This window comes from Flavobacteriales bacterium (assembly GCA_016124845.1).
In the GTDB taxonomy this organism is placed as follows: domain Bacteria; phylum Bacteroidota; class Bacteroidia; order UBA10329; family UBA10329; genus UBA10329.
Window position 1 is genome coordinate 1 of record WGMW01000013.1, and the last position, 115,343, is coordinate 115,343.

Consider the following 115,343-nt stretch of genomic DNA (forward strand, 5'->3'; position numbering starts at 1 on the left):
TCCAGCGTATTTCTTCCAGTAATTGAATACACTTTTTCTGTGTATTGTATTTTCTATGTATCGCTATCAAATTCATGCTACAATCCTTTATTTGTAAGGGTTTCAATTATCTTGCCATCCGTTATAGGGAGACGCGCGAAATTCTTTGATGGTGCGAACCTGAATTTCTTTGGAAGGAAGGTTTTCTGTCCCCGTCCACCTTGCTTCAGTTAGAATTAGATTGATAATGTTTTTCTTGTCGTATCTTTTGTCAAGTTCTGGGTTGGAAACCCCAAAAGCATTCATCATAAAGTTTTGATATGCATAACCATCGGTTATTGGAAGTCGGTTTAGGTATGATCTATCGTGTGGCATTGCTAATCGTGTTACTGGTTCAGTCATTTTTACTCCAAGCTCAAAAAGCTGAGTTTGAGTCCATTTCATATTTGAATAAAGATGGGAAAAGTTATACTTCCTACACGAATGTAAATTCAGATTTTCCAGAAACATACAGGTATTTAGAAAAGGGGAAAAGCCCGCTCCAATACTTCCTGTATGTAAATCCTAACGATTACATACGTGAACCTTTGGAAAATGAATTCTTTGATCGGTTGAGGTTCTTAAGTGGGGCTAATTCAATTATTCTGAATGACACTCTCACGAGCAAAGAGTTAACCATTGACGATAACGGTGTATATACCGTTAGAACTGATGATAAGAAAAACGTAGATGGACACTATGGTTTCTTTTGGGAAGGAAGATCTCTTGGTTTCAGTCACATCGCATTGGTTTGGGTTCTGCCAGACAATTTTGAAATTCTTTCATACTCATGTAATCGTAACGGAAAATGGGTCGAGAGGGAAAACTCACTAAGTTTTTTCGGAAAAGATGTGAATGACCTTGTTTTTGAAATCAAATACCGAAAGAAATCCTCAACCCCCTCAACCTACTTGAACCGCTCCGTTGATGTTAAAAAATCCATCAATACTTCTGCTGAAAACGTTGAGCTACATCTTCGAGACAATTCAACTGAAGATGGAGATATTATTTCTGTTAGCCTGAATGGAGAGTGGATTGTAAAAGGTTTGAGAGTTACTAAGGCAGGAGCTACATTAAACGCTAAACTTTCTCCAGGCAACAATTACCTGATTATGCACGCTGAAAATGAAGGAAGCATTCCTCCCAACACGGCTGCAATTAAAATTTCTGCTGAAGGGCTGGATGAAGAAATTATTCTCAGTTCTTCCCCAAATACGAGCCAAGCCATTGAATTAATACGGAAGTAACCTATTCTCTGTAGCCTGTCCTTTCAAGACCTACAACTATTAACGCGCTTATATTGATACATTAAATCTATTATTTGGCTTTATTGTGATGTTTTTGACGCAAATGATGAAATGATTACATTTGTATCATAAACGATGTATTAACACTTAAATAAAAGGTTAATGTATCAGAAAAGCATCACAGAAGACTGGTCGGCCATGAGTGACACGGCCATTGTGAACCGCATCTGTTCGCAATTGCGCCAAATACGTCTCGACCAGAACATCACACAGGAAGAACTGGCCGAACGTTCTGGGCTTGGTCGTGCCACCATCAGTCGCATCGAAAAAGGACAATCGGTTTCATTGCTCACGCTCATTCAATTGCTACGTGCCTTGAACCGCCTCGACCTACTCGATGCCTTCCAAAGCGTTTCTCCAGAAATCAGTCCGCTGCAATTGCTGAAAGAGCAGAAACCGCAGCGTTACCGTGCTTCGGGCAAACGACACACTACCGATAAAAACGATTCCGCATGGTAGTGGCCGAAGTGCTTCTTTGGGGAATTCGCGTAGGTGCGGTTGCGTGGAACGAGGCCGCCAATCATGGTGTTTTCGAATTCGAAACTGATTTTCTGAAGCAGGATTTGGACGTTGCTCCGTTGAAAATGCCATTGGCCGAGGCTCGGAACGGAAAGCGCATCTTTCTGTTTCCTTCGCTCAACCCCGAAACATATCAAGGATTGCCTGGCCTGCTGGCCGACAGTCTGCCTGACAAATTCGGTAACCGCTTGATCGAGGAATGGCTCTCGCGACAAGGACGAACCGTGCAAAGCATGAACCCAATAGAAAAGCTCTGCTACATCGGTTCACGCGGAATGGGTGCGCTGGAATTCAAACCCGCCATTGCTTCGTTTGAGCAGGAATCTGAGCCGCTACAGGTTGATGAGTTGGTGCAATTGGCCAGCGATATTCTGCATCAACGCAATGCGCTCAAAACCAATTTGGACAATCCCAAAAATCACGGTATTGAAGACATTATCCGTGTGGGAACTTCCGCTGGCGGAGCGCGTGCCAAGGCCATTATTGCCTACAATCCGCAAACAGGTGATGTGCGTTCGGGGCAGGCACAACAGTCGGAAGGCTACGAACATTGGATCATCAAATTTGATGGTGTGAGCAACGACCTGTTGGGCGATCCGCAGGGTTATGGGCGCATTGAGTATGCGTATCACCTCATGGCCAAGGAATGTGGCATCAACATGACCGAATGCCGCCTGCTGGAAGAAGGCGGCCGCGCGCATTTCATGACCAAACGGTTTGACCGCAGCGGACCGGAAAAACTACACATGCAAACGCTGTGCGGCATGGCACATTTCGATTACAACATGCCGAATGTGTATTCGTACGAACAGGCATTTCAGGTCATGCGGCAATTGCGGCTTCCGTATCCTGATGCGGAGGAACTGTTCCGCAGAATGGTATTCAACGTCATCTGTTTCAACTGCGATGACCACACGAAGAACATTTCCTTTCTGATGAACAAGCGCGGAGAATGGAAGCTCTCTCCTGCCTACGATGTCACTTATGCTTACAACCCCGATAACCGTTGGCTGAAACAGCACCAGCTTTCGGTAAATGGAAAACGTGAAAACATTTACAGGGCTGACCTGCTGAAAGTGGCCAGCGAAATGAACATCAAAAAGCCATTAGAAATCATTTCCGCTGTTCAAGAAGCGGCAAGTAAGTGGAACGAGTTCGCATCAACAGCTGGCATTCCTGAAACTCAGGCGGAGAGCATTGGGCGATTGATCAATTCCTGATCAAACCATTGGAGGTTTTCGGCTGATAGTATCAAAGATACTATCAATTCCCCCTTTCCTTGGCGCGTTTGGCGCGCTGCATGGGGTTTTCACTGTCGTGATGGCTGGATTTGAACAGCTCAAACCGTGTCGGTTCCTGCTTTGGCGGCCAATAATTGTTGTTACGGTCCACATCCGCTGTTTCCAAAAATGGATCGAGTACAACACGTACCAGTTCCTTTTTGGAATAGAAGACCTTGCTGATGTTCTTATCGTTCATCTTCCATATCTCGGCAGGAATGCGATGCACTTCCTTGGTGCCATCCGCAAACTCAAACTCGAAGATGACTGGCATGACCAATTCGCCAGGCGATGAAAGGTCAATTTCGTAGTAGTTCAACCCAGAGTTGAGCAATTCTTTCTCTTCATTATCCAAACTCGCCAAGTACTTGTCATACTCCTCAGAATCAAGGATCGTCCACCTGTAAGGGTCGTATTCATTATTGTAGAAATCGCGGGTCTTCGCGTCCTTCTCCACCACGCTTTGGTAGGCTGTTTCGTTGCGGATATCGCTGATGTAAACCTCCTTCGCCTCATCGCGTTTTTTGGCCAACGGCTTTTCAACCGCTGGGTCTTTCGTGTCTATTTGGAACCATTTTACCGCGTCCAGACTTTGATCGCAATGATTGGTGGTGTAGAACCAACCGCTCCAGAACCAATCAAGATCCACACCCGAAGCATCTTCCATAGTGCGGAACAGGTCTGCGGGTGTCGGGTGTTTGAACGCCCAACGTCTTGCATATTCCTTAAAGGCGTAATCAAACAACTCACGACCAAGAATCGTCTCACGCAGAATGTTCAGGGCCGTGGCAGGTTTTCCGTAAGCGTTGTTCCCGAACTGCTTGATGCTCTCGCTGTTGGTCATAATCGGCACCATGCCGCTCTTATCGCCCTTCATATAATCGACAATGTTCGGTGCAGGACCTCTGCGTACAGGGAAATCCTTGTCCCATGAGATCTCCGCCAAATACTCCACGAATGAGTTCAGCCCTTCGTCCATCCATGTCCATTGGCGCTCATCCGAATTGATGATCATGGGGAAGAAATTGTGCCCGACCTCATGCGTGATCACCCCGATCATCCGATACTTGATGTAATCGGAATACGTTCCGTCCTTTTCTGGTCGTCCGAAGTTGAAGCAGATCATCGGATACTCCATTCCGATGGATCTTGCATGAACCGAAATGGCCACGGGATACGGGTAATCGATGGTGTGTTTGCTGTAGGTTCGTAGCGTATGAGCGACAACTCTGGTAGAATACTGCTCCCAAAGCGGATTTCCCTCTTTCGGGTAATAGCTCATCGCCATCACCTTCTTGCCCGCGATCTCCACGCCCATCGCGTCCCAGATGAATTTACGTGATGACGCAAAGGCAAAGTCACGCACGTTGGTTGCTTTAAACGTCCACGTTTTCTTGTCTTTGGTTCCTTCCTTTTCGTTCTCCTCGGCTTCGCTTTGCGTAACGATGATGACGGGTTCATCCGCGTTCTTCGCCTCATCGAAACGTTGCTTCTGTTCGGCAGTTAGCACTTGGCTGTAGTTCTGGCAAAAGCCTGTTGCGCCTACAATGTGATCCGCTGGAACGGTGATATCGACCTTATAATCTCCGAATGGAAGCGCAAACTCACCACGGCCCAAGAACTGCTTGTGCTGCCATCCTTCAACTTCGTTGTAAACGCACAGTCTTGGAAACCATTGCGCAATGGTGTAGAGGTAATTTCCATCCTCGGGGAAAAACTCATACCCAGAACGACCACCGATTTCCATACGGTCGTTGATGTTGTACCACCACTTCAGTTTGATGCTCGTCTTGCCTTTGGCTTTCAATGGTTTCGGCAGATCCACGCGCATCATGGTTTTCACAATCGTGTATGGCAGGTCATTTCCTGCTCCGTCTTTCACATACTCGATCTTGAACCCGCCATCGAAATTGTTGTGCATGCGCGCCAGATCACCGAAGTTCATGCGATCACTGATTGTTCCCGTTTCAATCTTCTTCGAATCGCTGTCCTGCGCCCGAACGTTCTGATCCAATTGCAACCACAGATAAGTCAATTCATCTGGCGAATTGTTGACGTATGTGATGGTACTCGAACCATAGATGCGTTGCGTCTCATCGTCCAGCTCCACTTTCATGTCGTAATCTACCTGCTGCTGGTAGTATTCGTGGCCAGGCGCGCCACTTGCCGTGCGATAAACATTAGGTGTGGGAAGTTCGGTTCCCAACTGTTCAAACTTGTCTCGCGCAGATTGCTGGGCATTGACGAAAAACGGAAAAAGGATGAAAAAAGAAAGGGCAAATCGTCTCATAGAAATAGCATAAGTGGTTCTGAATGAACTCAGAACGGAATTCTTTGGGCGGCCAAAAGTAACGAAATGGCGCCTGCGGTGAGGGAAACGATGAGGTTCCAATGCTTCGGCTTCACGCGAATTGTGTTCATCAATACAAATTGCAGCCCGAAAATGAGCGCAACGACCAGCAACTGGCCTAATTCCAAACCCACGTTAAACGCGAAAAGTGGCATCAGCAATTCATCGCCTAAAAGCGAACGGAGGTAATTGGAAAATCCCATACCGTGAATCAGACCGAACGTCAACGCCATCAGGTAGGTCAGATCCAAAATGGCGGTTTGTGCCTTTTCCGGCTCGCGGAACGGTGAACTGCTTTCTGCAAAGGAGGGCGCCACTTTAAAACTGAGGAGGTTCTTTGCCGCAGTGGCTGCAATCGTAACTGGAATAAGGAACTCGACCCAGGCCGCATTGACGGGAATGATGTTCAAAACCGCCAGCGCCAATGTAATGGAATGTCCGAGCGTGAAAGCCGTGACAAGCACCAGGATCTTCTTCCAATCGGAATAAACATAAGCAGCACACAGCGCCAACAGAAACAGCATGTGGTCGTAGCCGGTCAGGTCGGTAATATGCTCAAAGCCGAGTTGGAGGTAGGTTGGGAACATACGCCCGAAATTAAGATTACGCAGGGTCTAACCTCTATCAGTTTTCGATTTGAGGAAATCTTCTACCTTTTGTGCCAAATAATTGACACCATGGAAAAGAAGACCATCAAAGACCATTTGGAAAACCTGAAAACAACCGTTGAAGGATTGAACGTGCAATTGCATTTGGGCAAGGCTGATGCAGAAAAAGCATTTGAAGAGCAGAAAGCAAACCTCCGCGATTGGACAGTGAAAATGTCATCTCGGCTGGATGAGGCAAAAGAGCTCAATAAGGAGCAGGCGGCCAAGATCAAGGCCACGTTGGAAGATTTGCGCGTTCAGGCCGCGCTTGGCAAAGCAACTTCCGAAGACCTGCTTCGCGAACAACAGAAAGAATTGAAAAAACGATTGGAACAACTACGCTCCGACCTTGACCTCGTTTTCAATACAAGCAAGGAACATTCAGATGCGTTTTTGGAAGATCTTTCATTGAAACTCCACGACTACCAGGTTAAGTTTGACATCTTCAAATTGCAGCTTCAACTGGCCAAGATGGAGAGTGAGCAGGAGTGGGAAAAGCGTAAGAAAGAGGCTTCCGTCAAATTGCAGGAATTCCAGAAAGACCTGGAGAAACGCGCTGGTGAAGCTTCAGACAAGTTGGGTCATTTCTCAACCGAAATGTCTCATGCTTGGAAACACGTACGGAAAGCGTTCGAGTGATTTTCACTCGAAACTCAACTTCGCATTGTAAAGTTCCATTACCGAAACCCCAAGGTTCAAATAACCTGTTAAGAGGTTTCGCTCCTTATCCCAATTGAGGTGAGAAAACCACGTTTTCATCCCCTCTTTTCGGATGGGATTTGATGTGGTGTACCTGATAACCTTTCCTGTCAATCCAGCCTCATCGAGGGAGAAATTCTTCTCTAAAAAGTACATGTCTGAGGCACTCCCTGGCACATTTTCCAGTGTCGTCAGACCCTCTGCATTGAACAGATCATGAATCAAGTGTTCAAGTGTTATTTTTAGAGTGTCGTTTTTCAGGTCGAACACAAACGGCACCGAGATCTGCCCAACTCTTGGCTCCTTTTTCTTGTACCATCCACGGAATCGGTTGCTCGACTCGCGCATGAAACCGATGAACCATGTCTGCGCTTTTTCCTTCAAACGGTCAGGGTGTGTGTCATACCACCAAAGCCATTCGTACGGATGCATTTCAGGTCCGCCCGTATGGTTGTAGTCGGCCACAAAGGCTCCATACCCACCAATGGTGGTCTGATCAGAACCAAGTGCGTAATGCTCCATAGATGAATGGGGACGAATGCACGGATAGAACTTCTCGTTGAGCATGGCGCGGTATTTTACGGGAGGTGTGATCTCGCAATGCAGCCGATACTTATTGATGTTTTCAAGTGTTTCGGGATAGACGCATGGCGGCTCTTCCAAGTTTTTGATGCGCTTAAAGCGGTTCCTCTCGCACTTCTGAACATAGCCAGGCCATAGCACGTCAATGTATCTCCGCGTATGCGGAATGAGGTTGAAATTCACGTCATATTCCGTGAATAGCGGTGGTTCGCTTGGCACGCGGATGCCATCACGCTCCGTTCCCACAAACTTCAACTTGGTCATGGAAAGTGCCTTCCATTTATAGCCGAAAATGCTGATGACCCAACCTGCCGCAGCCACCCGATGACGCTGGCTTTTTGATGGAAGCACGCTATCTACCACGAACGCGTTCACCAGATCCACCATTTCCTCATTAAGACTGTCGTGGTCGCTGATGAATTTGCGGTCTTTGGTCAGCAAAAGCCATTGCTCCGAAAGCGGTTTGTACGACTCGATCTTTAGTTTCTGCTGCGCGAATGAGGAAACACCGATGAACAGGGAGAGAATGAAAAATGTGATTTGCTTCGCTGTTCTACTTTCCATCTGTTCGGACGTATGAGATCTTATCGCCTGGTACCAACCCATAAATGTCGCTGAAGCCTTCTTTCACTTCCAAAACATACGTAGAGGGGCCTTTGGACGGAATCGATTTGTCAGATTTTGGCACGCAGTATTTAGCAATGCTTTCGATGGTTCCATCCTCTCGTATGAAAATGATGTCCAGCCCCATAAGCGTGTTGTGCATCCAGAACGAACGTGGTTCTTCTTCCTCAAAAATGAATAGCATTCCTTGCGTGTCGGGCATGCTCCAGCGGTGCATCAGGCCAATGGTGCGCTCACTTTCAATGTCTGCTATCTCGATGTCCAACTGACGAATGGTGTCTCCTTCTGCATGCGTCAGCCAAAGTTCTCCCTCCTTCTTAAATTGAGGCCCTGCTTGGTGAACTTTTGTTTGATCTGCTCCGCTGTGATCTGTACCCGTGCCTTTGTCCGCTCCATTGTTGCACCCAACCATTGCCATAAAAAGTAGGCCTGCGGCCAGAATCAGGGAGTGTCTATTTTTTGTGTGTGTCATTTTCTCTCTTTCGGAAAAGGATAAATTCCGTTAGTGTTGTTCAGATCGGCCAAACGCCCCGAAGGGTCAATCACAATCGACTCGATCTTTCGTTTCTTCAAATCGACCTCAAAACTATACGTTGGATTGGTCCATTCCCAATCGGGCAGAACGGTTCGGTTCTCCTGGCCTTCGTCTGCGGGTTTTTCACCTCGCATCAGCCCTAAGGGAATGTAGTACCAACTTTCATTGCCCTCCTTGTCAACGATCTTTATGTCCAGCGGCATCGGAAATGGCCCATTGCGCTTTAGAACAATTTCCGTTCGACCTTTTTTCTCCTTGTCTAGTTCCTCAATGCTGTAATCAATGGTCTGAGTTGTGCCGACCCAAAGGTCCAAGAACCAGTTCAGTTCCAGGCCAGATGTTTTTTCCATTACTCGAATGAAATCGTTCGGGTTCGGATGCTTGAATTTCCATTCATTGAAATAACGTTTCATGCCTTTCCAGAACGCCTCTTTGCCAACGATGTATTCCAGCTGCATCAAAAAGATAGAGCCTTTCACGTAAGACGAAATGCTGTAACAGTAATTGGTCTGAAAATGGTCTGCATGCGTGGTGAGCGGTTCCTGTAGACCATTTGCATACAGATCGGCCATGGCCTTAATGTCGTTGGCATGAGGATTCTCCACGGGTTTCGGAGAAAGCGCATTCAGCACATGATCCTGTGCGTAAGAGGTAAACCCTTCATCCATCCATGGATACTTGGCCTCATTGGTGGCAAGCACACCGTAATACCAATTATGAAACGCCTCGTGAACCGTCACACTCAAAAGGCCACCATACGTGGTTCCGGGGGCGATAAGCGTGGCCATGGGGTATTCCATGCCGCCATCTCCACCCTGAATGACCGAAAACTGCTTGTATGGGTATTTGCCGAATTTCTCGTTCATAATGCCGAATGCGGCAACGAAATCATTCTCCAAGCGCGTCCAGTTTCTAACCGTATCTGGCTGATAGAAAAAGTGCAGAAGCGGTCCATCTGGAACCTGCTTGGTGTCGTGGATGTAATCGGGATCTGCCGCCCAAGCGATGTCGTGGACCTGTGGTGCCACAAAATGCCACGTGAGTTTCTCTCCCAATGGTTCTTTGACATCCGCATCGGAAACTGCGTATCCATGTCCAATCTCATTGGGGTTTTGCAGATAGCCTGTTCCTCCGACCGTATACTTCTTATCGATGGAGATCTTCACATCAAAGTCGCCCCAAACACCATAGAACTCTCGGCCAACATACGGGTCGGAGTGCCATCCTTCGTAATCATATTCGGCCATTTTCGGGTACCACTGCGTCATGGAATAATCAATGCCTTGCGCGTTATCTCTTCCGCTTCTGCGCACCTGCAACGGAACTTGCGAATGGAAATCCATCAAGAACTCTGACTTCCCACCAGGAAGAATCGGTTCTGACAGTTTTACCTCAACCACCGTTCCCTGAATATGATATTCCAACGGCTTTCCGTCCTGTGTGAATTTGTCAATCTGGTGATAACCGATCTCATCCGGTTTCAACTTTGAGATTCTATCTCCCACGCGCGGATCCGGGTCAGGAATCGTTCTCGAACGGATGTCCATCATGCTTCCGGGCTGAAACGCGTTGAAATACAGATGGTAGAAAACCTTGGTGAGTGTGTCAGGGGAATTGTTCGTATAAACCAACTTCTGTTTCCCTGAAAATTGATGTTTGGCCGCATCCATGTCAACTTCCATCTGATAGGAAACGTGCTGTTGCCAATAGCCGTGTTGAGCCATTGCCCCAAATGAAAACAGGATTAAAAATGCCGTTGTTCCGAGTCTTTGCATATCATTCTTTTATTCCAACAAGTTTGAACATGAACGCGTATTCCATGGCCGTTTCCTTCAAACTTTCGAAGCGACCGCTGGCGCCTCCGTGTCCCGCCTCCATGTTGGTGTGAAGCAATAGAACGTTATTGTCCGTTTTCTTGTCCCTCAGCTTGGCCACCCATTTGGCGGGTTCCCAATACTGAACCTGACTATCGTGCAGACCAGTTGTCACCAGCATGTTCGGATAATCCTGCCCCTTCACGTTATCGTATGGTGAGTAGCTCAATATGTAGTCGTAGTATTCTTTTTCGTTCGGGTTTCCCCATTCGTCATATTCGCCCGTTGTAAGCGGAATGCTCTCGTCCAGCATGGTCGTTATCACATCGACAAACGGAACCTGAGCGACCACGCCCTTCCAAAGATCGGGTCGCATGTTGACGACCGCTCCCATCAGCAGCCCTCCAGCAGACCCTCCCATGGCAAATAAATCATCTTTGGTGGTGTAACCTTTCTCGATGAGGAATTCTCCACAATTGATGAAATCCGTGAATGTGTTCTTCTTCTTAAGCAGTTTTCCGTCCTCGTACCATTGCCTTCCAAGATCCTGACCTCCACGGATATGCGCCAAGGCGTAAACGAAGCCACGGTCCAATAAACTCAGCCGTATTGAACTGAAATAGGGGTCCATGGTTGCCCCGTAGGAACCGTACGCATACAGCAATGTTGGGTTGACCCCGTCCTTTTTCAGGCCCTTCCTGTAAACGATTGACATCGGAACCTGCGTTCCATCGCCTGCCGTCACCATCACGCGCTCGGTCTGATAATTGTTCCTGTCGAAATCACCTAACACTTCCTGTTCTTTCAGTAGGGTTTTCTCTTGCGTTCGCATGTTGTAATCAAGCGTTGACCAAGGCGTGGTGAGCGAAGAATAACCGTAGCGAAGAACCTCGATGTCGAAATCCATGTTGGTGCCTATGTAGCTCGTGTAGGCTTCCTCGCCAAAATCCAAGTAATGCTCCGAACCCGTTTTCTGGTCGATGATTCGCAGCTGTGGCAGTCCAGCCGTTCGCTCTGCCACCACCAGATAATTTCTGAATATTTCGATGTTTTCAAGCAGAGTCTCTGGACGATGCGCAATAACCTCTTTCCAGTTTTCCTTCCCTGGTTTTGAAACTGGAGTCTCCATCAACCGAAAATTCTTCGCGTTCCAGTTTGTAACGATATAGAACTTGTCTCCGAAATGGGAGACGTTGTACTCGTGATCTCTTTCGCGCGCCTGTATGACCGTGAATTCACCCGTTGGGTTGTTTGCATCAAGCATTCGATATTCTGAAGACACCGTTTGAAACGAGCCAATGAAGATGTAATCCTTGCTTTTGGTACGCCACGCATAGCAGGTAAAGGTCTCATCCTTCTCTAAATAAACCTCAAAATCTTCGCGCACATCTGCGCCCAATTCGTGACGAAGAATTCGGTTTGTTCTTAGTGTCTCGGTGTCTTTTCCAATATAGAAAAAGGTCTTGTTGTCCTTGGCCCAAGCTCCTCCACCAGCGCAATTGGCAATGGTCTCGTAGTACATTTCTCCCGTGTCCAGATTTTTGAAATGAATGGTATAAAGCCTCCTACTTACCGTGTCGATTCCGAACGCAGCGATCTTGTTGTCATCACTTATTTCAATTCTCCCCAAAGAGAAATAGTCGTGTCCTTCGGCCAATTCATTCTCATCAAGGAACACTTCCTCGGGCGCATCCAACGAGCCTTTTTTTCTGCAATGTATCCTATACTCCCTCCCTCCCTCGTAGCGCGTGTAATAGTAGTATCCGTTGTCCATGTACGGCACGCTTTCGTCATCTTCTTTGATGCGGCTTCTCATTTCCTTGTACAGGTCATCCTGAAACTGCTTGGTGTCTGCCAGTTCGTGTTCCGTGTAGGCGTTCTCCTCTTCCAGATAGTTGATCACTTCTGGGTTTTCGCGCTCTCTCAGCCAGAAATAATTGTCAACGCGTGTGTGACCATGAATGGTCATTTCATATGGCTCGATGGCCGCAATTGGTGGTTTCATCGCCTTATTTGCTTCCTGATTCTGTTCGCTACAACCCGAAACAACGTTTGTCATTAAAAGGCTACATGTGCCATTATTCTGCCGTGCCATCTTTCTTCAGCGCAACTTTGAATTCGAGTCCATAGGCCTTTCGAAAATCTTTATTTATCCAGTTGTCAGGATCCTCTGAAAAATCTTCAAAGTAAAGGACTCCATTATAACTTAATGGTTCAACAAATAATGTGTCTTGACCCTTGTGTGAGAATATGGTATTCAAGCGTCTGTCATAGTTTGATTTCAGTTGTTCTGCACTGCTCAATTCTGCGCCAAAACCAGTAAAAAGCCTCAGACAAAGACCAACAACTCCCAAAACAGAAAACGGTACGACCAAGGCTCTTGTTCGAACTGAGATGAATGAACAAAACCAAAGCCCATAAACTAATGCCATTGCCAAAAAAAGAAAGGAATGTAACGACAGAACGCGTGTCCATTCGCAATACCCTGTCACAATCACGAAGATGAGTTCGTGTACCACGGCAAACCCCATATAAACAACAATCGGGACAAACCAGACCCAGATTTTCTCTGGTTTTAGGTCCCGCTCTGCTCCAGACAAAACGGGATACGCAGCTAAAAGCGCCAACAATATTCTGTCCGTCTTGGCCAGATTGTAAGACACAAGCAGATTGTGGAGCCCGACCTTGAACTGCGAAGCCATGAACGAAACGGAATTTCCGTGTTCACTCATCCTCACATAATTGCCAGGAGCAACCAGATAGATCAGTAGAAAAGCGCACAGTCCTGCCCCAAGCAAAAGCCATTTTCTTCGGTTCTTCCACTTGAGTATGATGCTGGCAAGACACAACAGGGCGATGAAGCCAAAAACAATCAAAGAATAGGTAGCACGGCTTTGCATGACAAACGCCAAGGGAACCATGGACGCAATGACACGACCCTGAATCAATAATGCTGCTCCAAGCTGTAAGAATATCAATGGGGTCAGGTAAGCCGTTCCGATAAGCCAGTGCCATATCTCCGATCTATTGGGCGAAATCAGATAAAGCGTTACCTGAAAAACCAAGGAGAGAAACAACCGTTGATCTAGGTTCCATGCGAGGCAAAACCTGTTTGAGATACTTGTGATCAGCGTCAACGAAGAGAACAAAAGAACAAGTTTTACGGAAAATAGGACAACGAAGGGGGGCACCCCGATAGCCACCGCCCGCATGAATAGCCCCTGAACAATCATGGAAAGGAACGGACCCTCCCATCCAAAATAAAATCGCCAAGCGTAGCTCAGACCAGGGATTCCGTCTGTAGCATAGTCGATTCCAGAGAAATCATCAGCACTAAGGCAATAGTTATAATCCAGAAAAAGATGATAAAGCGAAAAACCTACCGCAAGAACAACTAACTGCGCTATTATCAATCTGTTTTCTACAACCCGTCTCATTTAATCCAATCTATGGCCTAAAATATCTTTTCGATAACGAACAGTGGCTGCGAACCTTTAGCCAAGCATGTCTTCCACAAATAATGGAGGACCGATACTCTACGCGATGCAAAGAAAAGCAGGGTTCTGGTTGCCAGACTCACCTTTCGCCCCATTGTCCACATAGACTCCCCAATCTGCCGGCTGCTCTTTGTAAAGGAAACTTCCCTGAACTCGCGTCCAGGGGATAGTAAAAGATAGAGGTTATTTATTCCATGTTGCGCCTGTTTTTGTAGCTGCCGCTTTAGGGTCTGGTCGAATAAGCAGAAATCGAATCCTCCGCTCGGAAGTGTGGGAATAATTCTTTTCATGAGATGATGAAATATCCAAGGCAATGGACTTGATGCCATCGCCCTCACAGAAACCAGCTTTTTTCCGACAACCACCTTATACCCTTTTGTCCATTGCGTATACATTGAGATGATGGTTTCTGGCGGGTCTTGAAGATCGGCCGCCATAACAACAATACAATCGCCTTCTGTATGCTGAAGTCCCGCAATGATTGCTCCGTACGAGCCGACATTTGACCTAAGTTTAAGTACCGTTATTCTTTGCGGGTCTTTCTTCTTGAATTCGAGCAACTTACCGAGAGTGCCATCGCCTGATGCGTCATCCACCATCACATACTCGAACTCAACATCCTCTGGAAAACGATTCTCGTTTTCAATCAAAGCCGCTGTAGTTACTGGAATGTTTCCCTCGTTGAAATAGCATGGAATGATTACCGAGATTTTAGGCATGGTAAAACGCTTTCGTGGTGTTATTTACGTATTCCTGCTGTTCCTCGGTGATTCCAACGAACATCGGAAGACTCAGACTCGTCTCTGCTATTCTTTCAGCTATTGGAAATGACCCTTTTCTGTAACCGAGATACGCATACGCTTCTTGTAGGTGTGGTGGTTTTGGATAGTGAATCGCGGTTTCCACACCGCTCTTGGCCAAGTGTTGACGCAGCCCGTCCCGCTTTTCTGTTCGAATCACGTATTGGTGGTAAACATGAGGCCTTGTAGATGTCGCTTTTGGCAGAATCAAATCTCCGATTCCTGCCAGTTGCTCGTGATACCTGTTGGCTATTTTCTTGCGCTCAGCGTTCCATTTATTGAGGTGTTTCAGCTTAATCGAGAGAAACGCGGCCTGTAATTCATCCAAGCGGCTGTTTTGGCCAATGATCGCGTGCTCATTCTTTTGCATGGAACCGTAGTGACAGAGCATTCTCAATCGGTTTGCCAGTTGCTCGTTGTCCGTGGTTATCGCGCCAGCATCTCCCAAAGCGCCCAAATTCTTGGTCGGGTAAAAGCTGGTCGCATTCAGATGTCCCCATGAACCCGTTCGTTTGCCCGCAACCTCGGCTCCATGTGCCTGCGCATTATCCTCAATTACAAACAAACCCCGTTTCTCTGCCAATTCCATAATCGAATTCATTTCACATGTCTGACCGAAAAAATGAATCGGAATGATCGCCTTTGTTCTTGGAGAAATGGCTGATTCAATCCTATTCGGATCAATGTTGAAGGTCCGCTCGTTCGGCTCCACAAAAACAGGAATGGCACCAACCTGAGATACGGCCATGACCGTAGCGATGTATGCATTGGAGGGAAGAACGACCTCATCGCCCGACCCAATTTCCAAAGCTCGCAACGATAGAATGAGCGCGTCCGTGCCGCTGTTTACCCCAATGGCAAACTTGGTCTCGCAAAATTCCGCGAATTCCTTTTCAAACCGTTCGAGTCGGCCTCCCAGAATAAATTGATTGCTTGCATATACCTCACTAAATGCCTGCTCCATTTCTTGTTGAATGGCTGCATGAATCGGGTTCAGGTCTATGAACGGAACTTTCATTTTTCGTTCTTGCGCCACATCGGTTCGCCCGTGGCTTTAGCTTGGAATCAGCTGTAAAAGCGATTCACTTCGTCCACCACACGAGCCACATCCGCATCGTCAAGATCCAGGTGAAGTGGAAGCCTGACCAGACACTCGCTGTATCTGTCCGTGTTTGTCAATGGTTGACCTTTGTATTGGTCGCCAAAGAACCGCGCCTTGTGCAGTGATTGGTAATGGAAAACGCTATGGATCTCATTCTTTTTGAGGTGCGCAATGAGTTCGCCTCGTTGATTCTCATTATCACAAACCAGATAGAACATGTGGGCGTTATTGGTCGCATAATCAGGAATGGATGGCCCTTTGACCGATCCGTTCTGGAATAGACCAGACATGCCTTCCCAGTACTGCTTCCAAATTACTTTTCGTCTATCCTGAATTTCTTCGGCTTTTTCAAACTGCGCATAAAGAAAGGCCGCCACAATCTCGGATGGTAGAAACGATGAGCCGATATCCACCCAGCCGTATTTGTCTATCTCTCCACGCCAGAAAGCCGCGCGGTTGGTCCCCTTTTCCCAAATGATCTCTGCCCGTTTTTCGAACTCAGTGTCATTGATCATTAGGGCGCCTCCTTCCCCGCATTGGATATTCTTGGTCTCGTGGAATGAATACGTCCCAAAATGACCGATACTTCCCAATGCTTTTTTTATCCCGTCAGCTCCAATGAAATAGCTGTCAATACCCTGTGCCGCATCTTCAACCACAAAAAGACCGTGTTTTTTGGCCAAAGTCATGATCCTGTCCATGTCGCAGGCCACACCCGCGTAGTGAACGCAGACGATTGCCTTCGTTTTTGGAGTAATCTCCTCTTCAATGAGGGATTCATCCATTCCTGGGTGATCCTGACGGCTATCAACAAAAACCACCTTCGCGCCCCTCAAAATGAACGCATTGGCCGTGGAGACAAACGTGAATGAAGGCATAATCACCTCGTCCCCTTCCCGAATGTTCGCCAGGATGGCCGACATCTCCAAGGCGTCCGTGCATGAAGTGGTAAGCAAGGTTTTGTTTGCTCCCGTGTGGCGGGTTATCCATTCCTGGCACTTTTTGGTGAACATGCCATTGCCTGAGATCTTCCCAGAATCTACCGCCTCAATGATGTACTTCGTCTCGTTGCCTGTGAGGTATGGCTTATTGAACGGTAAATGCTTCATTCCAATAATTGTAGATGTAGGTTTCACTAATCCGTTTGAATCCAAAATGCTCATAGACGGCACACGCTGAACTGTTTTTCCCCTGTGTTGCCACCCTGAGTTCGCGGTCTCCCCTAACGAAACTGATGGCATCAGCAGCTTGGAGCAATTTACGCCCAATTCCTTTTCCCCGATGCCCTTCTGCCACTGCAAACAGGCCAATGGCTGAAACTCCATTGCCGTCATCACCCAAAGTGAGAATCCCGCCAGGTTTTTCATCGATCAGAACCGTTAGCGTTCGATAGGCGATTTCCTTCTTCATGCTACGCTCCACCCAGATGCCGTACATCTTTTCGAAATCCGAATGCTTGAAATTCTGATCGAGCGCAAAACGGGACCAGACTCCACTCTGTAGCCCGATGGCTTTCATTTCCTCCATCAACTCAACAGGTGCCTCCACGACCTCCATTGGAAATTCCCGGTTTACGGGTTCCTTTCCAAAAACCACCTTCGTATCTCCGCATGAAAGTAGGTCGGAATCAATCTCTTTCTGGCTTGTGACGTAAACCAGTTTCATTTCACTCGTCAAATTCTTGAGGTCACTCTCGTCAAACGGTCCACTCTCCAATTTGATAATGCCCACAGGATATCCGAAAAAGTTCGAATCCCATTCCAACTTGGCCACCTTCATTGGGCGCTACTTTCGGTTGTTTCGCTGATGATAAAGTTCGGCCTATCCTTCACCTTCTCGAACACCTTTCCGAGATAAAGGCCAATCATTCCCAGAATCATGATGTTCATGCCAGAAAAGAACGAGATGGACACGATGAGACTGGCGAAACCGAGTACATCAATCTCGCCCATGAAGTACTGGATCAGATAGAAGATTCCGATTCCCAACGATATGAGCGCAATCCAAAATCCGAACCTGACGGTGAGTTTCAGAGGTTTGTCGGAGAAGGCCAGAATATTATTGAATGCCAAAGCGAACAGGCTTTTCCAGTTGTAAGAAGATTCTCCTTCCGCCCGTGCATCGTGTTCCACATCCACGTATTCGCGCTGAAAACCGACCCATTGGAGCATGGTTGGGAAGTATCGGATCTGATCCCTCATGGAAAGAATTGCCTCTATAACTTTTCGGTTATAGATGCCGAAGTTGGCCACGGCTGGATCCTGAACCGTGTCTGTCAAATAACTGAACGTTGTGTAATAAAACCTGGAAGACATCCGCTTCAGCCACGTGTCCCTACGTTCAGCACGTCTTGCAACAACCGCGTCCGCCTTTGTTTCTATTGCTTTCCGATAAAGCGCTGAAATCTCTTCCGGTCGATCTTGGAGGTCACAGTCCATCACCACGATCCAGTTGCCTTGAGCCAAGCTCAATCCTGCGGTAATCGTGTTGTGCTGTCCAAAGTTCCTACTCAAGCGAAAGCACTTGAGTTCGGGCGTGTCCGCGGCCAACGACTTCATTGCCTTCCAAGAACCATCTGGCGAGCGGTCATCCACCAGCACGATTTCATAGGTAATACCAATAGTGGAAAGTTCCGATTTTAACCTTCGAACCAGTTCAGGAAGAATCGCTTCCGCCCGGTAAACGGGACTTACAACAGATATTTCGACCGCTTTACTCAATTGAAACGCTCCTTCGATAGGTTCAACCACTCCAAACTCGAATTACAGAAAATATCCTCAACGGTTTGCTGTGGGAGGTTCATTTCTTCAATGAATTTACCGATCTCGAGATCTCCGAGTGGGAATGGGTAATCGCTTCCGAGACAAACACGGTTCGAGCCCGTTTTCTTGAGGATGAACTCCAACGTATCTGCATCGTGTGTAATGCAATCGATCCAGAATTTGCCGAGATATTCCTTCGGGTTAACGTCATTATCGATGGCCACAAGATCGGGGCGACAGTTGAATCCGTGTTCAATTCTCCCGATTGTGGGTATGAAAGAGCCGCCAGCATGGGCAAAGCAGACGCGCAACTCGGGCAGCTTTTCAAAGATTCCAGCAAAGATCATGGAGGTGATTGCCCGTGATGTCTCAGCTGGCATACCTACCAACCACGGCAACCAATATTTCCGCATCTGATCCATTCCCATCATGTTCCAAGGATGGACGAAAACCGCCATTCCGAGGTCTTGACACGCCTCAAAAATGGGATAGAATTCAGGCTCGCTCAGGTTCTTGTCGTTGATGTTCGAGCCGATCTGTACACCTGGGAAGCCTAATTCCTTACATCGCTCCAATTCCTTAATGGAAAGGTCTGTGTCCTGCATTGGAAGCGTTCCCAAACCGATATAATTCTTCTTGTATGGCGCGATGGATTCCGCCAGATCTTCATTCAGAAAACGGGCCACCTCCGCACCATCTTTCGGGCGTGCCCAATACGAGAAGAGAACTGGAATTGTGCATACAACCTGAACCTGCGTATTGTATTCCTCATACTCCGAAATCCGTGTCTCAGGATTCCAGCAGTTCTCTTTGATCTTTCGGAAGAAGCGTTTGCCCTGCATCATGTTGGCTTCGCCAGGCGCTACATGATCGAGCATGATGAAATCACCATAGCCGAACTTGCGTGCGAAATCGGGCATTTCACGCGGCATGATGTGCGTATGCATATCGATCTTAAGCAAGCTTCCCGTCTTTCAGCATTTGTGCGTATTCCTTCGCAAAATAGGTGAGAATGGCCGTGGCACCCGCACGCTTGATGCTCAACAACATTTCGGGCATGGCCTTATCGTAATCCAACCACCCTTTCTGTGCCGCAGCTTTCAGCATAGCGTATTCTCCACTCACGTTGTAAGCCGCAATCGGCAACTCAAACTTTTCCTTCAGCAAATGAATGATGTCGAGATACAGCATCGCGGGCTTTACCATGAGGAAGTCCGCTCCTTCAGAAGCGTCCAATTCTGCTTCACGAAGAGCTTCCCACTTGTTGGCAGGATCCATCTGGTAGGTTTTTTTGTCGCCAGCTTTCGGGGCACTTTCCAACGCATCGCGGAACGGACCATAATACGCGCTTGCGTACTTTGCCGAGTAACTCATAATACCCACATTCTCGAAATCCGCATCATCCAATTCTTCTCGGATGTGCTGCACTCTGCCATCCATCATATCTGACGGACCGATGATGTCAATTCCTGCTTCAGCCTGCGCCACGGCCATTCTGCCAAGAATATCCAGCGTTTCATCGTTCAAAATGCGGCCGTCTTCCACCAATCCGTCATGTCCATCAGAACTGTACGGGTCCATCGCCACATCGCTCACCAAGCAACCTTCAGGAAATTCCTTTTTCAGCTTCGCGATAATGCGCAGATAGAAGTTCTTCTCATCGTAACTGTATGTGGCTTCCTTGTCCTTCAGACTTTCTTCCACCGCAGGAAACAGCACAAACGACCGAAGTCCGAGGTTCATGCTCTGCTCCACTTCCTTCAACACTTGGTCTTCCGAAAAGCGGAAAATGCCTGGTAACGAACCGATCTCGTCTCGTTTTCCTTTTCCGTCCACCACAAACAGCGGATAAATGAGGTTGGAAAGGTCGAGGCGGGTTTCGCGCACCATGCTGCGGATGGCTTCGGTGGCGCGGTTTCGTCTGGGTCGTTCAAGCATTGTCTGAGAATGTCGGCTAAAAGTACAAAGCTCCGATCAACCCGTTAGTTTTGCAGGGCTAAGAAATGCTACAGACCGAAGACCTTTCTTTCAGCTACGCGAACGGACCGCGTTTTTCGTTCCCGAACCTATCCGTCAAGGCGGAAGAAGTGCTGCTGGTGCTTGGCCGCTCGGGAAAAGGCAAAACGACCTTGCTTCACCTTTTGGCGGGATTGATGGAGCCGAATTCCGGTTCGGTTTCGATTGATGCACAATCCATTACAGAACTGAAAGGCAGCAATCGTGACAGCTTTCGCGGAAAGAATATCGGAATGGTTTTCCAGCAGGCGCAGTTCATCCGTTCGGTCAGTGTGATGCAGAATTTGCAGTTGGCACGTTCGTTGGCGGGTCTTCCGAATGATGAAAATTTCGCGAAGCAACTACTAACTGAACTTGGCATTGCGGACAAGGCCAACAACCGCCCAAGCGAACTGAGCATTGGCGAACGTCAGCGGGCTGGGATTGCGCGGGCATTGGTCACACAACCGAAAGTTGTTTTGGCAGATGAACCAACCTCCGCTTTGGATGACGAGAACTGCCAATTGGTTGCCGATCTGTTGCAGAAAACCGTAACTGGTCATGGTGCTGCTCTCATCATCGTGACACACGACCAGCGTTTGAAAAACCGCTTTCCATACTCGGTGGAAATATGAAAATGCTGCAGCTTGCATACGCCAATCTGAAGGAGCATTTCCTCACAACTTCGCTTAGCGTCATGCTGCTTTCCATCGGTGTGGGAATGGTGAGTTTCATCGTTACCGTAAGCGGGCAACTGAACGACCGCTTCAACCGTGACATCCGAGGAATTGATATGGTTGTTGGCGCCAAGGGAAGTCCACTGCAACTTATTCTTTCGGCCGTTTATCAGATTGATAATCCAACCGGAAATATTCCATTGAGCGAGGTAAGCAAAATTCAGCGGCATCCGTTGGTGAAATACAGTATTCCGCTTTCGTATGGCGATAGTTACCAAGGCTTTCGAATTGTGGGAACCGACACGCTTTATCTGTCTCATTTCAAAGCCAAATTCCGAGAAGGGAAACCTTGGCAAAAAAGTATGGAAGTGGTGCTTGGAAGTACAGTTGCCGCGCGCTTGGAACTGAATCTTGGTGACCATTTTCACGGAACACACGGTTTTGAAAAGGAAGGTCAGGAACATGAAGAAAAACGTTACTCCGTTGTTGGGATTCTTGAACCGACAGGAACGGTTGCTGACCGTTTGATCCTCACCTCCACCGAAAGCGTATGGGACATCCATCATCACGAAGAAGCGCATGATGAGTCTGCCGAACACCATGAAGAATCTGCGCAGATCACTGCGTTATTGGTCAAGTTCAAAAACCCGATGGGCATGATGCAGCTTCCGCGTTTCATCAACGAAAAAACATCCATGCAGGCCGCGCTTCCAGCCATCGAGATCAATCGTTTGTATGAATTGATGGGAATCGGTTTCAGTACGCTTCAAACCATCGGAATTCTCATTATGATCATTGCTGCTTTGAGTGTTTTTATTTCGTTGCTCAATTCATTGAAAGAACGCAAATACGAACTCGCTCTGATGCGATCTTTGGGGGCTTCTCCTGCCAAACTGTTCGCTTTGGTCATTCAGGAAAGCCTGTTGCTGTGTTTGGCGGGATACGTTTTTGGCATCATCTTGGGTCGAATAGCGATCATGACACTTTCATCTTTCGGAGAAGAACAATTTCATTTCAGCGTGTCGCAAAGTGGTGTTTCTGCGGTAGAAATTTGGCTACTGCCCCTCACGCTTGGTGTAGGTCTGGTCGCGGCCATTATTCCCGCCATCCGTGCTTATCGTTCAGACATTTCAACCATTCTGAGAAATGAATAGTGCCTTTTTTCCCTTGAAGAATAATCCCCCGTCCCGTAAAGTTCCGCAAGCTCCACTTTCGGTCCACCCCCTTTTGAAGGGGGAACTGGCCGGTTCCTCCTTTACAAAGGAGGTGCCGAGGGACGAGGCGGAGGATTTGTCTATCGCGAAAAAACGATCATTCCCGATTTGCAGGATCAGTAAACATCAGTGTTCATTGCCTTTTCTCGTTTTCTCCTTTTTCCTGATTTCGCTGCAAAGCATCGCGCAGCACAAAAAAATTGATTGGTCGTTACTTGCAAAAGTTGACTGGGAAGACCGCTATTTCCCTGCGTATGACGAAACCGTGTGGTATCCTGATTTCAGCAAGGAGGTTCTGGCACTTGACAGCATACTGGTGGAAATCGAAGGCTACATCATTCCCATTGATATTGAATCCAATTATTACGTGCTTTCTGCCAACCCGTACACCAGTTGCTTCTTTTGCGGAAATGCGGGCCCGGAAAGCGTGGTTGAGCTCCAGTTTGCCAACAGACCGGACAAAACATTCAATGCCGATGACATTGTCACATTTCAAGGTCGGTTAAAACTGAACTGGGACGACCTTGAACATTGTAATTATATCTTGCGCAACGCTAAAGCGAAATGAAACTCTTGTTTTCCATTCTTTTTACCCTGTCGGGCGGATTCGTTTCAGCTCAAACCCTGGTGAGCTGGAACACGTTTGCACAGGTCAAATTCCATCGCGAATATTCCGAAACATTCGGTTTTGAAGTGAACGTGAAACCACCTGAATTCTCGGATGAATTGATGGCTTTGAACGGAAAAGAAATACGAGTTAAAGGCTACGTGATTCCTGTGGATGTGGAGCTTGGTATGTACATGGTTTCGGCCAACCCGTTTGCCAACTGCTTCTTCTGCGGAAACGCAGGACCTGAAACCGTTGTAGAATTATTCCCTGGAGGAAAATTCCCTCGATTCGCCACTGATCAGATGGTCACCTTCAAAGGTGTTCTGCAGATCAATACCCAAGGAGAAATGAATGCAGTGCCGTATCAGCTCTTCCAGGCGGAAGTGGTGAAATGATCAGGCGTTTTTCAGCCGCTCAATCTTCTCAAACAGGCTGGTTTTGAGGCTCTGTGCGCCAACTCGGAAATCCTGCACCTCTTTACTGACATCCTGATGTTTGAACGGAAATTCCCGGTCCTTTAAAAGCACACGGTCCTCAACTATTTTCAAAAGGTATTCTTCATGCTCCCGTAGAAGCTTTTTGTGTCCTTCAACCCGATGTTCCAAAAATGATGTAAGGGTTCGCTTGAGGTGAACTACATCTGCTGCATCGCCCGATTCTGCTGCCTTCAGGCCATAGATGTCCAAAATCCGCTGAAAGAACATGAGGTCGATAACCTGCGTGTTGATCTCCGATTGCCATTGCCTGACCTCCTCGTAAAACGTCTGGGCCTTTACCCTATCATTTACCTCCACCGACATATTTCAAAAGTAACCCATGAAGGTCGGAAACAAAATGATTAAGGTTGCTCTGTGCGCAATAAAGCAAATTGCAAGTGGGCGCTACCTCTATGCTGCTTCTTTTTTAAGCTTCAATTTCCTTATTCCGTAGAAGACCCCTATCAAGACAAGAAGGCCGACCAGAATGTCCAAGGAAATTGCCGTGTTTGGTGGTGGTGGTGGTGGTGGTTGTGCAGCCGCGTTATAAGCGGTGGAAAACAGCACGATCAGGATTGAGAGAAGCTTCTTCATTTGTCAGCAAGAACACAAAAATATTCAATTTTATTGAAACGCAACTTTTTTTGAAATGGTTTCACCCATTGCATCAACCGCCTGAAAAATATAAACCCCGTCTGCCAAAATCGTTCGATCCATGTCAGTTCCGCTTTTCGTTCCGGACCAAACCTCCCGATAAACCTCTTTTCCTGTACAGTCGTATACGAAAAACTGTCCATCTGAAATCTCAATCTGGAATGAGATTTTTACTAATGCCCCGTCACTAATCACTTTAAGATTAGGCCTCGTTCTTTCTAAACCAGATGTACCCGTGACCGTTTGAGGGTAAAAATGAATTATAAACCTGAGCTCATCATCAGATGGCGCGCTCCATGTTGAGTACGTGGAATCAACAAGCAAATCCTGCGAAACGTTCTGCGCCAGATCCTCAAGTGTGACACCCATTCCCGCAGGAAGTGTGTATAGTTCCTTAAACGTAAAGTCGTATGATGCCAATTCTCCGGGGTGAAAGCCCATGGGAACGTCTGTCTGTTGGGTTATGTGAGGCAGTCCATTTATAGACAACTTCGGATTATTCGGTGGTTCAGGCGGTTCAACAACCTCGGTATAAACATGCGGCTGGTTTTGATTCGCAATAATGAGGTTAGCGTCACAACATGGGTCCCAACCAAGGGTTGGTTCTGATTGCACTGGGTTTAAACCATCTTCAAAATAGACCTGAGTAAAGTGTGCAAATCCGTTACCTTCAACTTCCACCCGAACTGAATAGTCCCCATATTGCGCAAAACATGTTGTGCCGACAAACATGGTCAGAGGAAGAAGTAATCGTGTTTTCATCAAGTTTATGTTTATTCAAAAACGGAATTATAAAGTTGATGGGTTCGATCTGAGATTCCTCACTGCGTTCGGAAAAGCAGCCAAACTTTGTTCTTGTTTTCCTGACGAAGGAAGGAACTCAACGCTTTTGTACCGTTTACTTTATAATTCCGTTCAAAAATACAAAACCCCAACCACGAAATCGTGTTTAGGGTTTCTTTTGAGGTCGGGAGCGGATTCGAACCGCTGTACGAGCTTTTGCAGAGCTCTGCCTAGCCACTCGGCCACCCGACCATGCCGCAAAAGTAATAATCGCGGAGATTAAACCACGATGAATTTACTTATGCTGTTCTCCACACTATTCTGCTTTGCCCCAAGTTGCCACCAACTGGTGGGTTGAATTTGGTCAGGCTCACTTCCCATTCAGCCACCCACGAATACTGCTGCTGGAGTTTTTCTGCAATACGCCTTGCAACTGTTTCGATGAGTTTTGAACGGATTTCCATTTCCTGCTTCACAAGGTTGTACACAACCACATAATCAACTGTTTTGTTCAGGTCGTCCGTGTCGGCACATTCGTTGAAGTCGGCAACCGCTTTGATGTCAACGCGGTACTTCCCTCCTATTCTGCCTTCTTCTTCCAAGCAGCCGTGATAGGCATGAAGCCGAATATCCTCGATAAAAAGCTCTTGCATCACTTCAGTTTTGCAACACCTTCGCGAAGACGTTCAACCACTTCTTTCTGTCCCAACAGTTCTGTCATTTCGAACAGAACAGGACCGCCTCCTTGTCCGCTCAAGAGAACACGGAACAACTGCATTACGTGACCTGGATTAATCTCGAGGCTTTCTGCCGTTGATTTGAATGTTGCTTCAATTGATTCCGCTTTCCAGTCGGTCATTTTCTCGAACGAATCCGCGAGCGCAGGGAAAAACTTGGCTGCGTTCTCATTCCAACGTTTCTCCACAACCTTTTCGTCAAACGATTCTGGTTTCAGGAAAAAGTAATAACCGAAATCCCAGAACTCAGCCGTGAATTGCGTTTTCTCCTTGATGAGTGCACAGACCTTCGCTACGTGCTCATCTGAGGCTTCGATTCCTTTTTCCTTCAGCGTTACCTGAAAAATATCCGCAAGGGCTGCATCATCGTACGAACGCAAGTATTGCTGATTATACCACTTGGCTTTTTCGGGGTCGAACTTGGCGCCTGATTTACCTACACGCTCCAGTGTGAAAGCTTCAACCAATTCTTCCAACGAGAAAATCTCTTGGTTTGTACCTGGATTCCACCCGAGCATTGCCAACATGTTGGTGAATGCCTCTGGGAAATAGCCTCGCTCGCGATAACCTTGTGATTCTTCACCTGTGTTCGGGTCTTTCCAGTTCAAAGGGAAAACCGGGAATCCGAGTCGATCACCGTCTCGCTTGCTCAACTTTCCATTTCCGTCAGGCTTAAGAATAAGTGGCAGGTGCGCGAAAACTGGCATCACATCTTCCCAACCCAAATAGCGATAAAGCAATACATGAAGCGGTGCTGACGGCAACCATTCTTCACCACGAATAACGTGGGTGATCTTCATTTTGTAATCATCCACCACGTTGGCCAAATGGTAGGTCGGCATGCCGTCTGATTTGAACAGCACTTTATCATCCATCTGAGCCGAATGAACCACAACCCAACCACGAATCACATCATGGAAACGCACTTCCTCCTTACGCGGAATCTTGATTCGTATAACGTATGCTTCACCCGAATCCAATCGTCTTTTCACTTCGTCTTCTGAAAGCGTGAGCGAATTCTTCATGGTTTCCCGTGTCACCGCGTTGTATTGCGGTGCGGCAACTTTCGCTTTTTTCAAACGCTCACGCATCTCGTCCAACTCCTCTGGCGTATCGAACGCATAGTAAGCGTGTCCGCTTGCAATCAACTGCTCTGCGAATTCGCGATAGCTTTCCTTTCGCTCCGACTGTCGGTATGGGCCGTATTCGCCACCCGTTTTCGGGCCTTCGTTCAGCTGCATTCCGCACCATTCCAGCGCTTCCATTATGTACTCTTCGGCACCAGGAACGTAGCGCGTTTGGTCGGTATCCTCAATTCGGAGGATGAAATCTCCGCCATGCTTTTTGGCGAACAGATAATTGTAAAGCGCGGTACGCACGCCTCCCATGTGCAACGGCCCCGTTGGGCTGGGAGCAAATCGTACCCTTACTTTTCGGTTTTCCATCAAGGTTGATTTTGGGCGCGCAAAGGTAGCCTTATTTAACATTTGTTCCTGAGTGGAAGCACTTCGCGCAGCGGAATACCCGTATTTTTGTTAGTCGGTCGCGATAACAAAGGAATTACGAAGGCGTTGAGACGAACATGAGCGGGGACGGCAACCAGTTACTTCAGAAGCTTGATGAGTTCATTCGGAAATATTATCTGAATCAGCTTATTCGTGGGGCGTTGCTCACCACGGGGCTGTTGGTGGCCTCGTTTTTGGTTTTCGCGATTTTGGAATATTACGGGCGTTTCGGCATTACGGGCCGCACCATTTTCTTCTATGCGCTGCTGCTGGTTTCGGGTGTTGCGCTGGCGCGATGGGTCATCGGTCCGCTCATCCATCTCTACAATATCCGACCCGGAATTTCTTACGATGAGGCCGCGACCATTGTCGGAAAGCATTTCAGCAATATTGAAGACCGCCTGCTGAACACTCTACAGTTGCAACGCTCGGCCGCTGGTTCGAGTTCAGAACTGTTGTTGGCCAGCATCGACCAACGCATCACCGAACTGAAACCCGTTCCGTTTTCCACAGCCATCGACCTGAAGGAAAACAAGCAGTTTCTGCGTTACGCGTTGCCGCCCTTGTTATTGTTGCTGCTGATCTTGGCCATTGCGCCTTCCCTTATTACAGAAGGAACTCGCAGAATTGTGAATCACCGAACGGCTTTCGAGAACCTCGCTCCGTTCCTGTTCAATATTCAGAACGAGGAACTCTCTACTATTGAGTTGCAGGATTTTGAACTGGTAGTTTCGTTGGATGGAAAAGAGGTTCCGAACGACCTTTATGTGGAAATTGACGGCAAGCGCACGCTGATGAACAAGTTGAGCGCGGCCAAATTCTCATACGTTTTTCATCAGCCGCGCGAGAATGTGGATTTCCGTTTGGGCGGTAACGGTTACAATTCTTCAGGCCACGAATTGAAGGTGCTGCCCAAGCCTTCTGTAGTTGGGTTTGATGTGGCGCTGGAATTCCCGAAATACATCAATCGACCGAACGAGAACCGCCAGAACAGCGGTGATCTGTTGATTCCTGAAGGAACGCGCGTCAACTGGAATTTCAACACGAACAAGACCGACAACCTGAGCATGGTCTTGGGCGATGAAACCGTGGAGCTGAACCGAAACGGAAAGGACAACTTCAGCTTTTCGGAACAATTCCGAAAGAGTGCAGAGTACACTATTGTTGGTTCCAACGAATTCCTGAAAGCAGGTGATTCGTTGCGCTACACGGTTACGGTTGTTCCTGACTTGTATCCGTCCATTTCGGTGGTCGGTGTGGAAGATTCGCTGAACCCGAAACGCATGTATTTCAACGGGCAGGTGAAGGACGATTACGGTTTCTCTTCGCTTGTTTTCAAGTTCAAAAGATTGAATGAAGACGGTTCATCATCGGAGGAAAAGGATATGGCAATCGCGGTTTCCAAGAATCAGAAGTCAGAAACGTTTTTCCATTACTGGGATCTGACCGAACTCGGTTTGGAACCTGGCGATGCAGTTGAATACTACTTCGAGGTTTGGGATAACGATGGGGTGAACGGCAGCAAATCGTCCCGTTCGGAAACCATCACGTATCGCGTAGCAACGCTGAATGAATTGGCCGCTGAGAACGATGCCAAAAGCGAGCAGTTGAAACAGGAACTTTCAGAAACGTTGAAGATGGCCAACGAGATGAAGAAAGACCTCGATGACCTTCAGAAAGACCTTCTCAACAAGAAAAATCTCGATTGGGAAGACAAGGAGAAAATGAAGCAGATGCTGCAAACGCAGAAGGCCCTTCAGAAAAAGATGGACGAAATCCAGCAGAAATCGGAACAGAAGAACTCCAAAATGAACGAGATGATGGAGTTTGATCCGAAGCTGGTGGAGAAGCAACAGCAACTGGAAAAGCTATTCGAGGAAGTGATGTCGGACGAGATGAAAAAGCTTTTCGATGAGATGGAAAAGCTGATGGAGGAAATGACCAAGGAAAAGGCGCAAGAGCTTTTGGAGGACATTGAACTCAGCAACGAAGACCTTGAAAAGGAACTTGACCGCAGTTTGGAACTCTTCAAGCAACTGGAGTTTGAGCAGAAACTGGAGCAGACCATGGAACGGTTGGAGGAACTGGCCAAGGATCAGGAAAAACTCTCTGAAGAGACCAAGAACAAGGATGCCGACAATCAGGAACTGAGCGATAAACAGGAGAAGCTGAATGAGGAATTCGAGGACATCGAAAAGGACATTGACGACCTCGAACAGAAAAACGAAGAGTTGGAAACTCCGAACAAAATGGAGGATTTCGGCAATGAGGAAGAATCTGTTTCGGACAGTCAGAAGGAAAGCAAGGAGCAGCTGGACCAGAATCAGAACAAGAAAGCTTCCGATTCGCAGAAAAAGGCTGCAGACCAAATGAAGAACATGGCTCAGAAAATGGGCAACATGATGATGCAAATGCAGGCGCAAGGCCAACAGGAAGATATGGAAGCACTGCGCCAGATCGTGGAAAATCTGCTCACGCTTTCCTTCGACCAAGAAAAACTCATCGGCAACTTGAAGCAGACCAATATCAACGACCCGAAATACACGGACCTCGCTCGCGAACAGCTCAAGCTGAAGGACGACAGCAAACTCATTGAGGATTCGCTCTATGCGTTGAGCAAACGTGTTCCACAAATCGAAACGATTGTGAACCGCGAAATCCGTTCGGTCAACTCCAACATGAAGAAATCCATCGAAAAGATGGCTGACCGCAAAACACCTGAGGCACTTTCGCGACAGCAGTTTGCGCTTACTTCATTGAATAATCTGGCGTTGCTTTTGAGTGAAACCGTTCAGCAAATGCAGGCTGCCGCGGCTCAGGCGGCTGGTTCTGGTTCGTGCTCCAAACCCGGAGGAGGCGGCAAGCCTTCGGCTGGGGCCATGCGCAAACTGCAAGAGCAGATGAACAAGCAGATGAAGGAAATGCGCAAAGGCATGCAGCCTGGCGGCAAACAACAGGGGCAGAAACAGGGCATGTCTCCCGGAAACCGGGGCATGAGCAAGCAACTGGCACAAATGGCGGCTCAGCAAGAAGCGCTTCGAAACATGGCCCGTGAATACGAAAAGCAACTTCAGAAAGAAGGCGAAACAGGTAAAGGCGGTTCGGGCGAGATGAAGAAGATTCAGGAGATGATGGAGCAGACCGAAACTGACCTCGTGAACAAAATGATTACGCAGGAAACATTGATGCGCCAGCAGGAAATCTTAACAAGGCTCTTGGAGGCGGAAAATGCGGAGCGCGAACGGGAGCAGGAACAACGCAGAGAATCGAAGGAGGCAAAAAATGAAGATTATGGTAACCCTGAGATTTTTTTCGAGTATATAAGGCAGAAAAAAAATGAGACCGAACTGCTGCGAACCGTGCCTCCGAACTTAAGTCCGTTCTACCGCGACAAAGTTGACGAGTACTTCAAAAAGCAGGTGGAATAGCTGCACTAATGGAAAAACAGAGCCTGAACTTTGACTCAAAGGCCGACAACATTGTCATTGCCGAAAAGCTTGTTGATGACGTTTGCAAAAAGTACTCGGTGGATGAGGATTACTACGGAAACATTCTGATTGCTGTAACCGAAGCCGTGAACAACGCCATCAACCACGGCAATCGCCAAAATCCTGATAAGAAGGTTCATCTTGATTTCACCGACCGTGGTGACCGACTTTCGTTCAGTGTGAAAGACGAAGGCGAAGGGTTTGACCATGATGCGCTTCCGGATCCGACCGACCCAGAAAACTTGGAGAAAATCAGCGGCCGCGGTGTGTTTCTCATGAAACATTTGGCCGATGAGGTCGAGTTCTCAGAGAACGGAACCAAGGTGGAAATGATTTTCAAGGTCGGCTAAATGGCTGATGTTTCGTTCCATTCGGAGCAAACCGATTTTATCGTTTCAAATCCTGAACAAATTGCCGCTTGGCTTGAGGAAACTTGCCGTGCTGAAGGCAAGGAACTGGCCGAACTCGGAATCATTTTCTGTTCGGATGATTACCTCTTGGAGATGAATCGAAAGCATCTCGACCACGACTATTTCACAGACATCATCACATTCGATTATTGCGTGGATTCTTTCGTTTCGGGTGATCTGTTCATTAGCATTGACCGCATCGCTGAAAACGCTTCCGATTTAAACGTTTCGATGCTTGATGAATTGCACCGCGTGCTTGTTCACGGGGTGCTTCATCTCATTGGTTATTCCGACAAGGGAAAGGCCGCCAAAACTCAAATGACTTCCAAAGAGGATTTTTATCTATCTTTGCGCTCCTTTTAGAGGATTCAATCATTTGGTTTTCAGTTACTTATGATTGTTCCACGTGAAACTTGAAGCATGCACGCTCATTATGACGTAATTGTTGTTGGTGGTGGACACGCAGGATGCGAGGCCGCTGCTGCTGCCGCGAACTTGGGTTCCAAGACGCTGCTCGTTACCATGAACATGAACACGATCGGACAGATGTCGTGCAACCCAGCAATGGGTGGTATAGCCAAAGGCCAGATCATTCGTGAGATTGATGCGCTGGGCGGTTATTCGGGTATTGTTTCCGACCGTTCAGCCATTCAGTTCCGTATGCTGAACCGTTCCAAAGGACCGGCCATGTGGAGTCCGCGTACACAAAACGACCGATTCAAATTCGCTTACGAATGGCGTATGATGCTGGAGCAAACCAGGAACTTGGACTTCTGGCAGGATACTGTCAATGAGGTGATTGTTGAAGGGGAAGCGGTTTGTGGTGTCAAAACTTCGCTTGGTCATACGTTTAGAAGTAAGGCTGTTGTACTTACCAACGGAACCTTCTTGAATGGACTGATTCACATCGGTGAGAAGAACTTCGGTGGCGGTCGAACTGCTGAAAAAGCTTCTGTTGGTCTGACCGAAAACTTGGAAACTTTTGGGTTCGAATCTGGCCGAATGAAAACTGGAACTCCACCAAGAATCGATGGTAGATCCATCGATTACTCGGTAATGGAAGAACAGCCGGGAGATGAACATCCAAGCAAATTTTCCTTCTCAGACACTTCAAAACTGTCCTCACAGCGAAGCTGCTATTTAGCTTACACCAACGATGCGGTACACGACATCCTCCGACAGGGTTTTGATCGCTCTCCGATGTTTACAGGCCGTATTCAGGGACTTGGCCCTCGTTATTGCCCTTCCATTGAGGACAAGATTGAGCGTTTCTCCGACAAGAACCGCCATCAACTATTTGTTGAGCCAGAAGGTTGGGACACAGTGGAGGTTTACCTCAATGGATTCTCAACTTCGCTTCCTGAAGAAATACAATACAAAGCGTTGCGACTAATACCAGGTTTTGAGAATGCAAAAATGTTCCGTCCTGGTTACGCAATTGAATATGACTATTTTCCACCAACCCAGCTTTCGCATACGCTTGAAACCAAGTTGGTAAAGAACCTGTTCTTCGCTGGGCAGATCAATGGAACAACTGGCTATGAAGAGGCGGCTTGCCAAGGACTAGTCGCAGGAATCAATGCACATCAGAATATTGAGGAGAAAGAACCGTTCATTCTCGGACGCTCAGAGGCTTACATCGGGGTTTTGATTGATGACCTTATCACAAAAGGAACCGAAGAACCTTACCGCATGTTTACGTCCCGCGCGGAGCACCGAATTCTACTCCGACAAGATAATGCGGATGAACGGCTAACTCCGGTTGGACATCATATTGGATTGGCTTCCGATGAGCGTTTGATGCGGGTAGAATTCAAACAACAAAAGGCTCAGGAAATAGAAAAGGTTCTCTCAAAATTGAGCTTGGAAACGGAGGAAAGCAACGCATATTTATCTGGTCGTGATAGCAGCGAGGTAAACCAAAAATTACGGGCGTTTTCATTGATTTCTCGTCCTGAGACCGATTTGACCTCAATGATTGATTCCATCGAATCTGTCCGTGATGCGGTTCATGCTATTTCCACTGAAGCTGAGATTATTGAGCAAGTTGAAATACGTGCCAAATACTCTGGTTACATCCGAAAAGAACAGGATACTGCTGACAAACTCTTGCGCTTTGAGGGTATTCGGTTAAAAGATGATTTCGACTATGATAAGCTTCAATCGTTGTCTGCAGAAGCTCGTCAAAAGCTGACTAAAATCCGTCCTCAATCCATCGGACAAGCATCAAGAATCAGTGGTGTTTCTCCTTCCGATATTTCCGTTTTACTCGTTCATTTAGGTAAATAGTTTCACGTGGAACATTCTTTAGAAACACTTGAAAGCTGTCCTTCTTGCAAGACAGACAGCTTCCGAGAAACCCTTCGTTGTGTAGACTCAACGTACTCAAAAGACACATTCACAATTGTTGAATGTGTCAATTGCGGTCTTCATTTTACCAACCCCAGACCAACAGAATCAGTCATTGGCAAATACTATGATAACCCCGATTATGTATCGCATACAGACACTCAACAAGGGTTCTTATTCAAGGTATATGCGCTTGTCAAAAACTACACACTGGGTAAAAAAGAACAGCTTCTTTCATCGCTTACGGCAGACAAAACCGTATTAGACTATGGCGCGGGTAGTGGTGATTTTTCCAATTATCTACAGCAATCCGGCTGGTCTGTCTCTGCTTTTGAGCCTGACCCAAATGCCCGTGGTTTAATAGAAAAGAAGAACCCTTCCATCAACTTGGTTAACACCCTCAACGAAATTTCTGAAGCATCGCTTTCAGTAATTACTCTTTGGCATGTTTTGGAGCACGTTCATCGGCTTGATGAAACCCTTGACGAGTTCAAGAGAATACTAAAGCCAAATGGTAATTTGATTATCGCTGTTCCCAATCATACTTCGTATGATGCCAAGGTTTACAGAGAAGGCTGGGCTGCTTATGACCTCCCGCGCCATCTCTATCATTTCAATCCAAAAACCATCGAACCCCTTTTGAAACAGGTTGGTTTTGAATTGGTTGCATTCAAACCAATGTGGTTCGACTCGATTTATGTTTCCTTACTTAGTGAGAAAAATCGCGGCTACAATGGCTTGATTGCTTGGCTAAGAGCTGGACTTATCGGTTCACTATCAAACCTTAAAACCGTATTTGACACTTCCAAGTGCTCCAGCATCATCTATATCTTCCAAAAGTCTGAATAACGCGATTATGGAGGTTTTTTCTTCCTCTGCTATGCCTTACTCAAGAAAAGAAAAGAAATGCGCTCAGCGTTTAATTCTGTGCGTCAGTTTTTACACGAATTTCAACCGGCTGTTCAGTTCATCCCTGTAAGAACCGCCTACTGGAATAATTTTCTTGTCGTCCTCCATAACCAAGTTGTTCTGCTCAATGGCCACAATCTTATCAACTCTTACAATATAAGACCTGTGCACTCTTAGAAACTCACTACTGGAAAGCTTTGCCAACATATCCTTCATCGTTGAATGAACAGTATACTTGGCGTCCTTGGCATGAATGATCACGTAATCCTTCAATGCCTCCACGAAATAGATTTCCTTGGTCTTAACTTTAACCAAACGGCTATTCGACTTGACGAAAATGCAGTCGTCCGCTGACTTATCAAGAACGATAGAAGAGTAGAGGTCCCGCTCTTTCTTGACCTCCTGCTCCTTCCCGTGTTTGTACAACGCCATCTCAATGGACGTATGCAAATCGATTTCCTTGAACGGCTTGATGATGTATCCATAAGGCTCGGTCACTTTTGCCTTACTTAATGTACTTTCATCGGCATAAGCCGTAAGAAAAATGACAGGAATCTGATAACGATTGCGAATCTGCTCTGCCGCATCGATACCGCTGATTTCTCCTTTTAGCATGATATCCATAAGAATGAGGTCTGGCTTGTACTGGCCTGCCGCATCAATAGCGTCTTCTCCCGTGTTCTCAACGCTTGGTACTGCATAACCAAGCTTCTTCAGACTATTCTGAATATCCTTTGCAACGATACTCTCGTCCTCTACAACCAATACACTTGTCTTTGCCATAATCTATTGCTCTTTGAACACGATGGTGAACCGCGTTCCATTTGAATTATCTATTTCCAATTCTCCACTAACCTGCGTAACAAGGGTTGTTACCAACTGTAACCCAAGTGACTCTGCATTTTCTATATCAAAGTTATCAGGAAGTCCTATACCATCATCACTGATAATTAGTTTCAATTTTCCATCCGTTAGTTTAGAAAACTGCACTTCGATAACACCATTTTCTCTTCCATTGAACGCATACTTCAATGAATTAGAAACTACTTCGTTGATTATCAGTCCACACGGAATAGAGGTGTCCAAATTGAGGTAGATATTCTCAAGTTCAAAATTCAAACTTATTCCGCCTTCAGGACGAGAATATGAGTGATACAGATTCTTCGTGATATTCTGTATATACTCTGCAAAGTTCACTTCCGAAAGCGTGTTGCTCTGGTACAGACTCTCGTGAACAAAAGACATTGATTTGATCCTGTCCTGACTTTCTCTAAGTATGCCAAGTGCTGTTTCATCTTCAATGTAAGATGATTGCAAATTCAAAATGCTGGAAATCACCTGCATATTGTTCTTCACGCGGTGATGAACTTCCTTTAAGAGTACTTCTTTCTCCCTTAACGATTCTTCCAGCTGTCGCTCGTACTCTTTCCTTTCTGTAATGTCCTCAAATACGGCCACAAAATAGTTAGGACTGTCATTCGTGTCTCGCACCAGCGACACCGTCACATTTGCACTTAACAATTCACCATCTTTCCGAATGTAGGTTTGTTCCCGCGAGAAGTTCTTAATCTTTCCACTTAACAGTTGATCCCAATCAACAAGGCTCTCTTCTACTTCCTCAGGAACCGCTAATTCATAGAACGTTTTCTTGTAAAGTTCTTCTGCTGAGTAATTTAGCATGTCACACAGACGCTCGTTCACGAGTAGGAAACGTCCCATTTTTGCTATCCGTGCAATACCAATATATGCCTGATCATAGATTGCTCTATGCCGCTCCTCACTTAAACGAAGTTCCTCTTCCGCTTTCTTAATGGCCGTGATGTCTCGCGAAACGCCCATCGCCCCTACGATCTCTCCTTTCTCATTCCTTAAAACCGATGCCGATAGAAAGGAAATAAAGAATGTTCCGTCCTTCTTCTTATTGATAATTTCATTGGCCAGCGAACCATTTTCCGTTATACGCTGAATGACCTTTTTCATTTCCTGCTCATCAGAAAAGAGCAGAGATAGATGTTGACCTATTACCTCATCGCGTGTGTATCCGAAAGTTGCTTCTGCAGCTGCATTGAACTCATTGATGGTATAATCAATATCTGTGGCCACGATCATATCCAACGAACTGTCAATAATGCTTCGCGCATATTGCTGCGCCTGCCGTAATTCCTTTTCCGCTTTCGTTCGGTCAATGATTTCCCGCTGAAGTTGGAGATTTGTTTCCTCCGCTATCTGTGCCCGGAGCTGCTCACGAGCGAGTTGCTTCCTTGTGGAAACGTCATGCAACAACAACTGTATCGCTCCATCATCCAGCATACTTCCGCTTGCTTCCACATCGAGCAATGATGTCGTTCCCGACCGTACAATCTTCAATTCGATGAATCCTGGTTCTCTTCCGTTCTTGATTCCGTTGATGAGAAGATCGAACTCGTTATTGTACGATGGATGCAGAAAATTTACTGGCTGCAATCCCGCAACCTTACTCTGTTCAATTCCGAGCAATTTTATGGCGTGTGGATTTGCATACTCAATGCTACCGTCACGAAAAATGAGAACGCCTACTGGCAAGTTCTCAATCAAATGCTGATAGCGTGTCGTTTTATCTTCCACCCGAATATTATTGCTCATCTTCCTTTCCCGCTTGCGCTACCTTTTCTCCGTCAACCTTAATTAACTCTCCCTGTCGGTAGGTTTCCATTCGTGTCTGTACTCCCTCTTCGTTGAACGAATACCAATCGCCTTCCTTCTGGCCAAACTTGTACGTACCTACTTCTTCAACCTGTCCGTTCTCGTAGAACCATGTGTGCTTTCCACTTTCCAAACCTTGTTCAAACTTACCCTCAAACCTGAGTTTTCCATTCGGATAATGGTATTTCCACATGCCATTACGTTGCCCAGCCACATAAGTTCCTTCTTCCTTTTCGTCTCCCAAGTCAATCAACCATTCTCCTTCACGTTCACCAGAAAGGTAATTTCCCTTCGACACAACCTTACCCGTATCGTTGTATTCGATGGCCAAACCTTCTTCCAATCCATCATAAAACACCTCCTCTCGCCAGGTTTGTCCGTTAGCGAAAGTCCATTTCCATTCACCATCTGGTTTACCGCGGTGATAGCTCCCTCGCTGTTCCTCCTTACCGTCTTTGTAATAGAAGACCCAATCACCTTCGCGAAGTCCATCCTTGTATTTGCCTTCGCTGCGTAACTCCCCTGTTTCGTAGAATTCTTTCCACGGTCCTTGGCGTCTTCCTGCCTCATCTACAATTCCTTCTCCTGTTACTTTTCCCTTGCTGTAAATTTTTGCGCCCGTCACTTTTCCGTCCATCGAAAACTCGCGATGCACTCCTTCCTTCACTCCCTTGTTGTAACTACCGACAGATTTGACCTGAGCGTTGGGATAATATTCTCGCTTGATGTCCAGTTTCGCCAATTCCTCTGGCTCTGGTATCAGAATTCCATCCTCATACTTCAGCGTTTCCACCAAGTTTCCTTCCTCATCGTACGTTTTGAAATAGCCGTTCTTCTTATCGTTCTTGTATCGTCCCTCAACCTTTACGGAACGGCTTTCATAGAATTCTTTCCAAAGCCCTTGTTTCTGGTTGAATTTGTCCTTGCGGTTTATGCGTTCGCGGTTAGCAACATAGCCGTTCCTGTATTCGATAATGGCTGTGATCCGTCCATCATCTTCTGCAAATTCGTACCCGAAACCCTGTTCTTTCCCCTTACCCAGCGTGTCCAGCGGAATGGTCTCGGCCAATTTTCCTGATGGATAGTACTTCTTGATCGTTCCTACCAGTACATCATTCTTAAACGTTTCTTCCTTCTGCAAAACACCATCTTCGAAGAACGTCTTTCGAACACCGTTTTTCTTCCCATCCAAATACGTGATACTTTGGGTAATTTCTCCTTCAGGAGAATAGAATTTCCAGATGCTATCGAGTTGATGTTTGACGCGGTTCCCTTCCGATTTTAGCGTTCCGTCTTCATAGTAGGTTTTCCAATAACCTTCTGGCTGACCATCTTGCATGAACCCTTCGCTGGAAACAACACCATTGTCGTAGGTAAATTTGACATACTCCTTTTCCTGTGCCTCAGCGTTTGTGGCAAACAGAAGAAAAAGCAGAAAGAAGTGGTTGCGCAATTTCATAACGAAGCGGTAAAGATAGATTCAAACGACCGATAGCTAAAAACGATCAACAAACTGAATTAATATTTAAAAGAGATTTAGAAATATCTATGTTGATATTATTAGTGTGTTGATTCGTGCAAAACTTTAAAAACGGTTTTTTGGTTGGGATAGTTATCAGCTTTACATAACACGAAATGAACATAAAATTCGGAAGGATCGTTCTGTAAAATCAAGTATTTACGGATTTATCAACCGTTTGTCAATAACGTCTATTGTTGGTATTTGATTGCATCTTTGACAAGAGAAATGATGACGGAGATCGTTGACATTTGACGGATCAAAAGATTTGTCTAATCCAATTGTTTGGACAACTGAGCATTTGGTTTGGTTACGGCAAACATTTGTTTGAGAAGATGTTAACAACCAAATAAGTTTTACCGATTACCAGCGTGAATAAGTTGGAAGTTTGAATAGACCATTATTAACACGAATTACGAATGGAAAAGATCGCGATTTCCTGCGACCACGCAGGGTTTGAATTGAAGGAACGTATAAAAACAGAATTGGTTGGGAAAGGATTTGATGTGGTGGATTTCGGGCCAAGCACACCTGAACGGGTAGATTACCCAGATGCCATTCATCCGTTGGCAAAAGCAATCGATTCGGGTGAAATTTCCCGTGGTATCATCATGTGTGGAAGCGGAAATGGCGTTGCGATGGTCGCCAACAAATACCCGAACGTGCGCGCAGGCTTGGCTTGGGAACCAGAACAGGCGGAATTGACACGACAGCATAACGATGCGAATGTGCTGTCGCTCCCTGCACGTTTCATCTCTGAACAGGAAGCGTTGGAATGCGTGGAAAAATTCTTGAATACGGCATTTGAAGGAGGAAGACACACAGAACGGGTGAAGAAAATTCCTATTCCATGCTGAGAAATGTACTGCTGATTTGCATGGTTTCTGTTGGTTTTTCGGCCTACGGCCAGAAAGACAGTTTACAGTTGAAATACGCAGAAACCATTACCGCAAAGGATCTGCGCAAGCGGTTGGAAATCATTGCTTCGGACGAGTTTGAAGGCCGCGAAACGGGGCAGGAAGGACAGAAGAAAGCGGCCAATTACATCAAGGAGCAATTCCAGGAATTCGGGTATCAGCCGATAAAGCAATTGGGTGGATATTTCCAGCCATACAAGTTGCAACTCACCTATCCAGACACGGTGAAATTGATGGTCGGTTCGGACACGCTCCAGTTCTTGAAGGACATGTACTATTTCCCTGGTTTCGGAGATATGCTCATCCAGACGGAAAACCTGCTCTACTTGGGTTATGGAATTGCCTCGGAGAACTACAGCGATTATGCTGGAGTGGAGGTGAAAGACCGTGTGTTGATGATATCGGGTGGCGAGCCGAAAGACAAAAAGGGAAAATCGTTGGTTACGGGCACGGAAGAGTTAAGTGATTGGACAACGGATTGGACAAAGAAGATTGAATTGGCACAGGTGAGTGGAGCAAAGGCGTTACTGATCATCGACAATAATTTCACATCATCTGTCACACAATTTGGCCGCTACATAAAACGGCCCGATTTACAGATCGGTGATGAACCCGTTGAACCTGAAGGCATACCCTTGATCTACATCAGCAACCGTATGGCCAATCGTACATTGAAAGGAGCGGGCGAAAAAGGAAATCTGCAGAAGTTGGAAACAACGATAAGCAAGAAGGGAAAACCGTTGCATAGAGAATTGAACGTACCAGTGACGATTGATGTGAAAAAGAACCGCGAAGAATTGACCGCGGAGAATGTGCTGGCCTATCTGCCAGGAAACGAAAAACCAGACGAATTGGTGGTGGTTACCGCGCATTACGACCACTTGGGAAAAAAGGGAGAAGACATTTATAATGGCGCGGACGATGATGGTTCTGGAACGACCACACTTTTAGAGATTGCCCAGGCCTTTGCACAAGCGAAGAAGGAAGGAAACGGACCGAAGCGCAGCATGCTGTTCATGACCGTTTCGGGAGAAGAGAAAGGATTGCTCGGTTCGGAATTCTACACCGACAATCCGGTTTTTCCGCTGGAGAACACGGTTACGGATCTGAACATTGACATGATCGGGAGAATTGATGAGAAGCACGCGCCCGATTCCAACTACGTTTACATCATTGGTTCGGACAAATTGAGCACAGAATTGCATGCGTTGAGTGAGAAGGTGAACGAAACATATTCAGGGCTGGAATTCGATTACACGTACAATGACGAGAAGGACCCGAACCGTTTCTACTATCGGTCGGATCACTACAATTTTGCGAAAAACCAGATTCCCGTCATTTTTTATTTCACGGGAGTTCACGAAGATTACCACCAGCCAACAGACACGGTGGATAAGATCATGTTTCAGAAGATGGAAAAGATTGCAAGACTCATATTTCATACGGCATGGCAAGTGGCCAATCGTGATAAGCGGTTAGAGGTAGAAACCCTCCAACCCGTGAAGGGGGAGTAACGAGAATGGAAGCTGGTTGAAAAAGTAAAAGAGGACGATGCGAAAAGAAAGATTTATAAAACTACACTGTTTATTCAATTCCCCCTTTGGGGGATTTAGGGGGTTGGTATGATCTATTCGCTACCGTTCATAGCGGCCTTGGTCGGTTGGTTCACCAATTTTATTGCGGTGAAAATGCTCTTTCATCCGAAGGAGCCGGTGAACATATTGGGCATCTACACACTTCAGGGCATCTTTCCGAAAAACCAAAAAAAAGTAGCAGAGAACATTGGCCGAATGGTGGCAGAGGAGCTGCTGTCGAGTGAGGACCTGAAGGAAAAACTCAACAACCCAGAGAACATTCTGACCATAAAGGAACTACTGGAGGCTAAGATCGACTTTTATCTCAACGTTACGTTTCCTAAAAACTATCCGATAACAGCTGCATTGGTCGGTGACAAGCGTAAAACGAAGCTGAAAGACACGGTAATGGCAGAAGTGGACGAATCGGTACCAGCCATGATAGACAGCTACCTGTCCAATATTGAGGAGAAGTTCAATGTGGAACACATCATTCGCGAACGCGTGAACAACCTATCGCCCGAAAGGCTCGAAGGTCTTATCATGAATCTGCTCAAACGCGAATTCAAATTCATTGAATACATCGGTGCGGTTATCGGTTTCCTGATCGGTTGGATTCAGGTGTTGATGGCCACACTTTAATTGAACCAGGACGATCGTCTGTAAAATCAGATAAGTGTTTTCTGAAAGCTTCGGAGATGATCTGGTGCGCAATTGCATTCGGGTGATGATCTAAACGACACAGCCAATACTGTTGCTTATTGTCATCAGAAAAACTGGTGTGAGACGAGGAAAATCCAACACCTGATCGTGAACAGACGGAGGAAATGCTGTCAATTGACGCAAGGTGTTCATATGAAACCACAAAGACAGAAAACGACATGTTATTGGCAATGCAAACCGAGTCAATCTTACCAAGGATTTGCTGACACTGTTTAACTTGTGTTTGTGTTGGATACAACTCGCTCTCGGAGCGATGAAGAAAGGAATGCATCGATCGCTTGACAATATTGCCGAAGTAACTGTTTAGCATAGGTGGACGAGCGCATTCAGATTTCACAGTAGGATTGTATCCTTCAAGGTCGAAATCATTGTAAGGGCAGAAGCCAACAACAATATGGTCGCATTCAAACGGGAGAACCCGTTCAACAAGCATGTCATAATAATTGAAAAGGTTATAGGTGGAAACCGAGAAATTCAAAACCTCCAATGGGCCATTTTGACAGGATTCCTCAACCAACGCATGATAGCTTTCATTCATCGCTACACCAGTGGCCATGCTAAAAGAATCCCCCAGCAGGCCGACACGCGTAACACCGGGAGGTTTGGTTTTTTCGTATTCACGGTCGTTCATCCCGCAAGAATTGGTTTTAACAAAAGCAAACTTGTGCCATGTTGTTTTGTTGGGAATCAGTTCATATTCAAGATTGGATTCAGGACGCGTGTACCATAAATGCGAATTCCAAAACGGATTGAATGAACTGATCTGATACGGACTCAAACCTTTAGGGCCGAACAGGTAGAACCTCGATATGATCTCGGCAAAAAAGAACGAAAACAGGAAACCAAGAAATAGTAGAAGTGTATTTCTTTTCAAAACATCACCGCATCATTTATACTTCCGTCTTCTAATGATAGAGTAGAGGAGAAGTACAGCAAGGACACCAGCGATCCAAAGGCCATAAATACTGATGGCGGGCATTCCTTTAATGTATTCCATTCGGTCACCCCAATCCACAGTCATGGTTATTGATGAACCGATAACAAGCGCACAGATGAGGAATGTGACAGCCATGCGGTTGGCAATGCTGTCCATTTTTTTGAGGAGATAGCCGTAGCCTTGCAACTCCACTTCAAAATGGATCTTGCCGCGCGAGGTCTTGTCCAGAATTTCGCGAACATCCTTGGGGAAGGAGTTCAAGAACGCATTGAACTGCGAAACACGGAAGCTCACATCCTGCCAGATGTTCTGTGGCGAGTAGCGCTCCTTCATCAATTTCAATCCGTACGGACGGATGAAATCATACGTGTTGAAATGAGGATGAATGGTCTTTCCTATTCCTTCTAAAATTGCAAACGCGCGGAAGATTAGAAAGACATCGCCAGGAACACGGATCTGGTGATCGAACATGATTTTTTGAAGGCGTTCCACCGTGTCGGCAATGCTGGCCTCATCCACGTTCAACGACCCAAAATCCTCAATAAGTTCGTTGAGGTCATATTCCAACTGGCGCATGTCCTCAATGCCATCTTCCACCGCAAGAGCCTTGAGGTTGAGCGCCATTTTGCGCGCATCCTTTTCGGCCATGCCGACAAAAATGCCTGCGAAAGCAAACTTGTCTTTGCGCATGAGCGTACCGACCATTCCAAAATCGAGCAGGCAGATAACGCCATCTTTCCGAACGAGGACGTTTCCTGGATGAGGATCGGCATGAAAGATTCCGAACTCAAATATCTGGGTCAGGTAAATGTCCATGCCGTTTTCGGCCACCTTTCTTGGGTCAAGACCCCAAGCACGGATCTGGGCAACGTCAGAGATTTTACAGCCGCCAACGAACTCCATGATCATCACCTTTTCGGTGCTGTATTCGCGTAGCGAAGCAGGAATGTAGAAGTTTCGGTAATCCTTATACAGGTTGCGAAACCGTTCAAGATTGCGGGCCTCTGTTCTGTAATCAAGCTCCTTGTGCATGCTTCGCTCAAACGAGCGCACCATATCCATGGCATTCAGAATTCCTTGCTTTTTGAGGTAGCGGTCAGCGCGGTTCACACCATCTTTCAAAATGGCCAGATCCAGATACACCTGTTCCTTTACTCCAGGCCGTTGAATTTTAACGACCACTTCTTTTCCACTCACCAAACGTGCTTTGTGCACCTGTCCGATAGAAGCAGTTGCAAGTGGTTTTTCGTTGAAGGTCTGGAAAATGTCTTCCAGCTTTTTTCCTGTTTCGCGCTCAATGGTTGCCTTTACCTCCTCGTACGGAAAAGGAGGAACGTTATCCTGAAGTTTTTCCAACTCCAGAATAAGCGGTGCAGGAAGCATATCGGGGCGGTTGCTGAGAACCTGTGCCAGCTTGATGAAAGTCGGGCCCAATTCTTCACAAACCATCCTAATTCGCTCCCAGCGGGTGTATTCAAGAACAGAATGACCGCCTCTTGTCCAGGCAAGCCGCCCAGTTTCCGAAACAAAGTTCCTTAGCGTTGAGTTGGTGACCACATCCTCGAAGCCATACTTTACCAACACCCCGATGATCTCGCGGATGCGGTTTATGTTTTGAAAAGTATGGCCGTTGAACAGCATATTGGACGAATGCTAAAGGGCGAATGTACTAAATAAGGTGTGGAGCAATTATCACAAAAAAACGCCCCGACCAAGGCCGGGGCGCTTACCATGAAAAGGTGCAAGGTGGCTAAACCCTGCGGAAAAACTCTTCTTAAGCTTTTGCAGCCGCTTTAGGAGCCGCAGCTGTCTTAGTTGAAGACTTACCGATCTTGCTTTCAAGATCAGCAACTTTTGCCTTAAGATCAGCAAGTACTTCTTCTTCGGTTTTCTTAACGATACCAACTTTCTCTTTGATCTCGTTGTACTTTGCTTCGAACTCTTCTTTGCGAGACTCGGTCTTTTCGAAAAGCTCATCAACCAATTTCTTACCTTCTACATCAGAGATCTTACCTTTCTCGATAAGCTCTTTTACAGATTGCTCGAATTTGTTTGATACTTCAGCAGCCAGATCAACACCAGCGTAAAGGAATTTTTTGAATGCGTCTTCCATTGTTTCTATGTTTTAGTTGTTAATGATTTAATGTTTGACGGTTGGCGTTAGGCAATTACCGTGCACATGGCCGTGCCAAAGTTGAAATTCAAACTCTATAACCGTCTGAAACCCCTATGAATAAACGATTTCAAGAATTTCAGACGTTTTTTGGCACGCATTCATGCCAAATTTCAAGAATACTGACACACATGACAGACCGTGTGTCAGAGTGAGGTTTTCGCGCAATGCTGTCAGGTGTGTCAGTTATCCCACGTTTATAAAGAAGATGGCTTCCAACAAAAGGGAGGAGACGGAGGATTTCTTTCTTTCTTTGGGCCAAAGACGGAAAATGAACCACTACAATAAGCTTCGCGAACTGGTAGAGATCGACTCGCCAACAGGCTTTACTGCTGATGCCTGCAAATACATCTACGATTATTTCACACAGTTAGGCTATTCGCCCGAATACACAAACAAGGGCGCGGTCAAGTGTTCGTTGGGAGAAAACCCGACCATCGCCATGGCTGCACACGTTGATACGCTCGGAGCCATCGTCAGCGGGATTCAAAAAGACGGTCACTTGAAGTTTTCCCTGCTTGGTGGACTTTCATTGAACGGCTTCGAAGGCGAGTATTGCCGTATTCACACGCATAGTGGAAAAACCTATTCAGGAACGCTGCTTTTGAAAGACCCTTCGGTGCACGCCAACAAGGACACGAACAGTAAACAGCGATCTTTGGATAATATGTTCATCCGTTTGGATGAGGAGGTTTCGTCTCCTGAAGACACTAAAAAGTTGGGCATTTCCAACGGAGATATTATTGCCTTCGATACCAAGTATCAAGAGTTAGAGAGTGGCTACATCAAAAGCCGTTTTATGGACAACAAAGCGGGTTGTTTCGTTCTGATGGAAGTAGCGAGGAGGTTGAAAGATGAAGGAAAATCCGCACCTGTGGAACTGTTCTTCAGCAATTATGAGGAGGTTGGCCATGGAGGAACGTGTGGTTACGCACCAACCATCAAAGAACTATTGGTCATTGACATGGGCGTGGTGGGCGATGCCTGCGAAGGCAAGGAAACATCCTGTTCCATCTGCGCCAAAGACAGTAGTGGGCCGTATGATTATGAGTTCAGGAAGAAACTGGTAGACATTGCCAAAATGAACAACCTTCCTTTTGAAGTTGACATCTATCCGTATTATGGTTCGGATGGTTCGGCAGCATTGCGGGCGGGCAATGATTTTCGGGTTGGCCTCATTGGTCCAGGCGTGGCCGCATCGCATGGAATGGAAAGAACGCATAAAAAAGGAATTGAGGCAACGGTAGAACTGTGCTTGGCGTATTTAGAAGCATAAACTATTTGCTGGAGAAAAGTTCGCCAACTATTCGTTCAAGCGCATCACCATAAATGTCTTTCGCCACTATTTTTCCTTCCTTATCAATAATGAAAATCTTGGGCGTGGTAGAGATGCCGTAGCGAGGAGCAACAGAGGAGTTCTTTATTGGAACGAGTTCACAGACATTTGGGTAGTTGGCATCAAGCTTTTCAAGCGCAGTAAGCCAGTCTTCTTTGGTCTCGTCCAACGAGATGGCAAACACACCGAGCCCTTTTTTTCTCAATTTCTCGTAAAGCGAAACGATCTTCGGACTCTGACCTTGGCATTTTACGCACCAGCTTATCCAAACATAAACGATTGTGTATCTGTTTTTCGTTGCATAGCGTTTCAGATCCTGAGGTTGATCTTTCGAGTCCAACAAATTCACATTGGGCAATGATCCGCCCTCCATCAGCGACTGCATTTCCGAAAGACGCTTCAGATCCTGAACACTCAGGCTGAGTGCGCAACCATCAGCGTGTCTGTCTATCAGGTAACGGGCAAGTGTTTCTGTCTTGAAGTTGATGAAATTCCTGAGAAGCAGGTTATACACGAACGAAGCCACATTGGTGTTTTTTGAAACCGCATTCATGATCACATCAATCCCCTTCTCTGCACCATCCGTTGTTTTCAACGTGTAGCGGTCCAAATACAGAACAATTTTATCCTCAAGCGCATAATGATTGAGCAGATTCGGGTCGTTGAGTGGAATGAAATCAAAGAAGTGCTCGTTCATCAGAGACAGGTATCCATCATATTCTTCGGTCCATTTAGAATTGGTTCTTCTTGATGGAATCTGATTGATGCCGACAAGGGTTTTGGCGGTGAATGTGTTCGGAAATTGAAGTTGAAGCGCCTGAAGCTGAATATTGAACTCGAAAATCGTGAACTCGATGGAGTCTTCATATGCCGCCACCTGATGTTTGTAGTCTTTATCGAACGCAGAAATGGTCTGAAGTCGCATTTCAAGGTCTTCCAGCCGCGCATCAAAAAGGTTTTTGGCGTTGATGAGAATGGCGTAGGCTTGGTTTTCAGGCGAATTGGCAATCTCCATGAACCCGTTTCTCAACGACCAGTAGTTGCTTTCAACGCGCATGTCATCGTTGGTTGGTGCCCAAATGAATTCCGCGCGGTTCTTTTCATTCAACACAGTTAGAAAGAACAGCCCGGCAGAGGAATTTTCCAACTGAATTTCTGTGGTAAAAGGGTACTGATTCACCACAATGGTATCCAAAGAAACCACCTGACCATTAACGTATCTTGACAATAGAATGGAAAACCTCTCAGGGAGATTTGAGCCGTCCTCGGTGATATGAAGGGTAAACGCGGCCGTCTGCATGCAAATGCAGAACCCGAAACAAAAAAGCAAGAATGATCGAAGAATGACCAATAGAGGTTATTCGAAATTCATACAGTTGGCCGCGCAGGTCACCCCATTGGTATCTTCATACGCCTCAAGGTACATGCGCCAGCGCCTTCTGGAGTTATAAGCCTCCGTATAGGTGGCGGTATAATTGGTCTGCTCTCCATATCCATAACCATCAGGATAGACCGCGCACTGCACATCATCGTCCTCATCCGTAGCGCTCTGGTTGTTCTTGAAACCGACCTGGGCCACGGCACAGAAATCCCATGTTCCGAGGTCGTAGCTACCACTTCCACAACCGTAGCAACCGCAGTAGCAATAGCGTTGGAAGTAGTAGTAGCTTTTGCGCATCCTTATACCTCCGTCTTCAATGTCAAGACCCGTACTTCCTGTACTTCCACCAGCGGCACGGTAAGTTGTGTTAATAACCACCTTATATCCATTGGGTGGAGAAAGATGAAGGTTCGAATTAGTGGAGAGAACACGACCCTGAATGGTGAGGTCGCCCCAATCAGCCGAACCATCTACCGTACTGCTGCTGCCGCAGGAAGGACAGTCGAACAGAACGCCTCCTCTGAAGGTGGTACGGCCATTGTCGCTTCGGATGCTGAGAAGATTGACGTTGGAACTGTTCTCGAATATGAAACCATTGCTTGAGTTGTCATACGCTCTGAAACGGATGGCATGCGAGGTAAAACCACCACCAGCGGGCGCGGTTCCGCCACTCAGCGAAAGACCACCGCCCGATTGACCCATGTAAATGCCCCAGTTCGAATCACCAGCAGTCCACATCCAAATACCTCGCGAACCTCCTCCGTTCACCCCGTTCTGAACAACAATTTTTCCATCGGGATGAATGTCTCCATTCACGTGAAGTTTGAAGCCAGGTGATGATGTTCCCACACCTATATTGGCGGTGCCATCACTATAGAGGTAGGCGGAAGTGTTGGTTCCCAGTCGCAGGCCGCCATTGCTGCTGGTCTGCTGACCTGTAATGCCGACCGTATTGGATGCATTAATATCTCCTATCCAGGCGTCATCGCCCACTTCAAGAACATTGCCGCTACCATGATTTACATAATAGACCGATGCAGAACCAGAACCGCTGATTCTGAAGTTGGCGCTCTGATCGGACGCGTTCTGGTTTTGGATGTAGTTGGTGCTGCCTGATGGAAGATCAGACCCAGTAGCAATGGATAAGGTGCCTGAGGACGCTTTGACCAACCCAGAGCCAAGGGAGCTCATGGTGACTGACCCCGCGCTGCTGATGCTCAGACTATTGTTGGGAGCTGCATAATTTACCTTGAAAGGAGAGGTCCAAGTACCAGGCGAGTTGTTGTTTCCGTAGTCACCGATCACGAAATTGAATGAGGCATCAAAACCCAACCGCATGTGCCTGGTTCCTCCGCCACCATCGTTCTTACCGATCACCAAAAACCCATCGGAACCTGAAACTGCCGAGTTGCCTACAGAAAGCGGACCGATCGGGCTGGTGTTTCCGACACCCACATTGCCATTGGCCGCTATTCTCATACGTTCCTTGGCAGCCGAAGTGCCAGGAGTGCCCGCAGGCTTTGTGAAGAAAGTGAGGTATCCTCCCTTATTGCTATTGCCTTGGTTTTCTGCGGCATGTCCTCGTATACCTGCACTTGCGTCTGTTGACGAAGGCCCCGTGTCGTCTGTACTATCAAAGAGCAGCGAGCCAAGTACGTCATCAAGTGCAGTAGTGTTGTCCTCGCGGGTCAGGTAAAGAGTGGCTCCAGAAGGATTACCCACATTCAAGTTTGCATCGGGAGTTGCGGTTCCAATTCCCACATTTCCTCTAAAATATGCGTTATAGCCACTACCAGAGGATGCAACCTCAAAAGCCGATAGACCGCTTACATTGTCGCCAACGGCAAAACCCTGTCCTGCCCCGGACGCAAAAGTGAGAAACTGAGTATGACTGGTGACCAAACCTCGGGTAAAACCAGGTGTAGCACTCATACCGATCCTCCAGTTAGCATCCGAAGGGTCCCAGGTATAAATCGCTTTGTTTCCTGATGAGCTTGGTAGGGAGATGTTTCCGATTACTTCCAGCTTCTGAAGCGGTCCGGTTGTACCAACACCAACATTACCGTTCACCGTTAATCCACCCGTTCCAGTAATATTTACCGCACCGGCATCTGCTGTGATCGTTCGACCAGCACCAGCACCCCCTTGATCGTATGACTCATCGAGTGTGTTGTGAGCAAAATTGGAGGTGTTCGGTATTTCGCGCCAAGTATTTGCCGAGCCATCCCAGTACCAATAAGATTGGGTTGTGGTGTCGTAAACGGTCATCCCCGAAATTCCTGTTGGCACAAAAGCGGTTCGTTGTGAAGAGGACATGCGAGGAAGCAACGCACCTTTGGTGGTACTTGAGACATCCAATATGGCATTGGCATTCGGAGCTGCACCCGTGCTATTGATAGAGACCCCGGTCTGAGCAGATGCCCAGTGCGTACAGATCAAGAGTAAGAGGGCGATTATTGGATTTGGTTGAATGGAAAAACGTTTCATGATAAGAACATTATGGTTCTGCGTAGAACTCAGTACAAAGGTAATCGCTCAATAGAGCGTTTTCATGTCGCGTCCATGGAGTCTCAGATTAAAAAAGGGTTAACAGAACGAATTCAGAAATTAAAACCCACGGACATAATTGAACTTTGGAGCCTATCCAATGTACACGAACAGAAGTTTAAAAATAACAGAATAATCGGAATGTTGACAGATGCCAGCATTGGTTGTAATCATTCCTTAAGTTCGCCATCATGACAAAAACAATACTGAAAGTGGTATTACTGAGCATGTTGCCGCATGTTCTTCTGGCGCAGTTCGACCCAAGTAAGATCACAATCGCCCGAGACACTTATGGTGTTCCGCACATTTTTGCCGAAACAGATGCAGAAGTTGCCTATGGCTTGGCATGGGCAAGCGCAGAAGACCTGTTCCCAACGATGCAGGAAATGCTGTATGCGGGAAAGGGTTTTGCAGGACGTTACCAAGGAAAAGACGGGGCGGGCCGCGATTTCTTAACGCACGCCTTGGGTTTGCAAAAACTGGTTGCGGAACGGTACGAAACCGACATTTCTCCCGAGTTCAAGAAATATTTGGAAGGATTCTGTGCGGGAATCAACGCGTATGGAAAAGCGCATTGGAAAGATGAGGACTTCATCAAAAAGGCATTTCCGATAACACCACAGGATGTAGTGACCAGCTATGTGTTCTCCCTGAGTGTCATCTGCAACGCGCATAAACCGATACAACAGATTCTGGCCAACAAGTTCGATAAGGAAGAAGTGCCGATGGGCTCCAACGCCTTTGCAGTGAACTCAACGTTTACGGAGGATGGGAACACATATTTGGCTGTAAACCCGCACATGCCGTATGATGGTCCGTTTTCGTTCTATGAGGCGCATTTGAATTCAGAAGAAGGCCTGAACATTCTTGGTGGTCTTTTTCCTGGTGGAGTTTGCATCTTCCTTGGTAGCAACGAGAATCTGGGTTGGTCGCACACGTGGAACGGCCTTGACCTCGTGGACACCTACAAGCTGAAAATGCATCCGAAGAAAAAACTCTATTACGAGTATGACGGTGAATGGTTGAAACTGGAGAAACGCCCCATTTGGTTGAAAGTGAAAGTTGGCGGAATCACAATTCCTGTAAGAATGATGAGCTATTGGAGCAAATATGGCCCAACGCTCCGCTCGAAAAAAGGCAAGAAGTTTTACTCCGTGAAGTGTCCTGCGGCTGAGGATATCCGCGTGGCAGAGCAATGGTTCCGAATGAACAAGGCGAGCAATTTCACCGAGTTTAAGAAAGCACTGGAAATGATGGCGCTCGGTAGGTTCAATATTGTCTATGCCGACCGTAACGACACCATTTATTACGTGGATTATGGCATGATTCCCGACAGAAACACGGACTACAATTATGAAGGGTTGGTTGTGGGAAACACCTCGAAAACCAACTGGGACAAAGTGATTCCTTTAGAGCGCTTACCGTACTATTTGAACCCAGAATGCGGCTACGTTTTCAACACGAATAATGCACCGTTCAACGCCACTTGCGAATACGGAAACTTGGCGTGCGAAGCGTACCATGATCACATGGGTTTCCGAAAGAAGGACAACAATCGAAGCGTGGAATTTCAGAACTTGATCGAGGCGGCAGGAGACCGATTGAGTTGGGATGAGTTCAACGCGATAAAGTGGAATCAGGACCTTCCCGCAAACCATATTTTCATTGAAAGCATGCAGAACGCCTACAACCTCGATGCGACCAAATACCCAGACATTGCCGATGCGATCGGGGTGATGCACCGTTGGGATTACAACATGGGACCGCAGAACCTACAGGCCGCGTTTGTCTATGCCACCACACAAAAGGTTTTGAAGAAAACAGGGAAGCGCTCTCAGGCCGTGGAAGAAGGGCTTTTTGTAGATGACAGCGTTTGGGTCGCTGCCATACGCAAGACGAAAGAGGAGTTCATGCGCCATTTCAATAAACTCGAAATGCCGTTTGCCGATGTGCAAAAATTCACGCGCAGCGGAAAGACCGTAGGAATGGGCGGAATACCCGATGTGCTGGCCGCCTGCGCCAGCGAATGGGACGCGGAAAAAGGGACTATGGAGGCAAAAGGTGGCGACACCTACGTGCAGTTGACGCGTTTCTCAAAGGAAGGTCTGCCTTACATCGAATCGCTGATGGCGGGCGGAAACTCGGATCGGCCAGACAGTCCGCATTTCAATGATCAGATGGACATGTTGGCGGGGTACAAGACCAAGCCGATGACCTTGGACAAAGAGAAGGTCCTGAAGGATGCTGTTCGGGTTTATCATCCCGAATAGTCGGAAATCAACACATCCGCCTACTTTTGACCCATGCTCTTTTCGCAGGTTGTAGGACAGCAGAAACTCAAGGAGAAACTCATTGGCTCGGTGCAGAATGCACGGGTGGCGCACGCACAGATGCTGGTCGGGCCATGTGGTGCGGGCTCGCTACCGATGGCGCTGGCCTATGCGCAATATCTGGCGTGTAAGAAAAGAACAGCATCGGATTCGTGCGGCAAATGCGATTCGTGCATCCGATATGCGAAATTGGAACATCCCGACCTACAGCTCATTTTCCCGAAGAATAAGACGCAGAAGGTCGATCACAAGAATTTTTCGAGCAAGGATTTTCTGCCCGATTGGCGAAAAGCGGTTTTGGCAAACCCGTACCTCAACCTGAATGATTGGCTCAAAGGCCTCGGCATTGACAACAAGCAGGGCGCCATCAACGTGGATGATAGCCGCGAGATCCTTCAGAACTTGAGCTACAAAGCATACGAAGCCGATTACCGCGTGGTGCTCATTTGGTTGGCCGAATACATGAATACCGCAGCGGCAAACAAGCTCTTGAAAATTCTGGAGGAACCACCAGCACGAACGGTTTTCCTACTGGTGGCAGAGAGCACGGAGAACATGCTTCAGACCATCATTTCGCGGGTGCAGATTCATCGGTTGGGAAGGTTGAGTGAAGAAGAAATTGCAGGTGCGTTGGCTTCGGAAGATGTTGATTCCGATCAGGTGCAACGCTTGGCACATTTGGCAGATGGAAACCTGAACTTGGCGAAGCAGCTACTTGATGAGCAGGAATCGGTCACTACATCCGTTAACTTCTTCATAAAATGGATGCGGACGTGTTACGCCATGAATTTGGAACAGCTAATGGAGCTGACGGATGAATTCAATACCCTTGGAAGAGAACAACAGAAAGCGCTGCTCGAACAGTCGGCCAGCATATTGAGGAAGGTTCTGATGTACAAGACCATTCCTGACATGAAGGGCAAATTGCTCCGTGAAGAGATTGATTTCGTACACAAATTCTCACAGTTCATCGGCTTGGAAAATTCAGGACAGATGTTGGAAGCCTTGAACGAGGCACACTATCACATTGAGCGGAACGCCAACGCGCGCATCGTTTTCACCGACCTTTCCTTCATTCTCGCTGACCAGCTAAGAAGTATGGCTTTGCGATAACGGACCTCTTTGCCTTCGGCATCTCTCCAAACAAGACAATGGAGTTTTGGAAGCATCAACTATCGGCCTCTGTGAAACGCAGAAACGCCTAATATCTCTGTGTAATAGAACCCCACACGAACATGGAGACATAAACCATTAAATTTGCCCAATTAGTTAGTTCAAGCAACCGAAAAGATGGGATGTAGCGGATGTAGTAATGGAAAGACCGAGAATGGTCTTCCCCGCGGCTGCAAGAACAATGGAAGTTGCCAAACAGGCAGTTGCGATAAGTTGAGTGTTTTCAACTACCTGTCCAACATGGAAGACACCGTAGGTTACACGGTTTCAGATTTCGTGGAGGTCAGGTTCAAGAATACGAGAAAGCAGTTTTTCCGTCAGGAGAACCTGCGATTGTCAGAAGGTGATGTGGTAGCAGTGGAGGCTTCACCGGGTCACGATATCGGAACAGTTTCTTTGGCGGGCGACCTTGTTCTCTTGCAAATGCGCAAGCGGAATGTAGATTCCGCCACAGGCGATTTTAAAAAGGTGTACCGAAAGGCCACCGAAGCCGACATTGCCAGTTGGCAAGAAGCAGTAGATCTGGAAAAGCAAACCAAGACACGGGCTCGCGTCATTGCGCGCGAATTGGGTCTCAATATGAAGATCAGCGATGTTGAGTTTCAAGGAGACAAGAGCAAGGCGATCTTCTATTACACGGCCGAAGACCGTGTGGATTTCCGTGAGTTGATCCGCAAGTATGCGGATGAGTTCAAGGTGCGGATCGAGATGAAGCAGATCGGTTCGCGACAGGAGGCCGCGCGTTTGGGTGGCATCGGTCCGTGTGGACGAGAGTTATGCTGCTCAACGTGGTTGACCGATTTCCGAACCGTAAGTACGAGTGCCGCGCGTTATCAGCAGCTGTCGCTCAATCCGCAGAAACTGGCGGGGCAATGCGGGAAACTGAAGTGCTGTCTGAACTACGAGCTGGACAGTTACTTGGATGCGTTGAAGGATTTTCCGAGCGCGAAAACCAAACTTGAGACCGAGCGGGGAGTTGCTTTCACACAGAAAGTGGACATCTTCAAAGGGCTGATGTGGTTCACGCTGAAGGACGACCCAAGCAAGTTCATTGAAGTTCCTGTGGAGCGTGTGAAGGAAATCCTCAAAATGAACAAGGAAGGAAAGAAACCTGCCGTGCTGGTTGATGAGTCTTATGCTGCGCCTGTAAAAGTGAAGCACGACTATGAGAACGTAGTGGGGCAGGACGATCTTACACGGTTTGACCGTCCGAAAGGTCAGGGAAACCGTAAAAAGAAATCGGGCAACAAGCGTAGGAATAACCGCAATCGCAACCGAAACAACAACAAGGGCAATCAGAACAACAATGCCTCGTAAACCATTCCTGTTTGCGGGAATGCTGATGCTGACCTTGGCAGGCTGCAAGCAGGTCATGTTTCAGGAAAGCGAACCGATTCCTAACAAAATTTGGGAACTCGACCATAACGTTCGCTTCGAGGTAGACGTTAAAGACACCACAAACGGGTACGATTTTTACATCGACCTACGCAATGACGCCATGTATCCGAACGCCAACATTTACCTCTTTGTCAACACGACCTTTCCTTCTGGAAAGACAGCACGAGACACGGTGGAATGCATTTTGGCCGACCGCACAGGAAGATGGTTGGGAAGTGGCCTTGGCGACATTCTCGACAATCATATTCTGTTCAAGGAGAATGTCCTTTTCCCCAATTCGGGAACCTACGTTTTCGAGTTTGAGCAAGGCATGCGGAACGAAGCGTTGCCGTCTATATTAGATGTCGGTATTTCAATAGAAGAACACACACGCAAATAGTGGCAAAGCAGCAGAAGAAAAAGACCCCCATCAAGCGCAAGTACGTGCTGTACTTCTGGCTGCTGTTGTTCTGCGGCCCGTTGTTCATTGTGCTGCATCTGCTTTCCATTTCGGCAGGGCTTTGGGGGCCGTTGCCAACGTTTGAAGAGTTGGAAAACCCGCGTAGCAATCTTGCTTCGGAGGTTTATTCAGCCGATCAGAAAGTACTCGGAACCTACTTCGTTCAGAACCGCTCCAACATCAAGTACGAAGACCTTTCTCCGTATGTGCCGCAAGCGTTGGTTTCTACCGAAGATGAGCGCTATTATTGGCACAGCGGAGTGGACCTTTACGGGTTGGCACGGGCCATTATGCTTCTTGGAAAGCGTGGCGGAGGAAGTACCGTGACACAGCAGTTGGCAAAGAACCTTTTTGATACACGAACAGGAGAGAATCACTTGCGTGGAGGCCCGCTTGTGCAGAAACCAGCCGAGTGGATCATTGCCACACGCTTGGAACGCAGATACACCAAGGAAGAGATTATGGCGCTGTATCTGAACACGGTCGATTTCATCAACGGTGCCGTGGGAATCAAATCGGCCAGCAAGGTCTATTTCAACACCACGCCCGATTCGCTCAAGATCGAGCAGGCCGCCACATTCGTAGGCATGCTGAAAAACCCTGCGTTGTTCAATCCGCGCAAACGACCCGACACCACGATGCACAGACGGAATGTGGTCTTTGGGCAGATGTTGCGGAACGAGGTCATCACAAAGGCAGAGTTTGACTCGCTTTCCAAGTTGCCGCTTGAACTGGATTACCGAAGCACCGATCACAACGAAGGAACGGCCACCTACTTCCGTGAATACCTTCGGAATGAGCTGAAAAAGTGGTGTGCAACGCACAAGAAACCCGATGGTTCAAGCTACGACCTCTATCGCGATGGCCTGCGGATCTACACGACCATTGATTCGCGCTTGCAGGAATACGCGGAGAATGCGGTGACGCAGCACATCAAAGAACATCAGGCCAAATTCTGGAAGGATCAGAAGGGAAACAAAAAGGCACCGTTCCGAGGAATTGACGATGCGGAGATCGAGAGCATCATGCTGCAATCGATGCGCAGGTCCACGCGTTACAACGCGCGGTTGGATCAGCGCCCAGACATCCGTGAACGCTACCGCGACTATTACGTGTACAAGCAGGAAAGGGACAAGTACGATTCGGAAATCGATAAACTCTATAAGCAGTTTGAGCGTGCTGAGCGCATGGAGAAAGAGGATGAGATGGAGGCGATCAAGGAGCAGATCGAGAAGCTCCAGAAGAAGTCGAAAAAACTCCAGCCCGACCTCGACCGCACGTGGGACAAGTATCACGTCATCTGGAAACCATTTGATGATTCGCTTCAAGTGGAGTTTAAACAACCCGTTGAAATGTCAATTTTCTCATGGAATGGAGACATCGATACGGTGCTTACTCCAATGGATTCCATCCGCTATTACAAGCATTTCCTGCAGGCGGGTCTTATGTCGATGGATCCGCGAACAGGATTTGTGAAAGCATGGGTCGGAGGCATCAATTACAAGCATTTCAAGTACGATAACGTACGGCAGGGAAGCCGACAGGTCGGTTCCACCTTCAAGCCATTTGTATATGCGCTGGCCATTCAAGAAGGCTGGTCGCCATGTGAGAAAGTGCTGAACATTCCCGTCACATTTGAGAAAGACCGCTGGGGTTTGCCCGAAGATTGGACGCCACACAATTCAGATAACAAGCACGAAGGCGAGGAGCTGAGTTTGAAGCAGGCGTTGGCCAATTCGGTCAACACCATCACAGCCTACATCATGAAGAAATTCGGGCCACAGGCCGTAATTGATCTTGTGCGAAAAATGGGCATTACTGCTCCGATAGATCCATATCCCGCCATCTGCTTGGGAACGCCAAGTCTTTCGGTGTATGAGATGACGGCAGCCCATTGCACGTTCACCAACAAAGGTGTTTATACGGAGCCCGTTCTCATTACGCGGATCGAGGATAAGAACGGAAACATATTGGAGGAGTTTGTTCCGAAAACACATGAGGTAATGGACGAGCAGACCGCTTACACCATGATCAACCTGATGGAAGGTGTGGTGCAATATGGTTCGGGTGTGCGGTTGCGCTACAGGTATAAAATGGACGAGGCCATTGCGGGAAAAACGGGAACCACGCAGAACCAATCGGATGGTTGGTTCATGGGGCATACGCCCGACCTTGTAACAGGTATTTGGGTGGGCTGTGAAGACCGTGCAGCACATTTCCGCACCATTGTGGAAGGGCAAGGCGCAGCCATGGCGCTGCCGATCTGGGCCATTTACATGATGAAGGCTTTTGATGATAAAGGACTAAACCTCTCCAAAGGCCCATTTGAGAAACCAGAAGGAGAGATGAAAGTGGAGTTGGATTGCAACAAATACGATAAATTGAACACCACTAAACGAGGGTCGGACATCCCTGATTTCGAATAGAATATGAATAAAGTTGTAGCTGGGCCGCAAGAGGCTCTGAAAGGAATTGAGAACGGAATGACCCTGATGCTGGGCGGCTTCGGGCTGTGCGGCATTCCAGAGAACAGCATTGCCGAACTGGTGAAAATGGGCGTTTCCGGCCTCACGTGCATTTCAAACAATGCAGGAGTGGATGATTTTGGATTGGGGCTGCTGCTTCAAAAACGACAGATCAAGAAGATGATCTCTTCTTATGTCGGTGAGAACGACCTGTTCGAAAAACTGATGCTGAGCGGAGAACTGGAAGTGGACCTTATCCCGCAAGGCTCGTTGGCTGAGCGATGCCGCGCGGGAGGAGCTGGAATTCCAGCATTCTTTACACCCGCAGGTTACGGAACCGAAGTGGCAGAAGGAAAAGAAGTTCGCGTTTTCAACGGAAAGCCACACATTCTGGAAAGCGCGCTAACTGCAGATTTCGCCATTGTCAAAGCGTGGAAAGGAGACCATTTCGGGAACCTCATTTTCAAGGGAACGGCACGGAACTTCAACCCGATGATGGCCATGGCTGGAAAGATCACGGTGGCGGAAGTGGAAGAACTGGTTGAGCCGGGAGAACTCGACCCGAATTTCATTCACACGCCAGGGATTTTCGTCAACCGAATTTTCCAAGGAGAGAAGTTCGAAAAGCGGATTGAGCAGCGAACGGTAAGACAACGACCATAAGCAGAAAGAGATGGCAATTGATAAGAATGGCATAGCAAAACGAATTGCACAGGAGCTGCGGGACGGATATTACGTGAACCTCGGAATCGGGATTCCGACCTTGGTGGCCAATTACATTCCCGAAGGGATAGAAGTGGAATTCCAATCAGAGAACGGAATTCTCGGAATGGGACCTTTTCCCTACGAAGATGAGGTGGACGCAGACCTGATCAACGCGGGAAAACAGACCATTACAGCCCGTCCGGGAGCCGTGTTCTTTGATTCGGCCACCAGTTTTGCCATGATCCGTGGCCAACACGTGCAGCTAACGGTTCTGGGGGCCATGGAGGTGGCTGACAATGGCGACATCGCCAACTGGAAAATTCCTGGCAGAATGGTGAAGGGAATGGGCGGAGCGATGGATCTTGTCGCTTCGGCAGAGAACATCATCGTGGCCATGATGCATACGAACAAGGCGGGCGAATCGAAGCTGTTGAAAAAATGTACGCTTCCGATCACAGGCGTTGGCTGTGTGAAACGCGTGGTAACCAACTTGGCTGTTCTGGATGTAACTCCAGAAGGCTTCAAACTCATTGAGTGTGCGCCCGGAGTTTCGGTGGAGGAGATTGTGAATGCAACCGAAGGAAGATTGGTGGTAGAAGGCGAAATCCCTGAGATGAAGCTGTAAGTGTCGCTGTCGGTCATCATACCTGTTTTCAACGAGGAAGCGAACGTTCTTCCGCTGTACGAACGTTTGAAAAAGGTGTGCGAAGCCTTGAGCGAGCCAAGCACCGAATTTCTTTTTGTGAACGATGGAAGCACCGACCGCACATTGGAGGTGGTCAAGGGGCTTTCGAAAACGGATTCGACCGTAAGTTATATCGACCTGAGCCGAAATTTCGGTCATCAGGTAGCTGTTACGGCCGGTCTCGATCATTGCAAAGGCGATCTGGTGGTGATCATCGATGCAGACCTACAGGATCCGCCAGAGCTGATCCCAGAGATGATCGCCAAGATCAACGAGGGAAATGATGTCGTATACGCTCGTAGGCTGGTGAGGAAAGGTGAAACCTTCATGAAGAAACTCACAGCGAAACTCTTTTACCGGTTGCTCCGGAGCATTACCAGCGTGGAAATACCGGTTGACACGGGCGATTTCAGGGTCATCACCCGAAGGGTTGTGAATATTTTGAATGAAATGCCAGAACGGGAGAAGTTCCTGAGAGGACAGATCGCATGGATCGGCTTCAGCCAAACGTATGTAGAATACGAACGGGACGAACGTGTTGCCGGAAAGAGCAACTATACGTGGCGAAAAATGCTGCGTTTGGCGTTGGACGGCATCACCTCATTTTCCAACTTTCCGCTGAAAGTGGCAACGGTTTCCGGATTCGTGATGGCGTTCATTTCCTTTCTGCTGATGTTGTTTGCGTTATATTCGCGATTCGTTTGGAAGGTGTATGAACCGGGGTGGACGTCTCTCATGTTGAGCGTGCTGTTCATAGGGGGAATCCAGTTGGTGGCAATAGGAATAATTGGAGAGTACATCGGAAGAATCAGTACTAACGTCAAACAACGACCGCTTTACCTTATCAGGGAGAAAAGCCAGCAAAGCTCCGAGAAGTGAATTTCAAGAAACTTTCCATTGTCATTCCTGCCTACAACGAGGCGAAAACCATACACCTGATCCTGAACCGGATCAAGGACGTACAGCTCGTCAACGACATTCAGAAAGAGTTGATCATTGTGAACGATTGTTCCAAGGACAACACAATGGAGGTGCTGGAACAGTACAAAGTTGAGAATCCGGAAATGGATATCCAATTGTTCTCGCAACCCAAAAATATGGGCAAGGGAGCTGCGCTGCATAAAGGAATAGAACTGGCAACGGGTGAATATCTGTTGATTCAGGATGCCGACCTGGAATACGACCCACGCGAGTATAATGATCTGCTAAAACCGGTTGTAGAAGGCAACGCAGACGTGGTTTATGGCTCACGCTTCATGGGCGGAAATCCGCACAGGGTGTTGTTCTTCTGGCACACTATCGGAAACCAATTCCTCACATTTCTATCCAACATGTTCACCAATCTGAACCTTACGGATATGGAAACCTGCTACAAACTGTTTGACACCAAAATGGTGCAAGGGCTGAAATTGAAGGAAAACCGGTTCGGATTCGAGCCGGAGGTGACCGCTAAGATTTCGCGCATTCCTAAGATCAGGATATACGAAGTGGGAATATCTTATTATGGACGAACGTATGAGGACGGAAAGAAGATCGGGGCGAAAGACGGCTTTCGTGCCATCTACTGTATCCTGAAGTACAATATCTTCAGTAAGTAGAATCCGTCAATCCAACTTCAGAACAGCCATGAACGCTGACTGAGGAACCTCCACGTTTCCTACCTGTCGCATACGCTTCTTTCCCTTCTTCTGCTTTTCAAGGAGTTTACGCTTACGCGAGATGTCGCCACCGTAGCACTTGGCCGTAACGTCTTTTCGCACCGCCTTCACAGTTTCCCGTGAGATGATCTTGGCACCGATGGCCGCCTGAATGGCGATGTCAAACTGCTGGCGTGGAATCAGTTCGCGCAACTTGGCACATATCTTTTTGCCCAATGTGTGCGCATTATCCATGTGAATGAGCGCAGAAAGGGCGTCCACCTGATCTCCATTCAGAAGAATATCCAGTTTCACCAGTCGGCTTGCCTTATAGTCGAGTGGCTGATAGTCGAACGAGGCGTAACCACGCGAAATGGACTTCAGTTTGTCGTAGAAATCGAACACGATCTCGCCCAAAGGAAGTTCAAACTGGAGTTCCACGCGATCGCTTGTGAGGTAGATCTGATTCTTGAGCACACCACGTTTCTCGATGCACAGCGTCATGATCACGCCAACATATTCGGACTTGGTGATGATCTGTGCCGCGATGTAAGGCTCCTCCACCTTTTCGAGATAGTTCGGTTCGGGAAGGTCGGAAGGGTTGTTTACAATGATTTTCTCACCTTTTTTGGTGTAGGCGATGTAGGACACGTTCGGAACGGTGGTGATCACCGTCATGTCGAACTCGCGTTCCAACCTCTCTTGGATGATCTCCATGTGGAGCATGCCTAAGAAACCACAACGGAAACCGAACCCAAGGGCCGCAGAGCTTTCAGGTTCGTATGTCAGCGAAGCATCGTTCAACTGAAGTTTTTCCATGCTTGCGCGCAGTTCTTCGTAGTCTTCAGTATCAACCGGATAGATGCCTGCGAAAACCATTGGTTTCACGTTCTCAAAGCCCTGAATGGCCTCTGCGCATGGTCGTTCAACCGAAGTGATCGTATCGCCCACTTTTACTTCACGGGCGGTTTTGATGCCAGAAATGATATAGCCTACATTTCCGGTGCTGATCTGGTTAAGCGGCTGCGGCTTGAGTTTCAAGATGCCGATCTCATCAGCCTCATATTCCTTTTTTGTGGCCACAAACTTGACGCGTTCGCCTTTGCGCAACGTGCCGTTCACCACTTTAAAGTAGGCGATGATGCCCCGGAACGGGTTGAAAACGGAATCGAAGATCAACGCCTGTAACGGTGCTTCTGGGTCACCAACGGGTGCTGGAACACGTTCCACAATGGCCTCCAGAATTTCCGGAACTCCGAGACCCGTTTTCCCGCTTGCGGCAAGAATGGTGTCCCTATCGCAACCGATCAGGTCAACGATCTGGTCTTTCACCTCCTCTGGGTTGGCGCTGTCAAGATCGATCTTGTTGAGTACTGGAATGATTTCCAGATCGTGCTCCAACGCCAAATAAAGGTTGGAAATGGTCTGCGCTTGAATTCCCTGTGCGGCATCAACGATAAGCAGTGCGCCTTCGCAGGCAGCAATGGCGCGCGAAACCTCATAAGAGAAGTCCACGTGTCCTGGAGTGTCGATCAGGTTCAAAATGTAATCCTCACCGTTGAGGTGGTAATTCATCTGAATGGCGTGGCTCTTGATGGTGATGCCGCGCTCGCGCTCCAGGTCCATGTCATCCAACAACTGATCCTGCTTCTCGCGGTCAGTAATGGTCTGGGTCACGTCCAAAAGACGGTCGGCCAAGGTGCTTTTACCGTGGTCGATGTGGGCAATGATGCAGAAGTTGCGGATGTTTTTCATGGTGTGCAAAGGTAAGTGGCAACCAATCTGTTGAGCATAAAAAAAGCACCTCAATTGAAGTGCTTCCGTTTTTGTTTGTTGGCCCACTAGGGCTCGAACCTAGACTCTTCTGAACCAAAATCAGACGTGTTGCCAGTTACACCATGGGCCAAAACGGGCGGCAAAAATAAGAAAGTTTAACATCGGCACAAACAACTTTAGAACGACTTTCACGGTCTTGTGCACGATATATTCCTAAATTCGACACCGCATAAAAAAGCCCTATGAGCAAGTACAAATCAGCGAATAACATTACGGGATGGTTGGTGTTCTTCATCGCCTCGTTCGTTTATGTTTCAACCATAGAACCAACCGCCAGCTGGTGGGATTGTGGCGAGTATATCTCCGCCTCTTACAAACTCATGGTGGGTCACGAACCTGGTGCTCCGATGTTCCAGATGATCGCGCGGTTCTTCGCCATTTTTGCGGGTGATGATGTGACGCAAGTGGCCAAGTGGGTCAATACCATGTCGGCCATGGCAAGTGCGTTCACTATTCTGTTCCTGTTCTGGTCCATCACGCATTTTGCCAAGAAATTGGTGATGGGGAAAGATGGAGACGAGAATGACCTCGGTAAGATATTGGCCGTGATGGGAAGTGGTGCTGTGGGTGCATTGGCGTTCACATTCTCCGATTCGTTCTGGTTCTCGGCTGTGGAAGGCGAGGTTTACGCACTCTCCAGCATGTTCACCGCATTGGTGTTCTGGGTCATTTTGAAGTGGGAGACGGTGGCCGATGAGCCGCATGCCGACCGTTACATCGTGCTTATCGCGTTGCTTTTCGGGATGTCCATCGGTGTTCACTTGCTGAACTTGTTGGCCATTCCCGCCATCACATTCGTGTATTATTTCAAGAAGTTCAAACCTTCTACTACGGGTTTTATCGTGGCTGGAATCGTCTCGCTGGCCATTCTCGTTTTCGTTCAGTACGGAATCATCCCTTACGTGGTGAAATTGGCCTCTTGGTTCGAACTGATCTTTGTGAACAGCATGGGCATGCCGTTCAATTCTGGCTTCTTGGTTTATTTGGCGGTGCTGGCAGCTGCGGTTGCTTTCGGTCTATACTACACCAAAAAGAAAGGAATGATCACGGCCAACACGGCCATGCTCAGCCTGCTGATGCTTTTGATCGGATATTCGGCCTACACGCTGACGGTGGTCCGTTCCATTGCCAATCCACCGATGGATGAAAGCAACCCGGACAACGTTTTTGCCCTGCAATCGTACCTGAACCGCGAGCAGTACGGAGACCGTCCATTGTTCTACGGTCAGTATTTCAATGCTGATTATATCGGCAAGAAAGATGGCGCGAAGATCTACCACAAAGGAGAAAAGAGCTATGAGGTTATCGGGCGCAAATCGGAGGCCGAATACGACCCGAAAATGAGCGGACTGTTCCCACGCATGTACAGCAATCAGCCGCATCATATTGAAGAATACAAGAGTTGGACAGGCGCCAAAGGCGGAAATGTGAAACCGACCTTCGGTCAGAACATGGAGTTCCTGTTCAAATACCAGATCGGCCACATGTATCTGAGGTATTTCATGTGGAACTTCGCTGGACGTCAAAATGACATTCAGGGACACGGAGAGATCAACAAGGGAAACTGGATCTGTGGCATTCCTTTTATTGATGAAATGCGCCTTGGGCCACAGGACGACCTACCGATTTCGATGACCTCGAACAAGGCTCACAACAAGTTTTATCTGTTGCCACTTATCCTTGGTCTGATCGGTTTCGTCTTCCAGTATTATCGAGATAAGGAGGGAACATGGCTTGTCGGGCTCATGTTCCTGATGACAGGTCTGGCCATTGTCATCTACCTGAACCAATATCCGTATCAGCCGCGCGAGCGGGACTACGCCTACGTGGGTTCGTTCTATGCCTTTGCCATGTGGATCGGCCTTGGCGTAGCCGCGATCTATGATGCATTGAAAGACAAGACACCAAGCGTGGTTGCGGGCGGTGTTGCCAGTATCCTTTCGCTTTCGGCCCCTGCGGTGATGGCCAAAGATGGTTGGGACGACCATGATCGTTCAAACCGATACGCGGCACGCGATATTGCGGTCGATTATCTTGAAACCTGCGCACCGAACGCCATTCTTTTCACGAATGGCGATAACGACACATTCCCGCTTTGGTATGCACAGGAAGTGGAAGGCGTGCGTACCGATGTCCGTGTGGTGAACCTGAGTCTCTTCAACACCAACTGGTACATCGATCAGTTGCGTAGAGCAGCCTACGATGCAGCCCCGTTGCCGCTGTCGTTCAGCAAGGATCAACTTTTGGGCGAGAAACGGCTTCAGATTCCGATCTACGACAGAAAAATCCCTGGTCACGTTGAGTTGAAGGAAGTACTCAACTTTGTGGCGCAAGATGACCCACAATATATGCTGCCAACCCGTGTGGGCGACTTCAATTACATGCCAACCGCCAATCTGAAAGTGACCATCGATTCACTTCAGGTTCTGAAAACAGGAACCGTTCGTCCCGATCAGGCAGACCGTATTGTGAAGGAAATGAAGTGGAAGATCAAAGGTTCTTCCATCACCAAAAACCACTTGATGGTACTTGATATCATCGCCCAGACCAACTGGGAACGCCCGATCTACTTTGCGGTAACCGTGGGCAGCGACAACTACCTTGGTTTGGAGGATTACTTCCAGATCGAAGGACTGGCGTATCGCTTGGTTCCCATCCGTCAAGAAAGCAAAGATGGACAGACGGGCGAGGTGAACACCGTTGCCATGTATGACAACATGGTGAACAAGTTTGAGTGGGGAAACATGGACCGACCTGATGTTTATCACGGAACAGAAACCGAGCGCATGAGCCTCAACTACCGAAGCATGTATGCGCGGTTGGCCAATGCGCTCATCGCGGAAGGAAAGAAGGAAGAGGCCAAAAAAGCACTGGATCGTTGCATGGAGGCCATTCCTCACGAATCCATTCTGCTCAATTTCTCAGCTGCTGGAATTGTGGAAGGCTACTACAAACTGGGTGAGTTTGAAACAGGAAACAAAATTGCCAGAGAGCTGATGGAAGTGTATGCGCAGGACATCGAGTATTACACACGACTTTCGCGCGCGCAGGTTACGCGGTTGGGCAACGAACCAGAGATCGCCATGTCGGTGCTTCAGAAGCTATTGATTTTGGCGCGCGTACACAAGCAGGACGAGTTCTTAAGTGAGATTGAGAACCGATTTGACGAGATCGAGGCGAAGTACGCCAACTCGCCATTGTCAAGGAAGTGATCGTGCCTCGCAGCGCGTATCTCATCCGCCCACCGAAGGTTTATCGTTGGCTTTTCAGCGAGGCGCTCTTTCGGATGAGCGAGAACGAGAAAAAGGTCTATCTCACGTTTGATGATGGCCCACATCCAGAGGCAACGAGATTTGTGCTTGACGTTCTGAAAAAGCATGATGTGGAGGCCACGTTCTTTCTTCTTGGTAAGAACGCGAAGCAGCATCCAGAATTGGTCGCGGAGATAAAAACACTCGGTCATGCCATTGGCAACCACGGAATGGATCATTTGAACGGTTGGAACACCAACTTGGATGAATACGTTTCGGATGTGGAGAAGGGAAAGCAGGTCTTGGATTCAAAACTGTTCCGACCCGCGTATGGGAAATTGACGCTCTCGCAGTATAGGAGATTGAGGGAAACTGAGCAGATCGTGTTCTGGGATGTTATCTCAGGAGACTTCGATCAAAAGATCGATGAACGGACAGTTTTGAACAATGTGTTGAAAAATGTGCGCAACGGGAGTATTATTGTGATGCACGACAGTAAAAAAGCGATGAAGAACCTTTTTGGATCGATGAATGAAATCATCGTGGAATTGAAGCAGAAAGGATTTTGTTTCGGCACACTTTCACCGATCTCAGAACCCTAATATTCATTAGTTTAGCACCTCGAAAATCAAGTGGACAGCTGGCATAAGCATAAGAGACGGGAGAAAATCAGGAACAACATTATGATCGTGTTGGCGATCATCCTCGTTATCCTGAACATTATCGTTTATTTCTCCCGCTGATCAGCGACCCTTGAACTCCGCCTTTCTTTTCTCTACGAACGCAGAAGCACCTTCTACGAAATCTTCGGTTTCGCAGCATTCGCCAAATCGGTCAATTTCGTATTCAAGGCCATTCACGCCATCCGTAAAATAGGCATTGCCACAGGCGATCACTTTCGCAATGGCAACAGGTGCCTTGGTGGCGATCTTCTGAAGAATCTCAGCACTTTTCGTAAGAAGTTCCTCCGAAGCAACAACATGATTCACCAAACCCAAACGTAGGGCTTCATCGGCTTTGATCATATCGGCTGTCATCAGCAGTTCCATTGCCTTGCCCTTTCCGATGAGTTGGATCAGCCGCTGCGTGCCGCCATAGCCTGGTATCAGTCCCAAATTCACTTCCGGCTGACCGAAACGGGCACTTTCGTTTGCCACACGTATGTGGCAAGCCATGGCCAACTCGCAACCACCACCCAATGCAAAACCGTTGACAGCGGCAATAAACGGCTTCGGGGCGTTCTCAATGGCGTTGAAAATCTCCTGTCCATTGGTGGCCAATTTTCGTCCCTGTTCGGCATTCAACCCTTGAAACTCCGTGATGTCTGCGCCTGCAACAAACGCCTTATCTCCCGCACCCGTAATGATCGCTCCCGTGATCTCCGAGTTCCCGTAGACCTCTTTCACTGCAGCCCGGAGGTCGCTCAGCACGCCTTGGCTCAGCGCATTCAGTTTTTTCGGTTGATTGATGGTAATGGTGAAGATGCCGTTCTCCAGCGATGTAAGGATGTTCTCGTAAGCCATTTCTGTTCGTTTGTTGAGCCTCAAAAGTATGAAAACAGCCTTGCCGACCACGTTTATTCGGGTGTGAAATCCCAACGAAAATGAGACCTTTGCCCCACCAAATTCAGAAGCACAGATGAACGTATTATTGATCGGGTCGGGAGGACGCGAGCACGCATTGGCATGGAAGCTCAGCCAAAGCAAGCGGATCTCGAAACTTTACATTGCTCCAGGCAACGCAGGGACCAAGAACGTAGGCACCAACGTTGACATCGACCCGCTCAATTTCGAAGCGGTGCGCGATTTTGTGCGAGGCAACGGCATTCTGATGGTGGTTGTCGGTCCAGAAGCACCGTTGGTAAGCGGCATTGTGGATTATTTCCAGAACGAACCATCTCTCAAGTACATTCCTGTTATTGGCCCTACCAAGGCGGGTGCGATGCTCGAAGGCAGCAAGGATTTCTCCAAGGAATTCATGGTGCGACACGGTATTCCAACCGCGCGCTATGATTCATTTACCTCAGATCGGTTGGAAGACGGTTTTCGCTTTCTGGAAACACTCAATGCACCGTATGTTCTCAAGGCCGATGGTTTGGCAGCGGGCAAAGGCGTGCTGATCTGTGATGAATTGGTCGAGGCACGGATTGAGCTGACCTCCATGTTGGTGGAGCACAAATTCGGCTCTGCATCAGACAAAGTGGTCATTGAGGAATTCCTGAAAGGCATTGAGCTGTCTGTTTTTGTGCTGACAGACGGAAAGAATTACAAGATTCTTCCATCTGCAAAGGATTACAAACGCATTGGCGAAGGAGATACAGGATTGAACACGGGCGGCATGGGCGCGGTTTCGCCCGTTCCATTTGCCGATCAGGAGTTCATGAACAAGGTCGAAGAACGGATTGTAAAACCCACGGTGCAAGGATTGGCGAAAGACAACATCGACTATCGCGGTTTCATTTTCATCGGGTTGATGAATGTGGGAGGCGAGCCGTTTGTGATCGAGTACAACGTGAGAATGGGCGACCCAGAGACCGAAGTGGTCATTCCGCGCATCCAAACCGACCTTATCGATCTCTTTGAAGCAGTAGCAGACCAAAGCTTGGACCGTGTGCAGCTTCTGGTGGATCCGAGAACGGCCTGCACGGTCATGCTGGTTTCAGATGGATATCCTGGTTCGTACCAGAAAGGATTGAAGATCGGTGGCTTGGAAAAAGTGAAGGACAGCGTGGTCTTTCATGCAGGAACCAAGGACGAGAACGGAGATGTGCTGACCAATGGCGGTCGCGTGCTTGCAATTACATCCTACGGAGAAAATATGACAGAGGCGCTGGAGCAGTCTTACGCCAACGCGCATGTAGTAAAATACGAAGGGAAATATTTCCGCTCGGATATCGGATTCGACCTGTAAGGCGAATTAGCGGTTCGGAACCTCTTCGCTCTGGAAACCAACCAACTTTACGGTCCAGTAAACCAGCGCAAGGGCAAAAATGACGATGAGCAGGTAGTTGAAGTTGTTTCCACCAGCTTTCAGAATATCAAACGACCACAGAAACAGGTCGCGAATCGGATAAAGAATATCTTGCAGGTTCATGCGTGCTGTATTGATGCGGCAAATATATCCAATATTTGAAACCGCGTAAGTAAACGGGACATGCTCACATCCATCCTTCGGTCAAATACCATTTTGGGCTTTTTGCTCGGATACCTGTTTTCGGCAGCGCTATTGGTTGTCCCATACATTCTCTTAGATCAAAATGCACTTACCAACGACCTGCTCTATTCGCATTGGGCTTTTGCTTGGCTGCATGAAAATGTTGCGTTCCTGCCTTGGCTCGGCCTGTTGCTGATCGCGCTTGCGGCCATTCTTTCGCGTTTGCGCACGCGCGAAACGAAACCCGTTCTTGGAGACAGGAACCTGCTCATGGTGTCGTTCGTCAGCATCATCATGGCGCAGCCGAAGATGGCACTTACACGGCCCGATGTGCTGGTTGCGCTCATTCTGATCCTCGGCCTGTTTCTTTTGCTGATGTATACCTACAAACAGGAATCGGTGCTTTCCGAAGTATTCCATGTCGGTCTGTTCTTGGGCGTAGCTTGCATTTTCGTAGGTCAATCTGTCTTGTCGTTGTTGGCGGTCGGTTTCGCGTTGGTCATTCTTCGAACGGGAAATTGGCGCGAATGGGCCGTGCTTTTCCTGGGCATTGCCATGGTGGCGGTATTCATTATGATGGTCACCATTTGGTACGAATCGCCTTTTCTGGCGTTTCAACGCGTGGTTCAATCCGCTTGGTTGGGCTCGCTTACGTTCGGCAAGGCCAATTCCGGACACATTGCGTTGCTGGTTGCTTCCATGGTTTCACTTTCTGGGCTCTTCGGAAGCCTGACCACAGGAACTGTTGCGGAACGCAACGTCTCATTGACCAATGCAGGGTGGCTTTTTGCGGTTGTGTTGATGGTTTTGCTGCTCGGTCTCGGTTGGCAGAACGGAATCATCATGGCAGCGTTTCCGCTCAGTTCAATGATGGCCAGAACACTTGAAAGCATCACGCGTTGGTGGTTGGCCGACCTGCTGCTCCTGATAATCCTTTCGGCACCGATTCTCAGTAGCCTATGGCCGCTTTGAAGCGGTTCAGGACATTATGAGCAACAGGACGCGCTTTCGCGGCTCCTTCAGACAACAGTTTTTCAATGAGTTCGGGGTTTTGCATCAGCTCGTCAAAACGGACGCGCTCCTCTTTGAATTCTTCCAGAATGAGTTCGAAAAGCGCCTGTTTGGCATGGCCGTAGCCGTAACCACCCTTCAGGTAATTCTGGCGCATTTCCTCAATTTTTTCAGGCGTAGCCAAGAGCGAATACAACGCAAACGCATTGCATGTGTCAGGATTCTTGGGGTCTTCCAAAGGCGTGCTGTCGGTAACGATTCCCATCACCTGTTTGCGCAGTTGTTTTTCGGGCAGGAAAACATCGATGAAATTGTTGTACGACTTGCTCATTTTGCGGCCATCCGTGCCAGGAATTACCATTACGTCCTCGCTGATCTTGGCATCAGGAAGCACAAAAATGTCCTGCTTCAATTGGTGATTGACCGTTCCTGCCATGTCGCGCGTCATTTCCAGATGCTGCTTTTGGTCTTTCCCTACGGGAACGATATTGGCATCGTACATCAGAATGTCGCACGCCATCAGCACAGGATAGATGAAAAGTCCCGCGTTCACATCCGAAAGATTCTCAGATTTATCCTTGAACGAATGCGCATTCGCCAACATCGGAAACGGTGTGAAGCAACTCAGATACCACGTCATCTCGGCCACTTCAGGAATATCAGACTGGCGGTAGAAAACGACCTTGTCCGTGTCCAGACCGCAGGCCAACCAAGCGGCAGCCGTTGCCAGCACATTTGCTTTTCGGGTAGCTGCATCTTTGATGGTGGTGAGCGAGTGCATGTCGGCTATGAACAGATACGCCTCGTTCTTCGGGTCTTTCGAAAGTTCGATGGCAGGACGGATGGCACCGAGAATGTTTCCCAAATGCTGCCGCCCCGAACTCTGAATTCCTGTAAGTATTCTTGCCATGTTCGGTCGTTTGAAGACAGTTGCCAAAAGTAGAAATAGGTGTAGAGTTATTAAGTTACTTGTTATTGGTTATTTGGTGGTTTGCTTTGAATAACCAATAACTCATTAACCGATAACTACATTTATCGCATGTCCAAGATCTTTTGGCCGTTCAAAATGCTGTGGAGAGGATGGTTCTTCGTGAGCTGCTTCCTCACGCTGATGCCGTTGTTTCCGTTCTTCTACTATTTCGTTCACAACGAAAAGCACTTCAAAAAGGCCATGTTCCTGAAGCGTATCTGGGCACGCATGATCTGTTTCGTGACGGGTGTTTGGAGCACCGTGGAGGTGGAAGAACCGCTCGTAGATGGCCCGTACATCATCGTTCCCAACCATGTTTCGTTTGTGGATATCGTGCAATCGTACATCGCATTTCCCATCTATTTCCATTACATGGGAAAGGTACAATTGGGCAAATGGTGGTTCTTCAACATTTTCTTCCACAAGATGAATATCCTGATCGATCGCACGAACCTGCGGGCTTCTTACAACTCGTATCAGCGCGCGGCCGATGACCTTAAAAAAGGCATTTCCATTGGCGTTTATCCCGAATCGATCATTCCCGATAATCCTCCGAAGATGCTGCCCTTCAAGAACTCACCGTTCAAGATCGCCATCGAAGCACAAGTTCCCGTTGTTCCCGTTACTTTTGTGGGCGGCTGGAAAATTCTGCCCGCCAAACCACACGTGTGGGAAGGCGGTAGACCTGGAGGAACGTTCATCAAAATTCACCGTCCGATTCCTACAAAAGGAATGACCGTGAAAGATGTGGACAGCCTGCGGGACAAGGCACAGGATGTGATCCGACAAGAACTGAAACGACATGGATATAACGGATAAAACGGTTGATGAGCTGGCGCACTTGGCGCGATTGCAGTTTGAAGGCGAGGAAAAAGAGCGCATCAAGAAGGATCTGAACAAGATCCTCACCTTCATGGAAAAGCTGAATGAGCTTGATACCGATGGCGTGGAACCGCTCATTTACATGTCGGAAGAACTGAACGTGATGCGCAAGGACGAGAAGAAACAGACCATCACACAAAAGCAAGCACTCAAAAACGCTCCGAAAGCCGATTCAGATTACTTCAAGGTTCCGAAGGTTCTAAAGAATCCAGATGCTGAATAGCTCGGATTCGCTTTCGTTCAGAGAAATAATGTTGAAAACGTTTCTTACAAACGGCTGAACGTTTGAAGAAACCATCTATTTTTGATAACCATGTTTAAGGTTGCATAACTTGGTTATCCATGAAAGAGTATTATAGCATTTCGGAAGTAGCCGACCTTCTGGGCAAGAGCAAGGAGACGCTGAGACGTTGGGACAACAACGGAAAGTTGACCGCAGTGCGCGAACCGATGAGCAACTATCGGGTTTACCACAAAGATCAGCTGCGCATTTTCGATGAGTTGGCGTTTCTGTTCAATGAGGCTGAAACACAGGACGCGGTCAAAGCAAAACTTGATTATTCGGTTTTAGAATTGTTTGCAGGTGCCGGTGGGCTTGCCATCGGTCTGGAACAGTCAGGACTGAAATGTGTAGGACTCAACGAGATCGATCATTGGGCAGCTGAAACGCTGAGAAGGAACCGCCCGAACTGGAACGTGATGGAAGGGGATGTCCGCAATATGGATTTCTCCGAATTTGAAGGAAAAGTTGATGTGGTCACAGGCGGATTTCCGTGTCAGGCGTTCAGCTACGCTGGGAAAAAGCTGGGGCTGAAAGACGCTCGCGGAACGCTCTTCTACGAATTTGCGCGCGTGGTACAGCAGACCAGGCCACTGATCTGCATGGGCGAAAATGTCCGTGGGCTTCTGAACCATGATGGTGGTAGAACGCTTGAAGGTCTGCGCTCCATTTTGGACGAGATCGGGTATCGGGTTCTGGAGCCGAAAATTCTCAAGGCAATTTTTTATAATGTTCCTCAAAAAAGAGAGCGTTTGATCTTGATCGGCATCAGAAAGGACGTTGATGTCGATTTCCTTTTTCCGAAACCATACAAAAAGATCTACACCGTAAAGGACGCCCTGAAGGCCGGAGAACTTTACGCCACCGATGTGCCGAAATCTGCTGGTTCCAAATACCCCGAACACAAGAAGAAGGTCTTAGATCTGGTTCCTCCAGGAGGTTATTGGCGCGACCTTCCAATTGACCTCCAAAAGGAGTATATGCAGAAGAGCTTTTATCTCGGAGGAGGTAAAACAGGGATGGCACGTAGGATAAGTTGGGATGAACCAAGCCTTACCCTAACATGCAGTCCAGCGCAGAAGCAAACGGAAAGATGCCATCCTGATGAAACCAGGCCATTTACCGTTAGAGAGTACGCGCGGATACAGACATTTCCGGATGATTGGAAATTTGCGGGCGCTGTTTCACAACAGTACAAACAGATCGGCAATGCCGTTCCGTGCAACCTTGCCAAAGAGCTCGGTTTTTCATTGGTCCGGTTTCTGAATAGTGCTTATTCTTCCAAGCTCATTGATGCCAGAACACAAAAGACCGTTGTAAGTGGATGATGTGACATTGCTTACTTTCACCGTTCATAAACAGCTTGAACGGAATGGCAAAACTCAATTGGATCTCTGACGGGAATCTGAACGCAGCAGTTTCTCACCTGCTTGAAAAGGCGAAAGCTGCAAAATCAGCAGCTGAAAAGGAGTTTGGAAAGAATGTCATAGACCCGTTCTCAGCACTTTTCGAGATTGCCGCATTCGAATTGAATTATGACGATTGGAAGAAAAGTGAAACCGCGCGTCAGGCACAGAAAACGCTTCAGAATCACGTTGGGGAATTTCATCAACGAATATTGGGAAGCGTTGACGGTTGGGAGAACTTGGAAGTTGGAAACGAGGTTGATCTTGCAAATCACAACCGGAAGATCATTGCCGAGATAAAGAACAAGTACAATACCATGAAAGGCAGCGACAAGTCTGGTCTTTACCACACGCTCGATGACCTGACAATGAGGAAGTCAAGTAAATTCCGCGGCTATACTGCTTACTACGTTACAATTATTCCAAACAGGAAGGCCAAGTTCAATAAGTTGTTTACGCCTTCTGATAAGAGTAAAGGAGCGAAGTGTCCTCCCAATGAATTGATCAGAGAAATTGATGGGGCAAGTTTTTATGATCTGGCAACTGGTGTCACCAACTCATTGAAAGAACTTTTCGAGGTGTTACCTTCTGTTGTGTCCGAAGTGAGTGAAGGAAAACTATCCGTTTCTAAAGAAGAGGTGCAACAGTTTTTTGCCGCTGCGTACGGAGTGCTGGAGAAACCAAGATGATGAGAAGGGCTCACCGGACCGATTCCGATTACTCAAAGCTCCACATGTTCTTAAGAATCCTGATGCTGAATAACTATATATGACGATCACTATTTCAACCACGGTCGATGCGCCCATTGCCAAGGCGTGGGAAGTTTGGACCAAACCCGAATTTATTGTTCAATGGAATTTTGCAAGCGATGATTGGTGCTGCCCAAGCGCGGTGAATGACCTTCGACCAAATGGAAAATTTTCGTGGAGAATGGAAGCCAAAGACGGAAGTTTTGGGTTTGATTATGGCGGAGATTATGTGGAGGTTCTCGAAAATGAACGCATCGAGATGCTATTGGGAGACGGACGAAAGGTGGAGGTTCTGTTTGCACACCAGAACGGCCAGACAATTGTTACCGAGTCGTTTGAGACAGAAGATGTGAACTCGGCCGAAATGCAAAAACAAGGCTGGTCTGCCATTCTTGGTAATTACAAGAAGTGCGTTGAGGCAAACGCCTGACCACGTTCTGAAGCAACAAAAAAGGCCGCTTCCAACATCTGGAAGCGGCCTTTTCAATTTCGTAAATCGCTAATCAACAGAACTCATCAAAAGCGGCTGTCAAATTCTCCGCGATCATTTCCGCTGGGCGACCTTCAATGTGGTGGCGCTCAATGAAATGAACCAAGTTCCCGTCTTTGAAAAGCGCAATACTCGGACTGCTTGGTGGATAAGGCGCCATGTACTGACGTGCCTGCGCCACCGCATCTTTATCGAAACCCGCAAAAACCGTAGTTACTCGGTCTGGCGTTTTGCTGTGCTTTACGGCCATTTTCATGGCTGGGCGGGCATTGCCTGCGGCACAACCACAGACCGAATTGATAAAAACCAACGTGGTTCCATCAGCCTTGATGGCGTTATCAACGTCTTCGGGTGTAAGCAGTTCCTCAACACCTGCTGAGGTAATGTCCTGCTTCATCGGTATAACTATTTCTGGAGGATACATATCACAAATTTTTAGGTTCAGAAATCAAATTTCGGTGTCCAAAGTTACCGTTTATCTAAACCCATTCTAAATAACTTTGTTCTGCTCAAAAGCGAATGCGTATGCGCTACAATCTCAGCGAAATCAAAGCCGTTATCGAGGACAGGCGGACCATCCATCCAGAAAATTACTCCACCCGTGTGGTGCAAAAGGAAATAATCAAGGAATTGCTCGATGCCGCTAAGTGGGCACCCACGCATCGGTACACGCAACCGTGGTTCTTCAAAGTATTTGTTGGAGATGGGTTGAAAAAACTCTCCGAATTCCAGTCTGAACTTTACAAAGAGGTGAAAGGTGATGCGTTTGAGGAAGAGAAATATCAAAAGTTGAAAGCACGCCCGCTGATGGCAACAGCCATTATCGGTATCGGAATGAAGCGGGATGAAGCAGAACGCGATCCCGTTGAGGAAGAAATTGCTTCCGTTGCGATGGCTGTTCAGAACATGAAACTGTTGGCAGCCGCACACGGGATTGGAGCATTTTGGGCTTCTGGCGGGGTAACTTATTTGCCGCAGACCAAAGAATGGATCGGGTTGGGAGAAAAAGACAAATTCCTCGGATTCCTTTATCTTGGTTACCCGAAAGATGGTTGGCCGCGAAAGACGCGCAGAAAGCCACAGGAATATTACACAGAATGGGTTGAATAACCCCTCTGCCTTCGGCATTCTCCCCCAAGGGGAGAACGTTTTTGGGGCTTTACCTACGTACTTACTTTATTCGTTCACATGTATTATTCGTATCAGTTTTGAGTTGGAAAGACTTTTTTAAAGGAAATGGCACGGTTTCAACCTCTAAGGTGCCATGGAAGAATCTGACAGAGGAGCAACAGATTCAGAATATTGTAGAGCTATCGCACGAAAAACCGCAGCTGATCTTTAAGCACAGCACGCGCTGTTCCATCAGCATAATGGCCAAAAGCAGATTGGACTCGGATTGGAACCTGGAAAACGTGGAACCGTGGTACCTCGACCTGCTTTCCTATCGCAATGTTTCCAATGCGGTGGCATCACAATTGGGCGTGCAACACGAATCTCCGCAGGCCATTCTGCTGAAAGATGGCGTGGTCGTGCATGACAGTTCGCACAATGCTATTTCACTTCGCGAGTTGAGGAGGTGGGATAGGTAAAGAATTTCCCGACAATTTGTCGGCACAATGTCACCAAACGCTATATTTGGGGAAAGCCTCAAATAAATGGTATTGCTTGATATTGGGAGTTGGTGGAATGGCCTGATGACGGTAGAAAAGATCTACTGGGGCATCGCCATTCTTGCATCTATTTTCTTTCTCATTCAACTGGTCATCACGTTCATGGGAGCGGATGCGGATGTCGATATGGAGATGGACCTTTCTACCGATATGGAAGTGGAAATGGACCACGGAATGGGATTTCAGTTCTTCACGCTGAAGAACCTGCTGGGCTTTTTCACACTCTTCGGCTGGACGGGTCTCGGCTGCCTGGACATGGGACTTTCATTGTTCCCGACCTTGGCCATTTCGAGTGCCAGCGGACTGGTAATGATGACCATCATGGCCACTATTTTCTACTTTATGAGCCAAATGACAGACAGCGGCACCATCAACATGAAAAACGCCATTGGTCAGACAGGAACCGTTTATTTGGTCATTCCTGCCAAACGTGCAGCCATTGGCAAGGTGAGTTTGGAAATTCAGGGAAGGAACATGGAGATGAATGCGATTACTGATGATGAGACCGAAATCCCGACAGGAGGGGTGGTCGTGGTCTCGCAGGTCATCAACAACGGTCTTCTATTAGTAAAACGTCAATAATCTAAACCTATGAGTTATATCATTATCGGAGTAGTTGCGGGAATTCTGTTCCTGTTTGTGCTTATTGTTTCATTGCTGGCGCGATACAAGCGCTGCCCTTCTGACCACATTTTGGTGGTTTATGGTAAGGTCGGTAGCGATGCCGAAGGCGGCCGTTCGGCCAAGTGTATTCACGGTGGCGCGGCTTTCATTTGGCCGATCTTTCAGGATTACGCCTTTTTGGATCTGACACCGCTTTCCATTGAGGTGAATCTCACATCTGCATTGAGCCGTCAGAACATCCGTGTGGATGTACCGTCACGCTTTACCGTTGGTATTTCTACAGAACCAGCCACCATGGTCAATGCGGCCGAGCGTCTCCTTGGTCTTTCCAAGCAGGATATTCACAACCTCGCCATCGACATCATTTTCGGTCAGTTGCGTCTTGTGGTTGCCACCATGGACATTGAAGAGATAAACAACAACCGCGACAAGTTCCTCTCGAACGTGGCAAGCAACGTGGAGGCGGAATTGCAGAAGATCGGCCTCAAGCTCATCAACGTGAACGTAACGGACATCAAGGATGAGTCAGGCTACATCGAAGCACTTGGAAAAGAAGCGGCCGCTAAAGCGGTGAACGATGCAAGAAAGACCGTTGCCGAGAAAAACCGTGATGGTTCTATCGGTGAATCGATCGCGCAGAAAGATGAGCGAGTGCAAGTAGCTGCGGCCATTGCTGAGGCGAAGATCGGGGAAGCGGCAGCGAATCAGAACGAGCGTGTTCAGGTGGCAAGTGCCGATTCGAAAGCAAAAGTGGGCGAGGCTGAGGCCAACGCCAACGCGAGAATCGGAGAAGCCGAGGCCCAGAAACAGGAAAGAATGAGTGTTGCCGAGGCGAACGCCCGAGCGGTTGAGGGAGAAAACACATCAAGAATTGCCATTGCCGATTCAGACTCAGAGAGAAGGCAGCGGGAAGCAGAGGCGGTGAAAAAAGCGGTGGCGATGGAAAAGGTTTCTCAGGCGAGAGCCTTGGAAGAGGCCTACGCGGCTGAGGAAAAAGCAGAACGCGCCCGTGCCGAGAAAGAGCGCGCCACGCAAACTGCCAATCAGGTTGTAAGCGCGGAGGTTGATAAGACCAAGATCGAGATCGATGCCGAGGCGGAAGCAGAGCGCATCCGAAGAATTGCCAAAGGTGAGGCCGATGCGATCCTGTTCAGAAAACAAGCGGAGGCACAAGGTCTTTACGAGGTATTGAGCAAGCAGGCGCAAGGTTTCCAACAATTGGTCAGCGCGGCTGGAAACAACTCGAAAGATGCAGCCATGCTGATGATCGCGGACAAACTGGAACAGCTTGTAAGACTTCAGGCCGAGGCCATCCAGAATGTGAAGATCGACAAGGTGACGGTTTGGGACAGCGGTTCGAAAGGAAAGGACGGCAAGACAAACACGGCCGACTTCATCTCTGGAATGTACGGTTCCGTTCCGCCTTTGCAGGAGATGTTCCAAATGGCAGGGTTGAATCTGCCTGAATACCTGAAAGGAAAAGAGGGTGGAGATGAGGAAGTTCAGGATGCTGGGGTGGAAGAAAAACCAGCACCGAAATCTGCTCCAAAGGATGACTCCGACAAGAACGAAAAAGAGGAAAAGTAAATGACAGCTGACGAAACGAAAACCATGTTGGCCTTGCTGGTGCAACTGGCAAAGGCCGATGGAACGGTCGATCTGAAGGAGGATTTCTTCATCAAACTGTTTGCCCACAACAACTCCGTGGACCCAGGTGAATTTGACCGCATCTGTCGTTCGCCCGAAATGTATGCGCGCAATCTCGGTTCGCTTACTGATAAGGAAGACGTGTTTGTGCGCCTGTGCAGTTTCGTGTATTTCGACATGAAAGCGGATGATGCCGAGTTGGAATGGTGCCGCAACGTGGGCCGTCAACTGGATCTTTCCGCCACCAAGGTGGACGAGGTCATCAGCACCATCCAAACCAGCGATGCGCCTTTGTCGGTGCAAGAACTTACCGAACTGGTCAAAGCATAAAATGAAGGCAATTATCTTAGGGCGAAATTCAACCCGATGAGATACCTTTTCCTGTTGGCCGTTCTTGGCCTTGTAAGCTGTTCGCAACCAAAGCAAGAAGAAGCGGTTGCCGAAACACCATCTTGCGAATACAATGATTTCAAAACCCCTGGCAATTATCAGGCTGGCGGAGTTCAGATGATCGACCTGAAAGAAGGCTACAAGGTTTGGACGAAGCGTTTTGGAAACAGCCCGATGAAAGTGCTGATCCTGCACGGTGGCCCAGCGGGAACGCACGAATACTTGGAGAGCTTCCAGAGCTTTTTCCCGAAGGCGAATATTGAGTTTTTTGAATACGACCAGCTTGGTTCGTATTACTCCGATCAACCGACTGACACCAGCCTTTACAACATACCACGGTTTGTAGAGGAGGTAGAGCAGGTGCGCCAGAAATTGGGTTTGAACAAGGACAACTTTATTCTTCTCGGACAAAGTTGGGGCGGTATTCTTGCCATGGAATATGCACTCAAGTACCAACAGAACCTGAAAGGATTGGTAATCTGCAACATGACGGCCGATTTCCATAAATACGCGGCTTACAACAACAAACTCCGCGAAGAACTCCGCCCGAGTTTGGTGGACACGCTGAAGATGTATGAAGACGCGGGCGATTACTCAAACCCTGTTTACTTGGAATTGGTGGAGAAGGAATTCTACGCCAAACACATTTGCCGCATTTATCCATTTCCTGAGCCAGTTGCGCGCAGCTTCTCGCACTTCAACATGGATGTTTATACCTATATGCAAGGCCCAAGCGAGTTTGTTCCAGGCGGTATTCTGAAGGACTGGAGCGTTTGGGACAGATTGCATGAAATTTCTGTTCCCACGTTGATGGTCGGAGCCAAGTACGACAGCATGAACCCTGAGGAAATGAAGGAGATGTCAACCCTTGTTCAGAACGGGGAATACCTCTACTGCCCGAATGGCAGCCACCTCGCCCTGTGGGACGACCAGCAGGTTTTTATGGATGGGGTGATCGGGTTTATTCATCGGGTATTCGAATGAGAGCATTTCTGTAACTTCGTAATCGGAAATGTCTCAAAGACTTAAGGATGAATTACGAGCTGTCATTTCAGGAAAGAGCAAGGTTAGGTTCGGAGCAACTATCCAAGCAGTTATCAGTAACCTTGGAACAGGCGCGCCAACAAGCACAACGACTCAAAGCCTTAAGCAGGTCAAAGGTGAAGAAGCAGAGCGCATAAGTGCTTTTGCTCGCAGATCGGGGCTTTGGCAGGAAAGCATCGATATTTCAAACTATGTGAGCGAGGGCGCAGAACAGAGGGTTTATCTTAAAGACCAAGACCATGTTCTGAAACTGAATGATGCCATCTATTTTGAAACGTGGCGCGACTATCTGCACAATCTGTTGCTGCATAATTACTTTTTTACTGACACGGCCTATGAGCTGGTAGGATTTACACAAATAGACCATGTCTTGCATGCCATGGTAAAACAGCGATTTGTAATAAGTACGATACTTACAGACCTTTCTGAAGTTCGCAGTTTCTTGGAAACGAATGGTTTTAAGAATACGCGAAACAACGATTATTTACATGCTGGCGCTGGCGTTATTCTGGAGGATCTGCACGATGAGAATGTTCTTACTCAGAATGGCATGCTCTATTTTATTGACACAGTGTTTTATCTGACCCAAGCGTTTTGGACCGATGAACATGAATAGTTGAGCTACCTTGCCACCAACGGCAATTAAACGGGTTCTTTGGATGATGTGATCGGGTTTATTCACCGAACGTTTGAGGAGGATTAACGCCTTGCTCGGCTGAGCCGATAGGAAACCCCAACGGTTGGTAGGATGTAAGGTTTCCCGACCTTATTGATGAACGTAAACGGTTGGCCCAAGCTCCATATCAGGTTCATTCCAGCAAAACCCGAAAATCCTTTGTCAAGGTTCACTTTCCCGCGCAGCGTGACATAAGGATCCACACTTGCATTGAACAATGAGGCGGCAAGCCCCCCACCAACCTGAAACCCTGTGTTGTTCCAAAGAAACGCCATTCCCATATCCAAGTGGCCTTGAAGCAATGGCATGGCGGTTCCCAAGCCTGTTCGGAAATAGTAGTTGGCCACTTTGCGAGGAGAAAGAGGCACATAAAGCGTGTAGTGAACCGTTACCACAGCAGGGCCGAAAATGCTTAGACCGAATTCGCTGTTTCGCCAAATTAGCCCTGTATCCTGCTGAGCAACTTCGGCAAGCGTGTTTCGCAAGCGTTCCCGCTCGGTTTTACGGTAAGCGTTTCGTTCTGGCCGTTCCATCCTTGCGTATGCCACAAACTCCTTGTGCTGTTTCCACGAAGGAATGCGATACCCGATATAAGCACTTGGCCAAATAGAGAAAACGGGATAGTTGTTCCGTTTGCTTATCGTTGGCCCATATTCGGACTGGCCACCGATCAAGTAGAGTTTTGTCCCGAACAGGAATCCCGTGGGAGCCTGATACCGATACCCGACCGAGCCGAAGAGGTTGAATTCCATGTAGGCAGGGATAGGTTCCCAATATGGGTTTTGAGTTTGCGAGAAGTATACGTTCCATAGGCCACCACCAATCGTCAATCGGTTTCTGCGCCTCCCGAATTCGGCTGAAAGCGCGTATATCAGAGAGGCCCTGTATTTGATATATCCAGCGGTATAGGGACCGAGAGCTCCAGCACCGAAACGAATGTTCAAGGTCATGATGTCGGTCATGATCGGAGAACCCTCAAGGTTCAAGGTCACGCCTGTTCCCAGCCCTAAGAACTCAGTGTAGGAAGCAACCCTGCCCAAAAACGGGCGGAAGGCCACCTTACGGCCAGCACCATTCACATCATCGATCTTTGGGAGTTGAGCCAGGCCAAACTTCCCAACAAGAAGGATTAAAACAAGCGTAGTTGTCCAGCGCATGCGTTGGACAACGAAACGAAACAAAGAATAGTATTTGAAGCGTTCGGTTTGGTGTTAAACCGCCTCCACGGTCAACCCAGCATCCGTCTTGGTCACCTTGGCAACGCCCATAGAGGTTAGCCCTTTGATGCTCTTGTCCCACTGCTTTCCGCTGAGAGCAGATCGGGTTTTCAGGTCGTTCAGGTCCATGGGCGAGTTCTTGGCAAGAATGTCGAAAACAAGTTTCTCGTTCTCGTTCAGCTCTACTTTCTTCTCTGTCTTTTTCTCTGGCCGCATCTGAGGGAAGAACAGAATGTCCTGAATAGAATGCTGGTCGGTCAGCATCATGGCCAAGCGATCCATGCCGATGCCCATTCCTGAAGTTGGCGGCATGCCGTATTCCAATGCGCGCAAGAAATCCTGATCGATCATCATGGCCTCATCATCACCACGGTCGGCCAAACGCATTTGCTCTTCAAAACGCTCGCGCTGCTCCAACGGATCGTTCAGCTCAGAGTATGCGTTGGCAATCTCCTTTCCGCAGATCATCAGCTCAAAGCGCTCCACCAATCCTTCTTTGCTGCGGTGCTTTTTGGTCAGTGGCGACATTTCAACGGGATAATCCGTGATGAATGTTGGCTGAACATAATTCGCCTCACATTTCTCACCAAAGATCTCATCGATGAGTTTGCCTTTGCCCATGCTTGGGTCAACCTCCACGCCAAGGTCTTTGCACACTTGGCGCAATTCTTCCTCACCCATGCCAGTGATGTCAACACCTGTATGCTCCTTGATGGCATCCAGCATCGGTACGCGTGGATAAGGCGCTTTGAAGCTCACCTCCATGTTTCCGTACTTGATCTCGGTCGTGCCATTCAGCGCAATACAGGCTTTTTCGAGAAGCTTCTCGGTGAAGTCCATCATCCAATTGTAATCCTTGTAGGCCACGTAGATCTCCATCACCGTGAACTCAGGATTGTGTGTGCGGTCCATGCCTTCGTTACGGAAATCCTTGGCGAACTCGTACACGCCATCGAAACCGCCCACGATCAATCGCTTCAGGTAAAGCTCGTTCGCAATACGCAGATAAAGGGGAATGTTCAGCGCGTTATGATGCGTGATGAACGGACGTGCAGCTGCACCACCAGGAATGGCCTGCAGGATAGGCGTTTCCACCTCCAAAATATCATGCTCGTTGAAGTAATCGCGGAACACGCTGTAAAGCTTCGTGCGCTTCTTGAAAACCTCTTTGGTTTTCGGGTTCACCACAAGATCCACGTACCGCTGACGATAGCGGAACTCCGCATCGGTCACCGCATCATGCACCTTTCCGTCTGCATCGGTCTTTACCACAGGCAGCGGCTTCACCGACTTGGCAAGCACGGTCAATTCCTTCACATGTACTGAAGTTTCGCCAACCTGCGTTCTGAAAACATGCCCTTTAATGCCGATGAAATCACCGAAATCGAGCAGTTTCTTGAACACCTCATTATAAAGCGTCTTGTCATCGCCAGGGCAGATCTCGTCTCTCGCGATGTAGATCTGCACACGGCCAGAAGCATCTTGCAGCTCCGCAAACGAGGCTTTTCCCATCACACGCACGCTCATCAAGCGACCAGCAAGAACCACATCGTTCAACTCTTCGCCACCCTCGAAACGTTTCTTCAGGTCCGTAGCAAGAATGTTCACGGGGAATTCGGCCGCTGGATACGGGTCAATGCCAAGGTCTTCGAGCTTCTTCAGCGCATCGCGTCTGACAATCTCCTGTTCGCTTAGTTCGTGCATGCGTAAAATTTTGCGCAAAGATAACAGCCGAGGCCAAGGCTTCCTCGCTTCAAAACTTTGAGACACACTATATTCGCGTTCGCATGAAAAACAACCCCACAAGCCCCTCTGCCTTCGGCATCTCCCCAAAGGGGAGAATCCTGCTTGCAAGCAGCCTTCGTCTTTCCTTTGTTCTTGTTCTCTTTTTTCTTTTTTCTCCCGCCCAAGCGGGTGGAGGCAAGGAAGGCGACAAAACCCTTGGACAAACCCACTACAGCCCCGAACCGCAGTACAAAGCGGCCTTCGATTATTATTCGCGGTATGTGCCGATGAGCGATGGCGTGAAGCTGGCGGTGGATGTCTTTCTCCCAAAGAATTTGGAGGAAGGAAAGAAGGTGCCGACCGTAGTTTATTTCGTTCGGTATGTGCGAACATTCGAGCTCAAAGCCTTTTGGCGTGGACTGAAAGACCCAGCTTTCGGAAGTGTTGCCGAGGATGAGGTCAAGTTCTTCAACTCGCACGGTTATGCTGTCGCGATTGTTGACTTGCGCGGAACGGGCGCGTCTTATGGTCACCGCGACATGGAATTTTCGCCACAGGAAGTGAACGACATGGGGCAGATGCTCGATTGGATCGTGAAAGAACCGTGGTCTGATGGGAAGACCGCCACCACTGGAATCTCCTACACGGGAACAACGGCCGAGTTGGCGCTCATTACGAAGCACCCATCGCTGAAAGCGTGTGTTCCGCGCAGCAATATCTGGGACCTCTATACCGACATCGTTTTTCCAGGAGGAATCCGTCAGTCACCGTTCATTAAGGTTTGGAAGTTGACCACCAACTCGCTGGATAACAATAACATGTCGGTTTTCGGGAAGAAGATCGACACGTTTGTGAAACAGCCGCACCCTGTCGATGGCGACAAAAAGGGAGAGGAGCTGCATGTGGCCATGGAGCAGCACAAGGACAACTACGACATTTTCGATGGCCTTTATCGCATTGAGGCGCGTGATGAACCAGACCGTGGCCACGGTGCGGAGCTAACGGCAGACGACTGTAGCATTCACAACCGTAAAGAAGACATTCAGGCGGGTGGTGTTCCGATCTTCCGTATCTCGGGTTGGTTCGATGGTGCGCTTCCGAACTCGGTTTTCAAAGGTTTTTGGAACACTTCGAACACCAAGCGGGTGATGATCGGTCCTTGGGATCATGGTCCAGGGCAATACTTCACCAATTTCACAGGAAACAAGGAAAAGGAACTCAACATCAAAATGGAGATACTGCGGTTCCTGGATCAATATGTGAAGGGAATCGACACGGGATTGGATAAGGAACCGCCAGTTAATTATTTCACCATGGGCGAGCAGGCGTGGAAGGCTTCCAACACGTGGCCCCCAAAAGAGGTGCAATCGACCGAGATGTTCTTTTCGCCAGAATTGCTTGAGAACGAAAAACCCGCCAAGGAAGAGATCGTGACGTACAATTGCGATTACAACACCACAACAGGCTACGGGGAAAAAGGTGGTGGCACACGCTGGAACTCATTGACCACGCTCTACAAATATGAGAAAACGTATTACGGCCCGCGAGGAGGTCAGGATCTGTTGATGGAGGTTTTTGATGGGCCCGTTCTGGAAAAGGATGTGGAGATAACGGGTCATCCAGAAGTTCATTTGAATTTGAGCACCAACACAGGAGAAGGCCATGTTTTCGCGTACTTGGAAGAAGTGCTTCCTGACGGCACCAGCCGCTACATCACCGAAGGGATGCTCGACATCAACCATGTGAACCTGTGCAAGGATGGCGATTATTCGTGCTGTTTTCCACAGCATTCGTTCAAAGAGAAGGACATGGTGAAACTCAAACCAGATGAGTTTAAGAAGACGGTCATCAACATGATTCCGACCAGTTATACGGTCATGGCGGGCAATCGAATCCGAATGGCAATAGGAGTGGCCGATAAGGATCATTTCGACATTCCCGAAGAAAGCATCCGACCAGAAAAACTGAATATCAAAACGGGCGGAGATAACGGTAGTTTTGTCCGTCTTCCTATTGTTTACAAAGACGTCAATTGACATGAAAGAACTTATCAAGGACTTCACGAATCAGGTAGCACATGCCATCGTTATCGGCAATGCCTACGAGCCATCTGATTGGAACGCGAACATCTCCAACGTGCTCATTTCTGGGCTCGGGGGCTCAGGAATAGGAGGAACGATAGCGGCTGAGGTTGTGGCTTCAGAGGCACGCGTGCCGATTGTCACCAACAACGGCTATTTCATCCCAAATTTTGTGGGCATCAACACGCTTTTCTTGGCGTGTTCGTATTCAGGAAATACCGAAGAAACCATTAGCGCAGCTAAGTTGGCGCATGAGGAAGGAGCCAAGATCGTGGTCGTTTCCAGCGGTGGAAAACTGAAGGAAATGGCCGATGAGTTCGGTTGGGATTTCATTGGCATTCCAGGAGGGCAGCCGCCACGTGCAAGTTTCGGGCTTTCATTCCCAGAAGTGCTGTACGTGTTGCATGCACACGACATCATTTCTAAAAAGTTTGAGAAAGAACTGGAAGCTGCGATCAAACTGTTGGATGACAACGAAATTGCGATTCAGGACGAAGCCAAGCAGGTAACGGAAAAGCTGTTCGGTAAAATTCCTGTGATCTATGCGGCAGATGGTTTTGGGGGTGTGGCCACGCGCTTCCGCCAGCAGGTGAACGAGAATGCTAAGATGCTCTGCTGGCATCACGTTATTCCAGAGATGAACCACAACGAACTGGTTGGGTGGAGAGACAAGAACGAAGACCTGGCAGTTGTCATTTTTCGCAACGAGACGGATTTCAAGAACATTCAAGCACGGATGGAAATCAACAAAGGCACGCTTTCGGAGTACACGAACACTATTGTTGAGGTTTGGTCGAAGGGAACATCAGACCTTCAGCGCGCGCTGTATCTGATTCACTTGGGAGATTGGGTTTCATTTTTCCTCGGAGAGAAAAAAGGTGTTGACATCACGGAGGTTAAGGTGATTGACCATTTGAAGGGCGAATTGGCCAAGTTGTAGCCCCCTAAATCCCCCAAAGGGGGACACACTCTGCGAACTCCGTGTCCGACTTTGTGTTCTCTGTAGTTAAATAATCTCTGCGACCTTTGCGCTGACTTTGCGTCTTTGCGGTTCAATGGAAAAGCACAACGTTTATTTCGAAGACAAAGGCCTCGTTCCGTACAAGGAATGTTGGGATTACCAGTTGGAACTGTTCCACGAAATGGTGGAACGCAAAAAGTGGAACAAGCTCAATCCAGAATACCCGAAGCACACAGAAAGTAGATTGATCTTCTGTTCGCATCCGCACGTTTACACATTGGGCAAAAGCGGAAAGGAGGAAAATCTCCTGCTAACGCAAAGCGAACTCAAGATACATGGCGCGGAGTTCTATCACATCAACCGTGGAGGCGACATCACCTACCACGGCCCAGGCCAAATTGTCGGTTATCCGATCTTCGACCTCGATTTCTTCTTCCACGACATCCATAAGTTCATCGATAAGCTCGAAGATGCCATCATCGCCACGTTGGCTGAATATGGCATCATTGCAGGTCGTGGACCTAAAGGTTTTACAGGCGTGTGGATCGATTGGGAAAAACCCGAAAAAGCACGGAAGATCTGCGCCTTCGGTATGCACACCAGCCGCTGGGTAACCATGCATGGCTTTGCACTAAATGTGAATACTGACCTGGAGTATTACAAGCACATCATTCCCTGCGGAATTGACGACAAAGCGGTCACTTCCATGCAAGCAGAGTTGAGGAAAGAAGTCAGTGAGCAAGAGGTGAAAGACAAACTGAAAGCTCAGATTGCCAAAGAACTCGGTATTCAAGAATTCGTGTAGCGCTTGCCGAAGCGGTTCAAATTCACTTCTTGGTCAATTTCCGCCCCTTCGTAAATATGGTTTATCAGTTGCTCCGCGAAGTAAGGAGCAAGCATCACACCCTTGGAACCCATGCCATTGAACAGAAGCACGTTTTCCATTTCAGGGTGACGGCCAATGGTCGGTCTTCTGTCGGCTACGTTGGGGCGAATGGCCGCCTGAGCATCCAAAACCTCAAAGTCGATGTTTAAGGCCTTTTGTGCGCGTTCAAGCAACTCTTTGGTGGATTTTTGACTTGGTGTCTCATCCAAATTGTGCCATTCGTAAGTTGCGCCAAGGCGGAAGATGTTCTTCTCTTCCGTTGGGAACAGCAGAAACTGCTGGTTGTAGATTCTGTCGGGTGTTAGATCATCCGAAACGCGAACGGTAAGCATCTGACCTTTGGTTGGCCGAAACGGCAACCAGTTGAAGAACGGGTTTTCGGAGATGAAGCGACCTTCACAAAAAACAATACGGTCGGCTGAAATATCGTTGTATGTAATCGCTTTCTCAGTTTTAAGTGCTTGATAGGAGAGCTCATCCTCTACCAAAAGTTCTTTTTCTTTCAGGTAATTTCGATAGGCAGTTACCAATTTTTCAATTCGGACAAAACCCGAAATCTTTATTGTAACACTTCCGAGGACACTATTTTGAAACGGGCCTTCAGGAACTTTCTTCTCAACTGAATTGACATACGGAGAAAGTCGGTTTTCATCAACGGCCTGTTGCCACTCAGTTAGCTCACCCGCTGAACTTATCGGTTTCAGAATCGGGAAATCGTGCAACAGAAAATCAACGCCAAGTTGCTGTTCGAGTTCTCGGTAAGTCTGAACCAGAAATGGAAACAGTTCGTCAACCTTCCAGCTTTTCACTTTACGTTTAAGAACAACTGGGTTGTAGATTCCGCCAGCGATCAGCGAAGATGAATTTTCGGGGCAACGGTCAATAACCAGAAATGACTTTCCTGCCTTTTCGAGCTGGTGACAGAGATTCAGGCCAGCAATTCCGAGGCCGATGATCAGGTTCTCCGTCTGTTTCAAGTGCTATAGTTTGGACGTGTAATTGGCGCCAAACATAGACAAGGGAATGAACACGAAGAAATCCAGATAGAACCAATCAGGATAGACATCCGCAATGATCATATTGACCATGCCAAGGACCGTCAAGATGGCCCCAAGTGTCAGTCCAACGTTCATCGTATCTTCCTTCAGAATAAACCCGACCGTAACTCCACCTGCCAAGGAGCCGATGGCATGAGAAACAATGACCAGCACCAGCCCAATGACAGAAAGTGCCGAAATGGTCTGCCTGAGACCATCAATGGAAAGGCTGAAGACATCTAAGTTTCCAAAGAATTTGATGGAAGCGAACGTACCTGCTGTAACGAGCACAAAAGCTACCAGCAGACCAGCAATAACGGCTATGAACTTTTTCATGGTAGGGGAGGATTTGGTTACCCCAATTTAATGAAAAAGTAACGGAAGCCTACTCAGAATATTTTGTCAACGCCAGTTTGGCCGCGTTGTAAGCGTTCACGATGCCACCTGTTTTCGACAGTTTTTTGAATTTGGTCAACTTGGTAGGGTCGCGGTCCTCATCGGGCATCAACACTTTTTCTTTGGAAAAATCTGTGGCCGACTCCATCAGAAGTTCCCGCAACTGAACAGCGGTGATGTTGGGAAAATACGATTTGATGAGCGCGGCAACACCTGTAACCACAGGAGCGGCCATGCTTGTGCCATCAGCGAACTCGTACGTATCATCTGGCTTTGCCGAATAGATCTGTACGCCAGGCGCGAAAATGTCCAGTTTCTTCTTGCCATAGTTCGAAAAAACGCCAACCAAGTGGTCATCTTCGGTAGGGCCAGAAGCGCCAACGGCAAGCCACGTGGCGCATGGTTTCTTCTGGAAAGAGTAATACGGATTGGGATAATTGGCCACTTTGTCGATGTTGGCCGCGTCATTTCCAGCTCCGTGAACCATGAGCACGCCTTTGTCCTCGGCATACTTGATCGCCTCGTAAACAGCATCCACCTGCGGAGAATAAGGCTTACCGAAACTCATGTTCATGATCTGCGCGCCATTGTCGGCCGCATAGCGAATGGCGTTGGCCACATCCTTGTCGAACTCATCTCCGTTAGGAACGGTGCGAAGGATCATCAGTTCCACATTCTCGCAGATACCGTTCATACCGATATCGTTGTTTCGCACAGCGCCTACAATTCCTGAAACGTGCGTGCCGTGGTCGTTGTGCGGAGCAGAAACATCATTGTTTCCGTAGAAATGCTCGGATGTGTTCTCGTAATCATCACCTAAAACAGCACGGTCCACAAACCGTGGGTTATAGTGATATTCCAGTTTGTCCTTCAGGTATTTGTGGTAATCCATCAGCCCTTCGAAACTGAAGGTTTCGTCCTGCGCCAAACCCGCAAGAACACTTTGATAAAGTTTGAGGTCGTCTGATTCGGGTGCCCAGCTCAGCAGTTGCTCGGTCGTGTAATTCTCACCGAGTTCTGCCTTGGCGGTGCTGTCGGCAGCCTTGTAAACGGTGACAAACGCATCGATCTGTCCGAATTCGTTGGCAGACTCGTTCAGCTCTTTAAGGATCGTTTCCTCCGCTTTCTTGAACAGTTTGTAGTCTTCGCGATCGGCCTTGGCAACATCCTTTTCCGATTCAATCTCTCCGAACTTCGGTGCCAGTTTTCGGTAGATGCGTGTAATCTCCAGATTGGCCTCGTCCAAGTTCACACCAGCGGCATTTCCAAGAAAATTCCAGCCGTGGATGTCATCCACGTAGCCGTTCTTATCGTCATCAATTCCGTTTCCTGGAATCTCGTCCTCGTTTGTCCAAATGTGTTCTTTCAGGTCTTCGTGGTCGGTATCAACGCCCGAATCGATAATGGCCACCACGACTTTGGTCGGTTTGCGGTCTTTCAGCAGTTCGTAGGCTTTGTCGGTTCCAACGCCAGGTGTTCCTTCTGATGGGTCTTTGTGCTGCCAGCCTTTCAGCGAGTCGTCTTGCGCGAAACCCGTAAGTGAAATGACCAGCGAAAGGCCGATCGTTAGGAGTGTGCGATAATTGAAATTCATGGAGTTCTATTCTGTTTGGGCGGTAATGATACCGATGTTTTGCCAATGCGAACGCAAAAATGAGCCAAGTGGTTTTTGACAATCGGACGATCTAACGTCTTTTATGATTTGCGTGTTACGCGTAGCCGTTCTTCAAAGCAAAGCGGATCAATCCTGCAATGTTGTGGATGTCGAGTTTGTTCATCAGGTTGGTGCGGTGGGTGTCAACCGTGCGCGGGCTGATGAAGAGCTTCTCTCCGATCTGCTTGCTGCTCAGCCCTTCGGCAATGAGTGTCAGGATCTCAATTTCCCGTTCGGTGAGTTCCACCTCCACGCCATTCGCATTCTTTTCCACGGCTTTTCCTGCCAGGCTCATGGTCACTTCTTCAGAGAAGACGCGTTCGCCCGAAACAACTTTCCGTATGGCATTGGCAAGTTCATCCTGAGCGATATTCTTGAGCAGGTAGCCGTCCGATCCGCATTCGAGCAATTGCTGCACCATGCCGCGCTCGTTGTGCTGCGTAAGTGAAATGACCTTTACGTTCGGATGATCTTTTTTGATCCTTCGGGTGGCATCCACCCCGTTCATCACAGGCATGTCGAGGTCCATGAGCACAAGGTCGATATCGAAAACCTTTAGAAGGTCAAGCGCCTTTTGGCCATTATCGGCCGTGGCCACACAATCAAAACCATCGATATCGTCCAAAAGGGCTTTGAGGCCGTCAAGAACGATCTGGTGGTCATCAACTAAGATCAATCGGATGTCGCTCATGGTAATGGTATTCTAATGGTTGCGACAGTTCCATGTTCGGGGCTTGGCTCGTAATTCACTTCTCCTTTCAGCGCTTTGGCGCGACTGGAAATATTCATCAATCCGATTCCGTTGCTGTTTTCGGGCGAATCAAATGTAAATCCCTTTCCGTTGTCCTCCACAACCAGAACCAAGTGCGAAGCGGTTTTTAGCAACTGCACCGAGACAGCTTTTGCGTCCGAATGTTTGATGATGTTGTTCACCAGTTCTTGGCAGATGCGGTAAAGGCTCACTTCCAGATTTTCTGGGAATCGTTCCCCTTCCACTTTGTGGTGCTCGAACTCATATTGGATGTCGGTGCTGCCGAGGCTTTTTTCAAGCATGTCCTGCAGCGCAGGGATCAATCCCATATCGCTCAGCACACGTGGCATCATTTGGTGGCTGATGTTCCGTAGTTCGGCAATCGATTCGTTCAGCATGGTGTTCGATTCGCGGTAGCGGCTTTTCAACTCCTCGGAGGGTTCTTCTACCATGGAAAATCCCTTCTGCAATCGAAGGCTCAGTCCCGTAAGCGATTGGACAATTCCATCGTGCAGGTCTTTTGCAATGCGTTTCCGTTCTTCTTCCGTGGCCTGTATCATGGCCTGCAATCCGCGCTCGCGCTCGGCAATAATGGCTGCATCCTTATCGGCCTGTGTTTTTCTTCGGTAAACCTGAAATAGAGCAAAGGCAAGCAATAGAAAGGAGGCCAGCCCGCCAAGAAGTCCGAATATCCATTTGGTGCGGTTTTCGAGTTTCAGCCGCGCTTCGGCCAAGGCGGTTTTCTTGTCTGCTATCTCGCGGTCTTTTTGGGCGGTTCGGTATTGCGTTTCCAATTCTTCAACCTGAAGACTCCGCTCCGCATTCACCAGACTGTCTTTCAGGTTGTCGTAGGCGATCCAGTACGGATAAGCGTCTTCGTGCCGCCCGATTCTTCCAAAAGTTCGGGCCTTGGTGCGGTAAACTTTCCAAAGTAACGACAGGTCTTTGTTCCGCTCGGCCAGTATCTGGGCCGAGTCCAAATAGGCCAGCTCATTCTTCGGGTCACGCAGCTTTTTATAGATTCCCGCAATGTTGTAATAGGTGGATGCATACCCTTCCGAGTTCCCCAGACCCACCTGTATGCTCAGCGCTTGGCGGTAGGCAACCAACGCATCATTGTAGCGGTCCACGCCCGCATAGTTGTCTGCAAGTTCTCGATACGCCCGCGACAGGCCGTAGAGGTCGTTCACCTCTTTGTAAAGCGGGATGGCCGAAAGCACATAATGGATGGAAGAATCGCTGTTGTTGAGGTAGTCTTTGGCGTAAAGCTGCGAGATATTGATGTAGGTGGCCGCAATTCCCGTCTTGTGTCCTGTCTTGAAGCGGATCTTGAGCGCCTGCCGATAGTAGCGCATGCTCTTTTCGATCTGGTTGTCCTCAAAAAGAATGATGCCGATGTTGTTGTAGGTGTTCCCCAACCCCATCAGGTTTCCGATCTGTTCAAACTTCTGCGCTGCGCGGATGTAGTGGTCAATGGCCTTGTCCAGTTCGCCATTGTTCCAATAGATGAGACCGATGTTGTTGAGTGCTCCGCCTTCGGTCTGTAAGTTTCCCCGTTTTCTGGCCTGGTTCAACGCCAGATTGTACCAGTAAAGTGCAGAGTCTGGAATGGACTTTACGTCATAGGCCACGCCAATGCGATTGTACAGCGTTCCGAGGAATTTCTCTTTCTCGTGCGCCTTGGCCCAATCAAGCCCTCGGTTGCCGAAATAAATAGCCGAATCGGGCTGGTTGAACACGTACACCCATATCAGGTCGTTGCACAGCGAATCGCTGAACCCGGAAGAGCTGAGTACGTGGAGCAGGCTGTCCTTTTTCGATTGCCCGTACACCATGGACGGCAACAGAAAAGCGAGCAGCACAAGCGTGCGCAAAATGCGGATCATGCAAATCATAATGTGGGGTTTGAGGTTGATCTGCACCCGTAAAGGAAAGCAATCCTTAAGAATTCCGAACCTACAACGGAATGTTCCCGTGTTTTTTCCGCGGAAGCGTCCGTGCTTTATTCTTCAGCATGGAGAACGCCTTGATCAGCTTTTCACGGGTTTCTGATGGAATGATCACTTCATCCACGTAGCCGCGTTCGGCCGCACGGTATGGATTGGCAAAATGCTCCAGATACTCCTGCTCCCTTTCCTTGAGTTTCGTTTCCGGGTCATCAGCCGCCTGTATTTCATGGCGGAAGATGATCTCCGCAGCACCTTTCGCGCCCATCACCGCAATTTCGGCCGTAGGCCAAGCATAGTTCATATCCGCACCAATGTGCTTGCTGTTCATTACATCGTAAGCACCACCATACGCTTTTCGCGTGATGACGGTAATGCGCGGAACCGTGGCTTCGCTGAACGCGTAAAGCAGTTTGGCCCCGTTGGAGATGATGCCGTTCCACTCCTGATCGGTTCCTGGAAGGAAGCCTGGAACATCTTCAAACACCAAAAGCGGAATATTGAAACAATCGCAGAAACGCACAAAACGCCCACCTTTCTGCGAAGCATGAATATCCAACACACCCGCCAGAACGGCCGGTTGATTGGCCACAATGCCGATGCTCTTCCCTGCCAATCGGGCAAAGCCTACCACAATGTTCTCGGCAAAATCCTTGTGAACCTCCAAGAACGAGCCTTCATCCACCACACCAGCGATCACCTCTTTGATGTCGTAGGGCTGGTTCGGGTTTTCAGGAACAATATCATCAAGTGCAGGTCTCGACTCTTCGCTCGCTTTGTATGGCAGCTGTGGCGATTCCTCTTCGCAGTTCTGCGGCATGTAACTGAGCAACTTCTTGATGTGTTCGATGCAGGCAAGGTCGTTGCCGCACGAGAAATGCGTAACACCCGATTTGGCGGAATGCGCACTCGCTCCGCCCAGTTCCTCCGAGGTAACTTCTTCGTGTGTCACTGTTTTTACCACGTGCGGACCTGTTACGAACATGTAGCTCGAATTCTCCACCATCATTACAAAATCGGTGAGGGCAGGAGAATACACCGCGCCACCTGCGCAAGGCCCCATAATGGCCGAGATCTGTGGAATGACGCCAGAGGCCAACGTGTTGCGATAGAATATATCCGCGTAGCCGCCCAACGAGACCACGCCTTCCTGAATCCGTGCTCCACCAGAGTCATTCAGGCCGATGACGGGCGCACCATTTTCCATGGCCAGATCCATGATGCGGACGATCTTCTTGGCGTGCATTTCGGCCAGGGAACCACCGAAAACCGTGAAATCCTGCGCGAAAACATACACCAGTCGTCCGTTGATGGTTCCGTAACCCGTGATGACGCCATCGCCCAAGAACTTCTGTCTGTCCAGCCCGAACTCTTGCGAACGGTGCGTGACGAACATGCCGATCTCCTCAAAACTGCCTTCATCCATCAACAGCGCAATGCGCTCACGGGCGGTCAACTTGCCTTTGGCATGTTGCGATTCGATGCGTTTCTCACCACCGCCCAGTTGGGCCAGTTCCTGTTTCTCCTTCAGTTCTTTGATGCGTTCTTTCATCTTGCGTTGATTGTAAAGCCGTCAACTTTTTAAAAGTTGACGGCTTTATTAAAATGCACTTTTGAATTGGTCGAGGAAGCGTTTGTCGTTCTCGAAGAACAACCGCAGATCCTTTACTTGGTATTTGAGCATGGCTGTACGCTCAATGCCCATTCCGAAAGCAAACCCGGAATATTCCTCCGGGTCGATGCCGCATGATCTCAGCACGTTCGGGTCCACCATGCCGCAACCCAAAACTTCCAGCCAACCGGTTCCTTTGGTAATGCGATGGTCGGCCTCCGTTTCCAGTCCCCAGTAAACATCCATTTCGGCACTTGGTTCCGTAAACGGGAAGTATGATGGCCGCAAGCGGATTTTTGTTTCGGGGCCGTAGAATTCGCGTGCAAAGTAGAGCAGCGTGTCTTTCATATCCGCAAACGAAACGTTCTTATCAATGTAAAGACCCTCAATTTGATGGAAGATACAATGCGCCCGTGCCGAGATGGCCTCATTTCGGAAAACCCTTCCGGGAGAAATTGTCCTTATTGGTGGTTTCTGACCTTCCATTACACGCACCTGTACCGAAGAAGTGTGCGTGCGCAATGCGAAGTCAGGGTCTTTGGCCACAAAGAACGTGTCCTGCATATCACGTGCGGGATGTTCTGGAGGGAAGTTCAACGCAGAGAAATTATGCCAATCATCCTCGATCTCAGGCCCTTCCGAAACGGTGAATCCGATGCGTTCGAAAATGCCCACTACCTCTCTACGGACCATATTCACAGGATGCCGCGTTCCCATTTCCATCGGGAATGGCGGAACGGTCAGATCCACATCGTCAGAAACCCGTTTTGAATTTGATTTCAGTTCTGCCTGAAGTTCCTTGAATTTGGCCTCAGCCAGATTTTTCAGCTCGTTCAGCTTCTGCCCGAACGCCTTTTTCTGCTCGTTCGGAACGTCTCGAAATGCAGTGAAAAGCTGTGGGATGATTCCCTTCTTGGAAAGGAACTGCAAGCGGAAATTCTCCAGATCGTCTGTGCTGGCAATAACCAGTTCCCGGATCTGTTTCTCGTACTCTTCGAGTTTCTTAAGCATGGCCCAAAAGTAAAACAGGCCGCTGAATTGGCGGCCTGCTTCATTGGATGTTCTATAAATGGTTACTCGCTGATCACGGTCACCTTCATGATGATGTCCTCTACCGGGCGGTCTCCCTGACCCATTAACTCAGGATGGCTGGCGTAAAGTGCCTGTAGCTCTTCTTGCGACAACGATTTCAATGTCTTCACAGCAGCGATCTTATCAACCACGTCCAATCCTTCGATCACCTCTCCGAAAACGGTGTATTGCATGTCAAGATGAGGAGCTCCGCCAACTTCAGCATAAGTTTTGCGTTGCTCATCTGTGTAGGTAATACCCATTCGCTGCTCCATGGACTTGATCATGTCCTCTGAAAATGATCTTCCGTGAACGATGTAGAATTGAGACCCAGATGATTTTCGTTCGGGGTTGATGTTGTCGCCTGTTCTCGCGGCAGCCAAAGCCCCTTTTTTATGAATGAACTTCGGGTTGATCTCGGCAGGTATCAACGGTCGGTTGTCAATTGTGCCCAAGTTGGCATTACCACCCCCCTGAATCATGAATCGATCGATGATGCGATGGAATACCGAGCCATTGTACTTTCCCGAACGGGCCAACTCCAAAAAGTTGTCGCGGTGCAATGGTGTTTCGTTGTAGAGCTTCAGTTTTATATCTCCGTAAGTGGTGCTGATGAGCACAATGGGCTCTTTCTTCTGCTTCTGCGCGAAAGCGCCAACACTCAATAGTGCAACAGAAAGCGTTAAGATCAATTGTTTCATAGTGTTACTCTGGTCTTTTGTTTGTACATTTATGTTTCGGCTGCTAAAAGGCCGTTAAGCGAACGCAAGGCTAACCAAAAAACATTCCAGATGAATACGAAGTTTTCAAGATCGGGTTTCCTTTTTCTACTATTTGTAACGGCAGTAGGTCTATTCTCGTGCGGAAAGCAGAAAACGGCATCCACCACCATCAATGTGGTGGAAGAATATACGGCAACTCAGGGAACCGTGCACAGAACCCGACCGATAGAAGGTGCGGAGGTGAGAATCTATGCCAACCCACCTTCTCAAGTGGATGAAATTTTGGTTTCGGACGCACAGGGCGTGGTCAATTTCACTTACGAGTACGATGCTGTTCTGCTGTGCGATGTATCGTACGAAGGACGGGTGTCCAATGGCAATCCAGTACAATTGGAGCAAGGGAAGACCACTACAAAAACGATTGTTCTTCCTCAGTAAACAGTATTCGGTTAATTTTACGGTTGAAATTGAATACAATGAAACACGCTAAACTTTTACTGCCGCTTATCCTATTGGGTCTGCTCATAGGTTCATCTTCGTGCAAAAAGAACAGAGATGCCAAAGGAATTGTAACGGTGTTGAAGGACTCTGTGAATTTTATCACGGGAGATACGGTGCAGGTGCCGGTGGTGCTGGCCTCCGTACGTTTTTACTCGGAGCAGATCGGGTCGAAGATCGATACGATCATCCTTTCGGGAACAGATGGCAAATCCACCTTTGTTTGGTTCGAGGATGTCATCATCAAGTATGATGTGACCACCTCGCTGGGCAATGCCGATCTTGATAATTACATTATCCTGAAACAGGGAGAAACGGAAGAAAAGACCGTGACCTTCCCTCTCTGATCAGTTCGGCATATCCATTTGTCGGAAATAATCTATCAAAGCCTCTTTCATTAAGAGGCTTTGTTGCGTTGGGTTGAGCCGTGGCAGCTTGGCCAATTCCTTGTAATGCGGCCAGCCGTCCTCATCCATACCTAAATACTCGTAATAGCCGTATTGCATCAGCAGGCGGCAGATGGCAATGTGCATCAGGTCGGTCTTCTCCTGTTTCTTGAAGACGCGATAACCCTGCCCCAGTTCCTGCACGCCTACCAGAAAGATCACCGCGTCAAGGTCAAGCCCATTACCAAAGCGTTCTTCCAAGCGTGTAACCAGTTCGCGCCAATCGCGTTGTATATCAAGGTCATTCATGGCACAAAGTTAGTTAGGGATGCCTCGTATGTTCAAAAAACTATTTTTGCCGAGAGTATGGGGAGGGTTTTAAGGTATTGGATGTTGGCGCTTCTTTTAGCTGCGTCATATTTTGGCTCGGCCACAGATCTCAACAGGCTTGATTCGAAAGACAAGACTGCGGATGACCAGGCAACGATCGATGTTGTATTTGTGATTGACATAAGTGGAAGCACGGGCGGAATCCTTGCATCTGTAAGAAGTAAGTTCTGGGAGATCCAGAACGAGGTGTCACGGCTCGACCCGACACCGAACTACCGCATCGGCATCGTGTGCATGGGCCGCCCCAGTTTCAAGAAGGAGAACAACTATGTCAGCATCATTTCCGACCTCACAGATGATATTGACGCGGCCGCATATCCGTTCTTTCAGATCAAAGATGTAACGGCTCCCGGAAACTACTTCATGGGACACGCGTTGGATGTGGCCATCAACGACATCTCGTGGTCGCAGCATCCCAATTCTGCACGGATGCTGTTCTTGGCCGGCAACGGAAAACCATCGGCCGGGCCGGGTTACAAAAAGGCCGTTCAGGACGCAAAAGACAAGGGCATTGTCATTCATTCCCTATATTTTCTCACCTATTCCAACCAGACCGAACAGGCCGAGTGGAAGTCCATTGCTGAATCAACCGGAGGCGATTTCAACATCATCGGGCTGAAAGAACCCGCCATCGTTCTGGAAAAACCATACGATGGTGCCATGCTTCGCGAAGCAAGCAATATGATCAACACCACCTATGTGTATTATGGGAAGAATGGCCTGGCGCGATATGAGATGCAGGCCGATCTGGATGTAGAAGCGGAGTTGCAGGGAGAGAATCAGGTAGAGGCGCGCACGTTTTTCAAGGCCACGCAACTGTATCAGGGAAAAAATGCGTCTTGGGATCTCATCGATTACATGAACACCGGGGGCGACATCATGAAAGTGAGCATGAAAACCGTGGATGAATCGTTATCGGCCATGACGGATGATGAATACAAAATGCACTTGGCCGAAGTGAACTACGAACGGAAGGAATACATTTCCATCATCAAAATGCTCAGTACACAGCGCGAGGCATTCTTAGAGGAAAAGCGCGAAAAGATGCAGAACTACCGTTTCGGTAAAACATTCTTTGGTGTGGTGAACCGCACAATTGTAAAGACCGCAGAGCGTTACGGTCATACATTATCGTACTGATGAGTTGGCTTGACATTGCATTGGCAATTCCATTGTTCTGGGGACTTTACAAAGGGCTCACCAGCGGCCTCATCATGGAGGTTGCACGGCTTGTTGCACTTATTGCGGGAGTTTATCTCGCAGTTCGTTTTGCACAGGAACTTTCGGAGTATCTCTACAAGAACACGGATCTGACCAACGAATTCCTTCCGATCATCTCTTTCGCCATCATCTTTATCGGGGTGGTGCTGTTGGTACACATGTTTGCCAAGGCTATTGAAGGATTGGCAAAAGCGGTTGCGTTGGGATGGGCAAACAAAGCCGCAGGGGCGGCATTCGGAATATTCAGAATGGCCTTTATCCTGAGCATCTTCATCATGATGCTTACGCGGTTTGAGCTGCTGGATAAGTTCAATCGGGGCGAAACGGCCGAAAAGTCATTTCTCTATTCACCGGTAACGCAATTGGCACCGTTCATTCTTCCTGTTCTGGAGGACATTGACAAGGATTCCATTTTGGATAAATTCGACCGAAAGGTTGACAAGGCGCGCGATGCGGTCCGCGACCTTATCCACGAATAGCCTTGATACCAGGCAGTTCGGTTCCTTCCATGTACTCCAAAAGCGCGCCACCGCCTGTGGAAACATAGCTTACCTGATCGGCAAGGTTGAACTTGTTGATGGCCGCAACCGAATCGCCACCACCAATAAGTGAGAATGCACCATTTTTGGTTGCTTCCGCGATGGAAAGCGCCACGGCTTTTGTTCCATGCTGGAACGATTCCATTTCAAAAACGCCCATCGGTCCGTTCCAAAGGATGGTTTTGGATGCGTTGATCACTTCTGCATAGGTTTTCTCGGTCGCAGGACCGATATCCAATCCTAACCAGCCATCAGGAATGGCATTCGTGTCGCACGTCTGCTTGTTGGCATTGTTGTCAAACGCGTCTCCGGCAACGGTATCTTCTGGAAGCAGAATCTGGACACCTTTTTCCTTTGCATCGGCCAGAATCTGCTTGGCGGTTTCCAAGTAATCGTCTTCAACCAATGAGTTTCCTACACTTCCACCCAACGCTTTGGCAAACGTGTAGCTCATACCGCCACCGATAATGATGTTGTCAACGCGACCGATGAGATTGGTGATGATGGAGATCTTTGAAGAAACCTTCGCACCACCCATAATGGCGGTCAACGGCCTTTCGGCTGAGGTCAGAACCTTATCGATGCTCTCAATTTCCTTCGCCAACAGGTAGCCGAACATCTTGTCTTCTGGGAAGAACTCGGCCACAATCGTTGTGGAAGCATGCGCGCGGTGAGCGGTTCCGAAGGCATCATTCACATACACATCGCCCAATTTGGCCAATTGGCCAGCGAAATCCTTATCGCCCGCCTCTTCCTCTTTATGAAAACGGAGGTTTTCCAGCAGCAGCACATCTCCCGCGCTCAAATTAGCAGCAGCAGTTTCGGCAACTTCCCCCATGCAATCGGAAGCAAAAGCAACCTCAACGCCTAACAACTCAGAAAGGTGAGGGATCAAGTGCTTCAGCGAGAATTTGTTCTCCGGACCGTTTTTAGGTCTGCCCAAGTGGCTCATCAGAATAACGGACCCGCCATCTTTCAATATTTTTTTGATGGTTGGCAACGCGGCCACAATGCGTGTGTCATCGGTAATATTGAAGGCATCATCCAACGGAACGTTGAAATCTACACGGATCAACGCTTTTTTACCGGCAAACGAGAAAGAGTCCATTGTTTTCATGGCCGCAAAAATAGAAATCGCGAATTGCCATTTGGTAAGGGCCAACGTTACGCGAATCATATTTTTGGAACATGATACTTGTTACCGGAGGAACGGGGCTTTTAGGGTCGCATCTACTGCTTAAATTGGTTGAGAACGGGGAGCGCGTGAGGGCGATCTACCGCACGGAGGCCAAGCGCGATTCGGTGATAAGAACCTTTGGCTATTACCATGAAAATCCGCAAAGCATCTGGGAAAAGATAGAGTGGGTAAAAGGCGATGTACTTGATGTGCACAGTTTGGAAGATGCGCTGGAAGGCGTGGAGCAAGTGTATCATTGTGCGGCAGGCGTTACGTTCCTACCTGCCGAGCAGCCGTACATGCACAAGGTGAATGTGGAAGGAACGGCCAATGTCGTGAACCTGTGTTTGGAGTGTGATGGCGTGCGCCTGTGTCATGTCAGTTCGGTGGCGGCCATTGGCCGAGATGGTTCGGAAGAGGTGATCAGCGAGAAGAACGAGTGGAAGGATTCCGATCACAATGCAGCCTACGCGGTAAGCAAGTACCACGCAGAGATGGAGGTTTGGCGCGGTATTGTGGAAGGGCTGGACGCGTTCATGGTCAATCCATCACTCATTATCGGCCCTGGCGATTGGAACGCCAGCACGGGCGCCATGTTCCGAAGAACGTGGAACGGACTGCCTTTCTACACGCGAGGCGGAAACTGTTTCGTGGATGTGTTGGATGTGGCCGAGGTGATGATCCGTTTGATGGCATCGGATGTACGTAACGAGCGCTTCATTGTGGGAGCGGAGAACAGGAAGTTCAAGGAAGTGTTTGAGCGGATTGCAACTCACATGAACAAGAAGTCACCTCGCTTTGAGGCCACGCCTTTGATGACCGAACTCACGTGGCGCGCGGAGAAATTGGTGAGCGCGGTAACTGGTAAAAAGCCGTTCATCACCAAAGAAGTGGCGCATCATGCCATGCAACTGAACCGCTACGACAACAGCAAATTGCTGAAAGCGTTACCGGATTTCAAGTTCAAAGATCTGAATGAAACGCTGGAATTCATTTGCCAGCAGTACGTGAAAGAGGCGACTACTGGTCAGAGTTGACCTCCGATTCCAGCTCCGAAAGCTGTTCCAGCACCTTATCGTAGATCACGTTCATCTCTTCCGTGCGGGTAGAATAGTAGTACAGGCTGCTGTCAAACTCGGTTTTGGTAACTCCGTGAGAAACAAAAATGGACTCGAACATCCGATCATAGTTCAGATTGGCCGAATCGGGTTCGATCACCTTCAGGTTCTGTGCTGTTTCCACCAAGTGCATATCCACCATTACCGAAACCATTTTGTCTTCATCCAGCAGATAATCGGGCTTCTTTTCCGCGTTCTCTTGGCACGAGCCAAACCAAAGGCAGCCAATAACCAATAACCAATAACGACCGTTCATCTGTCAAAGGTCAATCGTTCTCCAAGTTTCGAATCATCCAGCTTGCCGTTGGCGTAGGCCAAATGCCCGTTCACAAAGGTGTGTGTGATGGAAGATTGGAAGGTCGTTCCCTCAAAAATGGACCAGCCGCATTTGTAAAGGATGTTCTCCTTAGAAACCGTCCACGCTTGGTTCGGATTCACCAGCACGAGGTCGGCAGCATAGCCCTCGCGGATGTAGCCACGATTTTCCAACTGAAAGCAGATGGCAGGTGCGTGGCACATTTTCTCCACCATGCGTTCAATGCTGATGGCACCGTTCCGTACGTGTTCCATCATGGCGGGGAGCGCATGTTGCACCAATGGCCCGCCAGACGGTGCCTTCAGGTATTTGTTCTGTTTTTCCTCCCACGTGTGCGGGGCGTGGTCGGTGGCAATAATGTCGATGCGGTCTTCCAGCAGTGCTTTGAAAACACCTTGCCTGTCCGCTTCGGTTTTCACCGCAGGGTTCCATTTCAGCAACGTTCCCTTCGTTTCATACATCGAATCGTTGAAGGTGAGATGATGGATGCACGCCTCGGCCGTGATGCGTTTCTGCGCCAACGGCACCGAATTATCAAAAAGGTGCGTTTCCTTTTCGGTGGAGATGTGCAGAATGTGTAGGCGGGTGTTGTGCTTCTTGGCCAACTCAACGGCCTTGGAAGAGGAAAGGTAACACGCCTCTACGCTTCGGATCTTCGGGTGTTCCGTTATCGGAATATCCTCTCCGAAACGCTCAATGGCCGCTGCCGTGTTGGCGCGGATGGTCGCTTCGTCTTCGCAATGCGTAGCGATCAATAACGGACATTCGGAGAAAATTCCATCCAGCGTAGCTTCATTGTCCACCAGCATGTTTCCGGTTGATGAGCCCATGAAGATCTTTACGCCACAAACGTTCCTGTCATCGGTTTTCAGCACCTCATCCAAATTGTCGTTGGATGCCCCCATGAAGAACGAATAGTTGGCCAACGAGACCTGCGCGGCCCGGTCGTATTTGTCCTGAAGCAATTCCTGCGTCAACGCGTTCGGAACCGTGTTCGGCATTTCCATGTAGCTGGTAATGCCGCCCGCAACCGCTGCGCGCGATTCGGTGAAAAGTTCGCCCTTGTGCGTCAGTCCCGGCTCGCGGAAATGCACTTGGTCATCAATTACGCCCGGAAGGAGAAAAAGCCCGTCTGCGTTGATCTCGGTCACGTTTCCATCTGCAGAGATGTTGTCTCCGATCTTGGCGATCAGTCCGTTCTCAAGAAGCACGTCTTTGTGCTCCTGTTTTCCTTCGTTGACAATGGTGGCTCCTTTGATCAGAAATCGGCTCATACTTATGCTTTTTTGTAATTCGTGAACAGGCTTTTCCAGCGCATTTGCAGCACACCGAAAATGGCTTCTTTGAAGATTCCTGAACTCATTTTCGATTCGCCCGCAGTTCTGTCTGTGAAGATGATGGGCACTTCCAGCAACTTGAATCCATACTTCCAGGCCAAGAATTTCATTTCGATCTGGAAAGCGTATCCGAAGAACTTCACTTCATCCAACGGAATGGTCTCCAGCACAATTCTGCGGTAGCACTTGAATCCAGCGGTGGTGTCGCGTATCGGCATGCCGGTAACGAACCGCACGTAGGCCGAAGCGTAGTACGACATCAGTACGCGCCCCATGGGCCAGTTCACCACATTCACACCTTTTATGTACCGCGAGCCGATGACAAGGTCGGCCGGTCCGTTCACCGCCCCTTCGTAGAGTTTGATGAGGTCTTGCGGATTGTGCGAGAAATCGCAGTCCATCTCGAAGATGAACCCATAATCGCGCTGCAGCGCCCATTTGAAGCCGTGGATGTAAGCAGTTCCCAGTCCCAGTTTTCCCTTCCGTTCCTCAATAAAAAGCCGCCCATCGAACTCGGGCATCATGGCTTTCACCAAATTGGCCGTTCCATCGGGCGAACCATCGTCAATGATCAGCAGGTGGAAGTCTTTCTGCAACGACATCACCGTTCGGACCATCTTTTCGATGTTCTCCTTTTCGTTGTAGGTCGGTATGATGACGAGGCTGTCGGACACGGTGGTCGGCTAAATTACTTAACGGTTACCGCTCTTCATTCGGGCGATCAGACTTTTTAACAGACTTCCACCCGGAAGGTTGTAGAGGAACGTGACCACTTTGGCCGAATTCCTTGGATTGCCTGGGTATTTCATAAGGAAAGAAAGTATGGCCGTGAGCAGCTTCCCGCGCTGCCCAGAACGTTCGAAATACCGCAACTGTAGCTCATCCAAACCCCGTTTTCTGTCTTTGATGAAAGGTGGGGAAAGCTGTTTGCGAATCGTAGGATTGTCCAACATCAGTTTAAATGCCTCCATGCGTGGTGTGATGTTGTCGTTGACCTCCTTGTCGGTATTACCCCCATGCACGCGCAACTTGGCCGTGTGTAGGCCAATGCCAACCACGGGACAATGGGCTGCAATTCGGACCCAAAGTTCCACATCCTCGTTGATGAAGAGTTTCGGGTTGAATAGGTCTTTCTGCAGGATCTCGCGATGGATGCAAACACAATCGGGCGCAAACTGGTTGGCGATGACGTACTCAACATCCGAAGAGAACGTGTCTCTTGCCGCGTATTGCACCAAATGTTCGGGCGAGCCATCATCGTAGAACCAAATAAGTCCCGCATGGAAAAAGGTCGGGTTTTCGTGTTTGGCAGTAGCTTGATGAATGGTTTCCAAGTGCTTCGGCAGCCACACATCATCGCTGTCCAGAAAACAGATGTATTCGCCTTTGGCTGCTTCTATCCCCACATTCCGCGCAACGCTTCGGCCTTTGTTTTCCTGTTTGATGTAGAGGATGCGACTGTCGGCTTCAAGTATAGGTTTCAGCAGTTCTTCCGTACCATCGGTAGAGCCGTCATCTACGATAATGTGTTCGTGATCGGAGAAGGTCTGCGCCTGCACGCTGGCGATCATTTCCTCCAAGAAATGGGCACGGTTGAAGGTGGGTGTGATGATGCTGAAGAATGGCCGTTCGTGGCTCATGGCTTCGGTTCGTTGTAAACCACCTGCAGCACCGTTTGTCCCACGGCTTTCAACGTTTCGCGGTCTATCACCGAAAGGTTGTCATCGTGTGTATGCCAGTACTCCCCGAACCGCGAGGCTGTGCTTGCTTCATGCTGAATGATGTCGATGCTCGGGATCTTCGCAAACTGGTTCAGGTTGGCGTGGTCGTCCATGATCTCCCATGTGCGGTTGTACTGAAAATGATGTCCGAAACCGAGTTGATGCCCCATGTCCCAAACGGTGTAAACCACCTCGGGCGCGTGATGCATCGAATTCGCATCTAACGTGAAAATGGCATCCTTGGCACCCACCATGTCCAGTAGAATTCCGAAGCGATATTTGGTGCTGTCTGCGCGATTGGACCAATAGTAGGAGCCACGGCAATATCCGTGATCGAGCGGGTCGTCATAGTTGTCGTTGGAAGGTCTGCCTTGGTCTTCCATGTCGAAGAAAACGATGTCAATGCCCACTTCGGGAGTTTGCTGCGCCATGCAGCGCGCCATTTCCAGAAGAATGGCAACACCACTCGCGTTATCGTTGGCGCCTTCTATCGGTTGGTCCGAATTCTCATCATCCTGATCGGCAATATGGCGACTGTCCCAATGCGCGCACAGCAGAATGCGGTTTCCAAGTTCTGGATTGATCGATCCTTGGATGTTCCGCAGCGGAAGCATTCTGTCTGCATAGACCACAATGGTGTCTTTCTGCTCTGTCACTTCAAAACCGTAACGCGTCAAGGTGTTCGCCAGAAAATTGCCGCAGCTATCATGGCCTGCCAGCCCTGGAATGCGCGGCCCGAAAGCCAATTGCTGCTCAATGAACTGGTAGGCGGAATCTTCGTTGAAGGTTGGAGCAGACTTCAATTCAACAACCGCAGGTGTGCGCCTATTGGGGTTGCAGCCCGCAAAAACGAGAAACAGAAGACCGATGGAGGCAAGCCTACGCATCGGCCTGCCAATCGGCTCCGTCCTTGCCGTCCATAATGGTAATACCAACAGCTTTCAGCTTATTGCGGATGGCATCGGCAGTCGCATAATCCTTATTCTGCTTGGCCGAACCACGCAGATCGAGCAATACGTCCATCACATCATTCAGAACGGAGGCGCTGTTGTCGTTCTCTGCGCCCGCATCCAGACCGAGCACATCACAGAAATACGACTCATAGATCTGGCCGATAGCCGCAAACTGAGCCACACTCGGAATGTCCTTTTCCTGCTTGTTCTTCAAGCCGTTCACGTAAGACGCCATGTCAAACAGCGTGGCGATCAACTGGGCCGTGTTCAGGTCATCGTTCATGGAAGACGCGCATGCTTCTTCCCAATCAGCAATTCGCGAAGCAACAGCTGCATTGTCGTCACCACCATCAAACGTCATCGAATGCAGCGTTTTCAATGCGGCTTTCAATTTCTGATAGCCTTTCTGCGCGGCAAGCAACGGTTCGTTGCCGAAATCGAGCGTGCTTCGGTAATGCGCCTGTAGAATGAAGAAACGGATGGTCAGCGGGTCATACGCCTGATCCAATAGTTCATGGTCGCCCGAAAAGAACTGATGCAGCATGATGGTGTTGCCCAACGACTTGGCCATTTTCTGCCCGTTCAGCGTGATCATATTATTGTGCAGCCAGTAGCGCACGGGCTCCGTTCCATTGGAACCGACCGATTGCGCGATCTCGCACTCGTGGTGCGGAAACAGAAGGTCCAATCCGCCACCGTGAATATCGAAGGTCTCGCCCAAGTATTTGCTGCTCATCACCGAGCACTCAATGTGCCAGCCAGGAAAACCATCGCTCCAAGGCGAAGGCCATCGCATAATGTGTTCTGGCGAAGCCTTTTTCCACAGCGCGAAATCCAACGAACTTCGTTTCTCTTCCTGTCCGTCAAGGTCGCGCGTGTTCGATTGCAGATCCTCGATCTTTCTTCCCGAAAGCTTCCCGTAGTTGTGCTCCTTGGCGTATTTCTCCACATCAAAATACACCGAACCGTTCGATACGTACGCAAACCCATTGTCAAGTAGCTTCTGCGTCATGCCTATCTGCTCAATGATGTGTCCAGAGGCCTGCGGTTCAATGCTTGGGTGGAGGTTATTCAGCGCATCCATGTCGCTGTGGTAGCGGTCCTTGTAATACTGCACCACTTCCATCGGCTCCAATTGCTCCAAGCGAGCCTTCTTAGCCACCTTGTCCTCACCATGGTCGGCATCATTCTCCAAATGGCCTACATCGGTAATGTTGCGCACGTAGCGCACCTTGTAACCAAGATGTTTCAGATAGCGGAAAACGATATCGAACGTAATGGCAGAGCGGGCGTGACCCAGATGCGCATCGCCATAGACGGTGGGCCCACAGACGTACATCCCAACAAACGGAGGGTTTGCAGGAACGAATTCTTCCTTCTTGCGTGTAATGGTATTGTAAAAGTGAAGCGTGCTACTCATCGTCTGTTACGTGAGCCGCAAAGATAGGCCAACAGCGTTAGTCGATCGCCTCTTCTCCGATCCTTTTGCCGCCCTCGTAAATGATGGCCTTCACAACCTTGCCGTTCTCATACACATAGACCTTGCCTTCCACCAGCTTTTTGTCCTTGAAGGTGCCTTCTTTGGAAACGGTTCCGTCAGGATTCATCAACTTGTTGTAGCCGTCCACAATTTCACCTCGGCCAAGTTGTCTCGGTTGCGGTTTCCCAGAATACTTCTTGATGTTCTCATCGTATTCCTTGCCTTCCACCAGATTCACGGTCTTTTCAGGGATCACGCTTCCATCATCAAAATAGCGCTTCGCCTTAATGGAGCCGTCTTCGTAATATTCCACCAGTTCGCCCGCTTCTTTACCGCCTTTCCATTCGCCTATGTACATCAGCATGCCGTTCTCATGGAAGTAGAGCTGCTGCCCCTCACGCTTGCCCGACTCATTGTAATTCCAATCGTACTTCAGCGTGCCATCCTCAAAATAGTATTTGTACTCGCCCGCCCAGCGGTTCATTTTCCAAATGCCCTCTTCCTGTAGCTGGCCGCTACGATAGTAGATCTTGGCGTAGCCGTTGGCAATGTTGTTGGCAAAGGTCAGTTCGTGCTTCTTATTTCCGTTCGGGTAGTATTTGGTCCAGATGCCTGTTTTTTTGTTGTTCAGGTATTCGCCCTCCTCCACCAACTGGTTCGCCTCATAGCCCTTATACTTCCCGTCATCGTTATACACCTTCCACCAACCCTGCTTCTGGTTGTTGGCATCGCGCTGGTTCAGCGTGTCTCCAGAGGTCGTTCCAGACGTCTGCCCGAAGGAGACGAGGAATGTGGTCAGTAGCAATAGATGAGTGAGTAGACTTTTCGCTGTCATGTTTCTTACCATGATGGTCGGCTTACGGCAAACACCCGATTTTGTTCCAAGTTGTTGGTCGATTATCGTGACAGAGGTCGTATCATTGGGCGGATTTGTACCTTTAGTGACAAATGGAGAAGTGGATCATAGAGGCAACTGACCGCACGCCCAGTGTGGTGCTCGATCGTCAGGAATCGACCCTGCGTATTGAAGGTCGTTCGTACCCCGAAGAAGGCATGGACTTCTTCGACCCGATCATTCTGCGCTTCAAAACATTGGAGGATTCCCAAACACCAATCCGCATGGTGCATGTGCGGTTGGAGTACTACAACTCATCCACCACCAAGGCGTTGGCCGAACTTTTTACCGCCCTCGTAAAGGCCAAGGGGCATGGGTTCGATGTAAAGGTCATTTGGGAGTTTGAGGAGGAGGATGATGGCATTCAGGAAGACATCGACATGTTCATCGACACGTTCGATCTGCCATTCGAGATCCGTTACACGCACTTCTAACCGATGTGTTCCGCCAAGTGGTGGAGCATGTCCTCGGTCATCATTTCCAACGTGAATTCTGTTTTCCAGCCCCAATCTTCACGTGCGGCCGAATCGTCAATGGAACTTGGCCAACCATCGGCAATGGCCTGTCTGAAATCGGGTTTGTAGCTAATGCTGAGAGCAGGAACGTGTTTTTGGATCTCCCGCGCCAATTCCGCAGGAGTAAAATCAAACCCTGATACATTATAGCTCGAACGGATCTTCACCGCCTTGCTGGGCGCTTCCATAATACCGATGGTGGCCTTGATGGCATCGGGCATGTACATCATCGGCAGCCGCGTATTCTCAGATAAAAAGCACTCGAAAGGTTGCCCCAAAACGGCCTTGTGAAAAATGTCTACCGCATAATCCGTAGTGCCTCCGCCCGGGTTGCTTTTATAGCCGATAAGCCCCGGATAACGCAAACTGCGAACATCCACCCCGTAACGGTTGTGGTAATACTCACACCAACGCTCGCCTGCCAATTTGCTGATACCGTAGACCGTGGTCGGCTCCATAATGGTCGATTGGGGCGTGTGCAACTTGGGCGTGGTCGGGCCAAAGACCGCAATGGAACTTGGCCAATACACTTTATCGATGAACCCTTCTTTGGCCAGCTCCAACACATAGAAAAGACCGTACATGTTCAGATTCCACGCCTGCATGATCTTCTGCTCAGCCGTGGCCGAAAGCAACGCGGCAAGCAAGTAAACTTCCCCAATGTTGTATTGAACCACCAACTGGCGCAGTCGGTCGCGGTCCATTACGTCCAAAAGCTCGAACGGGCCGCTTTCCTTCACCTCGTCAGAGGCCGTTTTCAGGTCGGAGGCAAGCACCTGATCATTGCCATAGCGGGCGCGCAGTTCCATTACCAGCTCGGTGCCTATCTGCCCCGAGGCTCCTATCACCAATATCCCTGTCTTCCCTGCCATCTACTTAAGAATGTACACGGGCAAATGTATCATTTTTGCTGCCCTCAAACCGAACAGTTCAGGTTTCAATTAGGTTCGGGCAGGTGCCTATATTTGACCCAAATTCTAAGAAGATGAGCGCTCCCAAATTCGATTCCAACCGTGCCCCAGAACCTGTTGGACTGTACCCGCACGCCAGGCAGGTGGGTAACCTGCTTTTCCTTTCGGGAGTTGGACCGCGCGAACGCGGAACCAAGAAGATTCCGGGAGTGGAATTGGATGATGACGGGAACATCCTCTCATACGACATTGAGAAGCAATGCCACTCGGTGTTCAATAATGTGAGGATGATTTTGGAAGATTCGGGTTCAAGTTGGGATAGGATCGTGGATGTGACCGTTTTCCTCACCAACATGAAGGACGATTTCAAAACCTACAACCGCGTGTATGCCGAGTATTTCAAGGACAACCTTCCGTGCCGTACCACGGTAGAGATCAATTGCCTGCCCACACCCATTGCCATCGAGCTGAAGGTCATTGCCACCATGTAGAGACGCGATGAATCGCGTCTTCATAATTGGCCGTTTAAATGCACGTCATTTGCCGGGAAAGCATGACCGAAGCAACTCCCCTCCGTGTAAGAGCCTGTCCCGAGCTTGTCGTAGGAAGGGGTCGTGGGGGATCCGACCACGCCAAGACTCAAGCATGTCGGGCACTGCGCCACAATACCTGATGCCGCCCTTCCCCCTTCAAAAGGGGATGCCCGCATGGCGGGGGATTTATGGAGTACATTAACCTTAGAATGAACAACCCGCTCCGCTACCCGCATAAATAGACCGAGGGAGGTCAAATCGCCAAAGCGAGACGGCTCAACACATCGCCAAAGTTCGCCAACACGCCCCGGCAACAAGATAACTCAACGCGGAAGGTCAGTGAGTTCCACTGACAGGTATCGCAGATCAACGCGGCATGTCCACAAGATCATCCGGCAGGCAAATAACCCGACCCGGAAGCACAATGATTCAATGCGAAAGGCCAACAACCCGACCTGACAATTCGGATAATACGACCTGGTAGGTCAACAGTACAATGCGGAAGGCGGACAAGACAACCCGGAGGGTCAATAACTCAACCCGGCACCTCAATAAGTTAACGCGGAAGGTCGATAAGACGATGCGGAAGGTCAATAAGTTGACGGGGAAACCCATCAGAGCAACCCGGAAAACCCGCGCCCCAAATCTTAAACAATTGTAATGCAACCGCATCGGAGTTCGCCAACAGGGAGGCTTTTGTATCTTCGCGCTCCTTTCAGAAAAAACGATGGCCAAGAAGTACACAGAATACAAGCAATTGAACCTGCCGGAGTTGGCGGACGAGGTGCTTGCGTTCTGGGAGCAGAACGACATTTTCAGGAAGAGTATTGAGACGCGCGAAGGCAACGAGCCGTTCGTGTTTTATGAGGGGCCGCCATCGGCTAACGGTATGCCGGGCATTCATCACGTCATGGCGCGCACCATCAAGGATATTTTCTGCCGCTACCGCACCCTCAAGGGCTACCAGGTGAAGCGCAAAGCAGGTTGGGACACACACGGATTGCCCGTGGAGCTCGGAGTGGAGAAGGAGTTGGGCATCACCAAAGAAGATATTGGTAAGACCATTACCATTGCCGAATACAACGAGGCGTGCCGCAAGGCAGTCATGAAATACACGGACGTTTGGAACGACCTGACCCGCAAGATCGGGTACTGGGTGGATATGGACGACCCGTATGTGACCTACGACAACAAGTACATTGAGAGCGTTTGGTGGTTGCTGAAGAACCTGTACGACAAGGGTTTGCTGTACAAGGGCTACACCATTCAGCCGTATTCGCCCAAGGCGGGAACAGGGTTGAGTTCACACGAATTGAACCAACCCGGAACCTACCGCGATGTGAAGGACACCACGGTGGTGGCGCAGTTCCGCGCCCTAAGCTCCCCTCCTGGAAAGGAGGGGTCGGGGGAGGTCGACCTTGTCTCGCAGCTACAGAAGTTCGGTGAGGTCTTCATCCTCGCTTGGACCACCACACCTTGGACGCTTCCATCGAACGCGGCACTGGCCGTTGGCGAGAACATCGACTATGTGGCGGTAAAGACCTTCAACCAGTACACGTTCAAACCAATGGTCGTGCTGCTGGCAAAAGACCTGCTCGGCAAATGGTTCAAGGCTGAAAATGCCGAGTTGGCATTGGAGGATTATCAGGAAGGTGACAAGAAGATTCCTTATCAGGTTGTAGCAGAATTCAAGGGCTCGGAGTTGGTTGGAACCCCTTACGAGCAGCTGCTTCCTTATGCACAACCAGATGGCGAAGGTTTCCGAGTGATTGCAGGAGATTTCGTTTCAACTGAAGACGGTACTGGAATCGTGCATATCGCGCCCACATTTGGTGCGGATGATGCCCGTGTAGCGAAAGCCGCAGGCGTTGGCGCCATGCTGGTGGACGATGGTCAAGGGAACATGGTTCCGTTGGTGGATCTGCAAGGCCGTTTCCGTCCAGAAGTGACGGATTTTGCGGGCGAATATGTGAAAGCCGAGTATTACACGGATGAGGAGATTGAGGCGGAGACCAAGAAACAAGGCCGTGATAATTACTTGTCGGTTGATGAGCGTATTGCCATCAAACTGAAAGAGGAGAACAAGGCTTTCCGTGTGGAGAAATATGTTCACAGCTACCCCCATTGCTGGAGAACGGACAAGCCCGTGCTGTACTATCCGTTGGATTCGTGGTTTGTGCGTACAACAGAAGCGAAAGACCGCTTGATCGCGCTAAACAAGACCATTAACTGGAAGCCAGAAAGCACAGGAACTGGCCGTTTCGGAAACTGGCTGGAAAACCTTCAGGACTGGAATCTTTCGAGAAGTCGTTTCTGGGGAATTCCGTTACCAATTTGGTCAACAGAAGACAAAGCAGAGCGCAAATGCATTGGTTCGGTGGAAGAACTGAAATCCGAATGCGAGAAAGCGGTTGCTGCTGGCGTGATGGAATCAAACCCATTGGCTGATTTTGCGGTCGGCAACATGGACGAAGCAAATTACAGGACGTTTGACCTGCATCGTCCGTACATGGATGATATTGTGCTCGTTTCCGAATCGGGAAAACCGATGAACCGTGAAATGGATCTCATCGATGTGTGGTTCGATTCAGGGGCCATGCCTTACGCACAGCTTCATTATCCATTCGAGAACAAGGAGTTGATCGATGGCAAGAGCTACTATCCAGCCGATTTCATTGCCGAAGGGGTAGACCAAACGCGTGGTTGGTTCTTCACGCTGCACGCCATCGGAACCATGTGTTTCGATTCAGTGGCCTACAAGAATGTGGTTTCCAATGGCCTCGTACTCGATAAAAATGGACAGAAGATGTCCAAGCGGTTGGGAAATGCAGTTGATCCATTTGAGACATTGAAGCAATATGGCCCGGATGCTACGCGCTGGTACATGATTACCAACGCAGAGCCTTGGGACAACCTGAAGTTCGATATTGAGGGAATTGCAGAGGTGCAACGCAAGTTCTTCGGAACGCTTTACAACACGTACGGTTTCTACGCCCTTTACGCGAATATCGATGGTTATGATTTCAGCGAAGCGGAAGTCCCCGTTTCAGAACGGCCAGAGATCGATCGCTGGATCATGTCCAAGCTCAACTCGCTGATTGCGGAAGTGGATGAGCATTACATGGCATTCGAGCCGAAGAAGGCCGGTCGTGCCATTCAGGAATTCGTGAACGAAAACTTGAGTAACTGGTACGTTCGTCTTTGCCGCAGAAGATTCTGGAAAGGCGAACCATCCAAAGACAAATCATCGGCCTACCAAACGCTTTACACCTGTTTGGACGTCATCGCGAAGTTGATGAGTCCGATTGCACCATTCTACGCGGAGCGTTTGTTCTCGGATTTGAACGCGGTAACAGGAAGGGACGGTTCGGAATCTGTTCACTTGTCTGAAATGCCCGTTGCGGATAAAGCGGCAATTGACATCGATCTTGAGGAGCGAATGGAGATCGCGCAGAAGGTGACCTCTTTGATCCTTAGCATCCGTAAGAAAGAAAAGCACCGTGTACGTCAGCCACTTGCCAAAGCAATGATTCCTGTGTTGAACGAGAAGTTTGCGCGGCAGATCAAAGCGGTGGAAGACCTCATTCTTTCCGAAGTGAATGTGAAGGAGCTCGAATACCTCACCGAAACGGCTGGTGTCATCGAGAAGACCATCAAACCGAACTTCAAAACACTTGGACCGAAGTATGGCAAGCAGATGAAGCAGATTGCGGCAGAGGTTGGCAAAATGAGCCAAGAGGACATTGCGAGTTTGGAGTCATTAGGGACTTTCAATATTACGGTTGATGGAAGCGCGATTGATCTGACGTTGGAAGACGTGGAGATCATCTCCAAGGATATTCCAGGTTGGGCTGTAGCTTCTGAAGGAGGAATCACAGTTGCATTGGATTTGACCATCACGCCAGCTTTGGAGCAGGAAGGCTTGGCAAGGGAGCTTGTGAATCGTATTCAGAACCTGCGTAAGGACAAAGGTTTGGAAGTCACAGACCGCATCAATCTCACCATTTTGGACGCACAACCATTGAAGGACGCGGTAACAAGCAATCTTAAATATATTTGCGCGGAAACGCTGGCGGAGAACTTAGAGCTTGTCTCTGAGGTCACTTCGCCTGAAGCAGTTACGGTTGATCTGGTCGGAGACCTTTCAACCCGAATTAATATCACTACATTGAATTAAAATCAGAACAGATGGCAGAGAAGACCAGATATTCGAAAGAGGAATTGGAAGAATTCAGAGGAATCATCAATGAA

105 protein-coding genes and 2 tRNA genes (1 of these 107 running past the window's edge) are annotated in these 115,343 nt (G+C 48.5%); 54 read left to right on the top strand and 53 right to left on the bottom strand.

Annotation, left to right across the window (positions count from 1 at the left end; translation table 11 throughout):
• Nucleotides 1–317 precede the first annotated feature (317 nt).
• From GC178_06320 to GC178_06330, 3 genes are all read left to right on the top strand, one after another.
• A complete protein-coding gene (locus GC178_06320; protein MBI1287178.1) occupies nucleotides 318–1,265 on the top strand; it encodes a hypothetical protein in 948 nt (315 codons plus the stop codon).
• Between the two features lie 162 nt (nucleotides 1,266–1,427).
• Nucleotides 1,428–1,784 (top strand): helix-turn-helix domain-containing protein, encoded by a 357-nt coding sequence (locus GC178_06325; GenBank protein ID MBI1287179.1) that lies wholly within the window; start codon nucleotides 1,428–1,430, stop codon nucleotides 1,782–1,784.
• Entirely contained in the window at nucleotides 1,778–3,064 is a 1,287-nt protein-coding gene (locus GC178_06330) for a type II toxin-antitoxin system HipA family toxin (protein ID MBI1287180.1), read from the top strand. The genes GC178_06325 and GC178_06330 overlap by 7 nt, the downstream gene beginning before the upstream one ends.
• A gap of 43 nt (nucleotides 3,065–3,107) precedes the next feature.
• Here GC178_06330 and GC178_06335 read toward each other — a convergent pair whose 3' ends face one another.
• The gene (locus GC178_06335; protein ID MBI1287181.1) at nucleotides 3,108–5,414 is read right to left on the bottom strand and encodes a M1 family peptidase; all 2,307 of its coding nucleotides are present in this window, start codon (nucleotides 5,412–5,414) and stop codon (nucleotides 3,108–3,110) included.
• Between the two features lie 29 nt (nucleotides 5,415–5,443).
• Entirely contained in the window at nucleotides 5,444–6,061 is a 618-nt protein-coding gene (locus tag GC178_06340) for a HupE/UreJ family protein (GenBank protein ID MBI1287182.1), read from the bottom strand.
• Between the two features lie 90 nt (nucleotides 6,062–6,151).
• Here GC178_06340 and GC178_06345 point away from each other — a divergent pair, with 90 nt between their 5' ends.
• Nucleotides 6,152–6,760 (top strand): hypothetical protein, encoded by a 609-nt coding sequence (locus tag GC178_06345; GenBank protein MBI1287183.1) that lies wholly within the window; start codon nucleotides 6,152–6,154, stop codon nucleotides 6,758–6,760.
• Nucleotides 6,761–6,763: 3 nt separating this feature from the next.
• Here GC178_06345 and GC178_06350 read toward each other — a convergent pair whose 3' ends face one another.
• Genes GC178_06350 through hemB form a run of 12 tightly spaced genes read right to left on the bottom strand, consistent with a single transcriptional unit; the run spans nucleotide 6,764 to nucleotide 20,474 of the window.
• The gene (locus tag GC178_06350; protein ID MBI1287184.1) at nucleotides 6,764–7,966 is read right to left on the bottom strand and encodes a hypothetical protein; all 1,203 of its coding nucleotides are present in this window, start codon (nucleotides 7,964–7,966) and stop codon (nucleotides 6,764–6,766) included.
• The gene (locus GC178_06355; protein ID MBI1287185.1) at nucleotides 7,956–8,498 is read right to left on the bottom strand and encodes a DUF192 domain-containing protein; all 543 of its coding nucleotides are present in this window, start codon (nucleotides 8,496–8,498) and stop codon (nucleotides 7,956–7,958) included. Before GC178_06355 ends, GC178_06350 begins: the two co-directional genes overlap by 11 nt.
• Complete coding sequence (locus tag GC178_06360; protein ID MBI1287186.1) at nucleotides 8,495–10,336, bottom strand: M1 family peptidase; 1,842 nt, start codon at nucleotides 10,334–10,336, stop codon at nucleotides 8,495–8,497. The genes GC178_06355 and GC178_06360 overlap by 4 nt, the downstream gene beginning before the upstream one ends.
• Nucleotide 10,337: 1 nt before the next feature.
• Complete coding sequence (locus GC178_06365; protein ID MBI1287187.1) at nucleotides 10,338–12,434, bottom strand: prolyl oligopeptidase family serine peptidase; 2,097 nt, start codon at nucleotides 12,432–12,434, stop codon at nucleotides 10,338–10,340.
• Between the two features lie 19 nt (nucleotides 12,435–12,453).
• Nucleotides 12,454–13,812, bottom strand: a complete 1,359-nt coding sequence (locus GC178_06370) for a hypothetical protein (protein MBI1287188.1) — start codon at nucleotides 13,810–13,812, stop codon at nucleotides 12,454–12,456.
• A gap of 17 nt (nucleotides 13,813–13,829) precedes the next feature.
• A complete protein-coding gene (locus tag GC178_06375; GenBank protein ID MBI1287189.1) occupies nucleotides 13,830–14,591 on the bottom strand; it encodes a glycosyltransferase in 762 nt (253 codons plus the stop codon).
• Nucleotides 14,584–15,690, bottom strand: coding sequence for an aminotransferase class V-fold PLP-dependent enzyme (locus GC178_06380; GenBank protein ID MBI1287190.1), 1,107 nt, complete (start codon nucleotides 15,688–15,690; stop codon nucleotides 14,584–14,586). Before GC178_06380 ends, GC178_06375 begins: the two co-directional genes overlap by 8 nt.
• 47 nt (nucleotides 15,691–15,737) lie before the next feature.
• Nucleotides 15,738–16,883: a dTDP-4-amino-4,6-dideoxygalactose transaminase gene (gene rffA / locus GC178_06385; GenBank protein MBI1287191.1), complete on the bottom strand. Its 1,146-nt coding sequence runs from the start codon at nucleotides 16,881–16,883 to the stop codon at nucleotides 15,738–15,740.
• Nucleotides 16,861–17,553, bottom strand: a complete 693-nt coding sequence (locus tag GC178_06390; GenBank protein MBI1287192.1) for a GNAT family N-acetyltransferase — start codon at nucleotides 17,551–17,553, stop codon at nucleotides 16,861–16,863. Before GC178_06390 ends, rffA begins: the two co-directional genes overlap by 23 nt.
• A complete protein-coding gene (locus GC178_06395) occupies nucleotides 17,550–18,494 on the bottom strand; it encodes a glycosyltransferase (protein ID MBI1287193.1) in 945 nt (314 codons plus the stop codon). The genes GC178_06390 and GC178_06395 overlap by 4 nt, the downstream gene beginning before the upstream one ends.
• Nucleotides 18,491–19,483 (bottom strand): amidohydrolase family protein, encoded by a 993-nt coding sequence (locus GC178_06400; GenBank protein ID MBI1287194.1) that lies wholly within the window; start codon nucleotides 19,481–19,483, stop codon nucleotides 18,491–18,493. Before GC178_06400 ends, GC178_06395 begins: the two co-directional genes overlap by 4 nt.
• 7 nt (nucleotides 19,484–19,490) lie before the next feature.
• Nucleotides 19,491–20,474 (bottom strand): porphobilinogen synthase, encoded by a 984-nt coding sequence (gene hemB, locus GC178_06405; GenBank protein MBI1287195.1) that lies wholly within the window; start codon nucleotides 20,472–20,474, stop codon nucleotides 19,491–19,493.
• A 65-nt stretch (nucleotides 20,475–20,539) separates the two neighbouring features.
• Between hemB and GC178_06410 the strand changes: the two genes are divergently transcribed.
• From GC178_06410 to GC178_06425, 4 genes are read left to right on the top strand one after another with little or no spacing between them, the layout of a single operon-like run.
• Entirely contained in the window at nucleotides 20,540–21,166 is a 627-nt protein-coding gene (locus GC178_06410; protein MBI1287196.1) for an ATP-binding cassette domain-containing protein, read from the top strand.
• Complete coding sequence (locus tag GC178_06415) at nucleotides 21,163–22,362, top strand: FtsX-like permease family protein (protein ID MBI1287197.1); 1,200 nt, start codon at nucleotides 21,163–21,165, stop codon at nucleotides 22,360–22,362. Before GC178_06410 ends, GC178_06415 begins: the two co-directional genes overlap by 4 nt.
• A complete protein-coding gene (locus GC178_06420; GenBank protein ID MBI1287198.1) occupies nucleotides 22,355–22,990 on the top strand; it encodes a hypothetical protein in 636 nt (211 codons plus the stop codon). Before GC178_06415 ends, GC178_06420 begins: the two co-directional genes overlap by 8 nt.
• Nucleotides 22,987–23,427, top strand: coding sequence for a DUF3299 domain-containing protein (locus tag GC178_06425; protein MBI1287199.1), 441 nt, complete (start codon nucleotides 22,987–22,989; stop codon nucleotides 23,425–23,427). The genes GC178_06420 and GC178_06425 overlap by 4 nt, the downstream gene beginning before the upstream one ends.
• On the opposite strand, the gene GC178_06430 is transcribed toward GC178_06425, so the two are convergent.
• The 6 genes from GC178_06430 to GC178_06455 all read right to left on the bottom strand — a co-directional run bounded on the left by GC178_06430 (nucleotide 23,428) and on the right by GC178_06455 (nucleotide 27,127).
• Entirely contained in the window at nucleotides 23,428–23,832 is a 405-nt protein-coding gene (locus GC178_06430) for a hypothetical protein (protein MBI1287200.1), read from the bottom strand.
• 87 nt (nucleotides 23,833–23,919) lie between these two features.
• Nucleotides 23,920–24,102, bottom strand: coding sequence for a hypothetical protein (locus tag GC178_06435; GenBank protein ID MBI1287201.1), 183 nt, complete (start codon nucleotides 24,100–24,102; stop codon nucleotides 23,920–23,922).
• 30 nt (nucleotides 24,103–24,132) lie between these two features.
• Nucleotides 24,133–24,924 carry a hypothetical protein gene (locus tag GC178_06440; GenBank protein MBI1287202.1) on the bottom strand — a complete coding sequence of 264 codons (792 nt, stop codon included), beginning with the start codon at nucleotides 24,922–24,924 and terminating at the stop codon, nucleotides 24,133–24,135.
• A gap of 202 nt (nucleotides 24,925–25,126) precedes the next feature.
• Nucleotides 25,127–25,197 (bottom strand) — tRNA-Cys (locus GC178_06445).
• Nucleotides 25,198–25,244: 47 nt separating this feature from the next.
• Nucleotides 25,245–25,598 (bottom strand): dihydroneopterin aldolase, encoded by a 354-nt coding sequence (gene folB / locus GC178_06450; GenBank protein MBI1287203.1) that lies wholly within the window; start codon nucleotides 25,596–25,598, stop codon nucleotides 25,245–25,247.
• Nucleotides 25,598–27,127: a glutamate--tRNA ligase gene (locus GC178_06455; protein ID MBI1287204.1), complete on the bottom strand. Its 1,530-nt coding sequence runs from the start codon at nucleotides 27,125–27,127 to the stop codon at nucleotides 25,598–25,600. Before GC178_06455 ends, folB begins: the two co-directional genes overlap by 1 nt.
• Nucleotides 27,128–27,264: 137 nt before the next feature.
• Between GC178_06455 and GC178_06460 the strand changes: the two genes are divergently transcribed.
• From GC178_06460 to GC178_06480, 5 genes are read left to right on the top strand one after another with little or no spacing between them, the layout of a single operon-like run.
• Nucleotides 27,265–30,615: a DUF4175 family protein gene (locus tag GC178_06460; GenBank protein ID MBI1287205.1), complete on the top strand. Its 3,351-nt coding sequence runs from the start codon at nucleotides 27,265–27,267 to the stop codon at nucleotides 30,613–30,615.
• An 8-nt stretch (nucleotides 30,616–30,623) separates the two neighbouring features.
• On the top strand, nucleotides 30,624–31,025 hold the full coding sequence (locus GC178_06465; protein ID MBI1287206.1) for an ATP-binding protein: 402 nt from the start codon (nucleotides 30,624–30,626) through the stop codon (nucleotides 31,023–31,025).
• On the top strand, nucleotides 31,026–31,448 hold the full coding sequence (gene ybeY, locus GC178_06470) for an rRNA maturation RNase YbeY (GenBank protein MBI1287207.1): 423 nt from the start codon (nucleotides 31,026–31,028) through the stop codon (nucleotides 31,446–31,448). It abuts the gene before it with no gap.
• A gap of 57 nt (nucleotides 31,449–31,505) precedes the next feature.
• Complete coding sequence (gene mnmG / locus GC178_06475) at nucleotides 31,506–33,374, top strand: tRNA uridine-5-carboxymethylaminomethyl(34) synthesis enzyme MnmG (GenBank protein MBI1287208.1); 1,869 nt, start codon at nucleotides 31,506–31,508, stop codon at nucleotides 33,372–33,374.
• Between the two features lie 6 nt (nucleotides 33,375–33,380).
• Complete coding sequence (locus tag GC178_06480) at nucleotides 33,381–34,283, top strand: methyltransferase domain-containing protein (protein ID MBI1287209.1); 903 nt, start codon at nucleotides 33,381–33,383, stop codon at nucleotides 34,281–34,283.
• 90 nt (nucleotides 34,284–34,373) lie between these two features.
• On the opposite strand, the gene GC178_06485 is transcribed toward GC178_06480, so the two are convergent.
• From GC178_06485 to GC178_06495, 3 genes are read right to left on the bottom strand one after another with little or no spacing between them, the layout of a single operon-like run.
• Nucleotides 34,374–35,126 carry a response regulator gene (locus GC178_06485; protein ID MBI1287210.1) on the bottom strand — a complete coding sequence of 251 codons (753 nt, stop codon included), beginning with the start codon at nucleotides 35,124–35,126 and terminating at the stop codon, nucleotides 34,374–34,376.
• Between the two features lie 3 nt (nucleotides 35,127–35,129).
• A complete protein-coding gene (locus GC178_06490; protein MBI1287211.1) occupies nucleotides 35,130–36,965 on the bottom strand; it encodes a PAS domain S-box protein in 1,836 nt (611 codons plus the stop codon).
• Nucleotides 36,955–38,484 carry a hypothetical protein gene (locus GC178_06495; GenBank protein ID MBI1287212.1) on the bottom strand — a complete coding sequence of 510 codons (1,530 nt, stop codon included), beginning with the start codon at nucleotides 38,482–38,484 and terminating at the stop codon, nucleotides 36,955–36,957. Before GC178_06495 ends, GC178_06490 begins: the two co-directional genes overlap by 11 nt.
• A 479-nt stretch (nucleotides 38,485–38,963) precedes the next feature.
• Between GC178_06495 and rpiB the strand changes: the two genes are divergently transcribed.
• From rpiB to GC178_06510, 3 genes are all read left to right on the top strand, one after another.
• Nucleotides 38,964–39,401 (top strand): ribose 5-phosphate isomerase B, encoded by a 438-nt coding sequence (gene rpiB / locus GC178_06500; protein MBI1287213.1) that lies wholly within the window; start codon nucleotides 38,964–38,966, stop codon nucleotides 39,399–39,401.
• Entirely contained in the window at nucleotides 39,398–40,975 is a 1,578-nt protein-coding gene (locus tag GC178_06505; protein ID MBI1287214.1) for a M28 family peptidase, read from the top strand. Before rpiB ends, GC178_06505 begins: the two co-directional genes overlap by 4 nt.
• Nucleotides 40,976–41,083: 108 nt before the next feature.
• Nucleotides 41,084–41,677, top strand: a complete 594-nt coding sequence (locus GC178_06510) for a DUF445 family protein (protein MBI1287215.1) — start codon at nucleotides 41,084–41,086, stop codon at nucleotides 41,675–41,677.
• Here the strand turns inward: GC178_06510 and GC178_06515 are convergent.
• The 3 genes from GC178_06515 to GC178_06525 all read right to left on the bottom strand — a co-directional run bounded on the left by GC178_06515 (nucleotide 41,628) and on the right by GC178_06525 (nucleotide 44,808).
• Nucleotides 41,628–42,632 (bottom strand): hypothetical protein, encoded by a 1,005-nt coding sequence (locus tag GC178_06515; protein ID MBI1287216.1) that lies wholly within the window; start codon nucleotides 42,630–42,632, stop codon nucleotides 41,628–41,630. The two genes, GC178_06510 and GC178_06515, sit on opposite strands and share 50 nt — an antisense overlap.
• A gap of 12 nt (nucleotides 42,633–42,644) precedes the next feature.
• A complete protein-coding gene (locus GC178_06520) occupies nucleotides 42,645–44,333 on the bottom strand; it encodes a phosphotransferase (protein ID MBI1287217.1) in 1,689 nt (562 codons plus the stop codon).
• Between the two features lie 136 nt (nucleotides 44,334–44,469).
• Complete coding sequence (locus tag GC178_06525; GenBank protein ID MBI1287218.1) at nucleotides 44,470–44,808, bottom strand: hypothetical protein; 339 nt, start codon at nucleotides 44,806–44,808, stop codon at nucleotides 44,470–44,472.
• A 331-nt stretch (nucleotides 44,809–45,139) separates the two neighbouring features.
• On the opposite strand from GC178_06525, the gene GC178_06530 reads away from it, so the two are divergent.
• On the top strand, nucleotides 45,140–46,144 hold the full coding sequence (locus GC178_06530; protein MBI1287219.1) for a glucanase: 1,005 nt from the start codon (nucleotides 45,140–45,142) through the stop codon (nucleotides 46,142–46,144).
• A gap of 1 nt (nucleotide 46,145) precedes the next feature.
• Here the strand turns inward: GC178_06530 and GC178_06535 are convergent, their stop codons facing one another.
• Nucleotides 46,146–47,504 (bottom strand): redoxin domain-containing protein, encoded by a 1,359-nt coding sequence (locus GC178_06535; GenBank protein ID MBI1287220.1) that lies wholly within the window; start codon nucleotides 47,502–47,504, stop codon nucleotides 46,146–46,148.
• Nucleotides 47,505–47,561: 57 nt separating this feature from the next.
• On the bottom strand, nucleotides 47,562–50,072 hold the full coding sequence (locus GC178_06540; GenBank protein MBI1287221.1) for a hypothetical protein: 2,511 nt from the start codon (nucleotides 50,070–50,072) through the stop codon (nucleotides 47,562–47,564).
• A gap of 251 nt (nucleotides 50,073–50,323) precedes the next feature.
• Between GC178_06540 and GC178_06545 the strand changes: the two genes are divergently transcribed.
• The 9 genes from GC178_06545 to GC178_06585 all read left to right on the top strand — a co-directional run bounded on the left by GC178_06545 (nucleotide 50,324) and on the right by GC178_06585 (nucleotide 60,925).
• Nucleotides 50,324–52,402, top strand: a complete 2,079-nt coding sequence (locus tag GC178_06545; protein MBI1287222.1) for an acylase — start codon at nucleotides 50,324–50,326, stop codon at nucleotides 52,400–52,402.
• A gap of 33 nt (nucleotides 52,403–52,435) precedes the next feature.
• Nucleotides 52,436–53,575 (top strand): DNA polymerase III subunit delta, encoded by a 1,140-nt coding sequence (locus GC178_06550; protein ID MBI1287223.1) that lies wholly within the window; start codon nucleotides 52,436–52,438, stop codon nucleotides 53,573–53,575.
• Nucleotides 53,576–53,752: 177 nt separating this feature from the next.
• Nucleotides 53,753–54,952, top strand: a complete 1,200-nt coding sequence (locus GC178_06555; GenBank protein ID MBI1287224.1) for a hypothetical protein — start codon at nucleotides 53,753–53,755, stop codon at nucleotides 54,950–54,952.
• A complete protein-coding gene (gene gldH / locus GC178_06560) occupies nucleotides 54,942–55,412 on the top strand; it encodes a gliding motility lipoprotein GldH (GenBank protein MBI1287225.1) in 471 nt (156 codons plus the stop codon). Before GC178_06555 ends, gldH begins: the two co-directional genes overlap by 11 nt.
• Nucleotides 55,412–57,898, top strand: coding sequence for a penicillin-binding protein (locus GC178_06565; GenBank protein ID MBI1287226.1), 2,487 nt, complete (start codon nucleotides 55,412–55,414; stop codon nucleotides 57,896–57,898). The genes gldH and GC178_06565 overlap by 1 nt, the downstream gene beginning before the upstream one ends.
• A gap of 3 nt (nucleotides 57,899–57,901) precedes the next feature.
• Nucleotides 57,902–58,600, top strand: coding sequence for a 3-oxoacid CoA-transferase subunit A (locus GC178_06570; protein MBI1287227.1), 699 nt, complete (start codon nucleotides 57,902–57,904; stop codon nucleotides 58,598–58,600).
• 10 nt (nucleotides 58,601–58,610) lie between these two features.
• A complete protein-coding gene (locus GC178_06575) occupies nucleotides 58,611–59,267 on the top strand; it encodes a 3-oxoacid CoA-transferase subunit B (GenBank protein MBI1287228.1) in 657 nt (218 codons plus the stop codon).
• Nucleotides 59,268–60,206 (top strand): glycosyltransferase, encoded by a 939-nt coding sequence (locus GC178_06580; protein ID MBI1287229.1) that lies wholly within the window; start codon nucleotides 59,268–59,270, stop codon nucleotides 60,204–60,206.
• Nucleotides 60,203–60,925 (top strand): glycosyltransferase, encoded by a 723-nt coding sequence (locus tag GC178_06585; protein MBI1287230.1) that lies wholly within the window; start codon nucleotides 60,203–60,205, stop codon nucleotides 60,923–60,925. The genes GC178_06580 and GC178_06585 overlap by 4 nt, the downstream gene beginning before the upstream one ends.
• A gap of 6 nt (nucleotides 60,926–60,931) precedes the next feature.
• Here GC178_06585 and lepA read toward each other — a convergent pair whose 3' ends face one another.
• Together lepA and GC178_06595 are read right to left on the bottom strand one after the other, a co-directional pair.
• Nucleotides 60,932–62,719: an elongation factor 4 gene (lepA, locus tag GC178_06590; GenBank protein MBI1287231.1), complete on the bottom strand. Its 1,788-nt coding sequence runs from the start codon at nucleotides 62,717–62,719 to the stop codon at nucleotides 60,932–60,934.
• A 78-nt stretch (nucleotides 62,720–62,797) separates the two neighbouring features.
• Nucleotides 62,798–62,870, bottom strand: a tRNA-Gln gene (locus GC178_06595).
• Between the two features lie 112 nt (nucleotides 62,871–62,982).
• On the opposite strand from GC178_06595, the gene GC178_06600 reads away from it, so the two are divergent.
• Nucleotides 62,983–66,012 (top strand): DUF2723 domain-containing protein, encoded by a 3,030-nt coding sequence (locus GC178_06600; protein MBI1287232.1) that lies wholly within the window; start codon nucleotides 62,983–62,985, stop codon nucleotides 66,010–66,012.
• Nucleotides 66,009–66,653, top strand: coding sequence for a polysaccharide deacetylase family protein (locus GC178_06605; protein MBI1287233.1), 645 nt, complete (start codon nucleotides 66,009–66,011; stop codon nucleotides 66,651–66,653). Before GC178_06600 ends, GC178_06605 begins: the two co-directional genes overlap by 4 nt.
• Nucleotides 66,654–66,794: 141 nt before the next feature.
• On the opposite strand, the gene GC178_06610 is transcribed toward GC178_06605, so the two are convergent.
• Nucleotides 66,795–67,574, bottom strand: a complete 780-nt coding sequence (locus GC178_06610; protein MBI1287234.1) for an enoyl-CoA hydratase — start codon at nucleotides 67,572–67,574, stop codon at nucleotides 66,795–66,797.
• Nucleotides 67,575–67,689: 115 nt separating this feature from the next.
• On the opposite strand from GC178_06610, the gene purD reads away from it, so the two are divergent.
• Together purD and GC178_06620 are read left to right on the top strand one after the other, a co-directional pair.
• Nucleotides 67,690–68,961, top strand: a complete 1,272-nt coding sequence (gene purD, locus GC178_06615; GenBank protein ID MBI1287235.1) for a phosphoribosylamine--glycine ligase — start codon at nucleotides 67,690–67,692, stop codon at nucleotides 68,959–68,961.
• 243 nt (nucleotides 68,962–69,204) lie between these two features.
• A complete protein-coding gene (locus GC178_06620) occupies nucleotides 69,205–70,176 on the top strand; it encodes a hypothetical protein (GenBank protein MBI1287236.1) in 972 nt (323 codons plus the stop codon).
• On the opposite strand, the gene trpS is transcribed toward GC178_06620, so the two are convergent.
• On the bottom strand, nucleotides 70,154–71,125 hold the full coding sequence (trpS, locus tag GC178_06625) for a tryptophan--tRNA ligase (protein ID MBI1287237.1): 972 nt from the start codon (nucleotides 71,123–71,125) through the stop codon (nucleotides 70,154–70,156). The two genes, GC178_06620 and trpS, sit on opposite strands and share 23 nt — an antisense overlap.
• A 129-nt stretch (nucleotides 71,126–71,254) precedes the next feature.
• Here trpS and GC178_06630 point away from each other — a divergent pair, with 129 nt between their 5' ends.
• From GC178_06630 to GC178_06650, 5 genes are all read left to right on the top strand, one after another.
• Nucleotides 71,255–72,004, top strand: a complete 750-nt coding sequence (locus tag GC178_06630) for a hypothetical protein (protein MBI1287238.1) — start codon at nucleotides 71,255–71,257, stop codon at nucleotides 72,002–72,004.
• Entirely contained in the window at nucleotides 71,988–72,290 is a 303-nt protein-coding gene (gatC, locus tag GC178_06635; GenBank protein MBI1287239.1) for an Asp-tRNA(Asn)/Glu-tRNA(Gln) amidotransferase subunit GatC, read from the top strand. The genes GC178_06630 and gatC overlap by 17 nt, the downstream gene beginning before the upstream one ends.
• 119 nt (nucleotides 72,291–72,409) lie before the next feature.
• Nucleotides 72,410–73,675: a DNA (cytosine-5-)-methyltransferase gene (dcm, locus tag GC178_06640; GenBank protein MBI1287240.1), complete on the top strand. Its 1,266-nt coding sequence runs from the start codon at nucleotides 72,410–72,412 to the stop codon at nucleotides 73,673–73,675.
• A gap of 44 nt (nucleotides 73,676–73,719) precedes the next feature.
• Nucleotides 73,720–74,442 carry an Eco47II family restriction endonuclease gene (locus tag GC178_06645; protein ID MBI1287241.1) on the top strand — a complete coding sequence of 241 codons (723 nt, stop codon included), beginning with the start codon at nucleotides 73,720–73,722 and terminating at the stop codon, nucleotides 74,440–74,442.
• A 79-nt stretch (nucleotides 74,443–74,521) separates the two neighbouring features.
• Nucleotides 74,522–74,932 (top strand): polyketide cyclase, encoded by a 411-nt coding sequence (locus tag GC178_06650; protein ID MBI1287242.1) that lies wholly within the window; start codon nucleotides 74,522–74,524, stop codon nucleotides 74,930–74,932.
• Nucleotides 74,933–75,005: 73 nt separating this feature from the next.
• Here the strand turns inward: GC178_06650 and GC178_06655 are convergent, their stop codons facing one another.
• Nucleotides 75,006–75,416, bottom strand: a complete 411-nt coding sequence (locus GC178_06655) for a BrxA/BrxB family bacilliredoxin (protein ID MBI1287243.1) — start codon at nucleotides 75,414–75,416, stop codon at nucleotides 75,006–75,008.
• A 101-nt stretch (nucleotides 75,417–75,517) separates the two neighbouring features.
• Between GC178_06655 and GC178_06660 the strand changes: the two genes are divergently transcribed.
• From GC178_06660 to GC178_06690, 7 genes are all read left to right on the top strand, one after another.
• Nucleotides 75,518–76,102, top strand: coding sequence for a nitroreductase (locus GC178_06660; GenBank protein ID MBI1287244.1), 585 nt, complete (start codon nucleotides 75,518–75,520; stop codon nucleotides 76,100–76,102).
• Nucleotides 76,103–76,251: 149 nt separating this feature from the next.
• The gene (ytxJ, locus tag GC178_06665) at nucleotides 76,252–76,581 is read left to right on the top strand and encodes a bacillithiol system redox-active protein YtxJ (protein MBI1287245.1); all 330 of its coding nucleotides are present in this window, start codon (nucleotides 76,252–76,254) and stop codon (nucleotides 76,579–76,581) included.
• A gap of 66 nt (nucleotides 76,582–76,647) precedes the next feature.
• On the top strand, nucleotides 76,648–77,244 hold the full coding sequence (locus GC178_06670) for a hypothetical protein (GenBank protein MBI1287246.1): 597 nt from the start codon (nucleotides 76,648–76,650) through the stop codon (nucleotides 77,242–77,244).
• Between the two features lie 9 nt (nucleotides 77,245–77,253).
• Nucleotides 77,254–78,873, top strand: coding sequence for a flotillin family protein (locus GC178_06675; GenBank protein ID MBI1287247.1), 1,620 nt, complete (start codon nucleotides 77,254–77,256; stop codon nucleotides 78,871–78,873).
• Nucleotides 78,874–79,263 (top strand): hypothetical protein, encoded by a 390-nt coding sequence (locus tag GC178_06680; protein ID MBI1287248.1) that lies wholly within the window; start codon nucleotides 78,874–78,876, stop codon nucleotides 79,261–79,263.
• Between the two features lie 36 nt (nucleotides 79,264–79,299).
• Nucleotides 79,300–80,307, top strand: a complete 1,008-nt coding sequence (locus GC178_06685) for an alpha/beta fold hydrolase (GenBank protein MBI1287249.1) — start codon at nucleotides 79,300–79,302, stop codon at nucleotides 80,305–80,307.
• A gap of 28 nt (nucleotides 80,308–80,335) precedes the next feature.
• Complete coding sequence (locus tag GC178_06690) at nucleotides 80,336–80,983, top strand: hypothetical protein (protein MBI1287250.1); 648 nt, start codon at nucleotides 80,336–80,338, stop codon at nucleotides 80,981–80,983.
• A gap of 83 nt (nucleotides 80,984–81,066) precedes the next feature.
• Here the strand turns inward: GC178_06690 and GC178_06695 are convergent, their stop codons facing one another.
• Nucleotides 81,067–82,224: a hypothetical protein gene (locus GC178_06695; GenBank protein MBI1287251.1), complete on the bottom strand. Its 1,158-nt coding sequence runs from the start codon at nucleotides 82,222–82,224 to the stop codon at nucleotides 81,067–81,069.
• Between the two features lie 30 nt (nucleotides 82,225–82,254).
• Complete coding sequence (lysS, locus tag GC178_06700; protein MBI1287252.1) at nucleotides 82,255–83,964, bottom strand: lysine--tRNA ligase; 1,710 nt, start codon at nucleotides 83,962–83,964, stop codon at nucleotides 82,255–82,257.
• Between the two features lie 83 nt (nucleotides 83,965–84,047).
• On the opposite strand from lysS, the gene GC178_06705 reads away from it, so the two are divergent.
• The 3 genes from GC178_06705 to lipB all read left to right on the top strand — a co-directional run bounded on the left by GC178_06705 (nucleotide 84,048) and on the right by lipB (nucleotide 87,832).
• The gene (locus tag GC178_06705; GenBank protein MBI1287253.1) at nucleotides 84,048–86,021 is read left to right on the top strand and encodes a CocE/NonD family hydrolase; all 1,974 of its coding nucleotides are present in this window, start codon (nucleotides 84,048–84,050) and stop codon (nucleotides 86,019–86,021) included.
• Nucleotide 86,022: 1 nt separating this feature from the next.
• Nucleotides 86,023–87,006, top strand: a complete 984-nt coding sequence (locus GC178_06710) for a bifunctional phosphoglucose/phosphomannose isomerase (protein MBI1287254.1) — start codon at nucleotides 86,023–86,025, stop codon at nucleotides 87,004–87,006.
• A 115-nt stretch (nucleotides 87,007–87,121) separates the two neighbouring features.
• Complete coding sequence (gene lipB / locus GC178_06715) at nucleotides 87,122–87,832, top strand: lipoyl(octanoyl) transferase LipB (protein ID MBI1287255.1); 711 nt, start codon at nucleotides 87,122–87,124, stop codon at nucleotides 87,830–87,832.
• Here lipB and GC178_06720 read toward each other — a convergent pair.
• From GC178_06720 to GC178_06755, 8 genes are all read right to left on the bottom strand, one after another.
• Nucleotides 87,817–88,890 (bottom strand): FAD-dependent oxidoreductase, encoded by a 1,074-nt coding sequence (locus tag GC178_06720; GenBank protein MBI1287256.1) that lies wholly within the window; start codon nucleotides 88,888–88,890, stop codon nucleotides 87,817–87,819. The genes lipB and GC178_06720 overlap by 16 nt on opposite strands.
• A gap of 3 nt (nucleotides 88,891–88,893) precedes the next feature.
• Nucleotides 88,894–89,286 carry a hypothetical protein gene (locus tag GC178_06725; protein ID MBI1287257.1) on the bottom strand — a complete coding sequence of 131 codons (393 nt, stop codon included), beginning with the start codon at nucleotides 89,284–89,286 and terminating at the stop codon, nucleotides 88,894–88,896.
• A 49-nt stretch (nucleotides 89,287–89,335) separates the two neighbouring features.
• A complete protein-coding gene (locus GC178_06730) occupies nucleotides 89,336–90,940 on the bottom strand; it encodes a S8 family serine peptidase (protein MBI1287258.1) in 1,605 nt (534 codons plus the stop codon).
• 115 nt (nucleotides 90,941–91,055) lie between these two features.
• Nucleotides 91,056–91,691, bottom strand: a complete 636-nt coding sequence (locus GC178_06735) for a response regulator (protein ID MBI1287259.1) — start codon at nucleotides 91,689–91,691, stop codon at nucleotides 91,056–91,058.
• Nucleotides 91,688–93,646, bottom strand: a complete 1,959-nt coding sequence (locus GC178_06740) for a tetratricopeptide repeat protein (protein ID MBI1287260.1) — start codon at nucleotides 93,644–93,646, stop codon at nucleotides 91,688–91,690. Before GC178_06740 ends, GC178_06735 begins: the two co-directional genes overlap by 4 nt.
• A gap of 61 nt (nucleotides 93,647–93,707) precedes the next feature.
• Nucleotides 93,708–95,249 carry a methylmalonyl-CoA carboxyltransferase gene (locus GC178_06745; protein ID MBI1287261.1) on the bottom strand — a complete coding sequence of 514 codons (1,542 nt, stop codon included), beginning with the start codon at nucleotides 95,247–95,249 and terminating at the stop codon, nucleotides 93,708–93,710.
• Nucleotides 95,250–95,297: 48 nt separating this feature from the next.
• The gene (gene pheS, locus GC178_06750) at nucleotides 95,298–96,320 is read right to left on the bottom strand and encodes a phenylalanine--tRNA ligase subunit alpha (protein ID MBI1287262.1); all 1,023 of its coding nucleotides are present in this window, start codon (nucleotides 96,318–96,320) and stop codon (nucleotides 95,298–95,300) included.
• A 62-nt stretch (nucleotides 96,321–96,382) separates the two neighbouring features.
• Nucleotides 96,383–97,081, bottom strand: a complete 699-nt coding sequence (locus GC178_06755; protein MBI1287263.1) for a peptidylprolyl isomerase — start codon at nucleotides 97,079–97,081, stop codon at nucleotides 96,383–96,385.
• A 90-nt stretch (nucleotides 97,082–97,171) separates the two neighbouring features.
• Between GC178_06755 and GC178_06760 the strand changes: the two genes are divergently transcribed.
• Nucleotides 97,172–97,540 carry a hypothetical protein gene (locus tag GC178_06760; protein MBI1287264.1) on the top strand — a complete coding sequence of 123 codons (369 nt, stop codon included), beginning with the start codon at nucleotides 97,172–97,174 and terminating at the stop codon, nucleotides 97,538–97,540.
• A gap of 38 nt (nucleotides 97,541–97,578) precedes the next feature.
• Entirely contained in the window at nucleotides 97,579–97,947 is a 369-nt protein-coding gene (locus tag GC178_06765; GenBank protein ID MBI1287265.1) for a hypothetical protein, read from the top strand.
• Here GC178_06765 and GC178_06770 read toward each other — a convergent pair whose 3' ends face one another.
• Nucleotides 97,948–98,295: a hypothetical protein gene (locus GC178_06770; protein ID MBI1287266.1), complete on the bottom strand. Its 348-nt coding sequence runs from the start codon at nucleotides 98,293–98,295 to the stop codon at nucleotides 97,948–97,950.
• Nucleotides 98,296–98,352: 57 nt separating this feature from the next.
• On the opposite strand from GC178_06770, the gene GC178_06775 reads away from it, so the two are divergent.
• Nucleotides 98,353–99,516: a VWA domain-containing protein gene (locus GC178_06775; protein ID MBI1287267.1), complete on the top strand. Its 1,164-nt coding sequence runs from the start codon at nucleotides 98,353–98,355 to the stop codon at nucleotides 99,514–99,516.
• A complete protein-coding gene (locus GC178_06780) occupies nucleotides 99,516–100,076 on the top strand; it encodes a hypothetical protein (GenBank protein ID MBI1287268.1) in 561 nt (186 codons plus the stop codon). Before GC178_06775 ends, GC178_06780 begins: the two co-directional genes overlap by 1 nt.
• Here GC178_06780 and pgk read toward each other — a convergent pair.
• A complete protein-coding gene (gene pgk, locus GC178_06785) occupies nucleotides 100,063–101,253 on the bottom strand; it encodes a phosphoglycerate kinase (GenBank protein MBI1287269.1) in 1,191 nt (396 codons plus the stop codon). The genes GC178_06780 and pgk overlap by 14 nt on opposite strands.
• Nucleotides 101,254–101,324: 71 nt before the next feature.
• Here pgk and GC178_06790 point away from each other — a divergent pair, with 71 nt between their 5' ends.
• Nucleotides 101,325–102,350: an NAD-dependent epimerase/dehydratase family protein gene (locus GC178_06790; GenBank protein ID MBI1287270.1), complete on the top strand. Its 1,026-nt coding sequence runs from the start codon at nucleotides 101,325–101,327 to the stop codon at nucleotides 102,348–102,350.
• Here GC178_06790 and GC178_06795 read toward each other — a convergent pair.
• The 7 genes from GC178_06795 to GC178_06825 are packed head-to-tail and all read right to left on the bottom strand — an operon-like array spanning nucleotide 102,334 to nucleotide 109,085.
• Nucleotides 102,334–102,687 (bottom strand): DUF4296 domain-containing protein, encoded by a 354-nt coding sequence (locus GC178_06795; protein MBI1287271.1) that lies wholly within the window; start codon nucleotides 102,685–102,687, stop codon nucleotides 102,334–102,336. The two genes, GC178_06790 and GC178_06795, sit on opposite strands and share 17 nt — an antisense overlap.
• Nucleotides 102,684–104,021 carry a dihydroorotase gene (locus GC178_06800; GenBank protein MBI1287272.1) on the bottom strand — a complete coding sequence of 446 codons (1,338 nt, stop codon included), beginning with the start codon at nucleotides 104,019–104,021 and terminating at the stop codon, nucleotides 102,684–102,686. Before GC178_06800 ends, GC178_06795 begins: the two co-directional genes overlap by 4 nt.
• A gap of 2 nt (nucleotides 104,022–104,023) precedes the next feature.
• Nucleotides 104,024–104,758 carry a glycosyltransferase gene (locus GC178_06805; GenBank protein MBI1287273.1) on the bottom strand — a complete coding sequence of 245 codons (735 nt, stop codon included), beginning with the start codon at nucleotides 104,756–104,758 and terminating at the stop codon, nucleotides 104,024–104,026.
• Nucleotides 104,759–104,776: 18 nt separating this feature from the next.
• Nucleotides 104,777–105,724, bottom strand: coding sequence for a glycosyltransferase (locus tag GC178_06810; protein ID MBI1287274.1), 948 nt, complete (start codon nucleotides 105,722–105,724; stop codon nucleotides 104,777–104,779).
• Nucleotides 105,721–106,692: a M28 family peptidase gene (locus GC178_06815; protein MBI1287275.1), complete on the bottom strand. Its 972-nt coding sequence runs from the start codon at nucleotides 106,690–106,692 to the stop codon at nucleotides 105,721–105,723. Before GC178_06815 ends, GC178_06810 begins: the two co-directional genes overlap by 4 nt.
• Nucleotides 106,685–108,178: a cysteine--tRNA ligase gene (locus tag GC178_06820; protein ID MBI1287276.1), complete on the bottom strand. Its 1,494-nt coding sequence runs from the start codon at nucleotides 108,176–108,178 to the stop codon at nucleotides 106,685–106,687. The genes GC178_06815 and GC178_06820 overlap by 8 nt, the downstream gene beginning before the upstream one ends.
• 37 nt (nucleotides 108,179–108,215) lie before the next feature.
• Nucleotides 108,216–109,085 (bottom strand): hypothetical protein, encoded by an 870-nt coding sequence (locus tag GC178_06825; GenBank protein ID MBI1287277.1) that lies wholly within the window; start codon nucleotides 109,083–109,085, stop codon nucleotides 108,216–108,218.
• A gap of 101 nt (nucleotides 109,086–109,186) precedes the next feature.
• Between GC178_06825 and GC178_06830 the strand changes: the two genes are divergently transcribed.
• Entirely contained in the window at nucleotides 109,187–109,567 is a 381-nt protein-coding gene (locus tag GC178_06830) for a DUF1987 domain-containing protein (protein ID MBI1287278.1), read from the top strand.
• Here the strand turns inward: GC178_06830 and GC178_06835 are convergent.
• On the bottom strand, nucleotides 109,564–110,520 hold the full coding sequence (locus GC178_06835; GenBank protein MBI1287279.1) for an NAD-dependent epimerase/dehydratase family protein: 957 nt from the start codon (nucleotides 110,518–110,520) through the stop codon (nucleotides 109,564–109,566). The genes GC178_06830 and GC178_06835 overlap by 4 nt on opposite strands.
• 113 nt (nucleotides 110,521–110,633) lie before the next feature.
• Here GC178_06835 and GC178_06840 point away from each other — a divergent pair, with 113 nt between their 5' ends.
• From GC178_06840 to GC178_06850, 3 genes are all read left to right on the top strand, one after another.
• A complete protein-coding gene (locus GC178_06840) occupies nucleotides 110,634–111,050 on the top strand; it encodes a RidA family protein (protein ID MBI1287280.1) in 417 nt (138 codons plus the stop codon).
• A 769-nt stretch (nucleotides 111,051–111,819) separates the two neighbouring features.
• A complete protein-coding gene (locus tag GC178_06845) occupies nucleotides 111,820–115,269 on the top strand; it encodes an isoleucine--tRNA ligase (protein MBI1287281.1) in 3,450 nt (1,149 codons plus the stop codon).
• Nucleotides 115,270–115,280: 11 nt separating this feature from the next.
• On the top strand, nucleotides 115,281–115,343 hold the start of the coding sequence (locus GC178_06850; GenBank protein ID MBI1287282.1) for a TraR/DksA family transcriptional regulator. It continues 315 nt past the right edge of the window; 63 of the gene's 378 nt are visible here — the first part of the coding sequence; its start codon is at nucleotides 115,281–115,283; its stop codon lies off the right edge, out of view.

What these genes read in the sequence shown, in the direction of transcription:
- GC178_06420 (MBI1287198.1), top strand. Translation starts at nt 22,355, where the DNA reads ATGAATAGTGCCTTTTTTCCCTTGAAGAATAATCCCCCGTCCCGTAAA.
- GC178_06570 (MBI1287227.1), top strand. Translation starts at nt 57,902, where the DNA reads ATGAATAAAGTTGTAGCTGGGCCGCAAGAGGCTCTGAAAGGAATTGAG.
- GC178_06815 (MBI1287275.1), bottom strand. Translation starts at nt 106,692, where the DNA reads ATGCGTAGGCTTGCCTCCATCGGTCTTCTGTTTCTCGTTTTTGCGGGC.
- GC178_06730 (MBI1287258.1), bottom strand. Translation starts at nt 90,940, where the DNA reads ATGAATTTCAATTATCGCACACTCCTAACGATCGGCCTTTCGCTGGTC.
- GC178_06755 (MBI1287263.1), bottom strand. Translation starts at nt 97,081, where the DNA reads ATGAAACAATTGATCTTAACGCTTTCTGTTGCACTATTGAGTGTTGGC.
- GC178_06540 (MBI1287221.1), bottom strand. Translation starts at nt 50,072, where the DNA reads ATGAAACGTTTTTCCATTCAACCAAATCCAATAATCGCCCTCTTACTC.
- GC178_06740 (MBI1287260.1), bottom strand. Translation starts at nt 93,646, where the DNA reads ATGATTTGCATGATCCGCATTTTGCGCACGCTTGTGCTGCTCGCTTTT.
- GC178_06430 (MBI1287200.1), bottom strand. Translation starts at nt 23,832, where the DNA reads ATGTCGGTGGAGGTAAATGATAGGGTAAAGGCCCAGACGTTTTACGAG.
- GC178_06620 (MBI1287236.1), top strand. Translation starts at nt 69,205, where the DNA reads ATGCTCACATCCATCCTTCGGTCAAATACCATTTTGGGCTTTTTGCTC.
- GC178_06435 (MBI1287201.1), bottom strand. Translation starts at nt 24,102, where the DNA reads ATGAAGAAGCTTCTCTCAATCCTGATCGTGCTGTTTTCCACCGCTTAT.
- GC178_06530 (MBI1287219.1), top strand. Translation starts at nt 45,140, where the DNA reads ATGAACCACTACAATAAGCTTCGCGAACTGGTAGAGATCGACTCGCCA.
- GC178_06780 (MBI1287268.1), top strand. Translation starts at nt 99,516, where the DNA reads ATGAGTTGGCTTGACATTGCATTGGCAATTCCATTGTTCTGGGGACTT.
- trpS (MBI1287237.1), bottom strand. Translation starts at nt 71,125, where the DNA reads ATGGCAAGAATACTTACAGGAATTCAGAGTTCGGGGCGGCAGCATTTG.
- GC178_06440 (MBI1287202.1), bottom strand. Translation starts at nt 24,924, where the DNA reads ATGAAAACACGATTACTTCTTCCTCTGACCATGTTTGTCGGCACAACA.
- GC178_06355 (MBI1287185.1), bottom strand. Translation starts at nt 8,498, where the DNA reads ATGACACACACAAAAAATAGACACTCCCTGATTCTGGCCGCAGGCCTA.
- GC178_06680 (MBI1287248.1), top strand. Translation starts at nt 78,874, where the DNA reads ATGACAGCTGACGAAACGAAAACCATGTTGGCCTTGCTGGTGCAACTG.
- GC178_06545 (MBI1287222.1), top strand. Translation starts at nt 50,324, where the DNA reads ATGACAAAAACAATACTGAAAGTGGTATTACTGAGCATGTTGCCGCAT.
- GC178_06455 (MBI1287204.1), bottom strand. Translation starts at nt 27,127, where the DNA reads ATGGAAAACCGAAAAGTAAGGGTACGATTTGCTCCCAGCCCAACGGGG.
- GC178_06820 (MBI1287276.1), bottom strand. Translation starts at nt 108,178, where the DNA reads ATGAGTAGCACGCTTCACTTTTACAATACCATTACACGCAAGAAGGAA.
- GC178_06765 (MBI1287265.1), top strand. Translation starts at nt 97,579, where the DNA reads ATGAAACACGCTAAACTTTTACTGCCGCTTATCCTATTGGGTCTGCTC.
- GC178_06675 (MBI1287247.1), top strand. Translation starts at nt 77,254, where the DNA reads ATGAGTTATATCATTATCGGAGTAGTTGCGGGAATTCTGTTCCTGTTT.
- GC178_06660 (MBI1287244.1), top strand. Translation starts at nt 75,518, where the DNA reads ATGCGCTACAATCTCAGCGAAATCAAAGCCGTTATCGAGGACAGGCGG.
- GC178_06800 (MBI1287272.1), bottom strand. Translation starts at nt 104,021, where the DNA reads ATGAGCCGATTTCTGATCAAAGGAGCCACCATTGTCAACGAAGGAAAA.
- GC178_06685 (MBI1287249.1), top strand. Translation starts at nt 79,300, where the DNA reads ATGAGATACCTTTTCCTGTTGGCCGTTCTTGGCCTTGTAAGCTGTTCG.
- GC178_06365 (MBI1287187.1), bottom strand. Translation starts at nt 12,434, where the DNA reads ATGACAAACGTTGTTTCGGGTTGTAGCGAACAGAATCAGGAAGCAAAT.
- GC178_06630 (MBI1287238.1), top strand. Translation starts at nt 71,255, where the DNA reads ATGTCCAAGATCTTTTGGCCGTTCAAAATGCTGTGGAGAGGATGGTTC.
- GC178_06490 (MBI1287211.1), bottom strand. Translation starts at nt 36,965, where the DNA reads ATGAGCAATAATATTCGGGTGGAAGATAAAACGACACGCTATCAGCAT.
- GC178_06380 (MBI1287190.1), bottom strand. Translation starts at nt 15,690, where the DNA reads ATGAAAGTTCCGTTCATAGACCTGAACCCGATTCATGCAGCCATTCAA.
- GC178_06725 (MBI1287257.1), bottom strand. Translation starts at nt 89,286, where the DNA reads ATGAAAAAGTTCATAGCCGTTATTGCTGGTCTGCTGGTAGCTTTTGTG.
- pgk (MBI1287269.1), bottom strand. Translation starts at nt 101,253, where the DNA reads ATGAAAACAATGGACTCTTTCTCGTTTGCCGGTAAAAAAGCGTTGATC.
- GC178_06710 (MBI1287254.1), top strand. Translation starts at nt 86,023, where the DNA reads ATGAAAGAACTTATCAAGGACTTCACGAATCAGGTAGCACATGCCATC.
- GC178_06485 (MBI1287210.1), bottom strand. Translation starts at nt 35,126, where the DNA reads ATGGCAAAGACAAGTGTATTGGTTGTAGAGGACGAGAGTATCGTTGCA.
- hemB (MBI1287195.1), bottom strand. Translation starts at nt 20,474, where the DNA reads ATGCTTGAACGACCCAGACGAAACCGCGCCACCGAAGCCATCCGCAGC.
- lipB (MBI1287255.1), top strand. Translation starts at nt 87,122, where the DNA reads ATGGAAAAGCACAACGTTTATTTCGAAGACAAAGGCCTCGTTCCGTAC.
- GC178_06460 (MBI1287205.1), top strand. Translation starts at nt 27,265, where the DNA reads ATGAGCGGGGACGGCAACCAGTTACTTCAGAAGCTTGATGAGTTCATT.
- GC178_06795 (MBI1287271.1), bottom strand. Translation starts at nt 102,687, where the DNA reads ATGAACGGTCGTTATTGGTTATTGGTTATTGGCTGCCTTTGGTTTGGC.
- GC178_06390 (MBI1287192.1), bottom strand. Translation starts at nt 17,553, where the DNA reads ATGAAGGTGGCCAAGTTGGAATGGGATTCGAACTTTTTCGGATATCCT.
- GC178_06345 (MBI1287183.1), top strand. Translation starts at nt 6,152, where the DNA reads ATGGAAAAGAAGACCATCAAAGACCATTTGGAAAACCTGAAAACAACC.
- pheS (MBI1287262.1), bottom strand. Translation starts at nt 96,320, where the DNA reads ATGCTTAAGAAACTCGAAGAGTACGAGAAACAGATCCGGGAACTGGTT.
- GC178_06835 (MBI1287279.1), bottom strand. Translation starts at nt 110,520, where the DNA reads ATGGCAGGGAAGACAGGGATATTGGTGATAGGAGCCTCGGGGCAGATA.
- folB (MBI1287203.1), bottom strand. Translation starts at nt 25,598, where the DNA reads ATGCAAGAGCTTTTTATCGAGGATATTCGGCTTCATGCCTATCACGGC.
- GC178_06415 (MBI1287197.1), top strand. Translation starts at nt 21,163, where the DNA reads ATGAAAATGCTGCAGCTTGCATACGCCAATCTGAAGGAGCATTTCCTC.
- lysS (MBI1287252.1), bottom strand. Translation starts at nt 83,964, where the DNA reads ATGCACGAACTAAGCGAACAGGAGATTGTCAGACGCGATGCGCTGAAG.
- GC178_06690 (MBI1287250.1), top strand. Translation starts at nt 80,336, where the DNA reads ATGTCTCAAAGACTTAAGGATGAATTACGAGCTGTCATTTCAGGAAAG.
- GC178_06555 (MBI1287224.1), top strand. Translation starts at nt 53,753, where the DNA reads ATGGGATGTAGCGGATGTAGTAATGGAAAGACCGAGAATGGTCTTCCC.
- GC178_06535 (MBI1287220.1), bottom strand. Translation starts at nt 47,504, where the DNA reads ATGCAGACGGCCGCGTTTACCCTTCATATCACCGAGGACGGCTCAAAT.
- GC178_06600 (MBI1287232.1), top strand. Translation starts at nt 62,983, where the DNA reads ATGAGCAAGTACAAATCAGCGAATAACATTACGGGATGGTTGGTGTTC.
- gldH (MBI1287225.1), top strand. Translation starts at nt 54,942, where the DNA reads ATGCCTCGTAAACCATTCCTGTTTGCGGGAATGCTGATGCTGACCTTG.
- GC178_06350 (MBI1287184.1), bottom strand. Translation starts at nt 7,966, where the DNA reads ATGGAAAGTAGAACAGCGAAGCAAATCACATTTTTCATTCTCTCCCTG.
- GC178_06655 (MBI1287243.1), bottom strand. Translation starts at nt 75,416, where the DNA reads ATGTATCCTCCAGAAATAGTTATACCGATGAAGCAGGACATTACCTCA.
- GC178_06745 (MBI1287261.1), bottom strand. Translation starts at nt 95,249, where the DNA reads ATGAAAGAACGCATCAAAGAACTGAAGGAGAAACAGGAACTGGCCCAA.
- GC178_06790 (MBI1287270.1), top strand. Translation starts at nt 101,325, where the DNA reads ATGATACTTGTTACCGGAGGAACGGGGCTTTTAGGGTCGCATCTACTG.
- gatC (MBI1287239.1), top strand. Translation starts at nt 71,988, where the DNA reads ATGGATATAACGGATAAAACGGTTGATGAGCTGGCGCACTTGGCGCGA.
- GC178_06525 (MBI1287218.1), bottom strand. Translation starts at nt 44,808, where the DNA reads ATGGAAGACGCATTCAAAAAATTCCTTTACGCTGGTGTTGATCTGGCT.
- GC178_06325 (MBI1287179.1), top strand. Translation starts at nt 1,428, where the DNA reads ATGTATCAGAAAAGCATCACAGAAGACTGGTCGGCCATGAGTGACACG.
- GC178_06610 (MBI1287234.1), bottom strand. Translation starts at nt 67,574, where the DNA reads ATGGCTTACGAGAACATCCTTACATCGCTGGAGAACGGCATCTTCACC.
- GC178_06340 (MBI1287182.1), bottom strand. Translation starts at nt 6,061, where the DNA reads ATGTTCCCAACCTACCTCCAACTCGGCTTTGAGCATATTACCGACCTG.
- mnmG (MBI1287208.1), top strand. Translation starts at nt 31,506, where the DNA reads ATGCACGCTCATTATGACGTAATTGTTGTTGGTGGTGGACACGCAGGA.
- rffA (MBI1287191.1), bottom strand. Translation starts at nt 16,883, where the DNA reads ATGAAGCATTTACCGTTCAATAAGCCATACCTCACAGGCAACGAGACG.
- GC178_06400 (MBI1287194.1), bottom strand. Translation starts at nt 19,483, where the DNA reads ATGCATACGCACATCATGCCGCGTGAAATGCCCGATTTCGCACGCAAG.
- GC178_06705 (MBI1287253.1), top strand. Translation starts at nt 84,048, where the DNA reads ATGAAAAACAACCCCACAAGCCCCTCTGCCTTCGGCATCTCCCCAAAG.
- GC178_06825 (MBI1287277.1), bottom strand. Translation starts at nt 109,085, where the DNA reads ATGGTAAGAAACATGACAGCGAAAAGTCTACTCACTCATCTATTGCTA.
- GC178_06335 (MBI1287181.1), bottom strand. Translation starts at nt 5,414, where the DNA reads ATGAGACGATTTGCCCTTTCTTTTTTCATCCTTTTTCCGTTTTTCGTC.
- GC178_06510 (MBI1287215.1), top strand. Translation starts at nt 41,084, where the DNA reads ATGATCTATTCGCTACCGTTCATAGCGGCCTTGGTCGGTTGGTTCACC.
- GC178_06760 (MBI1287264.1), top strand. Translation starts at nt 97,172, where the DNA reads ATGAATACGAAGTTTTCAAGATCGGGTTTCCTTTTTCTACTATTTGTA.
- purD (MBI1287235.1), top strand. Translation starts at nt 67,690, where the DNA reads ATGAACGTATTATTGATCGGGTCGGGAGGACGCGAGCACGCATTGGCA.
- rpiB (MBI1287213.1), top strand. Translation starts at nt 38,964, where the DNA reads ATGGAAAAGATCGCGATTTCCTGCGACCACGCAGGGTTTGAATTGAAG.
- dcm (MBI1287240.1), top strand. Translation starts at nt 72,410, where the DNA reads ATGAAAGAGTATTATAGCATTTCGGAAGTAGCCGACCTTCTGGGCAAG.
- GC178_06670 (MBI1287246.1), top strand. Translation starts at nt 76,648, where the DNA reads ATGGTATTGCTTGATATTGGGAGTTGGTGGAATGGCCTGATGACGGTA.
- GC178_06770 (MBI1287266.1), bottom strand. Translation starts at nt 98,295, where the DNA reads ATGAATGACCTTGATATACAACGCGATTGGCGCGAACTGGTTACACGC.
- GC178_06410 (MBI1287196.1), top strand. Translation starts at nt 20,540, where the DNA reads ATGCTACAGACCGAAGACCTTTCTTTCAGCTACGCGAACGGACCGCGT.
- GC178_06375 (MBI1287189.1), bottom strand. Translation starts at nt 14,591, where the DNA reads ATGCCTAAAATCTCGGTAATCATTCCATGCTATTTCAACGAGGGAAAC.
- GC178_06465 (MBI1287206.1), top strand. Translation starts at nt 30,624, where the DNA reads ATGGAAAAACAGAGCCTGAACTTTGACTCAAAGGCCGACAACATTGTC.
- GC178_06830 (MBI1287278.1), top strand. Translation starts at nt 109,187, where the DNA reads ATGGAGAAGTGGATCATAGAGGCAACTGACCGCACGCCCAGTGTGGTG.
- GC178_06370 (MBI1287188.1), bottom strand. Translation starts at nt 13,812, where the DNA reads ATGAGACGGGTTGTAGAAAACAGATTGATAATAGCGCAGTTAGTTGTT.
- GC178_06650 (MBI1287242.1), top strand. Translation starts at nt 74,522, where the DNA reads ATGACGATCACTATTTCAACCACGGTCGATGCGCCCATTGCCAAGGCG.
- GC178_06330 (MBI1287180.1), top strand. Translation starts at nt 1,778, where the DNA reads ATGGTAGTGGCCGAAGTGCTTCTTTGGGGAATTCGCGTAGGTGCGGTT.
- GC178_06425 (MBI1287199.1), top strand. Translation starts at nt 22,987, where the DNA reads ATGAAACTCTTGTTTTCCATTCTTTTTACCCTGTCGGGCGGATTCGTT.
- GC178_06645 (MBI1287241.1), top strand. Translation starts at nt 73,720, where the DNA reads ATGGCAAAACTCAATTGGATCTCTGACGGGAATCTGAACGCAGCAGTT.
- GC178_06735 (MBI1287259.1), bottom strand. Translation starts at nt 91,691, where the DNA reads ATGAGCGACATCCGATTGATCTTAGTTGATGACCACCAGATCGTTCTT.
- GC178_06495 (MBI1287212.1), bottom strand. Translation starts at nt 38,484, where the DNA reads ATGAAATTGCGCAACCACTTCTTTCTGCTTTTTCTTCTGTTTGCCACA.
- ybeY (MBI1287207.1), top strand. Translation starts at nt 31,026, where the DNA reads ATGGCTGATGTTTCGTTCCATTCGGAGCAAACCGATTTTATCGTTTCA.
- GC178_06810 (MBI1287274.1), bottom strand. Translation starts at nt 105,724, where the DNA reads ATGAGCCACGAACGGCCATTCTTCAGCATCATCACACCCACCTTCAAC.
- GC178_06360 (MBI1287186.1), bottom strand. Translation starts at nt 10,336, where the DNA reads ATGCAAAGACTCGGAACAACGGCATTTTTAATCCTGTTTTCATTTGGG.
- GC178_06845 (MBI1287281.1), top strand. Translation starts at nt 111,820, where the DNA reads ATGGCCAAGAAGTACACAGAATACAAGCAATTGAACCTGCCGGAGTTG.
- lepA (MBI1287231.1), bottom strand. Translation starts at nt 62,719, where the DNA reads ATGAAAAACATCCGCAACTTCTGCATCATTGCCCACATCGACCACGGT.
- GC178_06575 (MBI1287228.1), top strand. Translation starts at nt 58,611, where the DNA reads ATGGCAATTGATAAGAATGGCATAGCAAAACGAATTGCACAGGAGCTG.
- GC178_06550 (MBI1287223.1), top strand. Translation starts at nt 52,436, where the DNA reads ATGCTCTTTTCGCAGGTTGTAGGACAGCAGAAACTCAAGGAGAAACTC.
- GC178_06775 (MBI1287267.1), top strand. Translation starts at nt 98,353, where the DNA reads ATGGGGAGGGTTTTAAGGTATTGGATGTTGGCGCTTCTTTTAGCTGCG.
- GC178_06840 (MBI1287280.1), top strand. Translation starts at nt 110,634, where the DNA reads ATGAGCGCTCCCAAATTCGATTCCAACCGTGCCCCAGAACCTGTTGGA.